We start from the raw sequence: 92632 nt of genomic DNA, 5'->3' as shown, positions 1-92632 counted from the left end.
GGCGGAGTCATTCAATGCAAAGATAAAAGCCTTTAGAACAATACTCAGAGGGGTAAAATGCATTCCCTATTTTTTATTCAGACTAACCAATATTTATGCCTAGTCCACAAGAATACGGCATGATCCGTACTTATACATTTATTTTATGAAACAATTTAAGTTTTTATTTGTATTCATTTTGTTTAGTATTTGTTTTGCATCTTGTTCTAAAGATGATGGTAGTATCGAAGGTCAAGAGACGGGGCAGCCAGAAACACCCTCTGAAACAATTTTATCACCACCAGACTGGATTATTGGTACTTGGAAATCTCCTCTTTTGGGAGAATCTCACAAGTTTGAGTTCACAGAAAATAATTTCATTTTCACACAACTTACAATAAGCTATAATTTTTCAGAGATATCAAAACAGCAATACTACACTGTAAAAGAAATAACAAATACAGGAAGTGCCTACCAAATTGATAAAACCTTCTATATGGTCGGTACAGGACAAACATTAACTGATTCTTTCAAATTTGTAAAAGTATCTGATAATGAAGTTACCTTTTATGTGGTAGGAATCCTTAATCCGATACCTTATAAGTTAATCAAACAATAAAACCCTGTCAAATTATGAAAAATATTAAACTATCAACCATTACATTAATTATATCTATTATTTGTATATTATCTAGTTGTTCTTCTCCTAAAGTCATGCATAGTGTAGGAAAACTAAATGATATTGATTTACGATTTAATGTTAGTATGAACTCGTCAAAGTTCCCCAATAATCCATATACTGACAACACTCCACAAATGCTTTCTCTTTCTGTAACAAACTTAGACCCGAACAAAACTTTCAATGGTTCTTTAAAGGATAATGTTCCTCAAAAAGCAGTTGTAAATTTGACCTTCTTATTATCTGGAGACTTAGTTGTAGAACAACGTGTAGAGCTTTCTAACATGCAGGTTTCTCCTTTAGTAACTTCCCAAGAGCAAACTGTCGTTTTGTATCTTCCAAAGAAGAAGAAAATAAAGGAGCTTATGAGTGTAGATGTTTCTTACGTCGATTTGTATTAATAACTGTCATTTTATGAAAGATTTGTTATCTACAATTATAGTTATAGTCGGTGTAATAATCGGTTGTATCGGCATCGTTATGTTCATAGTGAAAGTAATGTCTTCATTCTTGCATATATTGCCATATATTATCGGTTTAGTTGTTATTATAGCTGTAATATCATATTTTCTTAGTCCTTCTGATAAGTCAAGGTAATTCCCTTGACATTCAGAAATTTAAATAAAAAGGCTGAAAATTAACAAAAAATGCTACTTTTACAATTGCATTATACAATAGCGGTGTTCACTTTGGTTTATCATCTAACAGAACATGACGCAATGTATATGCTGTTGTGAGAAGCCTGTATCAGTAATATCATACACTCGCTTCCGATATGGACGTGTAGAGTATATAGACTCATACTGCCGTAGTTTGCCTCAGAGGTAATTTCTCACACGCCCGCAAGGAGCGAAATCCTTGCTTCTTTTCAGCCTTTTATTTGTTTATTAACCTTTTAATCCTGATTTATGAAAAAGAAAGAAGATACATTCACATTTTATCCCGACAATAACAATAAATTCAGATGGAGACGCACTGCTTCAAATGGTCGTAAAGTAGGTGGAGCAACACAAGGTTATTCAAACAAATCAGATTGCATGGATAATGCTGTAAGAAATGGGTATGATGAAAGTAAGCATATCACTGTTTACGAATGGTAGAGCATGTTGATGTACCTTTAAAAAGTATCTTCTCACTAGCAGCTCTCTGCTTTAGAAATTCTTTTGCCTCAGCCCAATCCTGAGCCCAAATTTCACCGCCTCTTTCCTGACCTTCTATTGTGTAGGTCGTCCCAAAGTAATATTCTGTAACTTCTCCTACTTTAGTTTTAGTTTTTTTACAATACTCTATTAATTTGTTATCTTGTTCGTCTTTATCTTTCATGTTTTTTGTTTTTAAATTAGTGAGTGGGGGTTAACCCCCTTGACATTTTTTGTGTAAAGTACTATATAGTTACCATTATTTATTATATTTATAGCAAATACGAAATCTATAAAAAATATACATATAAATAACCTTATTATGAAGAAAACGCCATTTACAGATATACATATTGCACTGGGTGCTAAAATGCACGAGTTTGCAGGATATAATATGCCCATCGAATATTCAGGAATCATTGACGAACATATGACTGTTTGCAATGGAGTAGGAGTGTTTGATGTTTCTCATATGGGCGAAATATGGGTAAAAGGTCCCAGAGCCTTGGCTTTCTTGCAGCGAGTAACCAGTAATGATGTTGCTATATTGCCTATAGGAAAAGCTCAATATTCATGTTTTATAAACAAGGAGGGTGGTATAATAGACGATATTATCATCTATCACTACGAGCCCGAAAAATATATGCTTGTTGTAAATGCTTCGAATATAGAGAAAGACTGGAATTGGTGTGTCGAGAATAATGAAGAGTTTGCTGATCTGGAGAATGCTTCTGATAAAATAGGTCAATTAGCTATACAAGGGCCAAAAGCTTTGGAAACATTACAAAAACTAACGAAGATAGACCTTACTACTATCCCTTATTACTCGTTTACGATAGGTAGTATGAAAGGTTCTGGCCTGGAAAATGTTATTATCTCTAATACAGGTTATACCGGAGCAGGAGGCTTTGAAATTTATTTCTATCCTGAGTATGGTATCGATATTTGGAATGCTATATTTGAAGCAGGAGCAGAATTTGGCATCAAGCCAATTGGTTTAGGGGCTCGTGATACGCTTCGCCTCGAAATGGGTTATTGTCTTTACGGGAACGATTTGGATGATACTACAACGCCTCTAGAGGCTGGTTTGGGTTGGATTACTAAGTTTATTGAAGATAAAAACTTTATAGGTCGCTCTGTATTAGAAAAACAAAAGGTTGATGGTGTGACCAGAAAACTCTGTGGGTTTCAATTGGAAGAGAGGGGCATTCCTCGCCATGGCTATGATATTGTAAATGCTGCCAATGAGAAAATAGGTGTTGTAACTTCGGGAACAATGGCTCCCACAACTAAAGCTGGTATAGGTCTAGGCTACGTGAAGCCTGGATATGCTAAACTAGGTTCTGTGATTTATATAAAAATAAGAGATAAAAAATTGCAAGCTCAGGTTGTAAAACCTCCTTTTAGAAAGTTGTAATTTAGTCAGCTATACAAAATAGAAAAGGGATTCAATTTTGAATCCCTTTTTTTATCATCTTAGTAAGATATATTATTTTTTGTCTTTAGTTTCTTTAGAGCAGCAAGACTTTTTCTCTGTATCTTTTTTCTCTTTTGTGCAAGTTGATTTTTCTGTTTTAGCCTTAGGTGCATCTTTTTTTGCATCCTGAGCCATTACAGCCGTAGAAGCAAGAAGGGCAATGGCCATGATAGCTGACATAAATCCTTTTTTCATATTGTATTTGTTTTTTTATTTGAGTTAAACAACCATTTGTTCACTTGCAAATATAAACGGTATTTTCACACAACAAAGTTAATGGACGTTAAATAAAAAGTTGGTAACTATAAGGTTTGTAAATGAGTATATCTGCTTAATACTTGAAGATACCAAATTCACTTTCGATTACTAATTCAGTTTTATCAGATTTTTCTACAAATCCGACGATTTGAGCGTCTATTCCAAATGATTTAGATATATCGATTACTTCTTGTGCATATTCCGGAGCCAAATATATCTCCATGCGATGCCCCATATTGAATACTTTGTACATTTCTTTCCAATCTGTACCCGATTGTTCATGTATCAGCTTGAATAAAGGTGGTACAGGGAACATGTTGTTCTTCGTGATTTTTACATTCTCTACAAAGTGAAGTACTTTTGTTTGTGCTCCGCCCGAGCAATGTACCATTCCATGTACTTCCGGGCGTAATTTTTCCAGTATTTGTTTGATAACGGGGGCATAGGTGCGGGTAGGGGATAACACCAGTTTACCGGCATCTATATCTAACCCATCTATGGTATCAGTCAATTTCATATTACCCGAATAAACTAAGTCAGCAGGAATGCTGAAATCGTAACTTTCCGGATATTTGGTTGCCAGATAATTAGCGAATACATCGTGACGTGCAGATGTAAGTCCGTTGCTTCCCATTCCGCCATTGTATTCCTTTTCGTAAGTAGATTGCCCCGATGATGAAAGCCCCACAATTACGTCACCACCCTGTATCTTGTCGTTCGATATGACATCGCTACGCTTCATTCTACATGTAACAGTACTATCTACTATAATTGTGCGCACAAGATCACCAACGTCAGCTGTTTCGCCACCAGTAGGATAGATATTTACTCCCAAAGCCGATAACTCTTCACATAAGTCATTTGTTCCATTTATTATAACAGAGATAACCTCACCTGGTATTAACATTTTATTTCTGCCGATGGTTGACGAGAGTAGAATATTGTCTGTAGCACCTATACACAATAAGTCATCGATGTTCATTATCAGAGCATCTTGTGCAATGCCTTTCCATATAGATATATCGCCTGTTTCGCGCCAATACATATATGCCAGTGACGATTTAGTTCCTGCACCATCAGCATGCATAATATTGCAGTATTCGGGGTCTCCACCTAATATGTCAGGTATTATTTTACAAAATGCTTGAGGAAAAATGCCTTTATCAATGTTTTTTATTGCATTATGCACATCTTCTTTTGATGCTGAAACACCGCGCTGGTTGTATCTTTGATCGCTCATTTGGGAGATATATAAATGGTTATAAATTGAGAAAACAAAGGTAGATAATTTTAGGCAATATGGCAATGCTTATCACTAGCTAATAAAAGAAAACAGCCCGCAAAATGAATTGCAGACTGTTCCTGTATTTTGTATCGATTATATCTAAATCAATAGTCTTTTACTTCCCATCCCAATGCACTTGCACCAAGCACGGCAGCATCGCTTTCTTTAAGCTCCGACATTAGAAGTTTGATCTTGTTTCTGTAAATAGGAAGCATGTTTTCTTCCATATGTTTGCGTACCGGATCAAAGATCAATTTACCGGCTTTAGTAAGACCTCCGAATAAAATTATTGCTTCAGGGCTAGAGAATGCCACAAAATCAGCAAAAGACTCGCCAAGAAGTTGTCCTGTCAACTCAAAAATTTCTTTAGCCAGTTTATCACCCTTTACTGCTGCATCGTATACATCTTTCGATGTGATCTCTTCAGGTTTAAGTTCTCTAAGAAGACTTGGATCTTTTTTTGTTTCAAGATATTCTCTTGCTGTACGCGCAACACCTGTAGCAGAACTGTATGTTTCGAGGCATCCTTTTCTACCACAACCACATATGCGTCCATCACGACGGATAGTAGTATGTCCTAATTCTCCGGCGAAACCATCGTGTCCATAAACAAGTTGTCCATTAACAACAATACCACTACCAACACCCGTACCTAATGTGATTACAATGAAGTCTTTCATACCACGAGCCGCTCCGTATGTCATTTCACCGATAGCAGCAGCGTTAGCATCATTTGTAAGAGCAACAGGAACATTAAGTTTGTCTGTTAGCATTTGAGCCAATGGAATAACACCTTTCCATGGTAAGTTTGGTGCAAATTCTATACATCCTGTAAAGAAGTTTCCGTTAGGAGCACCAACTCCAATTCCTTTGATATTAGCAGCACCACCAACCTGATCCATAATTTCTTGGACTCCGGCAGCAAGATTTGCAACATAGTCATTAATTTCTTTATATGTACTAGTTTTGATAGAGCCTTGATTTATGATATGCCCCCTTTTATCAACAACACCAAAAACGGAATTAGTACCACCAATGTCAATTCCAATAGCGTATGGTTTCTCCATGATTTTATATTTATGTTAATTCAACAATGAAAATTTATATTTTTATTTTATGGTCTACAAATATAATTATTCTGTGATAAAAATTAGCTCGAAAGCAGGAATAATGTAGAATTTTGATCAAGATTGTTTCAAATATGTGTCAAGTACCTTGTTTGCAGCAATGAAAGAACTCATTCTGGAACTCAAAACTTGCTGTTCACAATCTTTTAGTTCGGCTTGTATCGTCGGATTGTTATAGAAATTTGATTTTAGTTTCTCGTTAATCGTCTCGTACATCCAGAATTTAGACTGTTCATTCCTTCTGTGACGAAAATGTTCATTTTTTTTGACGAAAGCTACGTATTCATCGATCATATTCCATACTTCCGATATTCCAATGCCATAATATCCTGAGTAAGTTAATACTTTCGGCTGCCAGCCAGATTCGGGTAGGGGAAACAAGTGGAGTGCATTCTTGAAATGCGATTGAGCAAGTTTAGCTTTTTCTATATTGCTTCCATCAGCTTTATTGATTACTATGCCGTCTGCCATTTCCATAATGCCTCGCTTGATTCCTTGTAATTCGTCACCGGTACCAGCTAATTGAATAAGTAAAAAGAAATCTACCATTGAATGTACTGCCGTTTCAGATTGTCCGACACCAACTGTCTCTACAATAATGCGATCGAATCCTGCAGCTTCGCACAAAACAATTGTTTCGCGCGTTTTACGAGCAACTCCGCCCAAAGATCCGGCAGAAGGAGAGGGGCGAATAAATGCATTTTTTTGTACAGCAAGCTGTTCCATCCGTGTTTTGTCACCAAGAATACTTCCTTTAGTAACCTCACTTGATGGGTCTATAGCCAGAACTGCAAGTTTACAATTATCCTTTAGGATGTGCATACCAAAAGCATCTATTGATGTACTTTTTCCTGCGCCGGGAACTCCGGTTATACCAACTCGTACAGAATTACCTGAGTAAGGCAAGCATTTTTCGATAACTTGCTGTGCAATAATCTGATGTTCTGGTTTTGAACTTTCGATTAGAGTCACTGCTTGGCTTAGAATAGATATATTTCCTTTTAAGATTCCATCAACATATTCTGCTACAGTATATGATTTACGTTTGAATCGTTTGAAATTATTTAAATATGGATTTACAGTAGGCTGCTCACCGATGCCTTTGTTTACTCGTAACCCTTGAAATTGATTGTCATTTTCTATATGTTCCATATATTCTTATTGCTATATGATTTTAAAAGTAAATGTACTAAAAATTACTAGGAAAGGAAAGGGTTATAATTAATCAAATCAATAATTAAACATAATAGTAGTTATATAACTTTTGTCTAGCAGAATTCAATATAACTTCATGCAAATATGGCACTGTAGAGAGTTTAAAAGAAAAAAGCATCTGAGTATTTAATCTCAGATGCTTTTATGTTATTATTTGCTAGAATCAATTATTGAGCAAGTTCTTTGTCAATAAGATCTAGTTCTTTCGATTTGTCTACATTTAACAAACTAAGATTGTAATAAACATTTTGCAATTTCATCAAAGCTTGTTTGATATCTAATTTGTCCGGTTCAGCTTTACCTTTTAGTATATCACGATATTTTTCAAGGTAAGGCAATGCTTTTTGGTACATATCAGCTGTTTGTTTATCTAATTCAGATTGTTCTTTTCTGTTTGTTGTTTGACCAGCTCTCTCTTTAAGATCTTGAGCTTGTAGTACATATAGTACTCCTAATCCTTCAAGAGCTCTTTCGCAGTTTGGATCAGCTTTGATAGCATCATCATATACTTCACCTGCTTTTACATAATCTTTCTTTTCCGCATATAATGAAGCTTTTACACTGTATAAATCACATGAAGTTGTTGGAGCATTGGCAATAGCTTGATCCAAGTAGTCCATAGCTTCGTTAGTTTTTCCAGCTTTAATGAATTCATTAATCAAATTTGGCGTGAAATATTGATTTGTAGGAAATTTTTGAGCACCTTCGCGCAATATTGCTACGAAAGCAATACTGTCTCCAACAGTTTGATATTCACTAGCTAATAGCTCGTATGTGTCGCTTTCTTTGTATGTGCTATTTGCTACATATGGTTCTGCGTTGATCTTCTTTAGCAATCTGATAGAACGAGGATGATCCTGCGCCTGAATTGCACTAATAATAGCATAATATTTAATTGTTTGGAAGATGCTATCACTTGTATTGAAGCCACTAGGGTCTTCTTTAAATATTTCAAGGCCAGGAAGTTCCCAGTATCTTTCGAAGAAGTCAGCTGCTTTGGCGAAGTCTTTCTTATCATTGTAATAAACACCACCATTTATGTAAAATGGATGTGCATCTTTCAATGTTCTGATGATATCTTTTCGTACTTTATTTTTTACTTTGCCTTTTTCATCAGGTACTTGTCCTAACTCATCAGCTTTTATATATGGATCATACATATTAAATAGACCAACATACATTGCTTCTTCGTCACCACCTTTACCTGTAACTTCTTTCAGTTGTTCTTTCGAGCGTTCATCATCAAAAGCTTTGTATTCGATATCTCCGGCTAATTTCCATGCGTCTGGATCATTCATCGTTTCAGCATCCGTTAGTGCAGGTTTTATCAATTCTCTAGCTTCTGCTACATTGCTTTTCATTGCTGCTTTAGCTTCCTTTACTGCCTTTTTTTGAGCAAAAGAGAAGCCGGCAACCAAGCATAGTGATACTACTAAAAGGGTACGCTTCATAAATTATTGTTTTTAGTTATTTAATTATTTTCTTCGCTGTTATTATCTGTTGTTTCTGTATCTACATCAATAATATCCACTCCATCTATGTCAACTATCTCTTCTTCATCGGTTTCAGACATAACTTTACATATTGATGCGATTTCATCGTTTCTCTTTTCAAGATTGATTAGTCTAACACCTTGTGTAGCACGTCCCATTACACGAAGATCAGATACTTTCATACGAATAGCAATACCTGATTTGTTAATGATCATCAAGTCATTTTCGTCAGTAACGCTATTTATGGATACAAGTTTACCAGTTTTTTCTGTAATATTCAAAGTTTTTACACCTTTTCCTCCACGACTAGTGATACGATATACCGGTTCGCCATCCACATCATTGAGCTGAGTACGTTTTCCATAGCCGAGTTCAGAGACTACCATGATGGTTTCAATTTGTTGCGCTTCTTTCGACATGGCAAGCATTCCTATAACTTCGTCTTGTCCGTCTTCATCGATACGCATACCACGTACACCTGTCGCAGTACGTCCCATTTCGCGTACACCTGCTTCATGGAAACGTATGGCGCGACCATTGCGGTTCGCTATTAATATTTCGCTGTCTCCGTCAGTCATTAAAACTTCTATTACTCTATCATCTTCACGGATAGTAATCGCATTAACTCCATTTTGACGTGGACGAGAATAAGCTTCAAGTCTTGTTTTCTTGATAACTCCTTGTTTTGTACAGAATACAAGGAAGTGATTATTGACAAATTCTGAATCATTCAGTCCTTTAACGCGAATAAATGCAGTAACCTTGTCATCTGCTTCTATATTAAGGAGGTTTTGAATAGCTCTTCCTTTAGAATTCTTAGTTCCTTCAGGAATGTCATATACACGTAACCAATAGCATCTTCCTTTTTGAGTGAAAAGTAAGATATAGTTATGCATTGATGCCGGATATATATGCTCAATAAAATCTTCGTCGCGTGTAACAGAACCTTTAGCTCCCACTCCACCTCTGTTTTGAGCTTTAAACTCTGTAAGAGGAGTACGTTTTATATAGCCTAAATGAGAAATCGTGATAATCATCTCATCATCAGAATAGAAGTCTTCCGGATTCAGTTCTTCCGAAGCATACACTATCTCTGAACGGCGTTTGTCACCATACTTATCTCTTATTTCTATCAATTCATCTTTGATAACTTGCATACAAAGCTCTTCACTTGATAGAATTTCATTCAAATAATTGATTAATTTTTGAATTTCATTATATTCGTTATGTAGTTTATCTTGCTCTAATCCAGTTAATTGTCGTAGGCGCATTTCTACAATAGCACGAGATTGAATTTCAGACAAATTAAACTTGCTAATCAGCCCTTCCATCGCTTCTTGTGGCGATTTGGATGCTCTGATAATTCTTATTACTTCATCAATATTATCTGATGCAATAATAAGTCCTTCAAGAATATGAGCACGTTCTTCGGCCTTGCGAAGATCGTATATAGCTCTACGGATAATAACATCATGTCTGTGTTCAACAAACAGAGAGATCATATCCTTAAGATTCAACATTTGAGGACGTCCTTTAACCAGAGCAATATTATTTACACTGAAAGAGGTCTGTAATGCTGTTAGTTTATATAATTTGTTTAGAACAACGTTTGCATTGGCGTCACGCTTAACGTCAACCACAATACGCATACCGTCACGGTCAGACTCGTCATTAACATTGCTGATACCGTCTAACTTCTTGTCACCAACTAATTCGGCTATATGCTTGATTAGTTCAGCTTTATTAACAAGATAAGGGATTTCAGTTATAACTATTTTCTCATAGTTACCTTCCATTTCTATCTCGGCACGTCCACGCATAATAACACGTCCTCGACCAGTTTCAAAAGCATCTCTAACACCTTGGTAGCCATAGATAAATCCTCCTGTAGGGAAATCAGGAGCTTTAATAAATTGCATTAAACCGTCGACATCAATATCTCGGTTTTCAATATATGCAATAGTCCCGTTTATGACTTCAGTCATATTATGCGGAGGCATATTAGTTGCCATACCTACAGCGATACCTGACCCTCCATTGATCAATAGGTTGGGAACACGTGTAGGAAGAACTGTCGGCTCTTTTAGGGTATCATCAAAGTTAAGCTGGAAGTCGACTGTTTCTTTGTCGATATCTTTCAGCATTTCTTCTGCAAGACGGCTTAATCGGGCTTCGGTGTAACGCATAGCAGCAGGGCTATCGCCATCAACACTCCCCATATTACCTTGTCCGTCAACCAACATATAGCGCAGACTCCATTCCTGGGCCATACGTATCATCGCGAAGTAAACAGATGAATCACCATGTGGGTGATACTTACCTAATACTTCACCGACAATTCTGGCTGATTTCTTATGTGGTTTGTTTGATGCATTACCTAGTTCACTCATACCAAATAGTATACGACGGTGAACAGGTTTGAACCCGTCTCTAACATCGGGTAAAGCACGACCTACAATCACAGACATTGAATAGTCTATGTACGCCGATTTCATCTCATCTTCGATGTTGATTTTAATAATTCTATCTTCTGCCATTGCTAATTATATAGTATAAATTTTTTATTGTCAGATGTTTGTATATCACCTATTAATAAAGGTGTTGATGTAAATTCAAAAAGTATGCTAAGATACAAATTTTCTTTGTATTAAGAAAAAAAATATGCCACAAAAAAGCCTAATGAAGGGTAACTTCATCAGGCTTTTTATTAGAAATATTCTATAGTAGAAACTTACTTATGTTTCACTATATTAGCTATAATTGTATTATTCATTTAGTCCGTGGCAGTTTTTATACTTCTTACCACTACCACAATAACAGACGTCATTTCTTCCAGGTTTTTTGTCAACATGAACTGGTGCTAATTTAGGTCTTTGAGGTTCTTGTTCACCTGAATGTTGTGGAGCATCATCCATATCGCTACGCTCGGTACGGTAGCGGCTATAGTCTGTTTTTTGCTCAGGAGCAGCTTGTCTCACTTGTTCCGGTTCGCGAACAGGGATTTGTCCACGCATCAAAATTGTTACAGTTTTGCTGTTTACTCCACTCAACATCGTTTTGAATAATGTAAATGACTCTAATTTGTAGATCAATAGTGGGTCTTTTTGCTCATAACTAGCATTTTGTACCGAATGACGCAGTTCGTCCATTTCACGAAGGTGTTCTTTCCATTCTTCGTCAATAGTATGTAATACAATTGCTTTTTCGAATGATTTGATTATACCTTTCGATTGAGAGTCATAAGCTTCTTTTAAATTGCAAGATATATTATAAACTCGTTTACCATCAGTAATCGGAATCAATATATTTTCAAATTTATCACCTTGCTCTTCGAATACTTGTTTAATAACAGGATTTGCTACTTCAGCCAAGCGATCCATTTTTTTCTTGAAATTTTGAACAGCAGCTTCAAATAGCATATCTACAAGCTTTTCTGGTCTGGCCGAACGGAAAGTTGATTCATCGAACGGACATTCTACAGCAAGAATGCGCAGAGTATCTATTTTAAGGCCTTCAAAATCAAGATTATTAGTGTATTGATCTACAAGATCAACAGCTGTATCGTAGAACATGTTTACGATATCAATACCAATACGTTCGCCCATAAGTGCGTGGCGACGACGAGTGTAGATAACTTCACGTTGCGAGTTCATCACATCATCATATTCAAGTAGACGTTTACGTATTCCGAAATTATTTTCTTCTACTTTCTTTTGTGCACGTTCTACAGACTTGCTAAGCATATTGTGCTCAAGCATTTCACCTTCTTTGAATCCCATGCGGTCCATCATTCCGGCAATACGCTCAGATGCAAATAAACGCATCAAATCGTCTTCAAGAGAGATGTAGAATACAGATGATCCCGGATCTCCCTGACGACCTGCACGACCACGTAACTGACGGTCTACACGACGAGACTCATGTCTTTCTGTACCAATGATTGCCAAACCTCCGGCAGCTTTAACTTCGGGCGCTAACTTGATGTCGGTACCACGACCAGCCATATTAGTTGCAATTGTTACTGCTCCAGGTTGTCCTGCAAGGGATACTACTTCAGCTTCTCGTTGATGTAGCTTGGCATTCAACACATTATGCTTGATCTTACGCATGGTAAGCATCTTTCCTAGTAATTCCGATATCTCTACAGAGGTTGTACCAACAAGTACAGCGCGACCTTCGCCAATCAATCTTTCGATTTCTTCTATAACGGCAGTATATTTTTCGCGTTTTGTTTTGTAGATACGGTCATTCATATCATTACGGCAAATTGGTCTGTTGGTAGGAATTACCACCACATCCAATTTGTAGATATCCCAAAGTTCCCCTGCTTCTGTTTCTGCTGTACCGGTCATACCCGAAAGCTTATTGTACATACGGAAATAGTTTTGCAGAGTGATAGTTGCAAATGTTTGAGTAGCAGCTTCTACTTTTACACGTTCCTTCGCTTCTATTGCCTGATGTAATCCGTCAGAATAGCGACGACCGTCCATTATACGACCAGTTTGCTCATCTACAATCATTACTTTATTGTCAATTACTACATACTCGTCATCTTTTTCGAATAAAGTATATGCTTTAAGTAATTGATTTACTGTGTGAACACGTTCTGATTTAACAGAATAGTTTTGCATTAACTCATCTTTCTTCAACGCTTTGTCTTCATCAGATATTGTCTCGTTTTCTAATTCAGAAAGTAGAGAGCCAATATCAGGAAGTACAAAGAATTGCGGGTCATCAGAATTTCCGGTTAATAAGTCAATACCCTTATCTGTTAATTCGATGCTGTTATTCTTCTCATCTATAGTGAAATATAGCTCATCTGTAACAATGTGCATATTGCGGTTTTGTTCAGCCATATAATGCTCCTCAGTTTTCAGCATAGTTGCTTTAACACCCGGCTCACTTAAGAATTTGATGAGAGGTTTATTTTTAGGTAGTCCTTTGAATGAACGGTATAGGAATAATGCACCTTCTTCTTGTACTTTCTTATCGTCAGAAGCCATTTTCGCTTTGGCATCAGCTAACAACTTAGTACAAAGGTCTCTTTGTGCTTTAACTATTATCTCTACACGTGGACGAATTTCTTCAAATAGCTGTTGTTCGCCTTTTGGTATTGGACCAGATATGATCAATGGAGTACGAGCATCATCAATTAGTACCGAGTCAACTTCATCGACAATACCGTAGTTATGTTTGCGTTGAACAAGATCGGTGGGGTTAATAGCCATGTTATCACGTAGATAATCGAAACCAAACTCGTTATTTGTTCCGAATGTAATATCTGCTCTATAGGCTTCACGACGAGCTTCAGAGTTTGGTTGGTGTCTGTCGATACAATCTACCGACAAGCCATTGAACATATACAACGGTCCCATCCATTCCGAGTCACGTTTAGCCAGATAGTCATTTACTGTTACCACATGCACTCCGTTTCCAGTCAATGCATTAAGGAATACAGGAAGAGTACCGACTAATGTTTTACCTTCACCGGTAGCCATTTCTGCAATTTTACCTTTATGAAGAACAACACCACCAAACAGCTGTACATCGTAGTGGATCATATCCCATACAATCTCATTACCGCCGGCTACCCAATGATTTTGATAAACAGCCTTGTCGCCTTCAATGCGCACAAAATCATGACTTTGTGCTAGTTTATGGTCAAAATCAGTAGCTGTAACCTCTATCTCTTCATTTTGTGTAAAGCGACGAGCTGTATCTTTTACTATGGAGAAAGCAACAGGAAGCACTTCATCAAGTATTACTTCATATTTCGTTGTAATTTCTTTTTCCAGTTTATCTATCTCTGCCCATACCTCTTCACGTTGATCTATTTCCAGATCTTCGATCCCTGCTTTCAGTTCTTCAATTCTTGTCTTTTCAGCAGCTACATAATCTTGTATTGTTTGCTTTATTTCGACGGTTTTTGCACGTAATTCGTCATGCGAAAGTTTCTCTATCTTAGGATAGGCAGCTTTGATGCGGTCTACATGCGGATTTATTTCTTTCAAATCTCGTTGAGATTTGTTTCCAAATAGTTTTGATAAAAAATCGGTGAATCCCATATATTTAAATTGTTTTATTTTAATTTTTATAATTTGTTCTTGTTATAATAACTCTGATAACGCTTCATCTGTTGCGGCATTAGGCGAACGTATCCGCATTATATGAGTAACTGTTGGCGCTATCTCAGTAGCCTTTATAGTTCTTTTAATTTTTTGAGGCTTAATACCATTACCAAAGAATATAACAGGACAAATGACTGCATTGTTCCGAACTTGTTTCTCTTTGAAAGAAGCATCTTGTTCATTTACGATCTTATATCCCGGTTGAATTTCCACAAAAAGATCTCCTGATGTCTCCCTCGTAAATCCATTTTTGTAGTATTCCATAACAGGGTTCCATTCACCATGTAGTATCTGGTGCGATGTATAGACCTCTTGTACTCCCGAGAATTCGGTTACAAATTCAGCTGCTTTTTGCTGTATTTCGCGTAATGAAATATTTTTCTCCTTAATCAGTTTTCTGTTAAGGTATATCTGTCCATTATAGTAATTATCTACCCATTGGTTATCTTTTCCATAAATAGCCATTAAGTACATATTCAAAAGAGCCTCACATCGGTTGACATAAAATGTTCCGCCCGCAAGGTTTAAGTCTTTTGTGTCTTTACTGTTTGAGTTGTAATACCCTGTAGATGTTACGAATATAAGCGTGTTCCTTAATCCGACAGTTTTATCTACTTCATCCAATAGTTTTTCGATATCTCTGTCTAAACGGGCATAGGTATCTTGCAATTCGATAGAATAATCTTCGATGTTAGGGTAATTACCTGCATAATAGGTAAGTGACAAGAAGTCCGGATTGATTCGTTTGCCTAATTCAGCTTTAGCCAGTAGTTTAGTAGCTATATCTGTTACAGATTCATTAACGATCGGGGTTTGCTTGAATAACTTGTATGTCTCTTTGTCAGCTCCCAAGCTATGTTGGAAAGAAGCAGTACGGCTATATGGAAATGCTTTGTAATCAGCGGCATTTAATAGTGGAGACCACATCATATTCCATGCTCGTACGGCATAAGATGTAGTACTTCTGTTTTCTTGATCTACAACCCAATAGAAGTTCTTATAATAAGTTGAAGAAGCCCATTTACCCGAGTAATCTTCTACCCAGAATGCGCTATTTCCCGCACACCCTGCTGTAATTAATGCTTGTGATGCATTGGGGGCAAACGAATATACGTCAGAGCCACCCTGAGAAGCAACTTTTAACTCATCTGTGATGGTTGACGACTTAATGGCAAGAGGTGATACTTTATCTTGTGTATAATTCCCGATAAAGTTTGTATCATCAAAAATTGAGACTTCTTGCTGTTTGGCTGCCTGATACTTTTTATTACCCACAATGCCGTGATAAAACGGCGTTGCACCTGTATAAATAGTGGTAATTGCTGATGCGTCATCAAGATTGGGAAATTCAAACTTAATATTTTGATATACTAAACCTTCACTCAGCAAGCGTTTGAAGCCTCTTTCGGTAAATGTGCCCTGAAATAGTTCGAGATAATCGCCTCTTAGTTGATCGATAGTAATACCTATTACCAGTTTGGGAGTCTCACGCACAGATGTTTGTGCCTGAATTGAGGTAATAGTAAGTACTGCTACAAGAGACGTTATTATTCTAATCATTATATCTGAATAAGCTGTTATCCAGCTTTTTGCTTTAACTTTTTATATTGTAAAACCCTCATTCCCGATCTTAATGCAATAGCCAAGATTATTGGTATGAAAGCTATTTCTAATTGCTGTGGAATCAAACACCATGCCAAAAGAAATACTATTAACACCGCAAAGTTAATAAAATGATAATAATATACACACTTTGAGAGGGATTTTGCAAAGAATAAAAATGCGAATATAAATTGAAGTGGATTTAGCCACACAATATTCCAATTGGGGTTAGTGCACGGATGTACCGAAAAGAACATCATGAAAAATATGATGCACCCACCAATACCTGCTGTTAGAAACAGGATGAAGTCGTATGCAGTACAAATTGCACGCTTCTTTTTATATCCGTATATTGAAACAAGGACTGATATTGCTAAAAGAATTAAACCTACAAATAGAGGACTTGAAATGAAATTATTTTCAGAAATAATATCTGAATTAGTATCTTCTAATATGAGATTTTTCTTTAAGACTAAAGGCTTGGTTGTTCCATCGCTATTTAATATATGACTTTGGTCGAATATATCCATTTCGTATGCTGGCAAAAATATCTTTTCTCTGATTGTGATTGGTTTATCCGCACCACTGCCAATAACAAGATCGATACCAAACATTAACCAAGGTTGTTTATTTATATGCTCATAAAGCATATTACGAATAGTCTGTGATTTAGTATCTTGAGGATAAATTACTTTACCGTCGATATTTTGTTCAATAATATCAGCAAGCTTAGTGGTACAGTTATTATAAAAAATATTATAGCGATACACACGGTTCTCAGGCTCTGCATTTGTTAGTAAGAAAGTCCATATTTTTTGTTTCTCCGCTGTTGTAAGGTTAATTATTTGTTCGTGAACAGCTACTCCTCTGTATTCATATTCAGGTAGATACCGTTTAAAACTAACTGCGCCAACCATATAGTCGGTTTCGCCGGCAGTGAATCGATATATGAAATTGGGGCTATTGAAGTCGAACAGTCCATAGTTGAAAACAATGTCAATGCCATATACAGGGTCATATACCCGCATGGCTGAATGTCCGAAAACAGCATAAGCTTCTTCTGCCCATGGTGCACTGGTTAAAACACTGATATGTGCAGAATCACTTAATTCTAGGGTTATTTCAGATGAAAAGGGCTGAGCTTTAGATGCATCTGAAAAACTTATTATTAATGCGAAAAATATGATGAGTATTCTTACCATGTCTGTACAATTGTATTAATTGGAAAGTACAAAAATAATCATATTAGGTGCTTAAAAAAGTAAAAAGCATAGATACTTTTAACAAAAAGGTGTTTTCTTTGAATATAATTTACAACACTAATAGTAATAAAACTAAACCAACAGCTTAAACAATGAAAAAATTATTATTCACAGTATGTCTGCTATTGTCCGGAATCTCTCTATTTGCACAGGATATAAAATTAGTATCACCAACAAAAACAGGCGGAAAACCATTGATGGAAGCTTTAGATGGGCGACAGTCTCACAGAGATTTTATAAAGAAAGATTTGCCAACAAAAACACTCTCTGATTTACTTTGGGCTGCCTATGGGTTCAACAGAGAAGATAAACGGACTGTACCATCTTCTCAAAATCGTCAGGAAATAGATGTATATGTAATGTTCGACCATGGTATATATTTTTATGATGCGAAAGATAATGTATTGAAATTACATGCGAAAGGTGATTTTAGAGATGCTCTGAATCAACCTAATATATCGAATAATGCTGCATTATCACTTATTTATGTAATAAATCTGGATAAGGCTTCAAATAGAGAAGCTGGGTTTATCGATACCGGATTTATTGCACAAAATGTATACTTATATACAGCATCGAATGGATTAGGAGCTGTTGTACGTGCTTCATTTAAGAGACCTGATCTTCATAATGCAATGAAATTATCTGATAAACAAGAGATATCTTTAGTTCAAGCCGTGGGTTATGTGAAGTGAATTTTTCTTATGGAATAAAAAAGCGCTATAAATAGAACATTTATAGCGCTTTTTTAATATATGTGGATTGAATAGCAAGTTTATTAAACTTGTAATGATCCGGTTAATTCTTTTACAGATTTGATATTGTGCTTATCGAGATAGGCAGCTATTCCTTCCACCACTTTTATCGATATGGTAGGATCTATAAAATTATGTGTTCCTATTTGTATTGCGGACGATCCGGCAAGGATAAACTCAATAGCATCTTGCCACGAAGATATACCACCCATACCAATGATCGGTATTTTAACGACATTATAAGTTTGCCATACCATTCTGAGAGCAACAGGTTTCACACATGGCCCCGATAATCCTCCCGTAATAGTAGAGAGTACCGGTTGTCTTTTATTGATATCGACAGCCATTCCGAGCAATGTATTTATCAAAGATACGGCATCTGCACCTTCGCCTTCCACGGCTTTCGCTATTTCGGTAATGTCGGTTACATTAGGAGATAGTTTTACAATCAGTGTTTTTTTCCATACCTCACGAACTGCTTTTGTTACTTCTGCGGCAGAGCATGCTGACGTGCCAAAAGCCATACCACCTTCCTTCACATTGGGGCACGAAATATTTAACTCGATAGCGGGAATTTTATCTAAATCGACCAGTTTTTGAGCACAATCTACATAATCTTCGACAGTAGAACCAGATACATTTACTATAACATTTGTATCGAAGTCTTTTATTGAGGGGTAGATGTCGGAAACAAAGTGGTCGACTCCCTTATTTTGCAGTCCCACAGCGTTTAACATGCCCGAAGGTGTCTCCGCCATACGTGGATAATCGTTACCTTGTCGTGCGCGAATTGTAGTTCCTTTTACAAATATACCACCTATTCGCGATAGGTCGATAAAGTCCGTAAACTCTTTTCCATACCCGAAAGTACCCGATGCAGTCATCACAGGGTTCTTCAAATGTAAATCACCTATGTTTACAATTAGTCTATCCATGTCAAGTTTTCTATATTAAATACGGGTCCTTCTGTACATACACATATATTCCCTTCGCGGGTCTTTTCCACACAACATAAACATACGCCAAATCCGCATGCCATCGTGTTTTCGAGCGATACTTCACAGTTAATATTATTACTGTGCGCATACTTGGCTACAGCAACCATCATTGGCTTTGGTCCACAGGTGTAAATTGATGAAAATTGAGTGTTTTTTAAGACCGAATGATTGGTTACATAGCCTTTTTCTCCATGGCTGCCATCTTCGGTAGTACAAAACACTTCTCCATATTTCAAAAAATCATCCAATTGTAGCAAATCATTTTTCGATCGAGCACCCAATAAAAACTTAGGAGCAAATCCTTTGTCTTTTAGGCTAGCTCCGAGAAATAACATTGGGGCTGTTCCTACACCGCCGCCCACAAGTAAAAGTTCTTGCTTTGGATTTTCAGTTGGCAGAGTAAACGAATTACCTAGTGGAAGCATAATATTTACAGTATCACCAACACTATATTCACTCATTTTTTTTGTGCCATCTCCAACAACCTGTATAAGAAGCCATAGTTCATTTTTGCTTTTGTCAACAAAGTTTACAGAAATAGGGCGTCTGAGGTATGTAGAGGGCGAATTTTCGACTTTTATCTCGACAAACTGTCCTGGATACATCTCAGGTAGTAAAGTGCCGTCAGGAGTCGTTAATTTGATTAAGCAATAGTTTTGGTTTAGTTGGTTGTTCTCTGTGACAACTAAATCAAGAAGTCTTTTCATTTATTGCAGTTTTTTTGAATATTCTTTGTGACTACAAAGGTAATAAAGTTTAGTCTTATTGTAATTATTTTGTTCCAATCAATTTTGAATAATGGAGGTGAAAAATTCGTTCTTCACTTTTTTAAGACCACTATTTTTTAGGTGGTATTAAATTGAAGTAAAACTTTAGTCTAAAAAAGATACAATTTTTAGATCAAAGAGGTCGGTGATCAGCATTAAATGTCTCGAAAGTATTATCCGTGTAATAAATAATTATCTTGCTCACTTTTCGTTCCTGCACTTTTTGAGGTGTAGTACTCTGTATATTAGTGTGTTCTGCTAGTTTTTCGGGTTGGTTAACTATAGTTTCCTTACGATATTCAATTTCTTCCTTATCATTATGAGGATTTACATAACTCTGAGTGAATAAATCGGGAGTATTGGCGAGAGGATTATTTGGTAATTCTTTATTTTCGAAAATATGTCGATTGACTTTATCATCTATTTCGGATTTATACATTTTCCCATTTCCTGTAAGAAGCCAATCTGAATTTATATAATCCATCTTTGCCAGGATGCGAGTAACAACATCCAAACTTGGGTTATTACGTCCATTCAATATATGAGATATTACAGCACGTCCGATATCCAGTTTATCGGCAAAGACTGATGGCGTGAGCTGTTCACTTTCCATTATTTGTCTAATCCTGTCTTTCATCTTGTAAATTATTAGTATAAAAATGTATACCACAAATGTAAACAGAATATTTTACAAATGGAAATGGTTGCTATTTATATTTGTAAATCACAAATGTTTTTCTCCGATACAAATGTTCCGTATACATATCTAAATAGTTGTATATTATAAAAAGTAATAGTTTATATTATTTATGTATATTTCTAGAAATTATATAAATATATCATAAATAATGTTTTCATAAAGGCTTTTATTGCTTGAAATAGGTAAATAGCTAATATAATCTATATTTTCTCTTTATATTATACTCATAATATACTCATATATATGTATATATATAATATATTAGCATGTTATTATAATGTATTCATTTGTATATAATACAAAAGTACATAGGCTATATAAATAAATATTATTTGTATTTTTATACAAAATTAAACCAATACATTTGTATATAGATGTGTTTTTGTTAATCGATAATGTATATTTTAGTGTAGTTTACATTTGTATTTTATGTGTTTATATATTAACTCTATTTCCTTGCAATATTTTCGTTAAACTTTTACACTTTGTCAAAATATAATAAGGAATCGTAATCATTAATAAGGTATCTTTACCTATAATTTAAGTTTAATAGAAATTACTTAACTATGAGAAAATTCTTTTTATCGGTTCTATTCATCCTAGCCTGCTCTATACAGGCATATTGCTGTACAAACTTATTAGTTGGAAAATCTGCGTCAACAGATGGTTCTACTATGATTACTTATTCAGCAGATTCATATGCTCTATTTGGAGAGTTATATCATTGGCCAGCACAAAAATATGCTAAAGGCGAGAAATTGAAGGTGTACGACTGGGATAGTGGTAAATACTTAGGTGATATAGCTCAAGCTGCACAAACCTATAATGTTGTGGGTAATACAAACGAATATCAGGTAACAATTGGCGAAACAACTTTTGGAGGACGTGAAGAGTTGACTAATCCCGACGGTATTATAGACTATGGAAGCCTTATATATATTGCCTTGCAACGTTCTAAAACGGTTAGAGAAGCTATTCAGATAATGACTGATCTGGTGGCTGAATATGGTTATTATAGTGGCGGCGAGTCGTTCTCTATTGGCGACCCGAATGAAATTTGGGTACTGGAAATGATTGGAAAAGGAAGAGGTGTTAAAGGTACAGTCTGGGTTGCAGTACGTATTCCGGACGATTGTATCAGTGCTCATGCTAATCAAGCCAGAATCCAACAATTTCCATTAAACGACCCTAAAAATTGTCTTTATTCGAAAGATGTAATTTCTTTTGCTAAAGAAAAAGGATATTATTCGGGTAAAGATGCTGATTTTAGCTTTGCTAAAGCCTATAATCCATTAGATTTTGGTGGACAACGTTACTGTGAAGCTCGTGTATGGAGTTTCTTTAACCGTTATAATAAGGATATGGCTAAATTTGTTAGCTATGCTAAGGGCGAAACTCAAGATCCGATGCCTCTATACATTAAACCGGATAGAAAACTATCTTTGACTGATGTAAAAGAAATGATGAGAGACCATTATGAAGATACTGATCTTGATTGGAGATTTGATGTAGGTGCAGGGCCATTCGAAGCTCCTTATCGTTGGGCTCCTCTTGAGTGGGAAGTCGATTCTGTAAAGTATTGTAATGAGCGTCCCATTGCTACACAACAATCAGCTTTCGTTTTCGTATCGCAAATGCGTTCATGGTTGCCAAATGCTATTGGAGGTGTTCTTTGGTTTGGTACAGATGATGCAGGACAAACTGTTTTTACACCAATGTATTGCTCTATAACAGAAACTCCTGAATCTTTCCGTGTAGGAAATGGTGATTTATATAACTTCTCTTGGACTTCAAGCTTTTGGATTAACAACTGGGTGGCGAATATGGTGTATAATAAATATAACTATATGTATCCTGATATGAAAAAGGTTCAAAATGAATTGGAAGGTAAATTCTTGGCAGAACAAGACACTACCGAAAAAGAAGCCTTATCTTTGTATAGCCAATCACCTGAGAAAGCAGTGCAATATTTGACAGACTATAGTTCTAAGCAAGCACAATATGCTTTTGACAGATGGAAGAAATTAGGTGAATTTCTGACAATTAAGTATATGGATGGGGTTGTACGTAAGGAAGTTAATGGTGAATTTACCCGCAATGCTTATGGTCAGCCATCAGCTCCGCAACGTGTAGGATATCCAGAAAAATTCTATAAAGGAGTGGTAAAGGAAACCGGAGATAAATATAAAGTATTATACTAACAATTTAAATGAATAAAGGTCTGAAATATAGCATTCTATTTGCGATAATAATAGTTATACTATTTGCTGTAAATCTATTTTTCGGATCAGTATCTATACCGGCGCAAGCCGTTTTAGATATACTTTTAGGACATAGTGTCGAGAAACAAGCATGGACGTATATTATAATTGAATCTCGATTACCTCAAGCTATAACAGCCCTGTTTACCGGTGGAGCAATCGCCGTATCAGGGCTGTTGTTGCAAACAGCCTTTCGTAATCCGTTAGCCGATTCGGGCATATTGGGAATCAGTGCCGGGGCTAATCTTGGAGTCGCTTTAGTTGTCTTGCTATTAGGAAGTAGCGTCGGAATAGTTGGAGGATTAGATTTATCTTACTCACTATCTATTGTTTTAGGTGCTTTTATAGGAGCTAGCTGTATACTTTTGATTATCATGGCTTTTTCGTCTATAATTAAGAATAATATTATGCTGCTCATTATTGGTATAATGATCGGATATCTTACATCATCAGTTATTTCTATTTTAAAATTTTGGAGCACAAGCGAGAATGCTTATTCTTTCATGCTCTGGGGAATGGGCGATTTTTCGAGCGTTTCTTTAGAACAACTTCCTTTCTACTGTATTGTTGTCAGTGTTGGATTATTATTATCAATCTTATTGATTAAGCCGCTTAATGCACTTTTATTAGGAGAAAGATATGCTGCCAATCTGGGTATAAACATTAAATTAATACGTTTCTTACTACTTTTATGTGCCGGATTATTAACTGCAATAACATGTGCCTTTTGTGGTCCTATAGCCTTTATAGGATTAGCTGTGCCCCATATTGCACGATTGTTGTTAGGTACTTCAAATCATAAATCACTTTTACCTGCTACCATACTTATCGGGTCTATAATCGCTCTTTTGTGCAATCTTATCAGCATATTGCCAGGTGCATCAGGGGTGTTGCCATTGAATGCGATTACTCCTATATTTGGTGCTCCGGTTATAATATATGTGATTGTGAATCAGAAGAAAATACAATATTTCAACTAATGGAGCAGAAAAAAATAATATCAGCTAGAAATATAAGTATTGGTTATGGAAAAACTAAACGTGCCGAAATAACTTGTCTTCATTCGGACTTATCGTTTGATCTATTTAAAGGTGAATTAACGTGTCTACTAGGTGCTAATGGTTCGGGGAAATCAACATTATTGCGTACTATAAGTGCTTCTCAGCACGCACTTAAAGGAAATATATATTTCGACAATAAAGATATTACCACTTATAAAGAAAAAGATTTATCACAACTTCTGGGGCTTGTATTAACGGATAAGACTGCAGTCGGAGGATTAACAGTCAGGGAATTAGTTGAATTAGGTCGATATCCTTATACTGGTTTCTTCGGTCAGTTATCGAAGTATGATAAGGATATTAGTGAAAAGGCAATGATAGATGTAAATATTATTCATAAGGCAGATTCGTATGTTGCCGAACTGTCTGATGGCGAACGCCAAAAGGCAATGATTGCTAAAGCTTTAGCACAAGAATGCCCTGTCTTTTTATTAGATGAACCTACAGCTTTTCTCGATATAGAAAGCCGTATCGAAATAATGAATCTCTTGCATGATCTTACGATGAATCAAGGGAAAACGATATTGCTTTCTACACACGATATTGATCTGGCCTTGCTCCTCGCCGATCGTTTATGGCTTCTGTCAAAGGACAATGGATTAAAGACCGGTGTTACTGAAGATATTGTATTATCGGGCAAGATGGATAATTTTTTCAAGAGTGAAAATATCGTTTTTGATAAAGAATCAGGGAACTTTTATCCAAAGCTGAAAAGTAACAAAAATGTATTTATCGAAGCAGATACCACTCTGTATCGTTGGGGTAAAAACATATTGGAAAGGCATGGTTTTCATTTAACCGAAAGAAAAAGTGATGCTCTTTTTAGTTTAAAGTTATCACAATTAGATTCAATTAGCATTGAAAGAGAAGGAAAAGAAGTTAGGTTATCTGGTTTCGATGAACTGGCTCAATGGCTTCGAAACTACGTAGCTGGATCTGTTAGCATAATCGGAGGTATTGGGGGGCAGATTTAGGAGGAAATGTGGTTAAAGAAGCAAAAAGAAAATAAAATGAAAATATTATGGTTCTGTAATATGATTTATTACAATTTATTTAGATTTGAAATTAAATTTGGAGAAATTTTAACTTATCCAATTCATGTGATTACAAGGAATAAAAAAATTAGAACCCTTTATGAAAAAAGAGGAATTTCAGATCCTTCAATATTAGTGAAGAAGACTCTCAACAACCCAGATGGTTTTCGTAGTGTAATAGCAGGCGGGCATTTTTACATATTAATATCCTTATTGTTTTTTGGTATATTGAATTTAGTCTTATTTATTTTCAATAGAAAATTTACTCTGGAAAAAGAACACTTCATTTCACTGTTTGTTGCATCTATCATTTTGGCATATTTCTTAATTGATTATAAAAATAAATCTTGTTATTATTTTAAAGAATTTGATAGCATGACATCAAATCAGAGGAAAAAATGGTCTTGGATTAGCTTCTTCATTGTAATTGCTATCTGGATATTTGGTTTTGGTATGTTCATTTTCAGATATTGTTAGAATTTAGATAACAACTAGGTAGTAGATAGCACTACTATTTTATCTGCGTTTTCTTGCCATATCTATGCGCAAGAATATAAATAACAAGATTGTAAATGCCCATAAGGAAGAACCTCCATAACTGAAAAATGGAAGGGGAATACCAATCACAGGCGTTAATCCGATTACCATCCCTACGTTTATTGTTAGGTGAAACAGAAAGATACACGCCACACAGTACCCATATACGCGTCCGAACGTATTCTTTTGCCGTTCAGCTAAGTAGAATAATCTAAGGATAAGTGCCAAAAATAAGATTAATACAGTTACAGAGCCAATAAAGCCTTGCTCCTCACCTACAGTACAGAATATAAAGTCAGTATCTTGTTCGGGTACATATTTTAATTTAGTTTGGGTTCCATTCAGGAATCCTTTGCCTGTGAGTCCACCTGATCCAATCGCTATTTTTGACTGATTAACATTGTATCCAGCTCCCATAAGGTCTTCTTCCATACCTAGAGATACCTTTATACGCATTTGTTGGTGAGGCTGCATCACATCATTAAACAGGTAGTTGATGGAACTAACAAATCCAATACTGCAAATTGCAAAAACAGCCACTAATAGGTATACTTTCGACCAGTATTTTTTAGCCAATACCAATAGGTATATAATAAGAATACTAAGTGCTACAATAGCTATTATACCCCAGTTCAGATCAATCTCAGTCAACGATATGAGATATGGAATACCAAATAATACGATCCCTCCTAAGATTATATTTCGTGCAACTAGCATGTCCTTACGATAGTTTAAGACTAATAGGGCACTAATGATTACTATAAAAATAGCAGAAATTACTTCTCCCATTGTCAGGAGACCTAAATCTTCTTCTGAATATTTTAGCCCGACAACAAAAAACATAATAGCCGATACACCTAGTAACAGGACTAATCCGGGCAGACCTTCTCTATATAAGACTAGAATGAACACAGTATAAACAAGTGCAGAACCTGTTTCCTGTTGTAGTAAAATAAGTATAATCGGTAAAGCTACCAAGCCTAAAATTGTAGACAAACTTTTCAGAGTCATTAGCTTAAAATTATACGAACTCATATATTTAGCTAAGGCTAAAGCAACTGCAAATTTGGCAAATTCGGCAGGTTGTAAACGTATTGTATCTGTTATGGCAATCCATGAACGCGAACCTTTTATATCTGGGGCGATAAAGATCGTAAGCAATAAAAGAGCCATAAAGAAGATGTAGATATAATAGGCTAATATATCATATAGATTACTATCCAACTTCAATAATGTAAAGCCCAGTAATAATGATGTACCTATCCAAACGAGCTGCATACCAGCTCTGCCCGATAGATCGAACATACTTGTAGCATTCTCATACTGATAGCTGGCACCATAGATACTGACCCATCCGCAGAGTACCATAACAATGTATATGGCTATTGTGAACCAGTCGATGCTGCTCTTTATTTTCTCTTCTTCTCTTTGATACATTCTTTATTAATAAGAAATGTTTAGTTGTTGATGTTTAAATCTTCTGTTGCTACTTCTACGTCTTGGGCTACTGGAGCAGCTATAGTAATTTGATTGGTACTTTTCCCTCGATTCCAATTGATGAAGTTAGAAGGGAGAATTGTTGTATTCGCAACTCTATCTTCTATATATTTATCGCTTTCGGGAACTTCTCCTTTCAAATACTTTTGAATCATCAATCGTCCGATAGGAACTCCAAATGTAGCACCGAATCCGGCATTCTCGACAATAACGAAGATCGCAACTTTAGGATCGTTTTTTGGCGCAAACCCCATAAAAATAGAATGGTCTTTACCATGTGGATTCTCTGCAGTACCCGTCTTACCACAAACCTCTATCTCGGGTAGTAGATTCGCTCCTCTACATGTTCCGCCTGTAACAGCATGTGCCATGCCCTCCACAATGGTGTTAAAATGCTCCTTTTTGATAGTTGTTTGATGTGGAATCGTATATATGCTATCTAACGGAGTGTCCTGTATTTCTTTTACGATATGCGGCGCATAATAATGGCCTCTATTTGCTATAAGGGCGGCTAAATTAGCTACTTGTAGTGGGGTTGTTGATATCTCACCTTGCCCTATAGCTATTGATATAATATTAGCTGCTTTCCAGTTTTCTGTTTTGAATGCGCGGCTATAAAATTTACTATTTGGTATAAATCCTCTTTTTTCGGAAGGAAGGTCAATACCTAATCTGTAACCAAAGCCCATATCTACCATATGATTTTTCCAAACCTCAAATGCCTCTTCAATGTTAGGGTATTTCTTTCTATTATGTAACATGGCTGTTAATCCATAACAAAAGAATGAATTACATGATGTTGCTATGGCAGCTTCGATGGCTAAAGGTGAGCCATGTGGATGGCATTTTGGCCGTCCACCCAATGGTGGGTAACCATGTGCACAAGGATAGGCTGTGCTTGTATTTATAATATCTTCATCTAAAAATATAAGTCCTTGAGTGGTTTTGAATGTAGATCCCGGAGGATACATACCTTGTATGGATCTGTTTAGTAGTGGTTTGAGAGGGTTTTGCTCTAATTCCAAATAACTTTTACTGAATTCTCTACCCAATAACATCGATGGATCGTAGGTCGGGGAAGTTACCATACAAAGGACTTCGCCAGTAGATGGTTCTATCATGACGATACTACCAACTTTATTTTGCATAAGGTATTCGCCATATGCTTGAAGATCCATATCCATAGACAATGTCAGATTTTTGCCCGAAACAGGTGCTTTATCTAATCTGCCATCTTCATATTTTCCTTGAATACGACCATGGGCATCACGCAGTAGGATTTCACGTCCTTTCTCCCCTCTTAGGATATTTTCGTATGAAGATTCGATACCCGATTTACCACCATAATCACCTCTCACATAATAACTATCGTTATCTAATTGATTTTTGCTGACTTCTGCTACATAGCCTAAGATCAGACCTGCATTTTTGTAATTATATTGTCTTAGTGTTCTGTTCTGAATGAAGAATCCAGGGAATTTATAAAGCTTTTCTTGTAATAAGCCTGACTCCTGAATGCTTAGCTGAGTCATAAAAGTCTGCATGGTATAGGACGAATAGCCGGGATTTTGGCGCCTATCCTTTATGTCACTAATGCGCTTCTCGAACTGTTCTTTTGTAATACCTAAAGTACTACAAAAATCTAAGGTATCGAATTGCTGTACCTCCCTAGGGATATAAACAATATCGTATGTGGGTTGATTGTAAACTAACAGCTTATTTTTACGATCTGATATCGTGCCTCGGGCAGGATACAACGTTTTATTAAAAAAGGCGTTACCATCTGCATAATCCTTATATTCGTTCTTAATTATTTGTAAATTAAATAATTGAAAAATAAATATCAGAACAATTACACAAACTATTCCTGCTAAAATATATTTTCTTTTGTCTAGTTCTAAATTGCTTTTAGTCACAATCTTTTTTTGTTAAAAGAGAATCCTTCAAGTGCAAAAATCAGCACAGATGTCAGAATAGTAGATAATATAATCCGTAGCAATATTAAATTGAAATTGACATATGAGAATGATTCTATTGATATAAGTACAGCGTGATGAATCAGAGTCATTAACACTGTATATTTCATAAATGCAGAACCTAGTAGCGATAAGCGTGGTGTTTGTTCTTCATAATCATCTACCATAAAGAATAGCCCTTGTATAGGACGACGAAGGAAAGCTATAAAAGTAGTTGCTGCTGCATTTATACCCGGTGTATTACAAAATATATCGATAGAAAAACCTAATAGAAAGCCTAACAAGATAGTTAAATTCCTGTTAAACCCAATAGGTAATTTAATTATAAAATAGATGTAAACAAAAGGTATAGCATAGCCAAAAAATGATATCTTATTCAGTACTGTGACCTGTAATAAGGCAAGCAATACGAACATTAAAAGATATTTAATGAAATTATTTTTTAGCATTTTGTACTTTCTTTTCCAGTTCGTATTTCTCTTCTATCGCACTATTTTTGATTAGAAGCACATTCTTAAGTGAGCTAAAGTCTGTTGAGAGTTTTATTTTCAAACTATAGAAATTGTCATTAGATTGACTGACGTAGTCTTCAACAACTCCAACAAATATTCCTTCCGGAAAAATCCCGGAAAAACCGCTAGTGATAATGCTATCACCCACTTCGAATTTCTCAAATTTAGGATAATCGGTTAAACTTGCATATCTTGGATCTTCTCCATCCCAGATTAATGTACCCGGTGTATTTGAGTTTAAGATCTTGCAGCTGAATTTACTGTTGGGGTTCAAAACAGGTTGGATTACAGCAAAGTTGTTGGATACAGCTCGCACTACTCCGACTATACCCTGCTGGGAAATAACACCCATATCTTCTTTAACTCCATCGTTTGACCCTTTATCAATAGTTATATAGTTTTGCGCTTGAGATACACTGTTGTTTATAACTCTCGATATAATGTATTCATATTCTTTTCGTTGATGGAGAGAGTCTTCAAGAAATGCTTCTGTTTTCAAAGAATCATTTTCTATTTCGTAGAGATGATTTTTTAAATTCGATACTTGCGATTGAAGTTCTGCATTTTTCAACAGAAGCTCTTGATTCTCTTGTCTTAATCCAAAATATGATAGAATATTTCCTGAAACAGAATAAACCTTGCCACTTATTTCATTAGAAGAATTTAGAAACACGCTCTTCTGATAAGAGTTGCTGCTAAAGATGAAATAAAAACAGATTATCTCAAGAAATATTAAAACAAACCATGAACTATTTCTTAATAAAAAGTTGATTAGGTTGCGCATGTTTGCTAACTATCAATAATGTATAATTGGGATAAAAGCTATTATCTCATTAGGAAGTTAAACTTCTCAATATTTTTAAGTGCAATCCCTGTACCTTTAGCTACTGCATGTAGCGGATCTTCTGCTACATAGAACTGGATACCGATCCTGTCAGTAAAACGTTTGCTTAAACCTCTAAGTAAAGCACCTCCACCGGTAAGATATATTCCATTCTTAACGATATCGGCATACAATTCTGGCGGTGTTTGTTCCAAAGCACTCAAGATCGCAGAGTCCATCTTTGAGAGTGATTTATCAAGACAATGTGCCATTTCTTGATAAGAAACCGGGATATCCATTGGTAGTGATGTCATTCTATTTGGTCCGTGTACGATGAAATCTTCAGGAACATCTTCGTCCGGCAATTCGGTTAAGGCAGCACCAACAGCGATTTTAATCTTTTCTGCTGTACGCTCCCCTACTTTAATATTATGCTGACGACCCATGTATTCCTGTATATCTTCCGTTAGATCATCTCCCGCAATCTTGATCGACTTGTTGGAAACAATACCTCCCAGAGATATAACAGCAATCTCGGTAGTACCACCACCTATATCAACAATCATGTTGCCTTCGGGTGCTTCTACATCTATGCCGATACCAAGTGCTGCTGCCATTGGCTCATATATCATATATACGTCACGTCCTCCGGCATGTTCTGCCGAGTCGCGGATTGCACGTGTTTCAACTTCAGTACTTCCCGAAGGAATACAAATTACGATACGTAATGATGGTGAAAAAAGACGACTTCTGTTATTGAACATCTTTATTAAACCACGTATCATTTGTTCAGCTGCCGTAAAGTCAGCAATAACACCATCTTTCAAAGGTCTTACTGTACGAATATCTTCGTGAGTTTTACCATGCATTTGGCGAGCTTGCTCCCCTACTGCAATTACTTTACCCGACTTACGCTCCAGAGCAATTACTGATGGTTGGTCAACAACTATTTTTCCTTGATGGATTATAATCGTGTTGGCCGTACCAAGGTCCATTGCTATTTCCTGTGTAAAAGAGAATAATCCCATACTAAAATATATTTCAGGTTTATTTATTTAATAAATTAATGCTTGAAATGACGGATTCCTGTCATTACCATTGAGATATTATGCTCATTACAATAGTCTACCGAAAGATTATCCTTAACAGAGCCTCCAGGTTGTACTACTGCTTTTATTCCTACATTACCCGCTATTTCCACACAATCAGGGAATGGGAAGAATGCATCAGAAGCCATTACTGCTCCGTCCAGATTAAATCCGAATGAATTTGCTTTCTCTATTGCTTGTTTCAACGCATCTATGCGAGATGTTTGTCCTGTACCGCCAGCATATAGCTGCTTGTTCTTAACAAGGATGATAGCATTCGATTTCGTATGTTTCACTAATTTGTTAGCAAAAAGCAAATCGTCTAGTTCCGATCCTTCTAATTGTCTGTTGGTTACAAGTTTTAAATCTTCTGCTGTTTGTATACTCAAATCTTTGTCCTGAACTAAAACACCATTCAATAATGAACGGAATTGTTTTCCACCTTTCAAGTCTTCTTTTTGAACAAGTATAATGCGATTCTTCTTTTGACCTAATACTTCGACTGCATCCTCATCATATCCGGGTGCTATAATTATTTCGAAGAATATATTATTAATTTGTTCAGCTGCAGCTTTATCTATTTTTCTGTTTGTAACAATAATACCACCGAAAGCAGATACAGGATCAGCCGCTAAAGCGTCTTTCCATGCTTCTACTACAGTTGCCCGCGAAGCTATTCCACAAGCATTATTGTGTTTCAGTATTGCAACAGTTGTTTCGTCAAATTCGCTGATCAGGCTAACTGATGCTTCAATGTCTAATAGATTGTTGTAGGAAATTTCACGACCGTGAAGTTGATCGAACATTGCTTTGAAATCGCCATAAAATGTACCTTTTTGATGTGGATTTTCTCCATATCTAAGCGGCATTGTATTGTCTTCGGTAGCGCGGAAGGCAGAACCTTCGTTGTTGTCCATATAATTAAAAATAGCACTGTCATATCCTGATGATACGGCAAATGCTTCTTTTGCAAACCATTTACGATCAGTGATATCTGTCACACCATTTTTTGCCTCTAATATATCCATCAATGGTTGATATTGCTGCTTAGAAGCAACAATAGTAACGTCTTTGAAATTTTTTGCAGCTGCACGAATTAACGAAATACCGCCTATATCTATTTTTTCAATGATAGATTGTTCATCAGCACCAGATGCTACTGTTTCCTCGAAAGGATACAAATCGACAATAACAAGATCTATTTCTTGTATATCGTATGCTTTTATTTGTTTCATGTCCTCAGTAAGATCTCTGCGGCAAAGTATGCCACCAAAGATTTTTGGATGCAGAGTTTTTACTCGTCCACCCAAAATAGATGGATACCCGGTTGTGTCTTCTACTGCATCGCAAGGTAATCCTAACGATGTAATAAAATCTTTCGTCCCACCTGTAGATACGAAACGAACACCAAGGCTATTTAACTTTTTCAAAATTTCATCCAATCCATCTTTATGATAGACTGATACTAAAGCGGTTTTAATTTTTTTCTCTGAAGACATAATTAGTTTAATATCGTATTTTTAAGGGAAACAAAGTTAATAAAACTATTGTTACCTATAGCCCTTTATGAGTGAAATTATTATAATGAAACGAAATAAAAAAGGTCTGATATTATTTAATATCAGACCGTATATTATGAACGGATGTTTATTTATTTCAATAGGTTCTCTATTTTCTCTACCAGAGCGGTTCTTTGCGCTGCTCCGACTTGTTTATCTACGATTTCGCCATTCTTAATAAACAGGATTGTAGGGATATTGCGGATACCATACTTAGATGTTATCTCGTCGTTGTTGTCAACGTCTACTTTCCCTATTATTACTCTACCTTCGTATTCGGTAGCTAAATCTTCGACGATTGGTCCTACCATGCGGCAAGGTCCGCACCATTCTGCCCAAAAATCAATAACGATAGGTTTGTCCGATTTCAATATGTCTTCAAATCCTGCATCTGTAATTTCTAGTGCCATAATTTTTGTCTATTTGTTTATATATATTATTGATAAAATTTATAATTTATTTTTGTTTTGCAAAAGTAACTAAACTATTTTATATATTCAAATTTCTAGTTCACTTTAAATACAAAGCTCTCGTTTTCTATAAGATAATCAATTAGTTCCCGTTTTACATCGATTTTGAGACCTCTGGCAAAAAGTTCTACTTTCATATTCCTTTCACCATCAACTACCTCAAAATATAACAATGAATTTCCCGGATTGTTCTTGGTCAATGTCGATAGTTCTTCCACCATTTGACTATTCATATCATGTAAAGGGAGTACTATAGTTAGTTTCTCAATTAAATGATCCTTTACATCAGGGAGTAGTTGTATCGAGTTTATTTTGAACTCCATTTGATTCGCGTCATACCTTCTACCCTGCACACGTCCTTTTATTAAGACATATAATCCCGGGCGACCATACTTACCAAAATTGATGTAGTCATCGCCAAATAGAGGTATTTCACCGCTTCCTGTAAAATCTTCTATGCGAATGATCATAAATGGTTTGCCATTCTTGGTTATTCCTTCGCGAGCACTCGAAACCAACCCTCCGATTGTTACATCTTTATTCTTTAGCGCGTCTTTATCTTCTATCTCGCTCATACCTACATTACATACGTATTTGAGGATAATAGAAAATTCATCGAGTGGATGGGCTGATAGATAAATACCGATGAGATCGCGCTCCTTATTCAAACGCTCCAAGTCAGACCATTTTTCGATGGTTGGAATCTCGGGGCGGGCAATTTCGAAGAATGTATCATCACCAAACAAAGAGTTATTTGCTTGGTCTTTATCTGCCTGATACTTGTTTCCATAGCGGACAAGTTGGTCAATAAAAGTTTCTCCTTTAGCATTTACACCGAAGAATTGTTCTCTGTCTATTTCAGGAAATCCATCAAATCCTCCTGCAAGAGCTAAGGATTCTATATTTTTCTTGTTACATGTACTAAGATTTACACGTTCTACAAAGTCGAAAATATTTTTGAAAGGCCCATTTTTTGTTCTTTCTTCCAATATATCGTTTACAGCACCGCCCCCTACTCCTTTTACGGCAGCCATTCCAAAACGGATATCTCCTGCTTTATTTACGGAGAATTTAAGAAACGATTCGTTCACATCTGGTCCTAATACATTCATATTCATGGAGCGACATTCGTCCATGAATTTTGTGATTTCAGTAATATTCGATAGATTTCGGGATAATACTGCAGCCATGTATTCTGATGGATAATTGGCTTTTAACCAAGCTGTCTGATAAGCAACCCAAGAGTAGCATGTGGCATGCGATTTGTTGAAGGCATAGGATGCAAATTTTTCCCAGTCAGCCCAAATCTTATCCAAAGTTTTCTTTTCGTAGCCATTCTTGGTACCTCCGGCGATAAACTTCTCTTTTAGGGCGTTCATTTTGTCTATCAATTTCTTACCCATTGCCTTACGGAGTTCGTCCGATTGGCCACGAGTGAAATCAGCAAGAAGGCGCGACAATAACATGACTTGCTCCTGATATACCGTAATGCCATATGTATCATCGAGATATCGTTCCATGATAGGTATATCATAAGATATTTCTTCCCTGCCGTGTTTGCGAGAAATAAATGATGGGATATAGTCCATTGGCCCCGGACGATATAAGGCATTCATCGCAATCAGGTCTTCGAATTTGGTTGGTTGCAGTTCTTTCAGATATTTTTGCATACCTGCCGACTCAAATTGGAATGTTCCTGTTGTTTTGCCTTGGCTATAAAGTTCGTAAGTCTTTGTATCTTCGAGAGAGATGGTACTTATATCAATCGTTTCGCCTGTAGTATGTCTTATATTTTCAATGGCTTCTTTGATGATTGATAATGTTTTTAATCCTAAGAAGTCCATCTTGATAAGTCCTGTTTCTTCAATTACAGAACCTTCATATTGAGTTACGAGTATTTTTTCACCTGTTTCTTTATCTTCTGCCGTACTTACCGGTACAACATTAGATATATCATCCTGTCCGATAATAATACCGCAGGCATGTACTCCTATATTCCGCACATTGCCTTCGAGCATTTGAGCATATTTGAGCGTATCACTCATTATCTGATCGCGGCTGTTGGCTGCCTCTTTTAGCTCGGGTACATATTCTATAGCATCGCGTAGGGTAACTTTCTTCTTATCAGGAATACGATCAGGTACAAGTTTTGCTAATCTGTTCGATTCTGATAAAGGCAATTTTTGAACACGGGCTACGTCTTTAATAGCTGATTTAGTAGCCATTGTACCATATGTAATAATATGAGCCACACGTTCTTGTCCGTATTTCTCTGTTACCCATTTCAAGACCTCACCTCGTCCATCATCATCGAAATCGATATCGATATCGGGCATCGATATACGATCGGGATTTAAGAAACGCTCAAATAGTAAGTCGTATTTAATAGGGTCTATATCCGTTATACCTAGACAGTATGCAACAGCCGATCCGGCTGCCGATCCACGACCCGGTCCAACAGCTACACCCATTGTTCGGGCAGCGTTAATGAAATCCTGTACGATAAGGAAATAACCGGGAAATCCCATCTTTTTCATGACATCCAGTTCAAAATCGATTCGTTCGGCTGTTTCTGGATCCAGTTCTTTTCCATAGCGTTTTTCAACGCCAATCATTGTCAGATATTTTAAGTAGTCCGATTCCAGTTTAATCCTTATTACTTTGTCATATCCGCCCAGACGTTTGTAGGCTTGTTTTCCAAATTCCTCTATTAGGTCATCTTCTGTCAACTTTTGCTTATAGCCTTCTTCTGTTCCAAATGACTCATCTATTGTAAAGAATGGCATCAGGGCATCAGAGTCGATAGAGTAATATTCTACTTTATCCGCTATTTCGAGTGTGTTCGTCAGAGCTTCAGGGATATCACCAAATAGCTGGTTCATTTCGGCTGTGGTCTTCAACCACTCTTGCTTTGTATAACGCATGCGTTTCGGATCATCAAAATCTTTACCTGTACTCAGGCATATCAGACGATCGTGTGCATCAGCATCTTCTTCTTCTACAAAGTGAACATCGTTGGTTGCAATAATCTTTACACCCATCTTTTGGGCAATTTTTATCAACTCTATATTCACTTTTTCCTGTAAAGGATATACTTCGCTATTGGCATCTATACGATTGGTTTTGTGGCGTTGCAGCTCAATATAATAGTCTTCACCAAACAAATCTTTAAACCATTGCACCGCATCTTCGGCTCCTTGCGTATTGCCTGCCATAATGTTTTTGGGGATTTCTCCTCCTAAACAGGCCGAAGATATAATCAGCCCTTCATGGAATTTTTCGAGAAGCTCTTTATCTATACGTGGGCGCATATAATAACCCTCTGTCCAGCTCTGCGAAACCATTTTAATAAGATTCTTATAGCCTTGCAGATTTTTTGCCAATACGATTAAATGCCAGCCACTCATATCGGGTTTACCGTCTTTGAGTTTCCGTCCTCTATGCGCAACATAGCATTCGCAGCCTAAAATGGGTTTGAATCTCTTTGCTTCTTCTTCTTTTATTTGTGTTCTAAGAGCCTCAATTTGTTCTGTTTTGCTTTCAATATCGTCAGATTCTTCAATCCTTCTAATTTCGGCTTTGAGCTCTTTTATTTTGCTGTTATATTTAGAGTTTTTCTTGTTAGCGTAGTTATAAAACTCCTTGATACCAAACATAGAACCATGATCGGTAAGAGCAATGGCTTTCATACCATCACCTGAGGCTTTGTCTATAAGCTTAGATATACTTGCCTGACCATCGAGCAGCGAATATTGCGAATGGACGTGTAGATGTACAAAATTATTCATGTTATATTTCAGTAATTATAGAAGTTATAAAGATACAATGAGATCATATCTTTTAGAAGAAAACCATCGAAGAGTTTTCAACAATAAGCTATTTATATAAAGTAAGCAGCTGTACAAAGATAGCCTAAGATGATAAAAAATAGCGCTTACTTCTTACTAAAACATATTAAAATAAGTAGATGTTTGCCGCTGCAAAAATATATCTATAAATTTGCTGGTACTTATAGACATATTACATGATAAAGAAAAGTTTATTACTTACTACATTTATATTAATTTCCCTTTCATTTTTTGCTCAATCGGTAAAAATTAGCGGAGTTGTATATGATGCAAATAAAAAGCCTCTTTCGCATGTATCTGTTTCTTCAAAGGATATTGGTCAAACGAATGGAACTTTTACTACTAATAAAGGAGAGTATTCATTAAATATAATCACTAAAGATTCTGTTAAAATAATATTTTCATCAATTGGATTCCAAACGATCTACCTTACTATTCCACCCTTGACCGAAGATATAAATCTTAATGTTATAATGAAAGATGCTGATCAGAATCTTGAATCGGTAGTAATAAACGCGGATGGGAAAAGCAGGATGCTGAATATGACTGTAGATGTATTTGATCCTAAACGTCGCTCCTATTTATTGGATAGCAGCATAGAGTCTTTGTTATTTTCTTTTTCAGGGGTTAGTTCTACGAATGAGTTGAGTTCCCAATATTTAGTAAGGGGTGGTAATTTCGATGAAAATGTTATCTATGTGAATGGTGTAGAAATACATCGCCCTTTGTTGATTCGTTCGGGACAGCAGGAAGGGTTAAGTTTTATCAATCCTAATATGGTGCAGTCAGTGGCTTTTTCGAGCGGTGGCTATAATGCCGAATATGGTGATAGAATGTCTTCTGTTTTAGATGTTCAATACAAAAAACCACAGCGGTTCGAAGGATCTGTTGGAGCCAGTTTAATGGATGGTAGTGTATATATTGGTAATGCTACAAATACTTTTTCGCAAATGACTAGCGTAAGGTATAAAAATACCAGATCATTATTGAATACTACTGATACAAGAGCTGAGTATGACCCGTCGTTCCTCGATTTGCAATCATATATGACATATAGCCTCTCTCCAAAATGGGACATTAGTTTTTTAGGGAATTATTCACGTAATGCTTACCAGTTTACTCCTCAGACACGCTCAACCAATTTCGGGACAGTTGAGCGATTGAGAAACTTTAAAGTCTTTTTTGATGGATGGGAAGATGATAAGTTTATAACTTACCAAGGAGCTTTAACTTTGAAAGGAAAGATAAATGATAATCTGGAACTAGGTATTATGTCTTCAGCTTTCTCATCCGATGAACATGAACGATTTGATATAGAAGGTCGATATAGACTTACCGAAATCAATACTTTAGATGGTTCTGATAGTGAAACGAATAATCTTCTTGGGATAGGTACTTATCACAATCATGCCCGCAATAAACTGGATATTGATGTATATAATATCACTCATTTTGGTAGTTTAAAACTTGATAAACATCTCATAAAATGGGGATTATCATTTCAGCAAGAGCAAATCAAAGACCGCATCAGCGAATGGGAAATGCGTGATTCTACAGGCTACTCACTGCCCAACGATGGCATCACGGTAAATATGTTTTCTAATCTGAAATCAAATAATAAGGTCAATTCTACACGTATATCAGGATATTTACAAGAAAGATATCAGTTTAATACTGATCGAGGATTATTTACACTCAATGCCGGCTTAAGAGCCAGTTATTGGGATTTTAATAACGAACTGTTGGTAAGTCCACGTCTTGCGTTGTTATTTATACCTGCTGCTAACGAAAACTTTACTTTCCGTTTGGCAGGAGGTGCATATTATCAGGCTCCATTTTATCGTGAGTATCAACAAGTGGTAGATGTAGAAGGGAATAATGTTATAGTACCGAATAAGGATATTAAATCTCAAAAATCGCAACATTTTATATTAGGTAGTGATTATCATTTTAAATCCGGTGAGCGGGCTTTTAAATTTTCGAGTGAATTATTCTACAAACGTTTATCTGATGTAATACCTTATACAATAGATAATGTAAGGGTTAGATATTCAGGTGAAAATGAAGGGACTGGCTATATAACAGGAATCGATATGCAGTTGTATGGTGAATTTGTAACAGGAACCAGCAGTTGGATTAGTTTATCGCTAATGAAAACTCGACAAGATATAAATGGTATAAAAACGCCACTGCCTACTGATCAACGTTATAATATATCAGTTTATCTGCAAGATTATTTTCCGGGTTATGATCGTATAAAGATGAGTTTTAGGGGTGCTTTCTCTGATGGATTGCCATTTGCTGCACCAAATAAGAGTTTTAATGATGGTTATTTTCGTGCACCTGCGTATAAGCGGGCGGATATCGGTTTTTCGTGGGAGATTCTGGGTGAAAATTATGCCATTAGAAATAAAAACTCGTTTTGCAAAGCATTCAAAAATGTATGGCTAGGCTTAGATGTATTTAATTTGTTCGATATAAAAAATGTAAACACATATTATTGGATTACAGACGTTTATTCTAATCAATACGCTATTCCTAATTATTTAACAGGTAGACAATTGAATATCAGGTTGCTTGCCGACTTTTAAGCTGTTTTAATACAAAACATAGATTCTTCGAGAGAAAAAAAGTATAACTTTACTCTTACTAAATAGATATATCCTCTAAATAAAAAATCAATGAACAATTTCACATTTACAAATCCTGTAAAAATAATCTTCGGAAAAGATACAATCAAAAATATTACAAGTGAAATACCTGTAGGCAGTAAAGTTCTTATTACTTACGGTGGAGGTAGTATCAAGAAAAATAATGTATATGAGCAGGTTATAAATGCTCTTTCTTCTTTCGAATACACAGAATTTTCGGGAATAGAAGCTAATCCACATTTCGAAACCTGTATGAAAGCTGTGGCTTTGATAAAAGAGAAACATATTGACTATGTTTTGGCTGTTGGTGGAGGTTCTGTTATAGATGCTACCAAATTTATAGTTGCAGCAGCATGCTTCGATGACAGTGATCCTTGGCAGATATTATCTAAAGGACTCGAAATAAAGAAAGCTTTACCATTTGGCACCGTGTTGACGATTTCGGCTACAGGTTCTGAAATGAATGATGGCGGTGTAATAACCAAAGCTGCGACTCAGGAAAAACTGGCTTTCTCCTCTCCTCTTGTATTTCCTAAATTCTCGGTGCTCGACCCTACTGTAACATTTAGTTTGCCTCCTCGTCAGATTGCTAATGGTGTGGTAGATGCTTTCATACATGTAATAGAGCAATACTTGACTTATAATGAAGGAGATTCGTTACTGCAAGATTTAATGTCGGAAGCTATATTGAAAACGCTTGTATTGGAAGGCCCTAAGGCATTGGAGAATCCTACGGATTATGATGTAAGAGCAAATCTGATGTGGGCTTCTACATGGGCATTAAATTACTGGATTTCGTGCGGAGTACCCCAAGACTGGGCTACCCATATGATTGGTCATGAGCTGACTGCTTTCTATGGTTTGGATCATGCTCAGACTCTGGCAATCGTACTGCCGGGTGTAATGACAAGATTGAAAGATCAGAAAGCGAAAAAAATAAAACGACTAGGTAAAGAAGTATTTGGCTTACAAGCTACTTCTGATAGTGAATTAATAGATAAAACGATTGCAGCAGTAGAAGGTTTCTTTGAGCAAATGGGAAATAAGACTCACTTATCGGATTACGGTTTGGACGAAGACGCAATTGAAAAAGTGGAGAAACGTTTTATTGAACGTGGTTGGAAACTTGGTGAGTGCAAAAATATAACATCGGATGTTGTAGTAGAAATACTCAGACTGAGATTATGATAAAAGCTTCGAAGCAGCTTTATTATATATTGTTGCTGATTATTACTTTAATAATCAGCAATAATTGCTTTGGTCAATTTGATTATAATAAATACGCAAAAATATCTGAATTTAGTTTCGAATCGATATTTGGTGCTAAAAAATCGGAACCTAATAATACATATACATTATTGGGAACAGGTTTTTTTAGGTCTCCTCGCAGTAATAATATTGACAGTTTAGTAAATACTTGGATAAAGAAACATCCTTCAGCTGTTGTTACTTCTGTCTCATCCATATCACCAATCACTACTAATAATCCTAACTCTAAGCTTATCTATTGTTGGGTTATGCAAGGTTCAGATACATTGAATATTTATCTTGTGCGTAATGGTGCTTGTCCGGGAGGTACAATGTTACGCCCACGAACGAATAGTGAGGAAGGTAAAACTGAATCCAAGGATTCTGATACCCGGATATTAATAGATAAGAAAACGTACGATGATTTTATTGAAAAAGTTAAGGTGGCAGAATTATATGCCCGAAACAAAAAGCTAGGAATTTGGGCTGATTTGAAAAATGGGGATTAGAACTTTTCAGTTTTATTTGATATACATTAAATCACTCGTTATACCATCCGATATAAATATACCTTCGCGTGTTAGCTTTAATATACTATTCTCATTTTTGACAAAGTCTTGATCGACATATCTTTGCACGTTATTCAAACAGTAAGTCAGCATTTTATCACCAAAACGATTTTTAACCTCTGCTAAATTAACACCCCACATGGTGCGCAGACCTGTGAGTATGAAATCATTGTATTGTGATGTCGGGTCGAGATATTCAATTTCAATATCGGGATTCTTATTATCAATACCTGCTATATATTTGGATATGGAGGCTATATTCCATGCACGATTTTGTCCATCGAATGAATGCGCAGCAGGTCCCAAGCCTAGGTATTTTTCCCCTAGCCAGTACGAACTATTATGTTTTGCATACAGATTGTTTTTAGCAAAATTAGATATCTCATAATGTTCAAATCCGGCATCATTCAATTTATCTATCATTACGGAAAACATATCTACACTCATATCTTCGGCTACAGGCATTACTTCGCCTTGCTTGAACAACTTGAACAGTTTAGTTCCTTGCTCGTATATAAGATGATAAGATGATATATGCTGTACATCAAGCGATATAGCTTCTTCCAAATTATTCATCCAAATATCCATTGTCTGATTGGGAAGTCCATACATCAGGTCGATACTTATATTATCAAAACCAGCTTGTTTACAGAGTTTGACAACATCTTTTGCTCGTTGTGCCGAATGTCGCCTTTTTAAGAAATTGAGTTCCTTGTCATTAAAGCTTTGTATTCCTATACTGAGCCTATTGAATGGTAATGACTGAATCATCGAAATATATGATTCACTCAGATCATCGGGATTGGCTTCCATGGTAATTTCCGCATTCGGAATCACCTCAAAGCTATTATTAATAGCCTCAAATATATGCTTGAAATCATCTTCTGATAATTGAGAGGGCGTTCCTCCCCCAAAATAGATAGTCTTTATAGGTTCCTTTCCCAGATAATCTTTGCGAAGTTCTATTTCTTTAGCAACAGCAGAAATATACCCTGTTTTTGAAGATGTGTTAGTCTGAGTGAAGAAATCACAATAGATACATCTTGTTTTACAATAAGGAACGTGAATATAAATGCCTGCCATCTTTTTAGTGAGACTTATTCTTGATACATTTTATCGATTATATCCTTATATTTATCTGCAACGAACTTACGCTTAACCTTTAAGGTGTTTGTCAGTTCGCCTTTTTCCATAGTGAGTGGCTCAGGAAGAAGGGTATATTTCTTTATCTTTTCGTAAGGAGCAAAATGTGCTTGTAATAATTCTATGCGACTATCGAGCATTCGAAGAAAGTCTTTATTAGTAAGTAAATCTTCCTCTTCTTTATAGGGGATACTGTTCTCATCTGCATATTCTTTTACAGCCTTATAATCAGGAACTATAAGGGCACTCACAAACTTGCGTTCGTCGGCAATGGCGACAATCATGTCGATATATTTATCTTCGCCTACACGTGTCTCAATAGCCTGAGGAGCTATATACTTACCATTAGATGTTTTGTACAAATCTTTTATTCGTTCAGTCATGTACAATACGCCATTTTCAAATCGTCCGGCATCACCTGTTCGGAAAAATCCATCTTCGGTGAACGATTTTGCTGTTTCTTCCGGTTTATTATAATACTCTCTTAATACTGTTTTACCTTTCACCAGAATCTCGTCACCCTCTCCTAGTTTTACTTCTACACCAGGCATTATAGTTCCCACCGAACCTATAATAAATCCTTTTGGTGGATAAAAACTAACGGTAGCAGATGTTTCGGTTAGTCCATAACCAACAATGATAGGGATATTTACAGATAAAAGGAATTCGCAGATAGCATCTGAGATGGGTGCACCAGCACAAGGGAAAAGGTTTCCTCTTTCGATACCTACAACCATTTTTAATACTCTGAATACCGTATTATTATAGATATGAAATTTAATCTTAGTTCCTGTCGAAATTTTGATTCCATTATTTTTATAATCCAGATTATATCTTTTACCTGCTCTTATAGCATCGGTATACAACCATTTCATAAATCCTTTGGAAGAGTTAATCTTCTCACTAACTCCGGCATATACTTTTTCCCAAAAGCGAGGAACACTGCACATTAGTGTAGGGTGTACTTGTTTTATCGATTTTTGTATTTCTTTCGCATCTTGATTCATTGCTATAGTCACCCCTTTGTGAATACAATAGTATGACCAGGCCTTTTCGAATATATGTGCGAGAGGTAGAAAATTCATCGAAAGATCTTTGTTCGTAACCATTGGCAGTCGTATATCATGGATACGGAAGAGCTCTAAAAAGCATGAGTGAGGAAGAACTACGCCTTTGGGTTCGCCTGTTGTTCCCGATGTGTATATAATACATGCGATATCAGTTTCTTGTCTCGACTTTGTGCGAACATTGACTAATACTTCTGCATCCGAATTTTCGCCTGTAGCTATGAAATTGTCGTAATAAATAGATGTTTTATCTTCAGGATGAAATTTGACAGTATTGTCGAAAACAATGATTTTCTTTAATACAGAAGAGTCTTGCTGTACTTTGAATGCATTATTGTATTGAAATTGTTCACCAACAAACAATAATTTTATTTGAGCATCATTTACTATATATTCTACCTGTGACGGTGACGAAGTCGCGTATATAGGAACGTTGGAGGCTCTATTCGCGTACGAACCGAATTCAGTGAATAAGTACTGCGCCATATTTTGGGAGTAAATTCCGATTCTATCCTCTTCTTTTACACCTAGTTCAGCCATTGCCCAAGCAGTTTTTTGAACTGTCTTAGAGAATACTTTCCAAGAAATATTTTTCCATTTCTTTTCAACGCTGTTTCTGTACTTAAGGGCTGTACGTTTGCCATATCTGGCAGCTTGTCTGTGCACAAGCACGGCTAAATGATAGTAATTCATGGTTGTTTACCTATTAATATATATTGCAAAGTTAGAGTTTAATATGATAAAACTGTCAAGTATAACGGTTTTTTATAGTTGATTAGGCACCTGTTGTCTGGTCAATTATAAAGAGTGCGTCAGATCATCAATAATGTTAAAGATTGATTGTCAACTTCGTTCTCAAATTAATATTATTCCAAATTATATATATTACTTTTGTAGGCAAATAATTGATCTATGGCAGAAGGTAAAATGAAAAGTTTGGCAAAAGATACGGCAATCTACGGATTGAGCAGTATTGTTGGTCGCTTTCTTAATTGGTGCTTGACGCCATTGCATGTATATATTTTTACCAATCCTATCGAATATGGGAAAGTCAGTTATATATATGGTTTTACGGCTCTCTTTATGGTATTGCTTACATATGGTATGGAGACGGGTTTCTTCCGTTTTATGAATAAAGAAGATGAGAATTCGACAACTGTATATTCAACATCTTTGATATCGTTAGGTGCAAGTTCTCTCCTATTTATACTTTCCTGCTTTATATTTATTGGTCCTATTTCTTCCTGGATGGACTATACTGATCATCCCGAACATATATTGATGATGGTTATTGTAGTGGCTTTAGATGCATTCATGACGATTCCCTACGCCTATCTGCGTTATAAAAAAAGACCAATACGTTTTGCAACAGTAAGGCTGGCATTTATCTTCTTCAATATACTATTCAATGTATTTTTTCTTGTTATATGCCCGTTAATACACAAATCGTATTCATCGCTCATTGATTGGTTCTACGTTCCTGATTATGGGATAGGGTATATATTCCTAGCTAATATGATTAGCACTGTTATCATTCTTATTATGTTAGTTCCTAATATGATGGGATTCAAATATAACTTTGATAAACAGTTACTCGGGCGCATTTTAAAATATTCTTATCCACTACTAATATTAGGTGTTGCAGGTGTTATTAATCAGGCTGTAGCACAATTGACCTATCCTTATATATTTGACGATAAGGACGAAGCCTTTAGTCAATTAGGTATTTATAGTGCTTGTTTGAAAATCACTTTGGTTATTGCTATGTTTACGCAAGCATTTCGTTATGCTTACGAACCTTTTATTTTTGCACAGAATAAGGATAAAGACAATACTCGATCGTATGCACAGGCAATGAAATACTTTATCATATTTGCTTTATTGGTATTTTTAGGTGTAACATTTTACATGGATATATTGAAATATTTTGTCGGTGAAAGATACAGGGCTGGTGTTGATATTGTCCCTATAGCGATGATGGGCGAAATATTTTTTGGTATCTATTTCAATTTATCGGTGTGGTATAAGCTTACAGATAAAACACATTTTGGAGCAAGCTTTTCCATATTCGGCTGTATTATTACCGTTCTCATAAATATAATATTTGTGCCTATATATGGCTATGTAGCCAGTGCTTGGGCTACATTTTTCTGTAATCTGATAATAATGTCGATCTCCTATTATTTTGGTCAGAAATATTATCCTATAAAATATAACGTAAAAGTGATCGGATTTTATGCCATATTGACTTTAGTTTTTTATCTGGCAGGAACTCAATTGTATATTGAGAATGAGATTTTGCGATTACTATACCGTACAGTATTACTAATCATATTTACTGTAATTATTATCAAGCGAGATTTGCCATTAAGCCAAATACCTGTTATCAATAAGTATTTTAGAAAGTAACACAATTGAAATACAATATTTATAAATTATAATAAACTAAAATGAGAAAATTATTTTTAGGGATAGTCATTTTCTTCTTAGCTTTTTCAGTAAAAGCTGATGAAGGGATGTGGCTATTAAAAGAACTCAATGAATTGAGTGTTGCTCGAATGAAAGAGCTGGGTTTCACATTTCCTACGGATAGTATTTATAGTGAGACAAATCCATCGTTAAAAGATGCTGTTGTAATATTTGGCGGAGGCTGTACAGGTGTTGCCGTATCCGATCAGGGATTAATTTTTACTAATCACCACTGTGGTTATGGTGCCATTCAGAAGTTGAGTTCGGTAGAGCATGACTATTTGAAAGATGGTTTTGTGAGCCAAACTTTTGATGAAGAGTTGAAGGCCGATGGTTTGTCTGTATCTTTTTTACAAAAGGTAGAAGATATCACAGCTTATGTTACGGCTGGAGTGTCGGAGAATGATAGTGAAGAGGTGCGTCAAACTAAAATAGATTCATTATCGCAAGAGTATTTGAAACAATATGAGGGTAATGAGTTTTTAACTGCAAAAGTAGTACCCTTCTATTCCCACAACAAGTATTATGTGGTTGTTTATGAGGTATTCAAAGATGTGAGATTGGCATTTGCTCCGCCATCATCTGTCGGTAAATTTGGGGGTGAAACAGACAATTGGATGTGGCCACGTCAGACAGGCGATTTCTCAGTATTTCGTGTATACGCCAATAAAGATAATGGTGCAGCTTATTACAGTGCTGAAAATGTACCTTACAAACCTAAATATTCAGTGCCTGTTTCATTGAAGGGGTATGAGGACAATAGTTATGCAATGACTATTGGCTATCCCGGAAGTACAGAACGCTATATGACATCATGGGGTATTACTCAAATGGTTGAATCGGAGCATAAACCACGTATCGAAGTTCGTGGAGCAAAACAAGATATATGGAGAGCAGCAATGAATGCTGATGACGCAATTCGTATAAAATATGCATCGAAATATGCAGGTAGCTCTAACTATTGGAAAAATGCAATGGGGATGAATGAAGCTATTGCTAAGCTAGATGTAATAAAAGGAAAAGAAGAGCTTGAAGCCCGATTCAATCAGTGGATTGCTTCAGATGCAAGCAGGCAAACTAAATATGGTTCGGCACTTCCCGCGCTAAAAGAAGCATACGAGGCAACTATGGATGATGCTAAGATACGTACTTACTTTCAGGAGACTTTCTACAATGGTATTGAGGTTGTCCGTTTTGCGAGCACTGCATATTATGTGAGTAACGATAGTACAATTACAAATAAGGAGACCTCATTGAGAGGAAGGTTGACTACTCCTTACAAAGATTATGAGCCTAACTTGGATAAAGTAGTAATGCCTGTATTGCTTAGACTGTATGCAGAAAGAGTTCCGGCTGCGAATTTACCAAGTGTATATAAAACTATTGAGAAAAAATTCAAAGGTGATTATGATAAGTATGCAGAATGGTTTTATAAAACAACTAAGTTTACGAATCTGGAAGATGTAATTGCTTTAATCAGCAGTGGCAAAAAGAAAGATATAGAAAAAGATCCTGCTATTGAGCTTGCTAATTCACTAACTTCATGTATGGAGTATATATACAATAAGTTATCTCCTTATTATCCTGCAATGAGCCAAGGCGATCGTTTGTTTATGGCTGGATTGATGGAAATGGAGCCTAATAAAGCTTTCTCTCCAGATGCTAACTTTACTCAACGTTTAAGTTATGGTTCTGTAGGTGGTTATAAGCCTGCTGATGCAGTGTACTACGATTATTTCTCGACATCGGAAGGTGTATTGGAAAAGGAAGTGGCCGGTGATCCTGAATTTGGTGTGCAAGAGTACATTCTTGATAATTTGAGATCAGGTAATTTTGGTCAATATGCAGATAAAGACGGTACTATGCATGTAAACTTCCTTTCTAATAATGATATTACAGGAGGAAATTCGGGTAGCCCTGTATTCGATGGCCAGGCGCAACTTATCGGATTAGCTTTCGATGGTAACTGGGAGGCTCTAAGCGGTGATATTGTATTTGAGCCAAAGGTACAACGTACCATCAGCGTAGATATTCGCTACGTGCTTTACACAATAGATAAAGTAATGAAATGTCCTCGTATTATAAACGAATTGAAGATTGTGAAATAAAAGCACAATTATTTATAATAAAAAAGACCTGCAAGAAATTGCAGGTCTTTTTTATTATAAATAAAGAACAATTAATTAATAAACGTGTCCATCATCTTCGAAGTCTTTTGCATCGAAAGGTTTTTTCTCCATTACTCCCCAGGCATATATAATATATCCTAGTACTATTGGTACAAGAATAGATACTACAGCCATAACTGAAAGAGTAAACTCACTTGAAGAAGCATTCTCGATTGTAAGAGAGCTTTGTAAATCGTGAGTAGAAGGATAGAAAGCTGTATTGTTGAAACCTGTTATAAGAAGCAGGCAGCATACAGTCAAAACTGTTCCAATACCCGAAAACCAGATTCCTTTATTATATTCGCTGCTGATTATTGATTTACCGATTCCTAGAAGAACCAATAAAACGCCTGCAACAAATAATATTCCAACCACTGGCATTTCTAGTAAGTTATTAAAATATTTGTAGAGAACCATTGATACTTCTTTGGTTTCAGGATCTACAGCAAATCCGGGAGATGCGAATGTCCAAATAACAAATACTAAGAAAAATAGAACAAATGGAAAAGCATTAAACATTAGAAGTTTACGAGCTCTTGAAACCAACTTCTCATCTTGCAGACGATTAATAAAGAACAAGCAAGCTAATGTTCTGGATAAGAAGAAAACTGCAAGCCCAAGCGTCCAGTTACGGGGATTAGCTAATGCTTCTAATCCGTGCCATGCACTCTCCCAACGGCTGATTGTAGGATTGATCAAATCTGTAATATTTCCCTTTCCTACAGTAAATTCAGAACCAGTGAAGAATGTAGCAATAGCGGTTCCTAGTAAAAAAGTACCAAGTAATCCATTTAAGAATAAGAAGACCTGATACGTTCTTTTTCCGTAAACATTGCCCGGTTTCGACTGAAATTCGTAAGATACTGCTTGTATAACAAAACAAAACAGAATTGCCATCCATACCCAATATGCTCCACCGAAACTAGTAGAATAAAATAGTGGGAATGAAGCAAACATAGCTCCACCAAATGTTACAAGAGTAGTAAATGTATATTCCCACTTACGTCCTAAAGCATTTACTAATATATGGCGCTCTTTTTTATCTCTGGCTAGTGAGAACAACATCGATTGTCCTCCTTGCACAAAGAGAAGGAAGGAAAGGAGTCCACCAATCAAGCTAATTAAGAACCACCAATAATGTTGTAAAAATGAATATGTAATCATAATTATATCTTTTTATTTATTTAAAAATCTGATTTACACTTAATATTAGTGAGATCCCGGACCCTTCCTTATTTGATTTAACATAATACGAATCTCTGCAATCAACAGAGCTGTAAATAGAATAAGGAATAGGAAGAATGTTATTATCACAGAGTTGGTAGATATGGCTGAAACCGCGGCCTGAACGGGCAAAACATCTTGTATAGTCCAAGGCTGACGGCCCATTTCTGCTACTATCCATCCTGCTTGTCCGGCAATGTATGCGAGTGGTATAGACCATACACATGTCCATAAAAACCATTTTTTAGACTCCAGATTTTTTCGATATAAGAAGAATAGTACTGCTGTAAATAATAAAATGAAATATCCACCTAAATAAACCATAATGTGGAAAGCCCAAAATACCATTGGTATATTAGGTATTAATTGCTCAGGAGTTTCTAAATAGCCATAGCCAAAATAAGCATAGTTTTCACGTAATACTTCTTTAAATCGGGCTGCTTCTGTTTCGTTGCCAGCCTTTTTGGCTATTTTATAATCAGCAAGAGCTTGAATAGCTGTTCTTCCTTTAGTTTGTTTTTCAGTAAAAGATAGTGCCTTACCTCCTTCGGGTAGTTCATAACCACCTTCTACTATGTCTTTTATTCCCGGAACAAATGCATCGAAATCATTATATCCCATCAGTGAAAGAGCCTTAGGTATTTTTATGTCGAAAATATATGGTTCAATACCGTCATTATATGATTTTTTATCGGGGTTAGGTATTGCTACTGCAATAAGACCCTCACCATGTGAACCCTCGTAAAGGCCTTCCATTACGGCAAGCTTCATAGGCTGTTTCTGAGCAACTTGATAAGCAGATCCATGACCTGTCCATGCTGTTAATAAAGAAGCTACTAATCCAAATGCAGCAGCTACTTTCATGCTTTGTCGTGCAAATTCGATTTCTCTTTTCTTGATAAAATACCAAGCAGATACACCTACTACAAAAACTCCACCTAATATCCAACAAGATAGTACGGTATGGAAGAATTTATTAATGGCTACAGGCGATAAAGCAATTTGCCAAAAGTTAATCATTTCATTTCGTGTGGTGTCTGGATTAAATTCCATTCCTACTGGATATTGCATCCATGCATTAGCGATAAGGATCCATAGAGCCGATAGTGTAGCTCCTAGTACTGTAAGCCAGGTGGCAGCAAGATGGGCTTTTTTACCCACACGTTTCCATCCGAAGAACATGATTGAAATAAATGTGGCTTCCATAAAAAAGGCTAATGAGGCTTCGATAGCTAATGGTGCTCCAAAGATATCACCTACAAACCAACTGTAGTTGGACCAGTTGGTTCCGAATTGGAATTCAAGTATAATACCTGTTGCAACTCCAATTGCAAAGTTGATACCGAAAATAACCATCCAGAATTTGGCGGTTTTTTTCCACTGCTCGTTACCTGTACGAACATACATTGTTTCCATGATCGCCATGATAACCCCTAGTCCTAAAGTAAGAGGCACAAACAACCAGTGATACATTGCTGTCATTGCAAACTGGGCTCTAGACCAGTCTATTAATGATGCATTCAATAATTCCATAAACATTGAGTATTAGTTAATGATATCAGTCTTTTGATTTATTTATTAGTTCTTCACTTACATAGTCAGCCTTGCTACTAGCATCGTCAAACTTTGAATTCAAGAAATTGGGAAAGAAAAATGGACGCAGAATTAAGAACATGATAATCAGTTTTATAATCACCAAAGTCCATAATGTTTTTCCTATCGTCATGCTTTTAAAGCCGTCTCGAAACATAGTGAAGAAGTTGAATTTAGGTAATGTTTCGCTCATATCTATTCAGTTTATTAGTTATATCTATTGTACTTAGTAATATTTATCACAAACCGTATGTAAACTACTGTTTACATATCTTTTATTTTTTTGATACAAAAATTAATATATTGTATTGTAATATATTAACTCTTAGGAATGTATAATCTCTATTGTGTGTAAAATTATAAAATATATCTTAAGCTTCTCCTATCGGACCGTTATTCATCGGAGGGAGAAAACCTTCTGCATTATCAATGTCTACATGACCATTTTGTTTTTCATATCTCTTGATATTCTCATTCAACGCATGTAGCAAACGTTTTGCCTGATCGGGAGTCAATATTATTCGTGACTGTACCTTTGCTTTTGGTAATCCCGGAACTACCCTTATAAAATCAATAACAAACTCAGATGAAGAATGTGATATTATAGACAAGTTTGAGTATGTACCTTGTGCAATATCTTCGGGAAGTTCTATTTGTATCTGATTTTCGTTATCTCTATTGTTCTCCATTGAATTCTTAAATGTTTTTCAAATTTACTTTAATAAATGGTTTCTACACAAAGGAAAGAAAATCAGTTATAAAAACAAAATATAAAAACGATATTTTAAAGCACTATTATATTATTATTCTTTATTGGCCGTAGCCTCTGCTTTTATACTGTAAGCAGTTCTTTCTATATTGCTGTTTTGTATCTCGACTTCTATTGGCTGAACCTTAGCTTTTCTTTTTCTAAGCACTATTAATTGAGCTATAGTTCCTATTACCCCTAAGCCTATCATTATAAACCGCATCTTCCCATAATCAAAGACTAAAAATGCAGTAATACAGACCATACACCACATAAAGGCTATTGAAATAATTCGGGCTTTTACGCTTAATCCTCCGCTTACCCGATTGATATAATGACCGGTAAGTTTGTTATTTAATAGTCTTTTATGCAATTGTGGCGATCCTTTGGCAAATAAGAAAGCTGTGAGTAGTATAAAAGGCGTCGTTGGCAAACCGGGAGTTATTATTCCCAATAGACCCAATGTTAAAGTTATCAACCCCAATGATATGTATATATACTTCAGCATAATTACTTATTTATATTCGAAATCCCTTATCAGTAAAGGAAAAGCAAAGTAATGAAAAAACAGTGAATTATATTATCTATAACTCATCTTAATTATCTATAACATTACATTTTAACTAATTGCTTGCCAGAGTGTAAAAAATGTAGTATATTTGCGCCGTTAAAAATGCAGGATGATATATTGCTCTAAGAGTAGAGGTAGTTATTCTGTTCCCAAAAATTGGGAGGGTCTGTTTCTTTTCTGTGAGGAATTGGAAATCGGCTTTAGTGGTAACCTAATGATTATTTTATGAAGTATTTGAAGTACTTCTTGATTGTAGGCGTGGTCTTTATAAGTTTATCGTCGAATACAACAAGAACTTCTAGGCTTTCGGAAGGTATTTATCCGGGAAACCTGTTTCCTGATATACAAAATTTAGAAAACGTATCAGGAACAAAAATTAGTTTGTCTGATCTAAGGGGACAAAAAGTATTGGTAAACTTCTGGGCGGCTTACGATGCCTATTCTCACAAGAATAACGTTCTTTTTTCGAATGTAATTGAAAAAGAAAATTATCCGGTGAAAATGGTATCAGTATCGTTCGATGAAAGTGAATCTGTTTTTGAAAAAACAGTAGCTATAGACAAAATAACTGAAGAATATCAGTTTATGGCTAAAGGAGATGTTTATACAGACCTGTTCAACCGTTACCAATTGGAAAAAGGATTCAGAAACTACTTGATCGATGAGAATGGAGTAGTTGTTGCAATGAATTTAACAGCCAACCAATTAGATCAATTGCTGAAAGAAAATTAATTAAATTTACTATTTATTAAAAGCGTTTCATTTTTCGAAGTGAAACGCTTTATTCTTTATACCTTGTATTTTATTTGGTACTTTAAGATAAAACAATTACTACAAAACAAAGCATAATATGGGAAAAGGGTTGATTTCAAAAACATTAGACTGGGCATACTCAAAAGCAATTGTCGGTTTTACCGGTGTTGACTCGGCCTATGATTTAGCTAATAGTTATTTAGAGCAAAAAGGCACTCTTAGCCATCAAGTAGATTCTCTCATAAAATGGCAGGTAGCAAAAGCTGCAACCAGTGGCTTCGTTACAGGATTAGGAGGTGTAACAGTAATGCCTTTAACAGTTCCCGCGAATGTTGCCAGTGTGATTTATGTGCAAGTGAGAATGATTGCAGCGATAGCCTATATGGGCGGTTATGATATAACGAGTGATAAAGTGAAATCGCTAATTTATATCAGTATGGCAGGTAATGGGGCAAAAGAGCTTTTGAAAGATTTAAGTATAAGATCCGGAGAGAAAGTTCTGACAAAAGTACTTCAAAAAATCAGTCTAAAGGTTGTATCCACTAATGCCGGAGAGAAAACTGCGGCTAATATAGGAAAGGCAATTCCTGTTTTAGGCGGTATAATTGGTGGCTCTTTCGATGGTATATCTACAAAAATTATAGGTAAAGTAGCTAAAAATATTTTTATTGACAAGGATAGTCAATCTATAGAAGTTGTCGAAGTTTATAGGATATAATCTGTTGATAATTTAAATTTTACACCTTGTTTTATCGCTTTTTCAAATATCAATTCTGCTCTTTTATTATTGGGGTTAATCCATGACATGCAATCAGTTAATATAACTATCTTTTTTGCTAATTCATTGCATTCATCCAATATGTCATTTAGAGAGTTAGCTACACAATAGTCAGCAGCTTCACCGACTAATATAACTTCATCATAAGAATTTAACAGAGATAACAGTTTTGTATTGAGACTGGTTTCTGGTTGTCCCTCCCACTCTACTGCTGCCTTAAATATGCTGTAATGCTCTGTCGATTGATTATAACCTTTATAGAATAATTCGTAAGATTTGTTGTTGGATATTGCCCAGATAGATAAGTAGTTGATAAGACGTTTATTTATAGCCCAACCTTCACTCCCCAATACGCAATGCATTGGCCAGATTGTACACACTTCACCTTTTTCTGTAAGTTTTTCGAAGTAGTGAATAGCTGACTCTTTATTATATTGTGGTATCCAACGACTATTACTAACGTCGTCTAATGATATAGTAGTAAACAGAGAAGGATTGTTTCCATCTTTATCTTTCCAATAGCATTGATGGGCAATGTGTATAGGTTGATGCGAGTCGAGAGTAAGTGCTACATAATCGATTCTAGCCTGATTTTTATTTATGAAACTTACTATTCTTTCTATATCGCTATCAGCTCCTTTTACAAATAAGGATCCGGTAGGTGATGTAAAATCATTTTGGAGATCTATGCCCAATATTGCCACATTTGTTTTCATCTATGTAACTTTATATATGATACAAATATAAACAAAAAAGCAACCCCGAGAGGTTGCTTCTTCTATCTAAGTAAGTAATGTTATTAATAACGAGCTTCTACTTTGCTCCAGTCAATAATTTTCCACAGTTCAGTAAGATGATCGGCACGACGGTTTTGGTAATCCAAATAATATGCGTGTTCCCAAACATCAAATCCTAAAAGTGGAGTTAAGCCTTTTGTTACAGGGTTACCGCCATTTGGTTCTTTAGTGATTTGCAATTTACCTGCAGCATCTTTAGCAAGCCATGCCCATCCCGAACCGAATAAGCCTGTTGCAGCTGTATTAAATTCTTTTTTGAAGTTTTCGAAAGAACCCCATTCAGCATTTATAGCATCAGCTAGTTTGCCTTTAGGTTCACCGCCTCCTTTTGGAGAGAATGTTTCGAAATAAATTGTATGATTAAGAATTTGTCCGGCATTATTAAATATAGCGCCATCGCTTTCTTTTACTATTGTTTCTATGTCAGCATTTTCGAACTTAGTTCCTGGTACAAGGTTGTTCAGGTTTGTAATATATGTTTGAAAGTGCTTACCATAGTGAAGTTCTACAGTTTGTTGACTGATAACTGGTTCTAAAGCATTAGTTGCATAAGGCAACTTAGGTAATTCAAATTTCATAGCTTTTGTTTTTTGATTATTATTAGTATTGTTTATATCTTGAGCCTTTACTCCGCATATAGTCAGAGCAGAAAGCATTATACATGTCAAAATTGTTCTTTTCATAAACATAATTTCTTAAATGAATGTACTAAATTAACAAATACAATCCGGATTTGTTTACTTTTTCGATCATAATTAATATAGATTATCTTTAACTTTCATTGATAATACTAATGCGCTACTCATTATCAATAGATAACGTCTATTTATTTTCTATTTTTATTTCATTCCATAAAATATATTCTGCAGAATTATATACCTTTGTGACATACATAATTATATAAGGCACCTAATGCTATGATATTTTTAGATAAAGCATCCGTATTGTCAGAAGTAATAGAAGAAAATCATCAGTTGATACCTGTTCTAAACCGATTTGGTATAAAACTGGGATTGGGTGATAGAACAATTGGTGAGATATGTAAGGTATCGGATATTAATGCCGATTTCTTCCTTGCTATTCTAAATACCTACCTTAATGAAGAATATTTTCCGGAGCGTATATTGCAAAAGTTTGATATAGAGCTAGTCGTAGGATACTTAAAACAAACCGATATGTATATGGTGAAAGGCCAACTGCATAATTTAGAAAAACATATGCATGCTTTCATCGCCATGAGCGATCCTAATAACAAGCAATTAGAATTGATCGGTCGTTTGTTTTTCAAATTCAAGAATGAGCTTATCAGTCAGATAGAACAAGGAATGGTAGAAGGAGAAACTCCCCTAGCCTTACTTGTCGATCTTAAAAGTATTATTATAAAACATCTTTCAGGAAACTTCAACGAGAATATGTGCTACGCTGTAATATTTTCGATAGACAGTTTAGAAAAAGACTTATATAGGCATAATAGAATCAGGGAGAAGATACTTAAACCAATGATAGCCGATTTAGTAGAATCGGGTGTTGATGATTGGCAAGACCTAATATCTAATGACAGTTCACAGAAAGCAGATAAAGCTGCAATCTCTCAACGAGAGTTAGATGTGCTTCGCCTTGTTGCTATGGGTTTTCTAAATAAGGAAATAGCCGACAAACTGAATATTAGTTTGAATACAGTTTTGTCACATCGAAAGAATATCACATCCAAATTAGGGATAAAGACTGTTTCCGGACTTATATTCTATTGTATCACGCATGGATATATTTCTGCTGACGAGATTGAATTATAATATGATTAATGTTGTTGGATAATTCCTCTCAACCATTTTACTAGAAGCATAATAGCAATAGCTGCCACAAGGCAAGCCGTAAAATTCATTAAGAAGTAATAGGCTTTATTGTCGAAAGAATCCCACAAGCCGGCGACCATTCCACTTAGTTTATTTCCTATCGAGGTTGATAGAAACCATCCCCCCATCATAAATGATGTGATATTTTTAGGGCTGACTTTAGATGTCAGAGATAGGCCGATCGGGCTGATTAATAATTCTCCAACTGTAAGCACTCCATAAGTACAAATAAGCCATAGAGCGGACGCTTTGTCTGTATAAATATCTGTAAATATCACGGCGCAAGCCATTACTAATGACGATAGTCCCGTTATTAGCAGCCCCCATCCCATTTTGGCCGGAGTAGAAGGTTCTTTACCCTTACGTCGTAAAAATGTAAATATGCTGAGCACCAGAGGTGTAAGTATTATGATAAAAAAAGGATTTACCGATTGAAATATTTCGGTAGAAATAAGGCTTGTAGATTCTCCATCCTGCGGTAATTTGTCTGTGGCTGTATTTTTATAGTAGTAAGGATAATCAATACCTTTCATTACTTTACCATTTTCGTCTATAATCGTCGCCATTTTACTGTCAAGTAAGATAACCGAATCCTTTTTATAAGTAATGTTTTCTACAAAGCCAAGCGCATTTGCTTTGTCAGCAATAGAGGGACTTATAGTACGTTCTGTATAGTTCTCGGCAAAGGTGGTTAATGCTGTGGCATTTTGTTTAAACACAGCCCAGAATACAATCATGATAGCAAATATCGCTAACAAAGCTTTTATCTGTGGACGCTCATGCTTAGGCGATCTTAATATCAATGACGCGTAGAATATAATTACAGGAATAGTTCCTATAAGAAAAGCATCATTCGAGTCTGAACCAAATATATTGCCGGGTATGAGCCATCCTATACCACCGCAAATAATGGCGGGAACAAATACATACAGCAATACTTTACCAATATCGGAACCCGAATTCTCGGATTTTTTAATTATGTCCCCTTCTTTTATGTGACGTGTTCCGGATAAGAATATAATGATACCTATAAGCATTCCTACTCCTGCAGCTAAAAAGGCATATCCCCATCCATAATTATTGCGCATATATGCTGCTATGAAGTTACAAATGAAAGCTCCAAGGTTTATTCCCATATAGAAAATGCTATATCCCGCATCTTTATTGCCTTTGTATTCATCTTTGGCATATAGATTTCCCAGTAATGTAGATATGTTCGGTTTAAAGAAACCATTTCCGACAATAATAAGTAATATAGCGATCCACATAGCTGTTTCGCCCGGTATGGCAAGTGTGGAGTAACCGGCTGACATAAGTATTCCTCCCAATAATATTGATTTGCGATAACCTAATAATTTATCAGCAATCAAACCTCCAAGAAAGGGTGTCAGATAAACTAATCCCAGATAAGTTCCTACTATATCGGCGGCACTTGCAGGCGAAAGACTCAGTCCATCGGCATCCTTCAAATAAAGAAGGAAGATACCCAACATGAGGTAATAACCGAAACGTTCCCACATTTCGGTGAAGAACAAATATTTTAATCCTTTTGGGTGGGCGCTTACTTTCTTTGTCATATATTGTTTTAGATGTGTTTTTCAAAAATAAGAAATATACTTTTTTGTCTAATGAACTAACCTTGAATAATTATATATACTTTTGCAGAAATATTTTACTGAACTCAATAATGAATTAATCATGGATAAATTAAACAGGTATATTTCATTCGAATTACTGCTGGCTCTTCTCATTATTATTGCATTCTTTCTTCCATGGATAGATGCCGGATTGGTTAAAGTAGTTGGTTGGGATATTCCCAGAACTCAAAAGTCTGTAACTAAAGTGACCAATTTCTTTTCAAAAAATAAAGAATCTATTTATCAGACTTATGCTATATTCCTAGTTCCTGCGTTCAGTCTTTTATCAATGATATTCTGGATATATATGAAACAAACAATATCCAGAGTTATACTATTTATCAGCGGACTATTCGGATTTATACTATCTATCTATTTGTTCTTCAATCTTCCTAAAATAGGTAATGGTGTATATTTACTATGTATTTCGTCACTTATTTCTGTAATATATTTATTCTTTAGCTTTAAGAGCATGAAGAAAGCTGATAATACAGAAGAAAATATTGAACTCTTGCCAAAGCAAGATAATGTATTAGAAGAATAATTAATCTTCTTCTACAACCAGATTGTCGATAATAAATTCTTGTCGTTCGGGTGTATTTTTACCCATATAGAAGTTAAGCATATTGCTTACAGAGTCTTCTTTCTTCATTGTCACACGGTCGAGACGAATATCTTTTCCTATAAAGTGCACAAATTCGTCGGGTGAAATTTCGCCGAGACCTTTAAATCGGGTAATTTCGGGGTTTACTCCCAATCTATTCATTGCATCAATTCTTTCTTCCTCCGAATAGCAATAAATTGTTTCTTTTTTATTTCGAACACGAAATAATGGTGTTTGCAAAATGTAAACATGATTTTTCTTTACCAAGTCTGGGAAGAATTGTAAGAAGAATGTAAGTAACAGCAAACGAATATGCATACCATCAGTATCAGCATCGGTAGCAATGATTATCTTGTTGTAACGTAGTCCATCCAAACCATCTTCTATATTTAAAGCGGCTTGTAACAGATTAAATTCCTCATTCTCGTACACGATCTTCTTTGTTAGTCCAAAGCTATTCAACGGTTTACCTCGAAGACTGAATACTGCTTGTAGGTTAGGGTTACGGCTTTTGGTAATTGATCCGCTGGCCGAGTCGCCCTCTGTGATGAAAATAGAACTTTCATCCAGATTATCACCTTTAGTATCATTGTAATGGATGCGGCAATCACGTAGCTTTTTATTGTGCAAATTAGCTTTCTTTGCACGCTCGCGAGCCAATTTGGTTACACCGGCAATTGCTTTGCGTTCTTTTTCTGACTCAAGTATTTTCCTAAGTAAAGCTTCTGATGTATCGATATGTTTATGGAGGTAATTATCCAGTTCTTTTTTCAAAAAATCACTAATGAACTTTTGAACGGATACGCCACCGGGGCCCATATCTCTCGAACCTAGTTTTGTCTTAGTCTGAGATTCAAAAACAGGCTCTTCTACTTTTATACTGATAGCAGCAACTATACCAGTGCGTATATCGGCATAATCGAAATTTTTATTGTAATATTCTTTTATAACACGTGATACTGCTTCACGAAAAGCCGACTGATGGGTTCCTCCTTGTGTTGTATGTTGACCATTTACAAACGAGTAGTATTCCTCACCATATTGGTTGCTATGTGTTATAACAACTTCTATATCTTCATCTTTCAAATGAATGATCGGATAGAGTGGCTCAGAAGTCATATTCTCGTTCAGTAGATCTACAAGACCATTCTTGGAGAAGAATTTCTTACCGTTATATACAATTGTCAGCCCTGTATTCAAAAATACATAGTTTTTCAAAAGATTCTCTACATAGTCATCTTTGAAAACATAGTTCGTAAATATTGTACTGTCAGGGATGAACTCAATTAATGTACCATTCTCTTCTGTAGATGGCTGTATTTTGTCCTCTTTGGTGGTAATTGCCTTACTATATTCGACAGCTGTAGTCTGCCCTTCGCGGAAACTTTGGATTTTGAAATAGCTCGATAAAGCATTAACTGCTTTGATACCAACCCCATTCAGACCTACAGATTTTTTAAAGGCTTTAGAGTCATATTTGGCTCCGGTATTCATCTTAGAAGAAACGTCCTTGACTTTCCCTAAAGGTACACCACGACCGTGGTCGCGAACGCGGACTTCTCCATCTTGTATAGTTACTTCGATTGTTTTACCGAAGCCCATCATAAATTCATCGATAGAGTTGTCTAATGTCTCTTTCAGAAGTACATAGATACCATCATCAGCAGATGAACCGTCACCCAATTTTCCAATATACATACCCGGACGTCGGCGGATATGCTCCTGCCAATCAAGGGTTTTTATATCATCATCCGAGTAATTTCCATCAAGAGGTAAATTATCTTTTTCTTCTTCCATAAACTATCTTTATCCTTTCTTTATCGATTTCTTTTGTAAAAATATGAAAAATATCGGAGGATGAGAAATTATTTAGTCATCCTGTTTCTATTCCTTGTCTTAGTTGAGATGCTTTATATATGCTACACGTCTCTTATGATTTTCCGCATCGAAACCATCCCATAGAGATGATACTTTATTGTTCATTTCCAATTCGGGATTGGATTCGGCAAATTTGAAACCACATTTAAAAGAAGAAGGTATAAAGTCATTGAATATAATCGCATTAACTCCTTTTCCCTGATATTCGGGAGCAATACCGATTAATAAGAGGTCTACTACTTTATTTTTCTTTCCTTTCAAATCTCTTAGCAACGGATACCATCCAAAAGGAAATAGCTTACCTCTCGATTTGATTAATCCTTTAGACAGACTCGGCATTGCTATAGCAAAGCCTACAACTTCGTCTGTTTCTTCTTTTATGATGATAGTGACCAGATCCCAACGAAGGAGTGGCACATACATATTTACATAATAATCTATTTGCTTTTGTGTAAGCGGTGCAAAACCGTATAGAGGCTTATAAGCTACGTTAAGCAAATTAAACAAGGCACTAACGTATGGTGTAATCTGTTTCAGGCTTTTAAACTTTAATACTTTTAAGCCATATCGTTGCGAGATCATATTGGCTATACGTTGATGTCTTTCGGGAACGGCAGTCGGTACGGGCATACGGTATTCGTTCCATACCACTTCTTCCTCAAACTCAAGACGCTCTATTTGTTCTTTATAGTACGGGTAACTATAAGTTGTAGCCATGGTTGATACTTTGTCGTAGCCATGTACAAGCAACCCTTCGTGATCTAAGTCGGTAAAGCCCATCGGGCCTACTATCGCTGTCATACCTTTGCTGATAGCCCATTTGGTCGCTGCGGCAAATAAGGCATCTACTACTTCGTTGTCATCAATGAAATCGACAAAACTAAAGCGGGCATTTCTTCGCTCCCATATTTCATTGGCATTATGATTAATAATTGCTGCTATTCGCCCTACTATTTTATTATCCTTGTAGGCTAAAAACAATTGCATTTCGCAAAAATCGAAAGCCGGATTTTTTTCTACATTGAGGGTTTCCAATTCATCTAAAATCAATGATGGAACATAATAAGGGCAATCCTTATATAATTTGATCGGAAACTTGACAAATGCTTTTTTTGCAGCTTTATCACTATTACTTATTTCTTTTATAATTACAGACATGCGATATTATTAATTCATCTTGTTTCTAAAATCTTTTAAACTTCTCTCTATATTATTTGACAGTATCATATTTATATATTTTTCCATCACCATGCAGGATATATCTTCCATCAATAATCGATTTCTCAACATTTTCTTTAGATACAGAATATCCTAAATATTCAGATAATATATAAATACTACTCGATCCGTTGATCAATGATGTTTCGGGATCGATATATTTATCAACAATCGTTTCTATTTCGGCTGCTTTATTATTGATCACAATTATAGGTACTTCAAATTGAGAAGTTCCCTGATTAGGAAAACCATGTCCTAATCCTATAATTTCGCTATGATCGGGTATATAATACAATACAGAGCATGAATCTTTTTGCATTTCGTTATATATACCTCTTAGTACCCTATCTGTATGATGTATAGTCCTATCATACTGAGTTATCTGATCATTACCTCCTGCTATTGCAGCAACATCTATTTCGTCAAATCTTTCGCTATATGATAAATGACTACCTGTAAGATGGATTATAATAAATTGCTTTTTGCCTTGTTTTTTTCTATCAGCTATTACAGGAAGCAAATCTAAATCATTTTCAGATGTTTTAGTGTTAAAAAAGTTATAATTCGCATTCATCGCTACATAACCGATGTAACTGCCATTAAAATCCAGTTGTGCTTGATTTGATATCCAAAGGGTTTCGTATCCGGCATGATGAGCTAAATCTATTATACTTTTCTCTCTGAAGAACGGATTTATATCAGTTGGGGTTGCAAACGATAATAAAATACGGGTAGCATCCCGCGTAAAAGGAGCTGGAGCTATACCATCATAATATTTAATATTATTGGGGGATGCAGCATTCAGGCTATCCAGAAATGGTGTAGTCTTTTTAGAATATCCATATAGAGAGTAATGGTTTCTCCACGAACTTTCACCTATGATATAGTATATTTTTTCTGGTGCTAATTCTGTATTTTCTAAAACAATACCTTCGGGCAAGACTCTTTCGGATGTTTTATAAGAGTTTAATTTACTCATCTCATCCCTATAAACTAAATAAGTTACACAATCATTATATATCAATGGAAAATGTTGTGCGGTAAGTAATTGAACTGTGTTTAATGGGAACATGGCAAAGTCACCCATTCTTACTTCATTTATTGTAATTTTACGATACAGTATTCCGGGAATAAATAAACAGCTATATATTAAAAATACTGCTAGTGATTTTTTTATTGAGAAGTTGATCGGTTTAAGTTCTTTTTTTGATTGGAATATCAAAAGTAAGGTTATCCCCAATATTATAATTGCCTTGAATAATGCATCAGTAAGCACCTCTTTGGCTTCTGCTGCATTCGTTTCAAATATTGATCCTAATATACCGGATGTTATGGAGGTTGAATATACAAATGCAAAATAAGAATCTATGGAAATAAGTATAGCAAAAACAACACTAAATATACTTGAATATTTCATCTTAGCAATGATGTTAAGAATGAAAAAGAAAGATAAAGCAGTGGCTATTGCAGGTTTACTTATACGACCTTCTAAGTTAGAATATGTAGCAAGTATGGATATAATGCAAAAATATAAAAGACAAAGTATCGTGAATTTATATTTAAAAATGAAGCCGGGGATTTTTTTTACAAAATCTATAATCATTAGTTGTATATTCTATTTAATTAGATAGCGAATGGCTTTTAAACCATAGGCGCTTTATTATATTCTTAGTCTATCAGCTTTAATATGCAAAGATACAATTTTATTGATCCCAGTTCAAGCCAGTCTTTTTATCTTCGATAGTTTATAAGTATATATACCTGATATTTCATAAGTACCGTTCTGGTCTATATCGTCAATTCTAGCATTATTTGCCACATGAATAGCTTTATAACCTCCCATATAGATACCTGCACGGAATGTTTTACTATCCTTCTCGAAAAATAATAAATCTCCCGCTTCTGCATCCGATATATTTTCGATAATTATTCCCTCATTTGACTGTTGACGAGCAAAACGAGGTAATATATAACCATTTACAGAGAATACTGTTTGTACGAAACCAGAACAGTCCATCCCGAATATATTTTTCCCGCCACATAAATAAGGAGTATTAAGCAAAGACATAGCTGTTGGGACAATCCCCTCTTTATTGCTTTCGGGCAAATATGTTATAAAACTGGGGTGTATCTGATATATTTTACCGGCAAGTTCAAATTTACTGGTATTTGCGTCATAATTTGGAATAAGGCTTCCTATTGTAAAGCGGTATATGGTTTTATCAGTCAGACAAAACACATCAGCCATAGGCACACAAACCCTTATGGTAGGCTGTTTTTTTATTTCTTCTATTTCTTCTGACGATAATGGGTGAAGCCCATCTTTTTTTACCCATCCGATATGTTTGTCAATGCAGTTTTCTATTTTGCAAAAAGCTTCGTTTTCCTCTAATATTGCACAGTATTCTCCAAATAATAGCTGAGATGTCATTTCAGAGCTCTCTTCGACATCTACTCTAATAGCTAAAATCGTATTTGTATTTATCGCAAAATCCATAATTGTAGCTATTTTATTACCAGATGAGTTCATTTTCAGAAATCAGATAATCCATTTTAATATCGTTATCATCAGTCGGAATTTGATCTAATAATTGAAAATCGAAACATATCCCTACTTTAGGGGCTGATAACTTTGGTAAAAAACGGTCGTAATAGCCTTTTCCCCTACCCATTCTGTTCATCTTACGATCGAAAGCCATGCCCGGAACTATAATAAGATCTACTTTCTTGAAATCGGTAAAGTTTTCGCCTTTAGGCTCTTGTATACCATACGACGACTTGCTGAAAATTGTAGAAGAATCATATTTACGGAAAACAAGATTGTCATTTTCCACTACAGGCAGATAAAAATCTTTAGTATTGTGCCACCTTTCGATAAAATCTACTGTAGAGACCTCGTCGAGTAAACTGTTGTATATAAATATAGTCTTAGAATCTTGAAAAATACCTGTAATTTCTAAGATTGAAAATACCTCCTCGGAACGAATAAATAATTCTTTAGGTGTGTATTTTTGTTTAATAGTAGAAATTTCTTTCCTAAGCTTCTCTTTTGCTTGTTGTTTCATCTTAAAAAACTAGAACTCTAGTATTGTAATATATAGAGTATATTGTGATTTTATTTAAATTAGTGCAAATTTACATTACTTTGCTAATAATGCCTTATTTTTAGGCCTTAAAACATTTTGACGATCAAAATAAAGTATTATTTCGTTTGTTTTTATGACGAATCTAACTTAAACTGAATGTAACGAATGGGTTTTATAACTAGATTTTTTCAAAGACCGATTTTCTCAGATAAACGGTTTGTTTTTTCTATTTGGATTTTAGTAGCTTTATTCGCTGGTTTAAAGCATGCTTTCAATGGAGTCAATAATAATTATTTAATCTTTAAATATGTATTTTATAACACTCTTGATCAGGTTAATTTGTATGCAGGATACGCTGATAAGTATTTTGATGTAAATCATTATGGCCCTATATTTAGTTTAGTTATTGCCCCATTTGCTTTATTGCCGGACTCTATTGGAACTATATTATGGGAGGTTTGCATTGCAATAACTTTATTAATAGCTATCTATAAACTACCTATTATTTGGAAGGGCAAAGTTATTATATATTGGATCGCACTGCACGAATTATATGTAAATGCAACAAACAGTAATACTAATACACTTATTGCAGCTCTTATTATTGGTACTTTTATCTGCATAAAATCCCAAAAGGAATTCTGGGCGGCATGCTTTATTACTTTAGGTTTATTTATTAAGCTGTATGGAGTTGTTGGGTTAGCTTTCTTTTTCTTTTCGAAAAATAAAATTAAACTGATAGGTTATCTATTTTTATGGAGTTTTATCTTCTTTGTCTTGCCAATGCTTATATCTTCTCCACAGTTTGTAGTACAGAGCTATATCGACTGGTATAACGAACTTATAGTGAAAAACGATTCAAATACTATCTCACTTATGCAAAACATATCAGTGATAGGAATGATAAGAAAGATCGGCGGATTGTATGAAATATCTACTCTTGTTATAATTTTACCTGCCATGTTTCTATTTGCATTACAATATATACAAGTCCGGGCTTATAGTAATCCTGTGTATCAATTTGGTATTTTGGCTTCCACATTGATGTTTGTAGTATTATTTAGTAGTGGGTCAGAGACTTGTACTTATATAATAGCCATCACAGGTGCTGTGTTGTGGTTTTTAATTCAGAAAAAACCGTATAGTAAATATGTAATGTCACTTTTCATTATTACAATAATCATCACTATTTGTGCCGGTTCTGATATTGCCCCTGCTTTTATCAGGAGCGATATTATCAGACCATATGCTTTAAAGGCTTTGCCATATTTCATTGTATGGCTGACATTGATATATCAACTCGTAACATTTCGAAAGTCAGAAACTAGCGTTTTATCAAATGGCTACATAACAGATAATAAATAAAAATCAGATAAAAGGAAAAAGGGTAAGAATTTGGAATTCTTACCCTTTTTCCTTTTATAGTTGATCTTATTAGTGATTTACTTATATTTCCCTTTTCTTATAGATTCGGGCGTCGCTTTATTATTCTGGAGAAGCTCTACAGCCTTCTTTATAGCTGTATCGTCTCGTTGGTATAACTGGTAAAAACCTTCGTCACCAAATACATTACGTATAATTAGTGCCTCTAATTGATTTTGCATAAGTCTCCTTGATTCGTCAATAAGATAGGGGCGACGGCGTATTCCTTTATTTTCGGCGTAACTTACCAAATTCTCAACCAAAGGCTGCTTCGTTAAATAGTCAGCAGCATCTTTCCATGTCTTGAATCCTTTTAATTTCGCACGGTTATTTTCAGTATAAGCAAATGCATATTCTTTCAATAGGCCGGAATAGGCCACTTTAAGATAATATGAATTTACACCAATAGTATCTCGTGGAACAAATACATCGGCTAATATCCCGTCATTACCATATACTGGTCTTCCACCTGTAGTGTGGAATAGAGGAAGGTTGTCAAATTTAATGCTGTCTCTGCTATCGAATTCACCTCTTTTGTATCTATTTTCCAGATCTTGTCCATATACATCACCTTTCCCTCTTTCGTATGCTTTTTGTATGCATCTGCCTGATGGAGTATGGTAACGAGCTATCGTTAATCGTAGAGCTGAACCATCGCCGAATATATGTTGACTTTGAACAAGTCCCTTTCCGAATGAACGGCGGCCAACTATTAGTCCTCTATCGTTATCTTGTATAGCCCCTGCAAATATTTCACTGGCCGAAGCACTGCCTTCATCGATAAGTACTACTACTTGATTTGTTTTGCATGTACCCGAATTATCAGCGAAAACATTTTCCCGAGGATAAGTACGCCCTTCTGTATAGACAATTAATTCACCTCCAGGTAAAAATTCGTTTGTCATCATTATTGCAGCACCTAGATACCCTCCTATATTTTGTTGAAGGTCGATAATAAATGATTGACAACCTTGACTTTTTAATTTGGCAATAGCGGATATGAATTCATCATATGTTTTGCCTCCAAATTTGCTTATTTTGATATAACCAATCTTATCGTCCAACATATAAGCAGCATCAACACTTTTTACCGGTACATCTGCACGAGTAACAGTGAAAGTGAGTAGTTCTTTGCTGGTTGACCTCTTGATTCCGAGTTCTATTTTTGTGTCTTTAGGGCCTCTCAAACTTCGGAAAACTTTTTCGTTGCTTATGCCCTTACCTACAAGCGTACTATCGTTTGCAGTAACAATACGGTCACCAGGCATTATTCCAACAGCTTCAGATGGACCTCCGTATATAACATTTACAATGGTTACAGTATCGTTTTGTATCATAAATTCGACGCCGATACCGGAGAAATGCCCGTCGAGCTCATCGCCTGTAAGTGCCATATCTTCTGCAGATATATATGTAGAATGTGGATCAAGTCCCGAAATAATATTTGGGATTGCATTTTCTATCAACTCGTTCATATCTACAGTGTCGACATACGATTTGTTGATGTAATTAAATATGTCTTCGAGCTTATTTTCTTCTTTACCAAAAATGCTACCAATGGAATTTATTCCGGAAAATTTATTGCCTATAAATATACCGACAGCTATACTGAAAGCTATGATTAAAGGCAACCAGAGGTATATTCTCTTATTATTGTTCATTCTCTTCTTTATTTATATCGTCAAAATTATCAATATCTATGTATGTAGTTTCTATACCGGCTCGTTCCAATAGGGCACAACCATCGGTACGCCTGTATTTTTGGTTATATACCACTCGTTTAATGCCTGCCTGAATAATTAATTTTGCACATTCGATGCACGGCGATGTTGTCACATACATTGTAGCACCCAAGCTACTGTTGTGCGAGCATGCAACCTTACTGATGGCATTCGCTTCGGCGTGTAAGACATATGGCTTGGTTTCGTTATCTTCATCTTCACAAATGTTCTCGAATCCGGATGGGGTGCCATTATATCCATCAGAGATGATCATCTTATCTTTCACGATAAGGGCACCAACTTTTCGACGTTTGCAATAAGAATTTTCAGCCCAGATAGTAGCCATTCTCATATAACGCTCGTCCAATAGTCGCTGTTTATTTTCACTCATATTTTTACGTTATCAAATTGCGACACAAAAGTACAAAAAACTGGCGTATTATACTGGAAATAAAACAAAAAAGAATCCATAATGTTTTATGAATCCTTTTTTGTTTGATACCATTTGGTCAATAATTAAATTGAAAGGGTTTTCAGTGTATTTAATAAATCCTCTTGGATTGGTTTGTTTTTCTTAATTGCTTTAGAAAAAGGAACATATACTATTTTGTCGTTTTGAATTCCAATCATCACATTGCGTTGATCGTCTTTCAATGCATCTATAGCAGCGGCTCCCATTCTACTGGCCAGAATACGATCGCTGGCAGTTGGCGATCCTCCTCGTTGTACATGTCCTAATATAGTTACACGAACATCATACTGAGGATATTCTTTTTTCACACGTTCGGCCATTGACATGGCTCCCCCTGTAATATCTCCTTCAGTAACGAGAACAAGGCTACTGTTTTTACTCTTTCTAAATCCGTTAGAGATAAGATCTCCTAATTGGTCTTGTTGGAATGTCATTTCAGGGATAATGGCAGCTTCAGCTCCCGATGCAATAGCACCATTCAGAGCAAGGAATCCGCATTCGCGGCCCATTACTTCAATAAAGAATAAACGTTCGTGTGAACTCGCTGTATCTCTAATTTTGTCAACAGCTTCCATAATCGTATTCAAAGCAGTATCGTATCCGATGGTAAGGTCTGTTCCCGAAAGATCATTATCTATGGTTCCCGGTAAACCAACTATTGGTAAATCGAATTCCTGAGCGAAAATACGTGCGCCGGTAAGTGAACCATCACCACCAATAACAATTAGAGCATCTATTCCTTCTCTTTTAAGAGCTTCGTATGCAACTTTACGACCTTCGGGAGTCAAGAACTCCTGACAACGTGCAGTTTTCAATATAGTTCCGCCTTGTTGTATAATATTACTTACACTGTTTGTTTTAAATGGGACAATTTCGTCAAATATAAGACCTCTAAAGCCACGCATGATACCTTTGACTTCTATGTCATTATAAATTGCAGCACGAGTGACAGCGCGAATAGCAGCATTCATACCCGGGGCGTCTCCCCCTGATGTTAAAACTCCAATACACTTAATGTTAGCCATAATCCTTGTTTATATAAATTGTATAATTGCTATTATTCTTTGCTATTTCAATAAAGATATGCAAATTTAAAAATAAAATCAATCTCAAACGTAATTTGAGTAGCAATTTGTAAAAAAACTGCTCCGAATTTTAACTTTCGGAGCAGTTGAAGGATTTTAATCCCTATTTCTTATTTTGTGAGTAAAATGAGAAGTTTGTGATAACTGTAAATCTCATTTTACAAAAGTTTCAATCTTATTTCTTCGATTTTAGCCTCCACATCTTCCATTTGCCATTTTGGAGTAGATGTAGCACCACATATTCCTATCGAAGACGATTTGTTAATAACACTTATATCTATATCGTCTGGTGTTGTGATAAAGTATGAATTAGGGTTGTATTTTTTGCACTCACCGAATAATACTTTTCCATTCGAACTTTTTTCGCCGGCAACAAAGAATATAATATCGTGTTTTGTTGCAAATTCTTTGATATTTGGAATACGATTCGATACCTGACGACAAATTGTGTCGAAAAATTCGAATTTGGCATCACCTATCATACGGCTCTGCATAATCTCTATAATTTCACTAAAACCATCCAGAGGTTTAGTTGTTTGTGAGAATAAACAGATGTTTTTTGAAAAATCCAGCATATCCAGATCCTCTTTTTTCTCAATCACTACAGCATTCGATTCTGTTTGCCCAAGCAATCCATTTACTTCTGCATGTCCGTTTTCCCCGTAAATAACAATTTGAGTCTCATTTCCAATTTCTTGGCTGTATTTTCCATGAATCTTCTTTTGAAGACGAAGTACTACAGGACATGACGCATCAATAATTTCTATATTGTTCTGTTTTGCTACTTCGTAAGTCGAAGGTGGTTCACCGTGAGCTCTTAATAATACTTTTGCATTTTTTAGTTGAGCAAATTCTTCATGATTAATTGTACGAAGGCCCAGTTTCTCTAAACGATCTACTTCTAAATTGTTGTGAACTATGTCTCCTAAACAATATAGAATTCCTCCTTTTGCCAGTTCTTCCTCTGCTTTTTTTATTGCATTTACAACTCCAAAGCAGAAGCCTGATTTTGCATCTATTTCTATGTTACTCATTTAACTTGTTGTTTTTTGTTTAAACTTATCTAAAAGCCACTGCATCTGTTCGTCAATGGTCATATATGAATTGTCCAGCTCTATTGCATCGTCAGCTTTCTTTAGTGGACTTTCTTTCCGTGTCTGGTCAAGATGATCTCTGTTTCTAATATTCTCAATAACTTCATCGAAAGTTATTCTTGTATCTCCTTTAGAATGAAGCTCGTCTAATCTGCGTTGAGCTCTTATTTCTGGTTTTGCTGTTACAAATATTTTCAACTCCGCATCAGGAAAAACAACTGTACCTATATCTCTTCCATCCATTACAATCCCTTTTGCTTTGCCCATCTCTTCTTGGAGAGCTACCATTGCATGTCTCACAGCAGCAATAGCACTTACTTGACTTACTTTGTTAGATACCTCCATACTTCTTATCGCGGCTTCTACATTTTGCCCGTTTAAGTATGTATCGGGGGTCCCTGTGATGCTATTTATTTTAAACTCTACCTTTATGTTATCAATCTCTTTTGATAATATTGCTTCATCTAGTTGATCATCATTAAACAAATTGTGTTCTATGCAATATAGTGTAATAGCTCTGTACATAGCACCACTATCTATATAGATATATCCAATTTGTTTTGCCAGACTTTTGGCCATAGTACTCTTTCCACACGAAGAAAAACCGTCAATTGCAATTGTTATTTTTTTCATTCATCATTGTTTATAATACAACACTCCATCAAAATAAATGTTTATCAGAATAGCTTAATAAATATTTAAGGTGCTTAATTCTAAATAATGCACAAAGATATATTTTAAATAAATATGAAGATTATAATATTTGATAGAAGAGTGTTGGCATTACAAAAAAATCCTTACTTTTGCACACTCAAATATCTCGCTCTTAAATATGATAAATCGCGTTCTTATCCGCATTAGAGTAGTTCAAATATTGTTTTCTTGTAATCAGAATGAAACCAATGATTTGAAAAAAGCTGAAAACGAACTCCTCTTCAGTCTTCAAAAATCGTATGATCTCTATTTTTACTTATTATTGTTGCTTATCGAGTTAACAGATGCCTATGAACAGAGGGTCGATGCTCGTAAAGCCAAATTGTTGCCAACCCAAGAGGATATGAGTCCTAACACAAAATTGTTGGAAAACAAGTTTATTAACCAATTACGTGTTAACAGGCAATTAAACGATTATTTGAAAGAAAGACCTTTCGATTGGACAGAGCATGATGCTTTTCTGCGTAATACTTTAGATTCGATACTAGCATCGGAAGCCTATCAAGAGTATAGTGTAAATCCATCTGATGAATATGATGTTCATCGTGAATTCTGGCGAAACATTTTCAAACACATTATTTGTGTTAATGAAGATTTATACACGCTACTTGAGGATGAAAGTTTATTCTGGAATGATGATGTTGAAATAGTGGAATCGTTTGTTATAAAGACAATTAAACGATTTGACGAAAGTAAAGGTTCTGATCAGGAATTATTACCAATGTTCAAAGACGAAACTGATAGAGAGTTTGCTGTACAGCTATTGAAAGAATCGATGCTGAATGCAAAAGAGTATCGTGAACTAATAGATCGATATACGAAAAATTGGGAATCGGAACGTATTGCAATTATGGATATGATAATAATGCAAATAGCTATATCTGAAATAATGACTTTCCCTTCAATTCCTATAAATGTTACATTGAACGAATATATTGATGTTGCTAAATCGTACAGTACAGTGAAAAGTGCATCATTCATAAACGGTATTCTCGATGCAATAGTGAAAGAATTGAAAGAGAAAAAGCGAATTTTTAAGAAATAATAATACTTATCATTGTTTTTCGATTAATTCTATTTCAAATTATTAAACTATATTTGTAGAACTGATTTTGGAATTACAATAATATAAACATAAATATCATTTTACAATTATGACTTTATTAAGTTTATTCTTACAAGCTGCAGCTGATGGAGCAGCAGAATCTCAAGGCTTTTTAGGTTTAGGAGGTTCAGGGCAGATGCTTATTATGATGGTTCTTTTGTTTGCCATTATGTACTTTTTTATGATCAGACCACAACAGAAAAAACAAAAAGCCATTCAAGAAGCTCGTAATTCGATCAAAACAGGCGACAAAGTTGTTACTGCAGGTGGTATTCATGGCAAAGTAAAAGATGTGAGTGATACATACTTTATCATCGAAATAGCGGAAGGAACAAAAATTAAAGTTGAAAAAGCTTCAGTATTTATTTCTGCTGAGGACACTCAACAAAGCAAGTGATCTAGATAAAAACAAAATCTATGGTATAGCCGTATGAGCAATACTGATGATATATTATTAGACAAAGTCAGAGCTTTTTTCAAGAGAATTCGATGGAGAAAGATTCTGACTTTTTCATTTTTCGTTTTTTTATCCTCAATTTTTTGGATGATGCAGATTTATCGTCAAAAATTTGAGGTTACATATGTTATACCCCTCAAATATGTGAATATCCCCGATAGTGTAGTCTTTGAAACTGAATTACCGACAGTGATCACTACCAGAATAAAAGACGATGGTGCTACTCTCTTTAGATATTATTTCGCTAAACGAAACGATTCTTTGGAGATAGATATCAGAAAAATGATACACGAGTCGCAATCGCAAGTAATACAGGGACGGGTATTTGAACAAACTATTCGAGGAAAATTATTTTTATCATCAGAATTGATGAGCTATTCACCTGCCCAGTTATCTTACACATACGCTGTCTTGCAACAAAAAAAATTGGCTGTAATATATGATGGCTATATAAATCTAGCTGCAGGTTATATTATAGATGGCGATTTTATTACATCTCCTGATTCGGTTATTGCCTATGGAAGTAAAGCTTCTTTAGACACTATTTCATTTGCACATACGGTAGGCGATACGATAGACAATGTTACCTCAAGTAGAAATATCGCAGTAGCAATAAAACCGATAAGAGGAATCCGATTTATACCTAATAAGGTTGAGCTATCGATACCTGTTGATGAGTTTACATCTAAAGAGATTGAAGTTCCTGTCACATGTGTTAATCTGCCGAATAACTTAAATATCAGATTTTTTCCTTCGACTGTGAAAGTTCCTTTCTTTGTCGGTTTGAAAAGACATAATGAAATTAAACCTGATGATTTTAAGGTTATTGTTGATTATGACGAAATTAAAAATTTAGAAGACCCATCATCCTCTATCCCAGTTCGTCTGATAACAAGTCCGGACTATATAAGGACAAAATTGCCTATTCCGGGTGAAGTAGAATTTGTTCTTGAAAAAGAATAATAAAATAATATCTTGTCAAAATGATTAAGGTTGGAATTACAGGTGGAATAGGAAGTGGAAAATCTATCGTAACCGAGATATTTTCTCTTTGTGGGATTCCTGTATATATAGCAGATGTAGAGAGTAAGAAGTTAACAGCTACTTCTCCTAATATAAGAGAAAAGCTGATAGAATTATTCGGAAACGATTTATACGATGGTACTACGCTAAATAAAACTTTACTTGCTTCACATATTTTTACTGACAAAAATAAATTAGAGGCAGTAAATCATATAATCCATCCTGAAGTAGAAAGAAATTTTCGCGAATGGGTTATTAATAATAAAAAATATCCAATCGTAGCTAAAGAAGCTGCTATCTTATTCGAGTCTGGTCTACAAGGACTTGTGGATAAAGTTATAATGGTATATACTCCTTTAGAGACTAGGATACAACGAACAATGGATAGGGATCATGTAAGCCGGGAGAAAGTTTTGGAGCGTATTCAAAATCAGATGCCGGACGAAAAAAAAATGAAACTTTCAGACTTTATAGTTGTTAATGATGGAACACAGTCATTAATAGAACAAGTTCTAGAAATTATTAAACAACTAAAAAATGAATAATTATGCCTTTTAAAAGTTCATACAAAGAAATATTTACAGCTAATAAAAAATGGATAGAGCGAAAATTGTCTGCAGATCCTGACTTTTTCAAACATCTTTCGCAAGAACAAAATCCTGATTATCTCTATATAGGATGCTCGGATAGCCGTGTGCATGCTAACGAAGTAATGGGCTTAGAACCTGGAGAAGTGTTTGTACATCGTAATATAGCTAATCTGGTTGTAAACAACGATCTCAATGCGTTATCTGTGATAAATTATGCAGTCGAGTATCTGAATGTAAAATATATCATTGTTTGCGGACATTACGATTGTGGTGGTATTCGAGCTGCAATGGAACCCCGCGATTTAGGGATTCTCAATCCATGGTTACGTAATGTGCGGGATGTATATCGACTGCATGAAAAAGAGTTGGATGCAATAACAGACCAACGCGAGAGATATAACAGACTGGTAGAGATCAATGTATATGAACAGTGTCTGAATGTAATTAAGACAGCTGAGGTTCAGAAGTCATATATGGAAAGTGGGTATCCACTTGTTGCGGGGTGGGTTTATGACTTACACGATGGACTATTAAAAGATTTAGAAATAGACTTCGAAAAAGAATTAAATCGCATTCGTAAGATATACGATTTAACAAAAGGTAAATAAAATGAGAAGAGTTGCAATAATAACATCTTTACTGACAATCATACTATTCGTAGGCTGTAAGCCCCCTAGAGCCGACAAACCTGCTACTCTGTCTGTGACTATTAATCCACAGAAGTATTTTCTCGATAAAATTGTTGGCGATAAATATAGTGTTAATTGTGTTGTGCCAAGTGGCTCAAATCCCGAAAGCTTCGATTTGGCTCCATCCCAATTGATGATATTGGATAAAAGTATCGCTTATTTTAAAGTAGGTTATTTGGGTATAGAAAATACATTAATAGAAAAGATTAGTCATAATAATCCGGATATGAAATTAATTGATTGTTCGATTGGTATTACGCCTATCGAAGGGAGTCATATTCATGAGCATGCAGATGGAGAACATCACGATCACGGGCATGATGGAGCAGATCCGCATATATGGAGTTCTCCGGCTACAGCAAAAATTATAGCCGACAACATGTTTAGGGCTGTTGTTGACCTAGATAAGGCTAATGAGGATTTTTATACTACAAACTATAACGAGCTAATTGCTGGAATAAACGAAACAGACAGCATATTGAGAACGTATATAGACAAAGCCCCTAGCAAAGCATTTATTATCTATCATCCTGCTCTTAGTTATTTTGCCGAAGAGTATGGTCTGACTCAGTATACAATCGAATATGAAGGTAAAAATCCTTCGCCCTCGCAATTGAAGCAGTTGATAGATACTGCAAAAGCCGAAGGTGTGAAAGTTGTATTTATTCAACAAGAATTTGATACAAAAAATGCAGAGACTGTTGCTAATGCTATTGGTGCTAAAACAGTTCCTATAAACTTGCTTTCTTATTATTGGAAAGAAGAAATGATTAAAATAGCTAAAGCTTTAGCGTCTGACAATGAATAAAGTACTCGAAATAAGGGATCTTACAGTTGGATATGATAATAATCCATTTGTTTTGAAAAATGTCAATTTGGATGTTTTTCAAAATGATTTTCTAGGTATCATTGGCCCCAACGGAGGAGGTAAGACAACACTCCTCAAAACAATACTAGGTTTAGTGAAGCCTAATAAAGGTATTATATCCTTCCCTAAAAAACATGTTGGTAGTACTAGAATAAATATAGGTTATCTACCACAAATCAATCAGATAGATAAGAAATTTCCAATATCTGTTTACGATGTAATATTGTCAGGATTGACTATGAACCGTAAATTCTTCACATCATATTCGACTCTACAAAAAGCTAGAGCGCAGGAAGTAGCAGAAAAAATGGGCTTACAGGATTTTCTTCATAAAGCTATTGGTGAACTATCGGGTGGTCAATTACAGCGGGCCTTATTAGGTAGAGCGATTGTTGATAATCCTGATTTGCTGGTGCTTGACGAACCTAACTCCTATGTAGATAAGCGTTTCGAAACAAATTTCTATAAATTATTGGAAGAGATAAACAAAGATACAGCAATTATTCTTGTTTCTCATGATGTGGGCACTGTTGTGTCGATGGTCAAAAATATAGCTTGTGTCAATGAAGGATTACATTATCATTCGGGAGCTAATATATCAACCGATTGGCTCGAAAAATCGTATAACTCCTGCCCTATCGAAATCATTGGTCATGGCGATTTTCCTCACCGTGTATTAGAAAAACATGAGGGGTGCGATTGTTGCAGTGACGAGTGATCTGTTATCTTAAATTCCAACCCCTTTCTTTCTAAATGAGCTTTACAAAATTGGCAAAAATCTTGTAGTTCATCTGTTTTATTTCCTCCTTCATAATCGTTCATTAGACATGTGCTGCTTTTTTGACAATGAGGAAGACCTTGTGTATGTCCTAATTCATGAATAACAATCTTAAAAAATTGCGATTCAATATTATTTTTTGACAATCTATAAGTAGATACAACACACGAATGCCCTGGACAATATGCTAAGCCTATTACACCCCAGTCTTTAATATTTCCTTTTTTAGTACTTATATCTTTACTGGTTAGTCCTATAACAACACTTTTAGTTGTACTTCTTTGCCATAGAAAATTTATTAGAGAATCGGCACGATATCGGTTGCGAAGAGAATAATAAGCAGAAACAGGTAATGGGATAGGTTCTAAGACAGTGATACTGGGATTAATATTTATAAGTCTCTTGTATATTGAATCAACTAATATTGGTGATAAATCATCGAAAGGCTGCATAATGATTGTTACACCCTCAGGAGGCAACACTTCTACGTGTTTCTCTTCTTTTATATTTTCATTATAACAAGCCCATAAACTTATTAATGAAAAACATATTATAAACATAAATGTTTGTCTTGCGATCACAATTATTCTATCTATCAATACTTATTCTTCCATAACTTCTTCAACCATTCCACTATCTTAGCTTCCGAAGCATTGGGCTGTGGTTTCCAGAACTGTCTGCCTTTTATTTCTTTAGGAACATAATCTTGTTCTACAAAGTTGTTCTCAAAATCGTGAGCGTACTTATAGTTTTTGCCATAATCGAGCTCTTTCATTAACTTAGTTGGCGCATTACGTAAATGTAATGGCACAGGCAGATTTCCTGTTTCATTTACAACTGCTATTGCTTCATCTATTGATAGATAAGCAGAATTACTTTTAGGTGAAGTAGCCAGATAAACAGTTGCTTCTGCCAAAACAATACGACCTTCAGGCCATCCTATTTTTTGTAAGGTGTCGAAGCAAGCATTGGCTAATAATAATGCATTTGGATTGGCTAAACCTATATCTTCGGCAGCCGAAATAACTAATCGTCGGGCAATAAACTTAGGATCTTCTCCACCGGCGACCATACGGGCTAACCAATAAATGGCTGCATCAGGATCGCTACCTCGAATTGACTTGATAAATGCAGAAATAATGTCATAATGCATTTCGCCACCTTTGTCGTAAGCAGCAGGATTTTCTTGTAAACGTTCGGTTACAATCTTATCATTAATGATGACCTTGTCGCTAAAGTCGGCCATGATAACTAAATCGAGTATATTTAATAACTTACGGGCATCACCCCCAGAAAAACGAAGTAAGGCATTAATCTCTTCTAACTCTATATTACGTTCTTTTAGAATATAATCTTCTCTGATAGCACGGTGCATAAGTTCTTCCAGATCTTCTTTCTCTAGCGATTTGAGTACATATACCTGACATCGTGACAAGAGCGGGCGTATAACTTCAAAAGATGGATTTTCCGTTGTAGCACCTATTAATGTTACAGTTCCGGTTTCTACTGCACCTAGTAACGAATCTTGTTGAGATTTGGAGAAACGATGTATTTCGTCAATAAACAAAATCGGACTGCGTGTGTCGAAAAACTGACTTTTCTTTGCTTGCTCTATGACTTCACGTACATCTTTAACTCCAGAATTTATAGCACTTAGTGTATAGAATGGTGTATCCAATGTATTGGCTATGATCTGTGCCAGCGTAGTTTTCCCTACTCCGGGAGGTCCCCACAGCAAAAATGAAGGTACCCTACCCGACTCTATCATCTTGCGAAGTACTGCACCTTCTCCTACAAGATGCTTCTGCCCGATGTATTCGTCTAAATTGCGCGGACGTAGTCGTTCTGCTAATGGTTGGCTCATATTCTAATATTATTATTCTTCAAAAATACAAAAAGTTTATGTTAATCTGCCAATGGATAAATGAACAAATATGAAATTCTTATTTTAAATAAGTTATCATGTGGATTATATTTTAGTTTATCTATTGATATAAATATAAGTAAAAAAAGTAACAGAAAATGAGAATTTAAAATAAAGTAACAGGTGTCACTTTTGTAACTTTTTGAGTTTGTCATAGATTATTGGAACCAACTGCAGTACCTAACAGTTGTTTGTTTCGATATACTTTAGAAAGCAATAAAGTTGATAATAGTTTATTCATAAAACGAAACTGTCAAATCGTCATATTTTGTCATATTTCATTTTTGGCACAGCATTTGAATAATGAAGAATGTCGGTAAAATGACAGAAATAGAATAATAACAAGTTAATATATAAAAAGAAATGGGAAAAATAATTGGAATTGACCTTGGTACAACAAACTCTTGTGTTGCTGTACTAGAAGGTAACGAACCTCTCGTTATCGCAAACAACGAAGGAAAAAGAACTACACCATCTATCGTTGCATTCATCGAAGGTGGAGAACGTAAGATAGGTGATCCTGCTAAACGTCAGGCTATAACTAATCCTGAAAAAACAGTTTCTTCTATAAAGAGACTGATGGGTGAAACTTGGGAACAAGCACAAAACGAAATCCCTCGTGTACCTTACAAAATAGTAAAAGGAGATAATAATACACCTCGTGTAGATATCGATGGTCGTCTTTATACTCCACAAGAAATATCGGCTATGATTCTTCAAAAAATGAAGAAAACTGCCGAAGATTATTTAGGGCAAGAAGTAACAGATGCAGTAATTACTGTACCTGCATACTTTAACGATGCTCAACGTCAGGCAACTAAAGAAGCCGGTGAGATTGCAGGTCTTAAAGTTCAACGTATTGTGAATGAGCCGACTGCTGCTGCTCTTGCTTATGGTCTTGACAAAGCTCATAAAGATATGAAGATTGCGGTATTCGACCTTGGTGGTGGTACATTCGATATTTCTATTCTAGAATTAGGTGATGGTGTATTCGAAGTGAAATCTACAAATGGTGATACTCATTTGGGTGGTGACGACTTCGACCAAGTAATAATTGACTGGTTGGCAGACGAATTCTTGAAAGACGAAGGTCTTGATCTACGTAAAGATCCGATGGCTCTTCAACGTTTGAAAGAAGCTGCTGAAAAAGCAAAAATAGAACTTTCAAGTTCTACTTCTACTGAGATCAATTTGCCTTATATTATGCCTGTTAATGGTATTCCAAAACATTTGGTGAAAACATTGACTCGTGCTAAATTTGAGCAATTGGCTGACAAATTGATTCGTGCTTGTATCGAACCTTGTCGTAACTCATTAAGAGATGCAGGTTATACAGCTTCTGATATTGACGAAGTAATCCTTGTTGGTGGATCGACTCGTATCCCTGCTATTCAGGCAGAGGTTGAGAAATTCTTCGGAAAGGCTCCATCTAAAGGTGTAAATCCTGACGAAGTAGTTGCCGTAGGTGCTGCTATCCAAGGTGGTGTGTTGACAGGAGAAGTAAAAGATATACTATTGCTAGATGTTACTCCGCTTTCGTTGGGTATCGAAACTATGGGTGGTGTGATGACTAAATTGATAGAGTCTAACACAACTATCCCAACAAAAAAGAGCGAAACATTCTCTACTGCTGCAGACAATCAACCATCAGTACAAATCAATGTATTGCAAGGTGAGCGTCCGATGGCAAGAGACAATAAACAAATCGGAGTGTTTAATCTTGATGGTCTGCCTTCTGCACCGCGTGGCGTTCCTCAAATTGAAGTAACATTCGATATCGATGCAAATGGTATTCTTAGTGTATCGGCTAAAGATAAAGCTACAGGAAAAGAGCAATCTATTCGTATCGAAGCTTCATCGGGATTAAGTGATGAAGAAATCAAACGTATGAAAGAAGAAGCTGCTGCTAATGCCGATTCTGATCAAAAAGAAAAAGAAAGAGTAGATAAATTGAATCAAGCGGATTCATTAATATTTCAAACTGAAAAACAATTAACAGAACTTGGAGATAAGATTCCTGCAGATAAAAAAGCACCTATTGAAGGAGCTTTGAGTAAATTGAAGGATGCACACAAATCTCAGGATATTGCAGCTATCGATACTGCGATAGAAGAATTGAACAAGCTGTTGCATGCTATGAGTGAGGAAATGTACAATGCTCAACAACAAGCAGGTGGAGCTAATCCGGGTCAAGATGCAGGGAATGCAGGAAGTCAATCGAATGATGGTGATGTAACTGATGTTGACTTCGAAGAAGTAAAATAATAAGACATTACATATTTAGGAATATAGGGTTGCCACAATTTGGTAACCCTTTGTTTTTCTGGAATAAATAAGTCAACTTTTTTGTTTTAGGCTTGTTTAGTATATAAATCAAATATAATAAAATGAAAAAAATAATCTATCTGTCATTATCACTAATACTCGTTATGGCTTCGTGTACTTCAAATAAAACAGTTAAATACACTATTGCTTCTCAAAGTGCCGATTGTGTTGGCGTTGGCCCTCAAAAGTGCATGCTAGTCAAAAAAGGAAATGCTACTGATTGGCAATACTTCTATACCAATATAGAAGGTTTCAATTATGAAGAAGGAAACGAATACGTAATAGAAGTAAAAGAAGAGAAGCTCGAGAATGTTCCGGCTGATGCGTCTTCAATTAAATATATTATGTTAAAGCAGCTTTCGAAAACACCTGCAACTTCTACTAATCTACCTGCTTCTATTGCATCTGCAAAAGGCTATCAATGGACCGGTAAAGTATTGTCATCAGATTCGGAGAATTTAGGTAGAGGCGCTGCTGCAGGAAGAATGAGAGCTACTGTTTTAGCAATTGAGGTAACCAGTTCTTCTGCACCTGAATTTAAAGAAGGTGATACCATTTACTGCGAACTTATTGCTTCGCCCAAAGTTGCACCCGTGGTTGGCAGGGAATATGCATTCAAAGCTAAACATATCCATCCGGCACATGCCAAAGGCATTTATATGCTCGAAACTGACGTTATGGATTTAGTTCAGTAAAATTAATTTCTACGAAAATAAAAGGGGCTTACTTTAAAAGTAAACCCCTTTTTATATTTAACAAATGTCGTCGTTTATCGTAACTGTGCACCCAGCTCACTTTCGAGTGTAGTCTGCATTTTCTTCATAATTGCATCAATCTGTTTGTCGTTTAATGTTTTTTCATCATCCTGAAGAACAAAATTTACGGCGTATGATTTTTTTCCTTCCGGTAGATTTTTGCCCTCATAAACATCAAACAGCGTAACATCTTTCAAAAGTTTGCGCTCTACTTTATAAGCTATTTTTTCTATATCTTCAAATAATACATTCTTATCTAGTAGTAGGGCTAAATCACGTTTTACTGACGGGAACTTAGATATATCGGAAGATATAACAGCATGTTTCTTAATTTCTTTCATCAAAGCATCCCAGTTAAGTTCAGCGAAATAGACTTCGGTATTAATATCGACAGTTTTTAAAACCTTCTTATTAACGATGCCTAGTGTACCCAGTAATTTATCTTTTCCTTTAGATTTGATGGTTACAGCAGTGCTATAAATATCACTAGAGAATTGCTTGTACTCAAGTTTTCCGTAAGCTATGCCTAAGCGTGTCAATATATTTTCAACATATGCTTTAAGTTGAAATACAGATGTTTTGTCATCTGCCGCTGCCCAACTATTGCTAACATTGTTTCCGCTAAGCCAGATACCCAAATGAAATTCTTCTGAATATTCTCTTAGTGCTTCACCTTCAACTTTTTTATCAGCATCGTAAAAATAGCAGTTTCCAAATTCATAGAACTTGATATCAGAGTTCTTACGATTGCGGTTGTAAGCAATGCTTTCCAATCCTCCGAATAGAAGTGTTTGACGCATCACATTTAAATCGATACTTAAAGGGTTGATTAAGTAAACCGAGTTTTTGATAGGAAACGAAACTGAATCAGTATAGTAAGACTCTTTGGTAAGAGAGTTATTCATTATCTCATTAAACCCACTACCGGTCAATTGTTCCGATATAATATTTTGTAAGTTATATCCTTTGTCGCTTGGCGTTTGATAAGACAAATTCGATTTAAGGTTATCCCCTATCTCAACATTATTATATCCGTAGATACGAAGGATATCTTCTATCACATCCACATCGCGCAACACATCCACACGGTATGTGGGGATTGACAATGTAAGAATGTCATCAGTTTCTTTTTCAATATATATTTCAAGACTTTTCAATATGGATTTTACAGTCTCTTTTTCTATAATTTTACCAATCAATGAATTTACTTTCTGATACGATAATTCAACAATAGGTTTAGCGATTGGACTTGTATATATATCTTGTGTATCACCTGCAATCTGTCCTCCTGCTATCTCTTGTATTAACAACGCTGTGCGTTTCAGTACGTATAGAGTATCATTCGGGTCGCAGCCACGTTCGAAACGGAAAGATGAATCAGTACTTAGACCATGGCGTCGGGCTGTTTTACGCACCCATGTAGGGTTAAAATAAGCACATTCTAAGAATACGTCAGTAGTTTCTTCTGTTACACCCGATTTTAGACCACCGAATACACCACCTATACACATGCCCTCCGTATCGTTACAGATCATCAGGTCTTTGTTGCTTAAGGTACGTACTTGTTCGTCAAGGGTTGTAAACTTACTTCCTTCGGGTAATGTTTTTACAATAACTTCACCGCCTGTGATATATTTTGCATCAAAGGCATGAAGAGGGTGCCCCAGTTCGTGAAGGACATAATTTGTAATATCTACTATATTATTTATAGGTCGTAATCCAATAACTGTTAAACGATCTTTTAACCAATCAGGGCTTTCTTTTACAGATATTCCTTTAATAGTAACCCCTGTATAACGAGGACATGCGTCGATATTTTCAACCTTTACTTTTATACCTCCGTCAGTAATATCAATTTTGAAACTGTCTATGGAAGGCTTTGTAAGGGTAGATTCCTTGCCATTTTGTTTGAGATATGCAGCCAAATCGCGTGCTACACCAAAGTGTGATGCTGCATCCACTCTGTTGGGAGTGATATCTACTTCAAGTATATAATCGCTTTTTACATTATAATAATCTTTGGCAAGAGTACCCACCTTCGCATCAGCAGGAAGAACAATGATACCCTCGTGGCTTGTACCTATTCCTATTTCGTCTTCGGCACAAATCATACCAAAAGATTCTTGACCTCTTATCTTTGATTTTTTAATAGTAAAAGATTCTTCACCCGAATATAGTTTAGTACCTACCGTTGCAACCACTACTTTTTGTCCGGCGGCTACATTGGCAGCACCACAAACAATTTGTAGAGGTTCGACTTCACCCACATTTACAGTTGTAATGTGCAAATGGTCAGAATCGGGATGATCTGTACATGTTAATACTTCTCCTATAACTAGTCCGGCAAGACCGCCTTTTACAGTTTCTACTTCATCTATACCGCCTGTTTCGAGCCCGATAGATGTTAGTGCAGCAGATGTTTCTTCTGGTGATAAATCAAATTTTAGATAATCTTTCAACCAATTGTACGAGATATTCATATAATGATGTTGTTTTAGTCAAAAAGTTTGTCAAAAATACAAAATATATCAGATGTGTGAAACTTATGCTGTGCTAAAGACATAAAAATATTATATGATAAACAATTTATCTATTCAAAAGTAAAGGGATGGATACCTTGATATCGATATCCATCCCTTCTTATGCATATAGGTTTGTCACTATTTATTTAGGAATTCCATTTGAATAATTAATACCATTGGTAGTTGCTTGTCTCAGAGCCCATGCCATTATGTTGGCAAAGAAATATGAGTTGTATCTGTTTCGCACTTGATTTACATCATATACATCATACGCCGCGATAGGCATGTTGTTACTATCCACTTGGAAAGGATAACAGCATGTTTCAGCACGAAGATAACCTGATAAGAAGCCACCATCACCAATATAGAAATAATTTAATTTTTTATCTCTAAAAGCTACAACCAATCCATTGGTTGGGCTATAAGAATATATAATGATCTGATCTAAAGGTACATTCTGTATTCCTTGAGTTAGACTAGCGTCTTCAAACCAAGTTTTTCCAGCCAGAGTACTACCGATAAGAGGTTTAGAAAAAGGACCATTTACTATTTCGTCATTTACATTTTCAATAGTACGCGGTCCTGCCCCTCCTGAATCTGTGCTAGAAGTTGCTGATGTGCCATATAATGCTCTTACTCCGGCATTACTTTTATTATTGTTATCATTTAAGTCGATAAATATACCTCCTGCTTCAAGATATGTTTTTAAGGTGGCAGATACATTATTACTCATAGCATTGTCAAAGCTTCTAATTACAATATCTGGTTTTGAAGCAAAAAGGGCATTCCACTCCGCATCACTTCGGTATTGGTAGCTTACAAAATTAAATCCTGATGTGGGCACTACAGCAGTTGAAGAACTGCCAAATGCAGCAGCGCTGCTCATTAACGAGTAAGATCTCGAATTGACAGATTTACTTGCAGGTTGATAGTTTTCAGCTCCGACCCCTACAATTCTTAATGTAGGCAATGTAACTCTCACCTCAAAAGGGCAATTGGAATTTGTTGTATTACTACTATTGGATACAAGGACGAAGTCTTTATAATTATAAGATGAAATGGTGCCAGATCCTCTAAGTGTTACTGTTTGTGTTCCACCAGTTAAGGTTATCCCTTCATCCGTGCTAAAGGTTATCTCGCTGTTTCCTTCAGAATATCCTTTTAATACAATTTTTTTGCCTACTTCACTACTAGGCGAAGTAATACTAACAGTTACAGTATTTGATGAGCTTAGAGTTTGATTGTAATTATAGCTGCCATTTATGGATATCGTACTACAATTAATAGTAAAATCAGGACCTGGCCCACATTCTAATATATTATAATTAGGAGCAGGATAAGGCTTCAGTGGGGTCCATTTTTGTCCATTCCAAACATGAAGTCCTTTGCATAGTTGAGTTTCAGCAGATGCTGTATTTTCTGCACCTACATTATAGACACATAAACCTATGTGTGATGCTTTATTATTAGCATCGTTAGCTTCCACATCAGTTTCTAAACAAGGTTTTAGCGATGAATTGCTAACAAGTGCAACGCGTGGCATACCCAGACCTTTACTTGCGGTCTGTCCGTTAATATACACTCCTTCATCTTTCAGTTGAAGTATAGCGCCCTGAGCAGGACTTTCTTTTGCACCAATAGTGATTTGTGCACTAAGATCGAGCGGAAATATTGTAGCTGCTACAATACCCAGTACTAGAAATATCTTTTTTGAATACATTTCTTGTCTTAGTTTTTTTGAAGTTTATTATCTAAATACATTTTGTGAATGTGAGTATGTTTTTATTTTTTCAATTTGATATTAGTTAAAGTTTATTTATGAATTTAACATATATATCGCCCATTAAGTTCAATTTTTAAAAAAATAATTACGTCTTTTTATTGCTGTTGAGATCTTTTTATTTTTTATAAGTATATCCTTATATTATGTTGTAATAAGATAAAGGTAATAAAAAGTTATGGACTAAGGTACAGGTTCGAAAAAAATTCTTAGTTTTGTATAAAGCTATTTACCTAAAATAAAATACTTATATGAAAGAATTTTTCGACGTCATGGAGCCTACAGAGCGCTTTTACTGGTATGTTGCTATAGGGGCAAGCATCATATTTGTTATTCAGACAATTATGACCTTTATAGGTGCGGACTCGGACTCGGGGGTAGATGCTGAGTTTGAAGGCAATTTGGATAGTGTAGACCATCCTTTCCAGCTTTTTTCGCTTCGTAATTTAATCAACTTCTTTCTCGGGTTTGGTTGGACCGGAGTTTCTCTGTATGGTGTAATCGGTAGTAATGTGTTGCTGGGTGCTATTGCTCTTGTTGTAGGGATGATATTTATTGCAATATTTTTTCTTGTAATGAAAAGCCTGATGAGATTGGCAGAAGATAATTCATTTAATATTGATGATACAATAGATAAAACAGCAGAAGTATATACTACAATTCCTGCTGGCAAATCAGGTAAAGGTAAGGTATCTATCAGTGTGAAAGGGGCAATGCACGAGTTGGAGGCAGTGACTTCGAATGAAGAAGCCCTAAGACCCGGTACTCTTGTGAAGATAACAGGTGTAAATAACAATATACTTATTGTTAGCCCAATGATTTAAATCAACAAAAACAATCATAAACAATTTAAAACTTAAACAAACATGCCAAATGAAATTATTTTAATCGCTGTAGCTGCGGTAGTCCTTTTTGTGCTAATCTCGGCTATGGTGTCAAGGTATAAACGCTGTCCATCGGACAAAATACTAGTTGTTTACGGGAAAACAGGTGGAGCCTCTGCAAAGTGTATACATGGAGGAGGTGCATTTATTATGCCTGTTATTCAAGATTTTGCCTATTTAGATTTGAAGCCTATTTCTATAGAAGCAAATCTGACGAGTGCGCTGAGTAAACAGAATATACGTGTCGATGTACCTTGTCGATTTACTATTGCCATTTCGACAGAAAAGGAAAATATGAATAATGCTGCCGAAAGATTATTAGGATTGGCTACGGCTCAAATTCAAGAATTGGCGAAAGATATATTATTTGGACAATTACGTCTTGTTATTGCAACGATGATGATTGAAGAGATCAATTCGGATCGTGATAAATTTCTAGACAATATATCTAAAAATGTTGATACAGAATTACGTAAAATTGGTTTGAAGCTGATAAACGTAAACGTTACCGATATTAATGACGAATCGGGTTATATTGATGCTCTGGGAAAAGAAGCTGCTGCAAAAGCCATTAATGAAGCGAAAATTAGTGTAGCTGAGCAAGAAAAAATAGGAGAAACTGGTAAGGCAATGGCCGATCGTGAACGTGATGTTCAAATTGCTGAAACTCATAGAGATCGCGATGTTAAGATTGCCATTACACAAAAAGATAGAGAAGTGAGTATTGCTGCTGCTGCCAGAGATGAGTCTATTGGTAAAGCAGAAGCAACCAGAGATACTCGTGTTAAGACAGCAGAAGCAAATGCTATTGCGGTGAAAGGTGAAAATGAATCTAAGATCGAAATTGCAGGTTCAGATGCTTTAAGACGTGAAAAAGAAGCAGAAGCAGCACGTGTTGCGGTTTCAGCAGAAAAAGTACAACAAGCGAAAGCTCTTGAAGAGGCTTATGTTGCCGAGCAAAAGGCAGAGCTTGCCCGTTCGGAAAGAGAGCGTTCGACTCAGATTGCGAATGTGGTAGTTCCTGCAGAGATAGAGAAACAAAAAGCTATTATCGAGGCACAAGCTCAAGCAGAGCAAATTCGTGAGAAAGCACGCGGAGAAGCAGATGCTATTTATGCTAAGATGGATGCAGAAGCTCGTGGTCTATTCGAAATATTGACTAAACAAGCTCAAGGTTATAAAGATGTGGTAGGTGCCGCAGGTGGTGATCCTGTTGCTGCTTATCAATTACTGTTAATAGAGAAACTTCCTGAGTTGGTTAAAACACAGGTGGAAGCTATTAAGAATATTAAGATTGATAAGATTACTGTATGGGATTCGGGAAATGGTGCTGATAATGGAAATACTAGTACAGCCAACTTTATGTCGGGTCTTATGAAGTCTGTTCCTCCATTGAATGATTTGTTCAACATGGCTGGATTGAATCTCCCTTCGTATCTGAAAGGTAACTCAGAAAAGAATGGCATAACTATTCCTTTAGCTCCTGCAGAAGAGGTGAAAGAAGATAAAAAGAAGGATAAATAATAGTTTATTTTAATATAGAAGCAGGGGTATCATATTGGTATCCCTGCTTTTTTATATGTGGTTTTCATCCTGTTGTTACATTGTTTAGGTACGGTGCAGTTGATAAAAAAATAAGGGTTACCTATATAGGTAACCCTTATTTTTTTATATAATTGTCTAATTACTCATTAATCAACGAGAATAGTTCTTCAGCTGCTAATCTAGGACCATCTTTAGCTTTGCCATCAATAGCAAGTGAAGTATGTATCTCTCCTATTTTAACACCTGCATCTTTCATGTCCTTGAAGTAAGAGCGTACAAGAACTTCTGTTTCAGCTTGCTCTTGAACCGGACCAAACGGATTTGCAAAATATGATTTTACAAGACCTTTTTCTGTTGTTGTTCCTTTAGCTTTACGTGCCCCATCTTCAAAAATCGGAATAGATTTTTCTAGACTATCGTATATAAGGATTTTCTTCTCAGCTTCGTTGTAATTGTTAGCATATAAGAAGTAGTCGATAGGATAGCCTCTTGAGATGATCTCGTAAGTAGAAATCGGAATAGTCACACGTGCATTTATTTGATCCATATTGGTATATACACCTCTATCCAATTGCTCAAAAGCATATGCAGGGTCAAGGTCGTCAACACGTACAAATGCACCGATTTCAGTTCCATATCCTTTTATTGAACCATCTTCTTCTTTCTTAAGATATCCCATATCATCGAAAATGATTCGCATATGGCGGATATAATTTTCGTTTAATGTACGGAATGCTTCAAGACTTTCTGATTTTCCGGCACCGCTATCACCCATAATAATGATGTTAGATTCTTTACCATTCTTAAGAACGATATTAACCATAGCACCATGAATAGGAAGACGGTTTTGCTCTATTTGTTTCACATTGTGAAGTGTTAAAAGCATTTTCTTCATATAACCGAAATAGTCGATATCGTCGCAATAATTAGCATATCCGATAAGGATGTCATTCTTTTTATCTTTATAGTAGAATGTACGTTTTTCTTCTTCTCCATCAGGATAGCCAAATACGTAAATGATATCTGGTTTTTTGCCAATATATTCACTTTCTTTAGCTAGTTCGAAAAGGTTAGCTAAACCGATTCCATGAACCATAAAGTCCTTGTGGAAATAAACGAAAGTAAGCATGCTTCCTACTTTTGCAGGAAATACAAACCAGTCATCTTCGTTAAGTACAATATTCTCTAATGGATTTTGTTGATGTTCTTGGAAGATACCATCTCGTGTATTTTTCTTAGTATAAGAGATGAACGGTGGTTGGAATACTACGGTACTAATAAAAGGTATTGATGTCAAACCTTTATATTCTATCGGGCAATTCCAGTTTACTTCGTTAAGAGTAAGTCCTGCATTTGCACCGGCTGTCATCTGGCGATAAACTCTGGTTTCATGACCATTTATCGTTTCTTGTATTCTACGGAATGTGGCAAGCAGCAGATCGTTAAACATATCGTTAGCTTGGATAAAACGAACACTTTGTAAGCCATCACCTAAGCGATTGTTTCGAACAACAGTATAGCGTTCAAGTCTTTTCCAATATGTAAATAATAGTTCTGTAAATTCGATAAATAAATCTTTATCTTCAAAGAATTTAGAATATTTATTATCTACTGCTACAACTTCATCTATGCTGAAAACTGTTAATAGTTTGAATACTTCTATAATAGAGTCAATTAAATCATCTTCCGATTTGAAGTTTTTAATATAATAATCATAGATTACTTGTTCCTCTTTCTTTAATACTTGTTTTACGAAAGATTCTATAACGCGTCTAAATCCATAACTATTTAAGAGTTTCTGTTTTGTGTCACAATATTTCAATGTAAAATTGATCATTGCTCTTCCACGTGAAAGTGTAAATTCATGTAACATAATGTAATATATCTGGTTAAATTAATATTAAGAAGAAATCTTATTCCCCAAATCTTAGCAAAGATAGCGAAATATTTTATTTTTGGAGTTATTTTGATTCGTTTTAAATAAGCCCGTTCGTTAATTTTTGTTTTAAAATATGCCATATAATCCTTATTTCAAAACTAATTCGACTGACTACTTGTTTACTCTTTATATCACAAATCTAAAACTAAATAGTTATGGCTTCAAAAATTTCTACACTACTGGGAGATCAAAGTGAATCGTTATTAAACCATGTTTGTAAGACTATAGATAAGTCGTTAATTCATGCTCCTCAATCGAATGTAATCGATGACATTTGGATTAATTCGGATCGAAACATACCGACACTTAACAGTTTGCAGCGTTTATTCGGACATGGGCGTTTGGCCGGTACCGGATACTTATCAATTTTACCTATCGATCAAGGAATAGAACACTCAGCAGGTGCTTCGTTCGCTCCTAATCCTATATATTTTGATCCTGAAAACATTGTAAAACTTGCTATTGAGGCTGATTGTAATGCAGTTGCGTCGACTTATGGGGTATTAGGTTCAGTAGCTCGTAAATATGCTCATAAAATTCCTTTTGTGGTTAAGATCAATCACAATGAGCTTCTATCCTACCCTAACTCGTATGATCAGATAATGTTTGGTACAATTAAGGATGCATGGAATATGGGAGCTGCCGCTGTTGGTGCTACGATTTATTTTGGTTCGCCTGAAAGCAGGCGCCAAATTGTAGATGTAGCTAAAGCTTTCGAATATGCTCACGAGCTAGGTATGGCAACTATTCTTTGGTGCTATTTAAGAAATAGTGGATTTAAGAAAGATGGTGTGGATTATGATTCTGCTGCAGATCTTACCGGACAAGCAAACCATCTGGGAGTAACTATAAAAGCAGATATAGTGAAACAAAAATTACCTACAAATAATGGTGGATTTACTGCAATTAACTTTGGTAAGTCTGATCCTCGTATGTATACGGAATTATCGACCAATCATCCAATCGATCTTTGTCGTTATCAGGTAGCGAATGGCTACATGGGACGTGCAGGATTGATAAACTCTGGTGGAGAATCTCATGGTTCTTCGGATCTTAAGGATGCTGTATTTACTGCTGTTGTAAATAAACGCGCGGGAGGTATGGGGTTGATCTGTGGACGTAAAGCATTTCAAAAGCCAATGAAAGACGGTATAGAACTTATTCATACTATTCAAGATGTTTATTTGGATGATAGCATAACTTTGGCATAAATAAGATTGACGAGATTTATTTAATAGAGTTTATATTTAATAGTTTATTAAAGCGTTTTTTTACATACTTTTGTGATTTAGTAATCACACATGAAATACGACAAGATTCGAAAAGCTCCAAAGCAATTGCTATCATTAACCGGT

General features: G+C 35.7%; 78 protein-coding genes. 32 read left to right on the top strand and 46 right to left on the bottom strand.

Annotated elements, in window-relative coordinates; genetic code table 11:
• Positions 1 to 145: 145 nt before the first annotated feature.
• From G7Y57_RS13110 to G7Y57_RS13095, 4 genes are all read left to right on the top strand, one after another.
• Positions 146 to 598 (top strand): hypothetical protein, encoded by a 453-nt coding sequence (locus tag G7Y57_RS13110; protein WP_165024823.1) that lies wholly within the window; start codon positions 146 to 148, stop codon positions 596 to 598.
• A 14-nt stretch (positions 599 to 612) separates the two neighbouring features.
• Positions 613 to 1059, top strand: coding sequence for a hypothetical protein (locus G7Y57_RS13105; protein ID WP_165024819.1), 447 nt, complete (start codon positions 613 to 615; stop codon positions 1057 to 1059).
• A 13-nt stretch (positions 1060 to 1072) separates the two neighbouring features.
• On the top strand, positions 1073 to 1255 hold the full coding sequence (locus tag G7Y57_RS13100) for a hypothetical protein (RefSeq protein WP_165024816.1): 183 nt from the start codon (positions 1073 to 1075) through the stop codon (positions 1253 to 1255).
• A 311-nt stretch (positions 1256 to 1566) separates the two neighbouring features.
• A complete protein-coding gene (locus tag G7Y57_RS13095) occupies positions 1567 to 1758 on the top strand; it encodes a DUF1508 domain-containing protein (RefSeq protein ID WP_165024814.1) in 192 nt (63 codons plus the stop codon).
• On the opposite strand, the gene G7Y57_RS13090 is transcribed toward G7Y57_RS13095, so the two are convergent.
• Positions 1739 to 1981 carry a hypothetical protein gene (locus tag G7Y57_RS13090; RefSeq protein WP_165024811.1) on the bottom strand — a complete coding sequence of 81 codons (243 nt, stop codon included), beginning with the start codon at positions 1979 to 1981 and terminating at the stop codon, positions 1739 to 1741. The genes G7Y57_RS13095 and G7Y57_RS13090 overlap by 20 nt on opposite strands.
• A 138-nt stretch (positions 1982 to 2119) precedes the next feature.
• Here G7Y57_RS13090 and gcvT point away from each other — a divergent pair, with 138 nt between their 5' ends.
• Positions 2120 to 3214, top strand: coding sequence for a glycine cleavage system aminomethyltransferase GcvT (gene gcvT / locus G7Y57_RS13085; RefSeq protein WP_165024809.1), 1095 nt, complete (start codon positions 2120 to 2122; stop codon positions 3212 to 3214).
• 72 nt (positions 3215 to 3286) lie between these two features.
• Here the strand turns inward: gcvT and G7Y57_RS13080 are convergent, their stop codons facing one another.
• The 9 genes from G7Y57_RS13080 to G7Y57_RS13040 form a co-directional block, all read right to left on the bottom strand.
• Entirely contained in the window at positions 3287 to 3469 is a 183-nt protein-coding gene (locus G7Y57_RS13080) for a hypothetical protein (RefSeq protein ID WP_165024805.1), read from the bottom strand.
• A gap of 136 nt (positions 3470 to 3605) precedes the next feature.
• Entirely contained in the window at positions 3606 to 4772 is a 1167-nt protein-coding gene (locus tag G7Y57_RS13075; protein ID WP_165024802.1) for an AIR synthase related protein, read from the bottom strand.
• 149 nt (positions 4773 to 4921) lie between these two features.
• Complete coding sequence (locus tag G7Y57_RS13070; protein WP_165024800.1) at positions 4922 to 5884, bottom strand: ROK family protein; 963 nt, start codon at positions 5882 to 5884, stop codon at positions 4922 to 4924.
• 117 nt (positions 5885 to 6001) lie between these two features.
• Positions 6002 to 7096 (bottom strand): methylmalonyl Co-A mutase-associated GTPase MeaB, encoded by a 1095-nt coding sequence (gene meaB, locus G7Y57_RS13065; protein WP_165024797.1) that lies wholly within the window; start codon positions 7094 to 7096, stop codon positions 6002 to 6004.
• Positions 7097 to 7326: 230 nt separating this feature from the next.
• Positions 7327 to 8610, bottom strand: a complete 1284-nt coding sequence (locus G7Y57_RS13060; protein WP_165024795.1) for a tetratricopeptide repeat protein — start codon at positions 8608 to 8610, stop codon at positions 7327 to 7329.
• 20 nt (positions 8611 to 8630) lie between these two features.
• Positions 8631 to 11189, bottom strand: a complete 2559-nt coding sequence (gene gyrA, locus G7Y57_RS13055) for a DNA gyrase subunit A (RefSeq protein ID WP_165024793.1) — start codon at positions 11187 to 11189, stop codon at positions 8631 to 8633.
• A gap of 228 nt (positions 11190 to 11417) precedes the next feature.
• Entirely contained in the window at positions 11418 to 14717 is a 3300-nt protein-coding gene (gene secA, locus G7Y57_RS13050) for a preprotein translocase subunit SecA (RefSeq protein WP_165024792.1), read from the bottom strand.
• Positions 14718 to 14759: 42 nt separating this feature from the next.
• Positions 14760 to 16340, bottom strand: coding sequence for an alkaline phosphatase family protein (locus tag G7Y57_RS13045; RefSeq protein WP_165024791.1), 1581 nt, complete (start codon positions 16338 to 16340; stop codon positions 14760 to 14762).
• Positions 16341 to 16357: 17 nt separating this feature from the next.
• A complete protein-coding gene (locus G7Y57_RS13040; protein WP_165024790.1) occupies positions 16358 to 17584 on the bottom strand; it encodes a DUF4105 domain-containing protein in 1227 nt (408 codons plus the stop codon).
• A 152-nt stretch (positions 17585 to 17736) separates the two neighbouring features.
• On the opposite strand from G7Y57_RS13040, the gene G7Y57_RS13035 reads away from it, so the two are divergent.
• Positions 17737 to 18339, top strand: coding sequence for a SagB/ThcOx family dehydrogenase (locus G7Y57_RS13035; RefSeq protein WP_165024789.1), 603 nt, complete (start codon positions 17737 to 17739; stop codon positions 18337 to 18339).
• A gap of 83 nt (positions 18340 to 18422) precedes the next feature.
• On the opposite strand, the gene G7Y57_RS13030 is transcribed toward G7Y57_RS13035, so the two are convergent.
• From G7Y57_RS13030 to G7Y57_RS13020, 3 genes are all read right to left on the bottom strand, one after another.
• Positions 18423 to 19334, bottom strand: coding sequence for a dihydroorotate dehydrogenase (locus tag G7Y57_RS13030; RefSeq protein ID WP_165024788.1), 912 nt, complete (start codon positions 19332 to 19334; stop codon positions 18423 to 18425).
• Entirely contained in the window at positions 19322 to 20104 is a 783-nt protein-coding gene (locus tag G7Y57_RS13025; RefSeq protein ID WP_165024787.1) for a dihydroorotate dehydrogenase electron transfer subunit, read from the bottom strand. The genes G7Y57_RS13030 and G7Y57_RS13025 overlap by 13 nt, the downstream gene beginning before the upstream one ends.
• A 193-nt stretch (positions 20105 to 20297) precedes the next feature.
• Positions 20298 to 20801, bottom strand: a complete 504-nt coding sequence (locus G7Y57_RS13020) for a helix-turn-helix domain-containing protein (RefSeq protein WP_165024786.1) — start codon at positions 20799 to 20801, stop codon at positions 20298 to 20300.
• A gap of 629 nt (positions 20802 to 21430) precedes the next feature.
• Between G7Y57_RS13020 and G7Y57_RS13015 the strand changes: the two genes are divergently transcribed.
• The 4 genes from G7Y57_RS13015 to G7Y57_RS13000 are packed head-to-tail and all read left to right on the top strand — an operon-like array spanning position 21431 to position 25697.
• The gene (locus G7Y57_RS13015) at positions 21431 to 23065 is read left to right on the top strand and encodes a dipeptidase (protein WP_165024785.1); all 1635 of its coding nucleotides are present in this window, start codon (positions 21431 to 21433) and stop codon (positions 23063 to 23065) included.
• Positions 23066 to 23073: 8 nt separating this feature from the next.
• Positions 23074 to 24105, top strand: coding sequence for an iron ABC transporter permease (locus G7Y57_RS13010; RefSeq protein WP_165024784.1), 1032 nt, complete (start codon positions 23074 to 23076; stop codon positions 24103 to 24105).
• Positions 24105 to 25160 carry an ABC transporter ATP-binding protein gene (locus tag G7Y57_RS13005; protein ID WP_165024782.1) on the top strand — a complete coding sequence of 352 codons (1056 nt, stop codon included), beginning with the start codon at positions 24105 to 24107 and terminating at the stop codon, positions 25158 to 25160. The genes G7Y57_RS13010 and G7Y57_RS13005 overlap by 1 nt, the downstream gene beginning before the upstream one ends.
• Positions 25161 to 25196: 36 nt before the next feature.
• Positions 25197 to 25697: a hypothetical protein gene (locus G7Y57_RS13000; RefSeq protein WP_165024780.1), complete on the top strand. Its 501-nt coding sequence runs from the start codon at positions 25197 to 25199 to the stop codon at positions 25695 to 25697.
• A 39-nt stretch (positions 25698 to 25736) separates the two neighbouring features.
• Here the strand turns inward: G7Y57_RS13000 and rodA are convergent, their stop codons facing one another.
• The 8 genes from rodA to dnaE all read right to left on the bottom strand — a co-directional run bounded on the left by rodA (position 25737) and on the right by dnaE (position 37470).
• Positions 25737 to 27194, bottom strand: coding sequence for a rod shape-determining protein RodA (gene rodA, locus G7Y57_RS12995; protein ID WP_165024778.1), 1458 nt, complete (start codon positions 27192 to 27194; stop codon positions 25737 to 25739).
• A gap of 20 nt (positions 27195 to 27214) precedes the next feature.
• Positions 27215 to 29170, bottom strand: a complete 1956-nt coding sequence (locus tag G7Y57_RS12990) for a penicillin-binding transpeptidase domain-containing protein (RefSeq protein ID WP_165024776.1) — start codon at positions 29168 to 29170, stop codon at positions 27215 to 27217.
• Complete coding sequence (mreD, locus tag G7Y57_RS12985) at positions 29167 to 29679, bottom strand: rod shape-determining protein MreD (RefSeq protein ID WP_165024773.1); 513 nt, start codon at positions 29677 to 29679, stop codon at positions 29167 to 29169. The genes G7Y57_RS12990 and mreD overlap by 4 nt, the downstream gene beginning before the upstream one ends.
• Positions 29666 to 30526, bottom strand: a complete 861-nt coding sequence (mreC, locus tag G7Y57_RS12980) for a rod shape-determining protein MreC (protein WP_165024771.1) — start codon at positions 30524 to 30526, stop codon at positions 29666 to 29668. Before mreC ends, mreD begins: the two co-directional genes overlap by 14 nt.
• A 41-nt stretch (positions 30527 to 30567) precedes the next feature.
• A complete protein-coding gene (locus G7Y57_RS12975) occupies positions 30568 to 31593 on the bottom strand; it encodes a rod shape-determining protein (RefSeq protein ID WP_165024768.1) in 1026 nt (341 codons plus the stop codon).
• Positions 31594 to 31628: 35 nt separating this feature from the next.
• Positions 31629 to 33152 carry a bifunctional phosphoribosylaminoimidazolecarboxamide formyltransferase/IMP cyclohydrolase gene (gene purH, locus G7Y57_RS12970; protein WP_165024765.1) on the bottom strand — a complete coding sequence of 508 codons (1524 nt, stop codon included), beginning with the start codon at positions 33150 to 33152 and terminating at the stop codon, positions 31629 to 31631.
• Positions 33153 to 33304: 152 nt separating this feature from the next.
• Positions 33305 to 33622: a thioredoxin gene (gene trxA, locus G7Y57_RS12965; RefSeq protein ID WP_165024762.1), complete on the bottom strand. Its 318-nt coding sequence runs from the start codon at positions 33620 to 33622 to the stop codon at positions 33305 to 33307.
• 95 nt (positions 33623 to 33717) lie between these two features.
• The gene (gene dnaE, locus G7Y57_RS12960; RefSeq protein WP_165024760.1) at positions 33718 to 37470 is read right to left on the bottom strand and encodes a DNA polymerase III subunit alpha; all 3753 of its coding nucleotides are present in this window, start codon (positions 37468 to 37470) and stop codon (positions 33718 to 33720) included.
• A 236-nt stretch (positions 37471 to 37706) separates the two neighbouring features.
• Here dnaE and G7Y57_RS12955 point away from each other — a divergent pair, with 236 nt between their 5' ends.
• The 3 genes from G7Y57_RS12955 to G7Y57_RS12945 all read left to right on the top strand — a co-directional run bounded on the left by G7Y57_RS12955 (position 37707) and on the right by G7Y57_RS12945 (position 41938).
• Positions 37707 to 40121, top strand: coding sequence for a TonB-dependent receptor (locus G7Y57_RS12955; RefSeq protein ID WP_165024757.1), 2415 nt, complete (start codon positions 37707 to 37709; stop codon positions 40119 to 40121).
• 90 nt (positions 40122 to 40211) lie between these two features.
• On the top strand, positions 40212 to 41369 hold the full coding sequence (locus G7Y57_RS12950; protein ID WP_165024756.1) for an iron-containing alcohol dehydrogenase: 1158 nt from the start codon (positions 40212 to 40214) through the stop codon (positions 41367 to 41369).
• A complete protein-coding gene (locus G7Y57_RS12945) occupies positions 41366 to 41938 on the top strand; it encodes a hypothetical protein (protein ID WP_165024753.1) in 573 nt (190 codons plus the stop codon). The genes G7Y57_RS12950 and G7Y57_RS12945 overlap by 4 nt, the downstream gene beginning before the upstream one ends.
• Before the next feature lie 12 nt (positions 41939 to 41950).
• Here G7Y57_RS12945 and hemW read toward each other — a convergent pair whose 3' ends face one another.
• Positions 41951 to 43081 carry a radical SAM family heme chaperone HemW gene (hemW, locus tag G7Y57_RS12940; RefSeq protein ID WP_165024751.1) on the bottom strand — a complete coding sequence of 377 codons (1131 nt, stop codon included), beginning with the start codon at positions 43079 to 43081 and terminating at the stop codon, positions 41951 to 41953.
• 14 nt (positions 43082 to 43095) lie between these two features.
• Positions 43096 to 44901, bottom strand: a complete 1806-nt coding sequence (locus G7Y57_RS12935; protein ID WP_165024748.1) for an AMP-dependent synthetase/ligase — start codon at positions 44899 to 44901, stop codon at positions 43096 to 43098.
• Between the two features lie 219 nt (positions 44902 to 45120).
• On the opposite strand from G7Y57_RS12935, the gene G7Y57_RS12930 reads away from it, so the two are divergent.
• Positions 45121 to 46617: an oligosaccharide flippase family protein gene (locus tag G7Y57_RS12930; protein WP_165024746.1), complete on the top strand. Its 1497-nt coding sequence runs from the start codon at positions 45121 to 45123 to the stop codon at positions 46615 to 46617.
• 41 nt (positions 46618 to 46658) lie between these two features.
• Positions 46659 to 48785, top strand: a complete 2127-nt coding sequence (locus G7Y57_RS12925) for a S46 family peptidase (RefSeq protein WP_165024743.1) — start codon at positions 46659 to 46661, stop codon at positions 48783 to 48785.
• Positions 48786 to 48860: 75 nt separating this feature from the next.
• Here G7Y57_RS12925 and G7Y57_RS12920 read toward each other — a convergent pair whose 3' ends face one another.
• The 5 genes from G7Y57_RS12920 to G7Y57_RS12900 form a co-directional block, all read right to left on the bottom strand.
• Positions 48861 to 50009 (bottom strand): cytochrome d ubiquinol oxidase subunit II, encoded by a 1149-nt coding sequence (locus G7Y57_RS12920; protein WP_185153938.1) that lies wholly within the window; start codon positions 50007 to 50009, stop codon positions 48861 to 48863.
• Positions 50010 to 50054: 45 nt separating this feature from the next.
• Entirely contained in the window at positions 50055 to 51602 is a 1548-nt protein-coding gene (locus tag G7Y57_RS12915; RefSeq protein ID WP_165024741.1) for a cytochrome ubiquinol oxidase subunit I, read from the bottom strand.
• A 25-nt stretch (positions 51603 to 51627) separates the two neighbouring features.
• Positions 51628 to 51855, bottom strand: a complete 228-nt coding sequence (locus tag G7Y57_RS12910) for a DUF4492 domain-containing protein (protein WP_165024738.1) — start codon at positions 51853 to 51855, stop codon at positions 51628 to 51630.
• A gap of 178 nt (positions 51856 to 52033) precedes the next feature.
• Positions 52034 to 52351 (bottom strand): DUF3467 domain-containing protein, encoded by a 318-nt coding sequence (locus G7Y57_RS12905; protein WP_165024736.1) that lies wholly within the window; start codon positions 52349 to 52351, stop codon positions 52034 to 52036.
• A 114-nt stretch (positions 52352 to 52465) separates the two neighbouring features.
• The gene (locus G7Y57_RS12900; protein WP_255491446.1) at positions 52466 to 52918 is read right to left on the bottom strand and encodes a YbaN family protein; all 453 of its coding nucleotides are present in this window, start codon (positions 52916 to 52918) and stop codon (positions 52466 to 52468) included.
• A 288-nt stretch (positions 52919 to 53206) separates the two neighbouring features.
• On the opposite strand from G7Y57_RS12900, the gene G7Y57_RS12895 reads away from it, so the two are divergent.
• Positions 53207 to 53713, top strand: a complete 507-nt coding sequence (locus G7Y57_RS12895) for a peroxiredoxin family protein (protein WP_165024734.1) — start codon at positions 53207 to 53209, stop codon at positions 53711 to 53713.
• A gap of 118 nt (positions 53714 to 53831) precedes the next feature.
• On the top strand, positions 53832 to 54452 hold the full coding sequence (locus G7Y57_RS12890) for an EcsC family protein (RefSeq protein ID WP_165024732.1): 621 nt from the start codon (positions 53832 to 53834) through the stop codon (positions 54450 to 54452).
• Here the strand turns inward: G7Y57_RS12890 and G7Y57_RS12885 are convergent.
• Together G7Y57_RS12885 and G7Y57_RS12880 are read right to left on the bottom strand one after the other, a co-directional pair.
• A complete protein-coding gene (locus G7Y57_RS12885) occupies positions 54440 to 55228 on the bottom strand; it encodes a hypothetical protein (RefSeq protein ID WP_165024730.1) in 789 nt (262 codons plus the stop codon). The genes G7Y57_RS12890 and G7Y57_RS12885 overlap by 13 nt on opposite strands.
• A gap of 83 nt (positions 55229 to 55311) precedes the next feature.
• Positions 55312 to 55887, bottom strand: a complete 576-nt coding sequence (locus G7Y57_RS12880; RefSeq protein WP_165024825.1) for a superoxide dismutase — start codon at positions 55885 to 55887, stop codon at positions 55312 to 55314.
• A 339-nt stretch (positions 55888 to 56226) separates the two neighbouring features.
• Here G7Y57_RS12880 and G7Y57_RS12875 point away from each other — a divergent pair, with 339 nt between their 5' ends.
• On the top strand, positions 56227 to 57102 hold the full coding sequence (locus tag G7Y57_RS12875; protein ID WP_165024728.1) for a helix-turn-helix domain-containing protein: 876 nt from the start codon (positions 56227 to 56229) through the stop codon (positions 57100 to 57102).
• Between the two features lie 5 nt (positions 57103 to 57107).
• Here the strand turns inward: G7Y57_RS12875 and G7Y57_RS12870 are convergent, their stop codons facing one another.
• A complete protein-coding gene (locus G7Y57_RS12870) occupies positions 57108 to 58739 on the bottom strand; it encodes a peptide MFS transporter (protein WP_165024726.1) in 1632 nt (543 codons plus the stop codon).
• 121 nt (positions 58740 to 58860) lie between these two features.
• Here G7Y57_RS12870 and G7Y57_RS12865 point away from each other — a divergent pair, with 121 nt between their 5' ends.
• On the top strand, positions 58861 to 59343 hold the full coding sequence (locus G7Y57_RS12865) for a hypothetical protein (RefSeq protein WP_165024724.1): 483 nt from the start codon (positions 58861 to 58863) through the stop codon (positions 59341 to 59343).
• Here G7Y57_RS12865 and G7Y57_RS12860 read toward each other — a convergent pair whose 3' ends face one another.
• From G7Y57_RS12860 to G7Y57_RS12840, 5 genes are all read right to left on the bottom strand, one after another.
• Positions 59344 to 61200: a DNA topoisomerase IV subunit B gene (locus G7Y57_RS12860; protein ID WP_165024722.1), complete on the bottom strand. Its 1857-nt coding sequence runs from the start codon at positions 61198 to 61200 to the stop codon at positions 59344 to 59346.
• Positions 61201 to 61299: 99 nt separating this feature from the next.
• Complete coding sequence (locus tag G7Y57_RS12855; RefSeq protein WP_165024720.1) at positions 61300 to 62439, bottom strand: hypothetical protein; 1140 nt, start codon at positions 62437 to 62439, stop codon at positions 61300 to 61302.
• A gap of 52 nt (positions 62440 to 62491) precedes the next feature.
• Positions 62492 to 64102 (bottom strand): sulfatase-like hydrolase/transferase, encoded by a 1611-nt coding sequence (locus G7Y57_RS12850; protein ID WP_255491442.1) that lies wholly within the window; start codon positions 64100 to 64102, stop codon positions 62492 to 62494.
• A gap of 114 nt (positions 64103 to 64216) precedes the next feature.
• Positions 64217 to 64996, bottom strand: coding sequence for a C40 family peptidase (locus G7Y57_RS12845; protein ID WP_165024716.1), 780 nt, complete (start codon positions 64994 to 64996; stop codon positions 64217 to 64219).
• 16 nt (positions 64997 to 65012) lie between these two features.
• Complete coding sequence (locus G7Y57_RS12840) at positions 65013 to 65564, bottom strand: 5-formyltetrahydrofolate cyclo-ligase (RefSeq protein ID WP_165024714.1); 552 nt, start codon at positions 65562 to 65564, stop codon at positions 65013 to 65015.
• Between the two features lie 186 nt (positions 65565 to 65750).
• Here G7Y57_RS12840 and G7Y57_RS12835 point away from each other — a divergent pair, with 186 nt between their 5' ends.
• Positions 65751 to 66950: a glycosyltransferase family 87 protein gene (locus G7Y57_RS12835; RefSeq protein WP_165024712.1), complete on the top strand. Its 1200-nt coding sequence runs from the start codon at positions 65751 to 65753 to the stop codon at positions 66948 to 66950.
• A 77-nt stretch (positions 66951 to 67027) separates the two neighbouring features.
• On the opposite strand, the gene G7Y57_RS12830 is transcribed toward G7Y57_RS12835, so the two are convergent.
• The 5 genes from G7Y57_RS12830 to cmk all read right to left on the bottom strand — a co-directional run bounded on the left by G7Y57_RS12830 (position 67028) and on the right by cmk (position 72012).
• Entirely contained in the window at positions 67028 to 68668 is a 1641-nt protein-coding gene (locus G7Y57_RS12830) for a S41 family peptidase (RefSeq protein WP_165024710.1), read from the bottom strand.
• Positions 68658 to 69119 carry a dCMP deaminase family protein gene (locus tag G7Y57_RS12825; RefSeq protein ID WP_165024708.1) on the bottom strand — a complete coding sequence of 154 codons (462 nt, stop codon included), beginning with the start codon at positions 69117 to 69119 and terminating at the stop codon, positions 68658 to 68660. The genes G7Y57_RS12830 and G7Y57_RS12825 overlap by 11 nt, the downstream gene beginning before the upstream one ends.
• 125 nt (positions 69120 to 69244) lie before the next feature.
• On the bottom strand, positions 69245 to 70225 hold the full coding sequence (pfkA, locus tag G7Y57_RS12820; RefSeq protein ID WP_165024706.1) for a 6-phosphofructokinase: 981 nt from the start codon (positions 70223 to 70225) through the stop codon (positions 69245 to 69247).
• A gap of 218 nt (positions 70226 to 70443) precedes the next feature.
• On the bottom strand, positions 70444 to 71319 hold the full coding sequence (locus tag G7Y57_RS12815; RefSeq protein WP_165024703.1) for a 4-hydroxy-3-methylbut-2-enyl diphosphate reductase: 876 nt from the start codon (positions 71317 to 71319) through the stop codon (positions 70444 to 70446).
• Positions 71320 to 72012, bottom strand: coding sequence for a (d)CMP kinase (gene cmk / locus G7Y57_RS12810; RefSeq protein ID WP_165024701.1), 693 nt, complete (start codon positions 72010 to 72012; stop codon positions 71320 to 71322).
• A gap of 199 nt (positions 72013 to 72211) precedes the next feature.
• On the opposite strand from cmk, the gene nusB reads away from it, so the two are divergent.
• The 7 genes from nusB (at position 72212) to G7Y57_RS12775 (ending at position 77543) form a co-directional block, all read left to right on the top strand.
• Positions 72212 to 73138, top strand: coding sequence for a transcription antitermination factor NusB (gene nusB / locus G7Y57_RS12805; protein ID WP_165024698.1), 927 nt, complete (start codon positions 72212 to 72214; stop codon positions 73136 to 73138).
• 109 nt (positions 73139 to 73247) lie between these two features.
• A complete protein-coding gene (gene yajC / locus G7Y57_RS12800; RefSeq protein WP_165024696.1) occupies positions 73248 to 73595 on the top strand; it encodes a preprotein translocase subunit YajC in 348 nt (115 codons plus the stop codon).
• A gap of 147 nt (positions 73596 to 73742) precedes the next feature.
• Positions 73743 to 74618 (top strand): YbbR-like domain-containing protein, encoded by an 876-nt coding sequence (locus G7Y57_RS12795; RefSeq protein ID WP_255491438.1) that lies wholly within the window; start codon positions 73743 to 73745, stop codon positions 74616 to 74618.
• A gap of 20 nt (positions 74619 to 74638) precedes the next feature.
• Entirely contained in the window at positions 74639 to 75223 is a 585-nt protein-coding gene (coaE, locus tag G7Y57_RS12790; RefSeq protein WP_165024690.1) for a dephospho-CoA kinase, read from the top strand.
• A 2-nt stretch (positions 75224 to 75225) separates the two neighbouring features.
• The gene (locus G7Y57_RS12785; RefSeq protein WP_165024687.1) at positions 75226 to 75876 is read left to right on the top strand and encodes a carbonic anhydrase; all 651 of its coding nucleotides are present in this window, start codon (positions 75226 to 75228) and stop codon (positions 75874 to 75876) included.
• A gap of 1 nt (position 75877) precedes the next feature.
• Positions 75878 to 76765, top strand: coding sequence for a metal ABC transporter solute-binding protein, Zn/Mn family (locus tag G7Y57_RS12780; RefSeq protein WP_165024685.1), 888 nt, complete (start codon positions 75878 to 75880; stop codon positions 76763 to 76765).
• Positions 76758 to 77543, top strand: coding sequence for a metal ABC transporter ATP-binding protein (locus tag G7Y57_RS12775; RefSeq protein WP_165024682.1), 786 nt, complete (start codon positions 76758 to 76760; stop codon positions 77541 to 77543). Before G7Y57_RS12780 ends, G7Y57_RS12775 begins: the two co-directional genes overlap by 8 nt.
• Here the strand turns inward: G7Y57_RS12775 and G7Y57_RS12770 are convergent.
• Both G7Y57_RS12770 and G7Y57_RS12765 read right to left on the bottom strand, forming a co-directional pair.
• Positions 77492 to 78163 carry a matrixin family metalloprotease gene (locus G7Y57_RS12770; protein ID WP_165024680.1) on the bottom strand — a complete coding sequence of 224 codons (672 nt, stop codon included), beginning with the start codon at positions 78161 to 78163 and terminating at the stop codon, positions 77492 to 77494. The two genes, G7Y57_RS12775 and G7Y57_RS12770, sit on opposite strands and share 52 nt — an antisense overlap.
• Positions 78164 to 78198: 35 nt before the next feature.
• Positions 78199 to 79467 carry a replication-associated recombination protein A gene (locus G7Y57_RS12765; RefSeq protein WP_165024678.1) on the bottom strand — a complete coding sequence of 423 codons (1269 nt, stop codon included), beginning with the start codon at positions 79465 to 79467 and terminating at the stop codon, positions 78199 to 78201.
• Positions 79468 to 79890: 423 nt separating this feature from the next.
• Between G7Y57_RS12765 and dnaK the strand changes: the two genes are divergently transcribed.
• Both dnaK and G7Y57_RS12755 read left to right on the top strand, forming a co-directional pair.
• A complete protein-coding gene (dnaK, locus tag G7Y57_RS12760) occupies positions 79891 to 81792 on the top strand; it encodes a molecular chaperone DnaK (protein ID WP_165024675.1) in 1902 nt (633 codons plus the stop codon).
• Positions 81793 to 81914: 122 nt separating this feature from the next.
• On the top strand, positions 81915 to 82547 hold the full coding sequence (locus tag G7Y57_RS12755) for a DUF4377 domain-containing protein (RefSeq protein WP_165024673.1): 633 nt from the start codon (positions 81915 to 81917) through the stop codon (positions 82545 to 82547).
• Positions 82548 to 82621: 74 nt separating this feature from the next.
• Here the strand turns inward: G7Y57_RS12755 and pheT are convergent, their stop codons facing one another.
• Together pheT and G7Y57_RS12745 are read right to left on the bottom strand one after the other, a co-directional pair.
• Positions 82622 to 85087, bottom strand: a complete 2466-nt coding sequence (pheT, locus tag G7Y57_RS12750; RefSeq protein ID WP_165024670.1) for a phenylalanine--tRNA ligase subunit beta — start codon at positions 85085 to 85087, stop codon at positions 82622 to 82624.
• Positions 85088 to 85271: 184 nt separating this feature from the next.
• Positions 85272 to 86849 carry a hypothetical protein gene (locus tag G7Y57_RS12745; protein WP_165024667.1) on the bottom strand — a complete coding sequence of 526 codons (1578 nt, stop codon included), beginning with the start codon at positions 86847 to 86849 and terminating at the stop codon, positions 85272 to 85274.
• A gap of 311 nt (positions 86850 to 87160) precedes the next feature.
• Here G7Y57_RS12745 and G7Y57_RS12740 point away from each other — a divergent pair, with 311 nt between their 5' ends.
• Positions 87161 to 87733 (top strand): NfeD family protein, encoded by a 573-nt coding sequence (locus G7Y57_RS12740; protein ID WP_165024665.1) that lies wholly within the window; start codon positions 87161 to 87163, stop codon positions 87731 to 87733.
• 42 nt (positions 87734 to 87775) lie between these two features.
• Positions 87776 to 89317, top strand: coding sequence for a flotillin family protein (locus G7Y57_RS12735; RefSeq protein WP_165024662.1), 1542 nt, complete (start codon positions 87776 to 87778; stop codon positions 89315 to 89317).
• A gap of 160 nt (positions 89318 to 89477) precedes the next feature.
• Here the strand turns inward: G7Y57_RS12735 and G7Y57_RS12730 are convergent, their stop codons facing one another.
• The gene (locus G7Y57_RS12730; protein ID WP_165024660.1) at positions 89478 to 91211 is read right to left on the bottom strand and encodes a phosphoenolpyruvate carboxykinase; all 1734 of its coding nucleotides are present in this window, start codon (positions 91209 to 91211) and stop codon (positions 89478 to 89480) included.
• A 221-nt stretch (positions 91212 to 91432) separates the two neighbouring features.
• Between G7Y57_RS12730 and G7Y57_RS12725 the strand changes: the two genes are divergently transcribed.
• Positions 91433 to 92488 carry a class I fructose-bisphosphate aldolase gene (locus tag G7Y57_RS12725; protein ID WP_165024657.1) on the top strand — a complete coding sequence of 352 codons (1056 nt, stop codon included), beginning with the start codon at positions 91433 to 91435 and terminating at the stop codon, positions 92486 to 92488.
• The last annotated feature ends 144 nt before the right edge of the window (positions 92489 to 92632 follow it).

Source organism: Dysgonomonas sp. ZJ279, from assembly GCF_011039205.1.
Taxonomy (GTDB): domain Bacteria; phylum Bacteroidota; class Bacteroidia; order Bacteroidales; family Dysgonomonadaceae; genus Dysgonomonas.
This window is presented reverse-complemented; position numbering and strand designations above follow the sequence as displayed.

Excerpts from the sequence above, each read along its gene's own strand:
- G7Y57_RS12900 (WP_255491446.1), bottom strand. The coding sequence starts at position 52,918 with ATGCTGAAGTATATATACATATCATTGGGGTTGATAACTTTAACATTG.
- G7Y57_RS12925 (WP_165024743.1), top strand. The coding sequence starts at position 46,659 with ATGAGAAAATTATTTTTAGGGATAGTCATTTTCTTCTTAGCTTTTTCA.
- G7Y57_RS12920 (WP_185153938.1), bottom strand. The coding sequence starts at position 50,009 with ATGATTACATATTCATTTTTACAACATTATTGGTGGTTCTTAATTAGC.
- G7Y57_RS13020 (WP_165024786.1), bottom strand. The coding sequence starts at position 20,801 with ATGAAAGACAGGATTAGACAAATAATGGAAAGTGAACAGCTCACGCCA.
- G7Y57_RS13105 (WP_165024819.1), top strand. The coding sequence starts at position 613 with ATGAAAAATATTAAACTATCAACCATTACATTAATTATATCTATTATT.
- yajC (WP_165024696.1), top strand. The coding sequence starts at position 73,248 with ATGACTTTATTAAGTTTATTCTTACAAGCTGCAGCTGATGGAGCAGCA.
- G7Y57_RS12855 (WP_165024720.1), bottom strand. The coding sequence starts at position 62,439 with ATGTCTGTAATTATAAAAGAAATAAGTAATAGTGATAAAGCTGCAAAA.
- G7Y57_RS12895 (WP_165024734.1), top strand. The coding sequence starts at position 53,207 with ATGAAGTATTTGAAGTACTTCTTGATTGTAGGCGTGGTCTTTATAAGT.
- G7Y57_RS13000 (WP_165024780.1), top strand. The coding sequence starts at position 25,197 with ATGAAAATATTATGGTTCTGTAATATGATTTATTACAATTTATTTAGA.
- rodA (WP_165024778.1), bottom strand. The coding sequence starts at position 27,194 with ATGTATCAAAGAGAAGAAGAGAAAATAAAGAGCAGCATCGACTGGTTC.
- G7Y57_RS12915 (WP_165024741.1), bottom strand. The coding sequence starts at position 51,602 with ATGGAATTATTGAATGCATCATTAATAGACTGGTCTAGAGCCCAGTTT.
- G7Y57_RS12845 (WP_165024716.1), bottom strand. The coding sequence starts at position 64,996 with ATGGATTTTGCGATAAATACAAATACGATTTTAGCTATTAGAGTAGAT.
- G7Y57_RS12735 (WP_165024662.1), top strand. The coding sequence starts at position 87,776 with ATGCCAAATGAAATTATTTTAATCGCTGTAGCTGCGGTAGTCCTTTTT.
- G7Y57_RS12975 (WP_165024768.1), bottom strand. The coding sequence starts at position 31,593 with ATGGGATTATTCTCTTTTACACAGGAAATAGCAATGGACCTTGGTACG.
- cmk (WP_165024701.1), bottom strand. The coding sequence starts at position 72,012 with ATGAAAAAAATAACAATTGCAATTGACGGTTTTTCTTCGTGTGGAAAG.
- G7Y57_RS12860 (WP_165024722.1), bottom strand. The coding sequence starts at position 61,200 with ATGGAAGAAGAAAAAGATAATTTACCTCTTGATGGAAATTACTCGGAT.
- G7Y57_RS13080 (WP_165024805.1), bottom strand. The coding sequence starts at position 3,469 with ATGAAAAAAGGATTTATGTCAGCTATCATGGCCATTGCCCTTCTTGCT.
- G7Y57_RS12935 (WP_165024748.1), bottom strand. The coding sequence starts at position 44,901 with ATGAATTACTATCATTTAGCCGTGCTTGTGCACAGACAAGCTGCCAGA.
- G7Y57_RS12785 (WP_165024687.1), top strand. The coding sequence starts at position 75,226 with ATGCCTTTTAAAAGTTCATACAAAGAAATATTTACAGCTAATAAAAAA.
- meaB (WP_165024797.1), bottom strand. The coding sequence starts at position 7,096 with ATGGAACATATAGAAAATGACAATCAATTTCAAGGGTTACGAGTAAAC.
- secA (WP_165024792.1), bottom strand. The coding sequence starts at position 14,717 with ATGGGATTCACCGATTTTTTATCAAAACTATTTGGAAACAAATCTCAA.
- nusB (WP_165024698.1), top strand. The coding sequence starts at position 72,212 with ATGATAAATCGCGTTCTTATCCGCATTAGAGTAGTTCAAATATTGTTT.
- G7Y57_RS12730 (WP_165024660.1), bottom strand. The coding sequence starts at position 91,211 with ATGTTACATGAATTTACACTTTCACGTGGAAGAGCAATGATCAATTTT.
- G7Y57_RS12910 (WP_165024738.1), bottom strand. The coding sequence starts at position 51,855 with ATGAGCGAAACATTACCTAAATTCAACTTCTTCACTATGTTTCGAGAC.
- mreC (WP_165024771.1), bottom strand. The coding sequence starts at position 30,526 with ATGCGCAACCTAATCAACTTTTTATTAAGAAATAGTTCATGGTTTGTT.
- G7Y57_RS12745 (WP_165024667.1), bottom strand. The coding sequence starts at position 86,849 with ATGTATTCAAAAAAGATATTTCTAGTACTGGGTATTGTAGCAGCTACA.
- G7Y57_RS13060 (WP_165024795.1), bottom strand. The coding sequence starts at position 8,610 with ATGAAGCGTACCCTTTTAGTAGTATCACTATGCTTGGTTGCCGGCTTC.
- G7Y57_RS12770 (WP_165024680.1), bottom strand. The coding sequence starts at position 78,163 with ATGTTTATAATATGTTTTTCATTAATAAGTTTATGGGCTTGTTATAAT.
- G7Y57_RS13045 (WP_165024791.1), bottom strand. The coding sequence starts at position 16,340 with ATGATTAGAATAATAACGTCTCTTGTAGCAGTACTTACTATTACCTCA.
- pfkA (WP_165024706.1), bottom strand. The coding sequence starts at position 70,225 with ATGGCTAACATTAAGTGTATTGGAGTTTTAACATCAGGGGGAGACGCC.
- G7Y57_RS12830 (WP_165024710.1), bottom strand. The coding sequence starts at position 68,668 with ATGAACAATAATAAGAGAATATACCTCTGGTTGCCTTTAATCATAGCT.
- pheT (WP_165024670.1), bottom strand. The coding sequence starts at position 85,087 with ATGAATATCTCGTACAATTGGTTGAAAGATTATCTAAAATTTGATTTA.
- G7Y57_RS13030 (WP_165024788.1), bottom strand. The coding sequence starts at position 19,334 with ATGGATAGACTAATTGTAAACATAGGTGATTTACATTTGAAGAACCCT.
- dnaE (WP_165024760.1), bottom strand. The coding sequence starts at position 37,470 with ATGAATAATTTTGTACATCTACACGTCCATTCGCAATATTCGCTGCTC.
- purH (WP_165024765.1), bottom strand. The coding sequence starts at position 33,152 with ATGTCTTCAGAGAAAAAAATTAAAACCGCTTTAGTATCAGTCTATCAT.
- G7Y57_RS13095 (WP_165024814.1), top strand. The coding sequence starts at position 1,567 with ATGAAAAAGAAAGAAGATACATTCACATTTTATCCCGACAATAACAAT.
- G7Y57_RS13025 (WP_165024787.1), bottom strand. The coding sequence starts at position 20,104 with ATGAAAAGACTTCTTGATTTAGTTGTCACAGAGAACAACCAACTAAAC.
- G7Y57_RS12815 (WP_165024703.1), bottom strand. The coding sequence starts at position 71,319 with ATGAGTAACATAGAAATAGATGCAAAATCAGGCTTCTGCTTTGGAGTT.
- hemW (WP_165024751.1), bottom strand. The coding sequence starts at position 43,081 with ATGGCAGGCATTTATATTCACGTTCCTTATTGTAAAACAAGATGTATC.
- G7Y57_RS12775 (WP_165024682.1), top strand. The coding sequence starts at position 76,758 with ATGAATAAAGTACTCGAAATAAGGGATCTTACAGTTGGATATGATAAT.
- G7Y57_RS13100 (WP_165024816.1), top strand. The coding sequence starts at position 1,073 with ATGAAAGATTTGTTATCTACAATTATAGTTATAGTCGGTGTAATAATC.
- G7Y57_RS12905 (WP_165024736.1), bottom strand. The coding sequence starts at position 52,351 with ATGGAGAACAATAGAGATAACGAAAATCAGATACAAATAGAACTTCCC.
- G7Y57_RS12945 (WP_165024753.1), top strand. The coding sequence starts at position 41,366 with ATGATAAAAGCTTCGAAGCAGCTTTATTATATATTGTTGCTGATTATT.
- G7Y57_RS12870 (WP_165024726.1), bottom strand. The coding sequence starts at position 58,739 with ATGACAAAGAAAGTAAGCGCCCACCCAAAAGGATTAAAATATTTGTTC.
- G7Y57_RS12780 (WP_165024685.1), top strand. The coding sequence starts at position 75,878 with ATGAGAAGAGTTGCAATAATAACATCTTTACTGACAATCATACTATTC.
- coaE (WP_165024690.1), top strand. The coding sequence starts at position 74,639 with ATGATTAAGGTTGGAATTACAGGTGGAATAGGAAGTGGAAAATCTATC.
- G7Y57_RS12795 (WP_255491438.1), top strand. The coding sequence starts at position 73,743 with ATGATGCAGATTTATCGTCAAAAATTTGAGGTTACATATGTTATACCC.
- G7Y57_RS13040 (WP_165024790.1), bottom strand. The coding sequence starts at position 17,584 with ATGGTAAGAATACTCATCATATTTTTCGCATTAATAATAAGTTTTTCA.
- G7Y57_RS13090 (WP_165024811.1), bottom strand. The coding sequence starts at position 1,981 with ATGAAAGATAAAGACGAACAAGATAACAAATTAATAGAGTATTGTAAA.
- G7Y57_RS12725 (WP_165024657.1), top strand. The coding sequence starts at position 91,433 with ATGGCTTCAAAAATTTCTACACTACTGGGAGATCAAAGTGAATCGTTA.
- G7Y57_RS13110 (WP_165024823.1), top strand. The coding sequence starts at position 146 with ATGAAACAATTTAAGTTTTTATTTGTATTCATTTTGTTTAGTATTTGT.
- G7Y57_RS12875 (WP_165024728.1), top strand. The coding sequence starts at position 56,227 with ATGATATTTTTAGATAAAGCATCCGTATTGTCAGAAGTAATAGAAGAA.
- gyrA (WP_165024793.1), bottom strand. The coding sequence starts at position 11,189 with ATGGCAGAAGATAGAATTATTAAAATCAACATCGAAGATGAGATGAAA.
- G7Y57_RS12840 (WP_165024714.1), bottom strand. The coding sequence starts at position 65,564 with ATGAAACAACAAGCAAAAGAGAAGCTTAGGAAAGAAATTTCTACTATT.
- G7Y57_RS12755 (WP_165024673.1), top strand. The coding sequence starts at position 81,915 with ATGAAAAAAATAATCTATCTGTCATTATCACTAATACTCGTTATGGCT.
- G7Y57_RS13010 (WP_165024784.1), top strand. The coding sequence starts at position 23,074 with ATGAATAAAGGTCTGAAATATAGCATTCTATTTGCGATAATAATAGTT.
- G7Y57_RS12835 (WP_165024712.1), top strand. The coding sequence starts at position 65,751 with ATGGGTTTTATAACTAGATTTTTTCAAAGACCGATTTTCTCAGATAAA.
- G7Y57_RS12850 (WP_255491442.1), bottom strand. The coding sequence starts at position 64,102 with ATGATTATAGATTTTGTAAAAAAAATCCCCGGCTTCATTTTTAAATAT.
- G7Y57_RS13070 (WP_165024800.1), bottom strand. The coding sequence starts at position 5,884 with ATGGAGAAACCATACGCTATTGGAATTGACATTGGTGGTACTAATTCC.
- mreD (WP_165024773.1), bottom strand. The coding sequence starts at position 29,679 with ATGCTAAAAAATAATTTCATTAAATATCTTTTAATGTTCGTATTGCTT.
- G7Y57_RS12765 (WP_165024678.1), bottom strand. The coding sequence starts at position 79,467 with ATGAGCCAACCATTAGCAGAACGACTACGTCCGCGCAATTTAGACGAA.
- G7Y57_RS12880 (WP_165024825.1), bottom strand. The coding sequence starts at position 55,887 with ATGAAATTTGAATTACCTAAGTTGCCTTATGCAACTAATGCTTTAGAA.
- G7Y57_RS12865 (WP_165024724.1), top strand. The coding sequence starts at position 58,861 with ATGGATAAATTAAACAGGTATATTTCATTCGAATTACTGCTGGCTCTT.
- G7Y57_RS12885 (WP_165024730.1), bottom strand. The coding sequence starts at position 55,228 with ATGAAAACAAATGTGGCAATATTGGGCATAGATCTCCAAAATGATTTT.
- G7Y57_RS12825 (WP_165024708.1), bottom strand. The coding sequence starts at position 69,119 with ATGAGTGAAAATAAACAGCGACTATTGGACGAGCGTTATATGAGAATG.
- G7Y57_RS13035 (WP_165024789.1), top strand. The coding sequence starts at position 17,737 with ATGAAAAAATTATTATTCACAGTATGTCTGCTATTGTCCGGAATCTCT.
- dnaK (WP_165024675.1), top strand. The coding sequence starts at position 79,891 with ATGGGAAAAATAATTGGAATTGACCTTGGTACAACAAACTCTTGTGTT.
- gcvT (WP_165024809.1), top strand. The coding sequence starts at position 2,120 with ATGAAGAAAACGCCATTTACAGATATACATATTGCACTGGGTGCTAAA.
- G7Y57_RS13005 (WP_165024782.1), top strand. The coding sequence starts at position 24,105 with ATGGAGCAGAAAAAAATAATATCAGCTAGAAATATAAGTATTGGTTAT.
- trxA (WP_165024762.1), bottom strand. The coding sequence starts at position 33,622 with ATGGCACTAGAAATTACAGATGCAGGATTTGAAGACATATTGAAATCG.
- G7Y57_RS12890 (WP_165024732.1), top strand. The coding sequence starts at position 53,832 with ATGGGAAAAGGGTTGATTTCAAAAACATTAGACTGGGCATACTCAAAA.
- G7Y57_RS12950 (WP_165024756.1), top strand. The coding sequence starts at position 40,212 with ATGAACAATTTCACATTTACAAATCCTGTAAAAATAATCTTCGGAAAA.
- G7Y57_RS12955 (WP_165024757.1), top strand. The coding sequence starts at position 37,707 with ATGATAAAGAAAAGTTTATTACTTACTACATTTATATTAATTTCCCTT.
- G7Y57_RS13015 (WP_165024785.1), top strand. The coding sequence starts at position 21,431 with ATGAGAAAATTCTTTTTATCGGTTCTATTCATCCTAGCCTGCTCTATA.
- G7Y57_RS12930 (WP_165024746.1), top strand. The coding sequence starts at position 45,121 with ATGGCAGAAGGTAAAATGAAAAGTTTGGCAAAAGATACGGCAATCTAC.
- G7Y57_RS12740 (WP_165024665.1), top strand. The coding sequence starts at position 87,161 with ATGAAAGAATTTTTCGACGTCATGGAGCCTACAGAGCGCTTTTACTGG.
- G7Y57_RS13075 (WP_165024802.1), bottom strand. The coding sequence starts at position 4,772 with ATGAGCGATCAAAGATACAACCAGCGCGGTGTTTCAGCATCAAAAGAA.